Source organism: Pseudomonas sp. F007 (assembly GCF_057814275.1).
The window spans coordinates 338907-451562 of the sequence record NZ_JBVATA010000006.1; the positions used below are offsets into that span (position 1 = coordinate 338907).

General features: G+C 62.0%; 106 protein-coding genes and 3 pseudogenes (2 of these 109 running past the window's edge). 55 read left to right on the top strand and 54 right to left on the bottom strand.

The features are described 5' to 3' along the window. On the top strand, window positions 1-144 hold the 3' end of the coding sequence (locus tag ACZYR5_RS16970) for a DNA polymerase III subunit chi (RefSeq protein WP_489090247.1). Its footprint begins 285 nt before the window's first position; the window shows 144 of its 429 coding nt (coding positions 286-429); its start codon lies off the left edge, out of view; the stop codon is at window positions 142-144. Window positions 145-151: 7 nt separating this feature from the next. After that, window positions 152-580, top strand: a complete 429-nt coding sequence (locus ACZYR5_RS16975) for a DNA polymerase III subunit chi (RefSeq protein WP_489090248.1) — start codon at window positions 152-154, stop codon at window positions 578-580. A gap of 54 nt (window positions 581-634) precedes the next feature. Here ACZYR5_RS16975 and ACZYR5_RS16980 read toward each other — a convergent pair whose 3' ends face one another. Further along, a complete protein-coding gene (locus ACZYR5_RS16980; RefSeq protein WP_489090249.1) occupies window positions 635-1072 on the bottom strand; it encodes a DUF3757 domain-containing protein in 438 nt (145 codons plus the stop codon). Between the two features lie 366 nt (window positions 1073-1438). Here ACZYR5_RS16980 and ACZYR5_RS16985 point away from each other — a divergent pair, with 366 nt between their 5' ends. Together ACZYR5_RS16985 and rlmF are read left to right on the top strand one after the other, a co-directional pair. Then, the gene (locus ACZYR5_RS16985; protein WP_489090250.1) at window positions 1439-4285 is read left to right on the top strand and encodes a valine--tRNA ligase; all 2847 of its coding nucleotides are present in this window, start codon (window positions 1439-1441) and stop codon (window positions 4283-4285) included. A gap of 179 nt (window positions 4286-4464) precedes the next feature. Then, window positions 4465-5487, top strand: a complete 1023-nt coding sequence (gene rlmF, locus ACZYR5_RS16990) for a 23S rRNA (adenine(1618)-N(6))-methyltransferase RlmF (protein WP_489090251.1) — start codon at window positions 4465-4467, stop codon at window positions 5485-5487. Window positions 5488-5549: 62 nt separating this feature from the next. Here the strand turns inward: rlmF and ACZYR5_RS16995 are convergent, their stop codons facing one another. Beyond that, complete coding sequence (locus tag ACZYR5_RS16995) at window positions 5550-5831, bottom strand: HU family DNA-binding protein (RefSeq protein WP_007905514.1); 282 nt, start codon at window positions 5829-5831, stop codon at window positions 5550-5552. 396 nt (window positions 5832-6227) lie between these two features. On the opposite strand from ACZYR5_RS16995, the gene yejK reads away from it, so the two are divergent. Beyond that, complete coding sequence (gene yejK / locus ACZYR5_RS17000) at window positions 6228-7232, top strand: nucleoid-associated protein YejK (RefSeq protein ID WP_489090252.1); 1005 nt, start codon at window positions 6228-6230, stop codon at window positions 7230-7232. After that, window positions 7232-7579 (top strand): glutaredoxin family protein, encoded by a 348-nt coding sequence (locus ACZYR5_RS17005; protein WP_489090253.1) that lies wholly within the window; start codon window positions 7232-7234, stop codon window positions 7577-7579. The genes yejK and ACZYR5_RS17005 overlap by 1 nt, the downstream gene beginning before the upstream one ends. A gap of 157 nt (window positions 7580-7736) precedes the next feature. On the opposite strand, the gene ACZYR5_RS17010 is transcribed toward ACZYR5_RS17005, so the two are convergent. The 9 genes from ACZYR5_RS17010 to ACZYR5_RS17050 form a co-directional block, all read right to left on the bottom strand. Continuing rightward, window positions 7737-8669 carry a glutathione S-transferase family protein gene (locus tag ACZYR5_RS17010; RefSeq protein WP_489090254.1) on the bottom strand — a complete coding sequence of 311 codons (933 nt, stop codon included), beginning with the start codon at window positions 8667-8669 and terminating at the stop codon, window positions 7737-7739. Window positions 8670-8757: 88 nt separating this feature from the next. Next, window positions 8758-9069, bottom strand: a complete 312-nt coding sequence (locus ACZYR5_RS17015) for a GIY-YIG nuclease family protein (RefSeq protein ID WP_489090255.1) — start codon at window positions 9067-9069, stop codon at window positions 8758-8760. Between the two features lie 39 nt (window positions 9070-9108). Next, window positions 9109-9579, bottom strand: a complete 471-nt coding sequence (locus ACZYR5_RS17020) for a nuclear transport factor 2 family protein (RefSeq protein ID WP_489090256.1) — start codon at window positions 9577-9579, stop codon at window positions 9109-9111. 99 nt (window positions 9580-9678) lie between these two features. Further along, window positions 9679-10983 carry a CynX/NimT family MFS transporter gene (locus tag ACZYR5_RS17025; protein ID WP_489090257.1) on the bottom strand — a complete coding sequence of 435 codons (1305 nt, stop codon included), beginning with the start codon at window positions 10981-10983 and terminating at the stop codon, window positions 9679-9681. Then, window positions 10973-11632, bottom strand: a complete 660-nt coding sequence (locus ACZYR5_RS17030; RefSeq protein WP_489090258.1) for a FadR/GntR family transcriptional regulator — start codon at window positions 11630-11632, stop codon at window positions 10973-10975. Before ACZYR5_RS17030 ends, ACZYR5_RS17025 begins: the two co-directional genes overlap by 11 nt. A gap of 144 nt (window positions 11633-11776) precedes the next feature. Continuing rightward, window positions 11777-12541, bottom strand: coding sequence for an amino acid ABC transporter ATP-binding protein (locus ACZYR5_RS17035; RefSeq protein ID WP_489090259.1), 765 nt, complete (start codon window positions 12539-12541; stop codon window positions 11777-11779). A gap of 30 nt (window positions 12542-12571) precedes the next feature. After that, window positions 12572-13669, bottom strand: a complete 1098-nt coding sequence (locus ACZYR5_RS17040) for an amino acid ABC transporter permease (RefSeq protein ID WP_489090260.1) — start codon at window positions 13667-13669, stop codon at window positions 12572-12574. A gap of 10 nt (window positions 13670-13679) precedes the next feature. Then, a complete protein-coding gene (locus tag ACZYR5_RS17045) occupies window positions 13680-14861 on the bottom strand; it encodes an amino acid ABC transporter permease (protein WP_489090261.1) in 1182 nt (393 codons plus the stop codon). Window positions 14862-14926: 65 nt separating this feature from the next. Beyond that, a complete protein-coding gene (locus ACZYR5_RS17050; protein WP_027618635.1) occupies window positions 14927-15958 on the bottom strand; it encodes an amino acid ABC transporter substrate-binding protein in 1032 nt (343 codons plus the stop codon). A gap of 467 nt (window positions 15959-16425) precedes the next feature. On the opposite strand from ACZYR5_RS17050, the gene ACZYR5_RS17055 reads away from it, so the two are divergent. The 5 genes from ACZYR5_RS17055 to ACZYR5_RS17075 all read left to right on the top strand — a co-directional run bounded on the left by ACZYR5_RS17055 (window position 16426) and on the right by ACZYR5_RS17075 (window position 21577). Then, window positions 16426-17082: an alpha/beta hydrolase gene (locus tag ACZYR5_RS17055; protein WP_489090262.1), complete on the top strand. Its 657-nt coding sequence runs from the start codon at window positions 16426-16428 to the stop codon at window positions 17080-17082. Between the two features lie 97 nt (window positions 17083-17179). Next, window positions 17180-18649 carry an ATP-dependent RNA helicase RhlB gene (gene rhlB / locus ACZYR5_RS17060; protein WP_489090263.1) on the top strand — a complete coding sequence of 490 codons (1470 nt, stop codon included), beginning with the start codon at window positions 17180-17182 and terminating at the stop codon, window positions 18647-18649. Between the two features lie 129 nt (window positions 18650-18778). Continuing rightward, window positions 18779-19723, top strand: coding sequence for an ornithine cyclodeaminase family protein (locus ACZYR5_RS17065; protein ID WP_489090264.1), 945 nt, complete (start codon window positions 18779-18781; stop codon window positions 19721-19723). Between the two features lie 12 nt (window positions 19724-19735). Beyond that, complete coding sequence (locus ACZYR5_RS17070; protein ID WP_489090265.1) at window positions 19736-20863, top strand: NAD(P)/FAD-dependent oxidoreductase; 1128 nt, start codon at window positions 19736-19738, stop codon at window positions 20861-20863. 87 nt (window positions 20864-20950) lie between these two features. Then, entirely contained in the window at window positions 20951-21577 is a 627-nt protein-coding gene (locus ACZYR5_RS17075) for a helix-turn-helix transcriptional regulator (protein ID WP_489090266.1), read from the top strand. A 234-nt stretch (window positions 21578-21811) separates the two neighbouring features. Here the strand turns inward: ACZYR5_RS17075 and ACZYR5_RS17080 are convergent, their stop codons facing one another. The 6 genes from ACZYR5_RS17080 to ACZYR5_RS17105 form a co-directional block, all read right to left on the bottom strand. Beyond that, the gene (locus ACZYR5_RS17080) at window positions 21812-22588 is read right to left on the bottom strand and encodes an ABC transporter substrate-binding protein (protein ID WP_489090267.1); all 777 of its coding nucleotides are present in this window, start codon (window positions 22586-22588) and stop codon (window positions 21812-21814) included. A 316-nt stretch (window positions 22589-22904) separates the two neighbouring features. Next, complete coding sequence (moaE, locus tag ACZYR5_RS17085; protein ID WP_489090268.1) at window positions 22905-23357, bottom strand: molybdopterin synthase catalytic subunit MoaE; 453 nt, start codon at window positions 23355-23357, stop codon at window positions 22905-22907. Between the two features lie 3 nt (window positions 23358-23360). Beyond that, on the bottom strand, window positions 23361-23603 hold the full coding sequence (moaD, locus tag ACZYR5_RS17090; RefSeq protein WP_489090269.1) for a molybdopterin converting factor subunit 1: 243 nt from the start codon (window positions 23601-23603) through the stop codon (window positions 23361-23363). Then, on the bottom strand, window positions 23600-24073 hold the full coding sequence (gene moaC / locus ACZYR5_RS17095; protein WP_489090270.1) for a cyclic pyranopterin monophosphate synthase MoaC: 474 nt from the start codon (window positions 24071-24073) through the stop codon (window positions 23600-23602). Before moaC ends, moaD begins: the two co-directional genes overlap by 4 nt. A 129-nt stretch (window positions 24074-24202) precedes the next feature. Further along, entirely contained in the window at window positions 24203-25597 is a 1395-nt protein-coding gene (locus ACZYR5_RS17100; protein WP_489090271.1) for a PhoH family protein, read from the bottom strand. A 334-nt stretch (window positions 25598-25931) separates the two neighbouring features. Continuing rightward, window positions 25932-27056: a polysaccharide deacetylase family protein gene (locus ACZYR5_RS17105; RefSeq protein WP_489090272.1), complete on the bottom strand. Its 1125-nt coding sequence runs from the start codon at window positions 27054-27056 to the stop codon at window positions 25932-25934. A gap of 152 nt (window positions 27057-27208) precedes the next feature. Here ACZYR5_RS17105 and yaaA point away from each other — a divergent pair, with 152 nt between their 5' ends. From yaaA to ACZYR5_RS17170, 13 genes are all read left to right on the top strand, one after another. After that, window positions 27209-27988, top strand: a complete 780-nt coding sequence (gene yaaA, locus ACZYR5_RS17110; RefSeq protein ID WP_489090273.1) for a peroxide stress protein YaaA — start codon at window positions 27209-27211, stop codon at window positions 27986-27988. A gap of 755 nt (window positions 27989-28743) precedes the next feature. Next, window positions 28744-30060, top strand: a complete 1317-nt coding sequence (locus ACZYR5_RS17115; RefSeq protein WP_489090274.1) for a nucleotide sugar dehydrogenase — start codon at window positions 28744-28746, stop codon at window positions 30058-30060. Between the two features lie 174 nt (window positions 30061-30234). Further along, window positions 30235-31716, top strand: a complete 1482-nt coding sequence (gene alg8 / locus ACZYR5_RS17120; RefSeq protein ID WP_489090275.1) for a mannuronan synthase — start codon at window positions 30235-30237, stop codon at window positions 31714-31716. A 36-nt stretch (window positions 31717-31752) separates the two neighbouring features. Continuing rightward, complete coding sequence (locus ACZYR5_RS17125) at window positions 31753-32922, top strand: PilZ domain-containing protein (RefSeq protein WP_489090276.1); 1170 nt, start codon at window positions 31753-31755, stop codon at window positions 32920-32922. 9 nt (window positions 32923-32931) lie between these two features. Then, on the top strand, window positions 32932-34434 hold the full coding sequence (gene algK, locus ACZYR5_RS17130) for an alginate biosynthesis TPR repeat lipoprotein AlgK (RefSeq protein ID WP_489090277.1): 1503 nt from the start codon (window positions 32932-32934) through the stop codon (window positions 34432-34434). After that, window positions 34431-35918: an alginate export family protein gene (locus tag ACZYR5_RS17135; RefSeq protein WP_105755113.1), complete on the top strand. Its 1488-nt coding sequence runs from the start codon at window positions 34431-34433 to the stop codon at window positions 35916-35918. The genes algK and ACZYR5_RS17135 overlap by 4 nt, the downstream gene beginning before the upstream one ends. A 26-nt stretch (window positions 35919-35944) precedes the next feature. Beyond that, a complete protein-coding gene (gene algG, locus ACZYR5_RS17140) occupies window positions 35945-37507 on the top strand; it encodes a mannuronan 5-epimerase AlgG (RefSeq protein ID WP_489090278.1) in 1563 nt (520 codons plus the stop codon). Window positions 37508-37518: 11 nt separating this feature from the next. Further along, on the top strand, window positions 37519-38967 hold the full coding sequence (locus ACZYR5_RS17145) for an alginate O-acetyltransferase (RefSeq protein ID WP_489090279.1): 1449 nt from the start codon (window positions 37519-37521) through the stop codon (window positions 38965-38967). An 8-nt stretch (window positions 38968-38975) separates the two neighbouring features. Beyond that, a complete protein-coding gene (locus tag ACZYR5_RS17150; protein ID WP_489090280.1) occupies window positions 38976-40091 on the top strand; it encodes a mannuronate-specific alginate lyase in 1116 nt (371 codons plus the stop codon). Between the two features lie 187 nt (window positions 40092-40278). After that, a complete protein-coding gene (locus ACZYR5_RS17155) occupies window positions 40279-41757 on the top strand; it encodes an MBOAT family O-acyltransferase (RefSeq protein ID WP_489090281.1) in 1479 nt (492 codons plus the stop codon). Between the two features lie 11 nt (window positions 41758-41768). Continuing rightward, entirely contained in the window at window positions 41769-42947 is a 1179-nt protein-coding gene (locus ACZYR5_RS17160) for an alginate O-acetyltransferase (protein WP_489090282.1), read from the top strand. Between the two features lie 14 nt (window positions 42948-42961). Then, complete coding sequence (locus tag ACZYR5_RS17165; protein ID WP_489090283.1) at window positions 42962-43615, top strand: alginate O-acetyltransferase AlgF; 654 nt, start codon at window positions 42962-42964, stop codon at window positions 43613-43615. A 151-nt stretch (window positions 43616-43766) separates the two neighbouring features. Continuing rightward, window positions 43767-45218, top strand: coding sequence for a mannose-1-phosphate guanylyltransferase/mannose-6-phosphate isomerase (locus ACZYR5_RS17170; RefSeq protein ID WP_489090284.1), 1452 nt, complete (start codon window positions 43767-43769; stop codon window positions 45216-45218). 99 nt (window positions 45219-45317) lie between these two features. On the opposite strand, the gene ACZYR5_RS17175 is transcribed toward ACZYR5_RS17170, so the two are convergent. Beyond that, entirely contained in the window at window positions 45318-48101 is a 2784-nt protein-coding gene (locus ACZYR5_RS17175) for an RHS repeat domain-containing protein (RefSeq protein WP_489090285.1), read from the bottom strand. 184 nt (window positions 48102-48285) lie between these two features. On the opposite strand from ACZYR5_RS17175, the gene ACZYR5_RS17180 reads away from it, so the two are divergent. After that, the gene (locus tag ACZYR5_RS17180) at window positions 48286-48750 is read left to right on the top strand and encodes a multidrug transporter (protein ID WP_489090286.1); all 465 of its coding nucleotides are present in this window, start codon (window positions 48286-48288) and stop codon (window positions 48748-48750) included. 30 nt (window positions 48751-48780) lie between these two features. Further along, complete coding sequence (locus ACZYR5_RS17185) at window positions 48781-49605, top strand: SDR family oxidoreductase (protein WP_489090287.1); 825 nt, start codon at window positions 48781-48783, stop codon at window positions 49603-49605. Between the two features lie 3 nt (window positions 49606-49608). Here ACZYR5_RS17185 and ACZYR5_RS17190 read toward each other — a convergent pair whose 3' ends face one another. Further along, the gene (locus ACZYR5_RS17190) at window positions 49609-50490 is read right to left on the bottom strand and encodes a LysR family transcriptional regulator (RefSeq protein ID WP_489090288.1); all 882 of its coding nucleotides are present in this window, start codon (window positions 50488-50490) and stop codon (window positions 49609-49611) included. A 110-nt stretch (window positions 50491-50600) separates the two neighbouring features. Here ACZYR5_RS17190 and ACZYR5_RS17195 point away from each other — a divergent pair, with 110 nt between their 5' ends. After that, window positions 50601-51821, top strand: coding sequence for an MFS transporter (locus ACZYR5_RS17195; protein ID WP_489090289.1), 1221 nt, complete (start codon window positions 50601-50603; stop codon window positions 51819-51821). Further along, on the top strand, window positions 51814-52197 hold the full coding sequence (locus tag ACZYR5_RS17200) for a DUF4440 domain-containing protein (protein ID WP_489090290.1): 384 nt from the start codon (window positions 51814-51816) through the stop codon (window positions 52195-52197). The genes ACZYR5_RS17195 and ACZYR5_RS17200 overlap by 8 nt, the downstream gene beginning before the upstream one ends. A 112-nt stretch (window positions 52198-52309) precedes the next feature. Here ACZYR5_RS17200 and ACZYR5_RS17205 read toward each other — a convergent pair whose 3' ends face one another. Genes ACZYR5_RS17205 through ACZYR5_RS17220 form a run of 4 tightly spaced genes read right to left on the bottom strand, consistent with a single transcriptional unit; the run spans window position 52310 to window position 57070 of the window. Continuing rightward, window positions 52310-53161 (bottom strand): efflux RND transporter periplasmic adaptor subunit, encoded by an 852-nt coding sequence (locus tag ACZYR5_RS17205; RefSeq protein WP_489090291.1) that lies wholly within the window; start codon window positions 53159-53161, stop codon window positions 52310-52312. A 10-nt stretch (window positions 53162-53171) separates the two neighbouring features. After that, window positions 53172-53372 (bottom strand): DUF1656 domain-containing protein, encoded by a 201-nt coding sequence (locus ACZYR5_RS17210; protein WP_489090292.1) that lies wholly within the window; start codon window positions 53370-53372, stop codon window positions 53172-53174. Beyond that, the gene (locus ACZYR5_RS17215) at window positions 53362-55548 is read right to left on the bottom strand and encodes an FUSC family protein (protein WP_489090293.1); all 2187 of its coding nucleotides are present in this window, start codon (window positions 55546-55548) and stop codon (window positions 53362-53364) included. The genes ACZYR5_RS17210 and ACZYR5_RS17215 overlap by 11 nt, the downstream gene beginning before the upstream one ends. A 10-nt stretch (window positions 55549-55558) precedes the next feature. Beyond that, on the bottom strand, window positions 55559-57070 hold the full coding sequence (locus ACZYR5_RS17220; RefSeq protein ID WP_489090294.1) for an efflux transporter outer membrane subunit: 1512 nt from the start codon (window positions 57068-57070) through the stop codon (window positions 55559-55561). A gap of 176 nt (window positions 57071-57246) precedes the next feature. Here ACZYR5_RS17220 and ACZYR5_RS17225 point away from each other — a divergent pair, with 176 nt between their 5' ends. The 3 genes from ACZYR5_RS17225 (at window position 57247) to ACZYR5_RS17235 (ending at window position 59987) form a co-directional block, all read left to right on the top strand. Continuing rightward, complete coding sequence (locus ACZYR5_RS17225; RefSeq protein ID WP_489090295.1) at window positions 57247-58215, top strand: LysR family transcriptional regulator; 969 nt, start codon at window positions 57247-57249, stop codon at window positions 58213-58215. Window positions 58216-58311: 96 nt separating this feature from the next. Beyond that, window positions 58312-59286 carry a 2-hydroxyacid dehydrogenase gene (locus ACZYR5_RS17230; protein ID WP_489090296.1) on the top strand — a complete coding sequence of 325 codons (975 nt, stop codon included), beginning with the start codon at window positions 58312-58314 and terminating at the stop codon, window positions 59284-59286. 191 nt (window positions 59287-59477) lie between these two features. Further along, window positions 59478-59987, top strand: a complete 510-nt coding sequence (locus ACZYR5_RS17235) for a DUF2165 family protein (protein WP_489090297.1) — start codon at window positions 59478-59480, stop codon at window positions 59985-59987. Between the two features lie 6 nt (window positions 59988-59993). On the opposite strand, the gene ACZYR5_RS17240 is transcribed toward ACZYR5_RS17235, so the two are convergent. Next, window positions 59994-60896, bottom strand: a complete 903-nt coding sequence (locus tag ACZYR5_RS17240) for a DMT family transporter (protein ID WP_489090298.1) — start codon at window positions 60894-60896, stop codon at window positions 59994-59996. Between the two features lie 137 nt (window positions 60897-61033). Between ACZYR5_RS17240 and ACZYR5_RS17245 the strand changes: the two genes are divergently transcribed. Further along, on the top strand, window positions 61034-61909 hold the full coding sequence (locus tag ACZYR5_RS17245; RefSeq protein ID WP_489090299.1) for a helix-turn-helix domain-containing protein: 876 nt from the start codon (window positions 61034-61036) through the stop codon (window positions 61907-61909). A 7-nt stretch (window positions 61910-61916) separates the two neighbouring features. On the opposite strand, the gene ACZYR5_RS17250 is transcribed toward ACZYR5_RS17245, so the two are convergent. The 8 genes from ACZYR5_RS17250 to ACZYR5_RS17285 form a co-directional block, all read right to left on the bottom strand. Then, window positions 61917-64349 carry a TonB-dependent siderophore receptor gene (locus ACZYR5_RS17250; protein WP_489090300.1) on the bottom strand — a complete coding sequence of 811 codons (2433 nt, stop codon included), beginning with the start codon at window positions 64347-64349 and terminating at the stop codon, window positions 61917-61919. Window positions 64350-64678: 329 nt separating this feature from the next. Continuing rightward, window positions 64679-65665, bottom strand: coding sequence for a FecR family protein (locus ACZYR5_RS17255; RefSeq protein ID WP_489090301.1), 987 nt, complete (start codon window positions 65663-65665; stop codon window positions 64679-64681). Next, the gene (locus tag ACZYR5_RS17260) at window positions 65662-66234 is read right to left on the bottom strand and encodes an RNA polymerase sigma factor (protein ID WP_489090302.1); all 573 of its coding nucleotides are present in this window, start codon (window positions 66232-66234) and stop codon (window positions 65662-65664) included. Before ACZYR5_RS17260 ends, ACZYR5_RS17255 begins: the two co-directional genes overlap by 4 nt. Before the next feature lie 16 nt (window positions 66235-66250). Next, window positions 66251-66568: a DUF3325 domain-containing protein gene (locus ACZYR5_RS17265; RefSeq protein WP_489090303.1), complete on the bottom strand. Its 318-nt coding sequence runs from the start codon at window positions 66566-66568 to the stop codon at window positions 66251-66253. After that, complete coding sequence (locus ACZYR5_RS17270; protein WP_489090304.1) at window positions 66569-68149, bottom strand: PepSY-associated TM helix domain-containing protein; 1581 nt, start codon at window positions 68147-68149, stop codon at window positions 66569-66571. It lies immediately after the preceding gene. Next, window positions 68146-68439: a DUF3649 domain-containing protein gene (locus tag ACZYR5_RS17275; RefSeq protein ID WP_489090305.1), complete on the bottom strand. Its 294-nt coding sequence runs from the start codon at window positions 68437-68439 to the stop codon at window positions 68146-68148. Before ACZYR5_RS17275 ends, ACZYR5_RS17270 begins: the two co-directional genes overlap by 4 nt. Window positions 68440-68687: 248 nt before the next feature. After that, the gene (locus ACZYR5_RS17280; protein ID WP_489090306.1) at window positions 68688-69095 is read right to left on the bottom strand and encodes an HPF/RaiA family ribosome-associated protein; all 408 of its coding nucleotides are present in this window, start codon (window positions 69093-69095) and stop codon (window positions 68688-68690) included. 212 nt (window positions 69096-69307) lie between these two features. Continuing rightward, window positions 69308-70255 carry a LysR substrate-binding domain-containing protein gene (locus ACZYR5_RS17285; protein ID WP_489090307.1) on the bottom strand — a complete coding sequence of 316 codons (948 nt, stop codon included), beginning with the start codon at window positions 70253-70255 and terminating at the stop codon, window positions 69308-69310. 135 nt (window positions 70256-70390) lie between these two features. Between ACZYR5_RS17285 and ACZYR5_RS17290 the strand changes: the two genes are divergently transcribed. From ACZYR5_RS17290 to ACZYR5_RS17300, 3 genes are all read left to right on the top strand, one after another. Then, window positions 70391-71767: an L-serine ammonia-lyase gene (locus ACZYR5_RS17290; protein ID WP_489090308.1), complete on the top strand. Its 1377-nt coding sequence runs from the start codon at window positions 70391-70393 to the stop codon at window positions 71765-71767. Between the two features lie 239 nt (window positions 71768-72006). Beyond that, window positions 72007-73308 (top strand): serine/threonine transporter, encoded by a 1302-nt coding sequence (locus ACZYR5_RS17295; protein WP_489090309.1) that lies wholly within the window; start codon window positions 72007-72009, stop codon window positions 73306-73308. 183 nt (window positions 73309-73491) lie between these two features. Beyond that, complete coding sequence (locus tag ACZYR5_RS17300) at window positions 73492-73809, top strand: DUF3509 domain-containing protein (protein ID WP_489090310.1); 318 nt, start codon at window positions 73492-73494, stop codon at window positions 73807-73809. Here the strand turns inward: ACZYR5_RS17300 and ACZYR5_RS17305 are convergent. Further along, complete coding sequence (locus ACZYR5_RS17305; protein WP_489090311.1) at window positions 73806-74306, bottom strand: phosphate-starvation-inducible protein PsiE; 501 nt, start codon at window positions 74304-74306, stop codon at window positions 73806-73808. The genes ACZYR5_RS17300 and ACZYR5_RS17305 overlap by 4 nt on opposite strands. Before the next feature lie 269 nt (window positions 74307-74575). Between ACZYR5_RS17305 and ACZYR5_RS17310 the strand changes: the two are divergent. Continuing rightward, a pseudogene (locus ACZYR5_RS17310) lies at window positions 74576-74839 on the top strand (YebG family protein); the annotation flags it as partial. A gap of 158 nt (window positions 74840-74997) precedes the next feature. Here ACZYR5_RS17310 and ACZYR5_RS17315 read toward each other — a convergent pair. Next, the gene (locus ACZYR5_RS17315; RefSeq protein WP_489090312.1) at window positions 74998-76017 is read right to left on the bottom strand and encodes a Glu/Leu/Phe/Val dehydrogenase family protein; all 1020 of its coding nucleotides are present in this window, start codon (window positions 76015-76017) and stop codon (window positions 74998-75000) included. A 331-nt stretch (window positions 76018-76348) separates the two neighbouring features. Between ACZYR5_RS17315 and ACZYR5_RS17320 the strand changes: the two genes are divergently transcribed. Continuing rightward, window positions 76349-77152, top strand: coding sequence for a SirB1 family protein (locus ACZYR5_RS17320; RefSeq protein WP_489090313.1), 804 nt, complete (start codon window positions 76349-76351; stop codon window positions 77150-77152). Window positions 77153-77155: 3 nt separating this feature from the next. Here ACZYR5_RS17320 and maiA read toward each other — a convergent pair whose 3' ends face one another. The 3 genes from maiA to hmgA are packed head-to-tail and all read right to left on the bottom strand — an operon-like array spanning window position 77156 to window position 80416. Further along, complete coding sequence (gene maiA, locus ACZYR5_RS17325; protein ID WP_489090314.1) at window positions 77156-77791, bottom strand: maleylacetoacetate isomerase; 636 nt, start codon at window positions 77789-77791, stop codon at window positions 77156-77158. A 12-nt stretch (window positions 77792-77803) separates the two neighbouring features. Then, a complete protein-coding gene (gene fahA / locus ACZYR5_RS17330) occupies window positions 77804-79108 on the bottom strand; it encodes a fumarylacetoacetase (protein WP_489090315.1) in 1305 nt (434 codons plus the stop codon). Window positions 79109-79111: 3 nt separating this feature from the next. After that, window positions 79112-80416 carry a homogentisate 1,2-dioxygenase gene (gene hmgA / locus ACZYR5_RS17335; RefSeq protein ID WP_489090316.1) on the bottom strand — a complete coding sequence of 435 codons (1305 nt, stop codon included), beginning with the start codon at window positions 80414-80416 and terminating at the stop codon, window positions 79112-79114. A 165-nt stretch (window positions 80417-80581) separates the two neighbouring features. Between hmgA and ACZYR5_RS17340 the strand changes: the two genes are divergently transcribed. Then, window positions 80582-81388: an IclR family transcriptional regulator gene (locus ACZYR5_RS17340; protein WP_489090317.1), complete on the top strand. Its 807-nt coding sequence runs from the start codon at window positions 80582-80584 to the stop codon at window positions 81386-81388. 2 nt (window positions 81389-81390) lie between these two features. On the opposite strand, the gene ACZYR5_RS17345 is transcribed toward ACZYR5_RS17340, so the two are convergent. The 3 genes from ACZYR5_RS17345 to ACZYR5_RS17355 form a co-directional block, all read right to left on the bottom strand. Beyond that, window positions 81391-83928 carry a LuxR C-terminal-related transcriptional regulator gene (locus tag ACZYR5_RS17345; protein ID WP_489090318.1) on the bottom strand — a complete coding sequence of 846 codons (2538 nt, stop codon included), beginning with the start codon at window positions 83926-83928 and terminating at the stop codon, window positions 81391-81393. A gap of 320 nt (window positions 83929-84248) precedes the next feature. Beyond that, a complete protein-coding gene (locus tag ACZYR5_RS17350) occupies window positions 84249-85616 on the bottom strand; it encodes a DUF1329 domain-containing protein (RefSeq protein WP_489090319.1) in 1368 nt (455 codons plus the stop codon). Between the two features lie 22 nt (window positions 85617-85638). After that, window positions 85639-87432, bottom strand: a complete 1794-nt coding sequence (locus tag ACZYR5_RS17355) for a DUF1302 domain-containing protein (protein ID WP_489090320.1) — start codon at window positions 87430-87432, stop codon at window positions 85639-85641. A gap of 82 nt (window positions 87433-87514) precedes the next feature. Here ACZYR5_RS17355 and ACZYR5_RS17360 point away from each other — a divergent pair, with 82 nt between their 5' ends. Together ACZYR5_RS17360 and ACZYR5_RS17365 are read left to right on the top strand one after the other, a co-directional pair. Beyond that, window positions 87515-87733, top strand: coding sequence for a hypothetical protein (locus ACZYR5_RS17360; protein ID WP_489090321.1), 219 nt, complete (start codon window positions 87515-87517; stop codon window positions 87731-87733). A 249-nt stretch (window positions 87734-87982) separates the two neighbouring features. Then, window positions 87983-88766 (top strand): annotated as a pseudogene (locus ACZYR5_RS17365) (N-acetylmuramoyl-L-alanine amidase). Between the two features lie 96 nt (window positions 88767-88862). Here the strand turns inward: ACZYR5_RS17365 and ACZYR5_RS17370 are convergent. From ACZYR5_RS17370 to ACZYR5_RS17390, 5 genes are all read right to left on the bottom strand, one after another. Further along, window positions 88863-89774 carry an SDR family oxidoreductase gene (locus ACZYR5_RS17370; RefSeq protein WP_027618566.1) on the bottom strand — a complete coding sequence of 304 codons (912 nt, stop codon included), beginning with the start codon at window positions 89772-89774 and terminating at the stop codon, window positions 88863-88865. A 145-nt stretch (window positions 89775-89919) separates the two neighbouring features. Further along, the gene (locus ACZYR5_RS17375) at window positions 89920-90822 is read right to left on the bottom strand and encodes an alpha/beta fold hydrolase (RefSeq protein WP_489090322.1); all 903 of its coding nucleotides are present in this window, start codon (window positions 90820-90822) and stop codon (window positions 89920-89922) included. Then, the gene (locus ACZYR5_RS17380; protein WP_489090323.1) at window positions 90822-91595 is read right to left on the bottom strand and encodes a class II aldolase/adducin family protein; all 774 of its coding nucleotides are present in this window, start codon (window positions 91593-91595) and stop codon (window positions 90822-90824) included. Before ACZYR5_RS17380 ends, ACZYR5_RS17375 begins: the two co-directional genes overlap by 1 nt. A gap of 141 nt (window positions 91596-91736) precedes the next feature. Beyond that, window positions 91737-92423 carry an LrgB family protein gene (locus ACZYR5_RS17385; protein ID WP_489090324.1) on the bottom strand — a complete coding sequence of 229 codons (687 nt, stop codon included), beginning with the start codon at window positions 92421-92423 and terminating at the stop codon, window positions 91737-91739. After that, on the bottom strand, window positions 92413-92799 hold the full coding sequence (locus ACZYR5_RS17390) for a CidA/LrgA family protein (protein WP_489090325.1): 387 nt from the start codon (window positions 92797-92799) through the stop codon (window positions 92413-92415). The genes ACZYR5_RS17385 and ACZYR5_RS17390 overlap by 11 nt, the downstream gene beginning before the upstream one ends. A 96-nt stretch (window positions 92800-92895) precedes the next feature. On the opposite strand from ACZYR5_RS17390, the gene ACZYR5_RS17395 reads away from it, so the two are divergent. Continuing rightward, window positions 92896-93792 (top strand): LysR family transcriptional regulator, encoded by an 897-nt coding sequence (locus ACZYR5_RS17395; protein ID WP_489090326.1) that lies wholly within the window; start codon window positions 92896-92898, stop codon window positions 93790-93792. On the opposite strand, the gene ACZYR5_RS17400 is transcribed toward ACZYR5_RS17395, so the two are convergent. Further along, on the bottom strand, window positions 93773-94228 hold the full coding sequence (locus ACZYR5_RS17400) for a flavodoxin (RefSeq protein ID WP_489090327.1): 456 nt from the start codon (window positions 94226-94228) through the stop codon (window positions 93773-93775). The two genes, ACZYR5_RS17395 and ACZYR5_RS17400, sit on opposite strands and share 20 nt — an antisense overlap. Window positions 94229-94382: 154 nt before the next feature. Between ACZYR5_RS17400 and ACZYR5_RS17405 the strand changes: the two genes are divergently transcribed. Then, on the top strand, window positions 94383-94859 hold the full coding sequence (locus tag ACZYR5_RS17405) for a PAS domain-containing protein (protein WP_489090328.1): 477 nt from the start codon (window positions 94383-94385) through the stop codon (window positions 94857-94859). Window positions 94860-94913: 54 nt separating this feature from the next. After that, on the top strand, window positions 94914-95519 hold the full coding sequence (locus tag ACZYR5_RS17410) for a hypothetical protein (protein WP_489090329.1): 606 nt from the start codon (window positions 94914-94916) through the stop codon (window positions 95517-95519). Window positions 95520-95522: 3 nt separating this feature from the next. Here the strand turns inward: ACZYR5_RS17410 and ACZYR5_RS17415 are convergent, their stop codons facing one another. Beyond that, window positions 95523-96482 carry a MerR family transcriptional regulator gene (locus ACZYR5_RS17415; protein ID WP_489090330.1) on the bottom strand — a complete coding sequence of 320 codons (960 nt, stop codon included), beginning with the start codon at window positions 96480-96482 and terminating at the stop codon, window positions 95523-95525. Window positions 96483-96693: 211 nt separating this feature from the next. Between ACZYR5_RS17415 and ACZYR5_RS17420 the strand changes: the two genes are divergently transcribed. The 6 genes from ACZYR5_RS17420 (at window position 96694) to ACZYR5_RS17445 (ending at window position 99724) form a co-directional block, all read left to right on the top strand. Then, window positions 96694-97263 (top strand): antibiotic biosynthesis monooxygenase, encoded by a 570-nt coding sequence (locus ACZYR5_RS17420; RefSeq protein WP_489090331.1) that lies wholly within the window; start codon window positions 96694-96696, stop codon window positions 97261-97263. Between the two features lie 69 nt (window positions 97264-97332). After that, window positions 97333-98043 (top strand): dihydromonapterin reductase, encoded by a 711-nt coding sequence (gene folM / locus ACZYR5_RS17425; RefSeq protein ID WP_489090332.1) that lies wholly within the window; start codon window positions 97333-97335, stop codon window positions 98041-98043. Between the two features lie 22 nt (window positions 98044-98065). After that, complete coding sequence (folE, locus tag ACZYR5_RS17430; RefSeq protein ID WP_489090333.1) at window positions 98066-98626, top strand: GTP cyclohydrolase I FolE; 561 nt, start codon at window positions 98066-98068, stop codon at window positions 98624-98626. A gap of 2 nt (window positions 98627-98628) precedes the next feature. Next, a complete protein-coding gene (gene folX, locus ACZYR5_RS17435) occupies window positions 98629-99000 on the top strand; it encodes a dihydroneopterin triphosphate 2'-epimerase (protein ID WP_489090334.1) in 372 nt (123 codons plus the stop codon). 96 nt (window positions 99001-99096) lie between these two features. After that, window positions 99097-99393 carry a DUF1244 domain-containing protein gene (locus ACZYR5_RS17440; protein WP_027618554.1) on the top strand — a complete coding sequence of 99 codons (297 nt, stop codon included), beginning with the start codon at window positions 99097-99099 and terminating at the stop codon, window positions 99391-99393. After that, a complete protein-coding gene (locus tag ACZYR5_RS17445; RefSeq protein ID WP_489090335.1) occupies window positions 99386-99724 on the top strand; it encodes a HopJ type III effector protein in 339 nt (112 codons plus the stop codon). Before ACZYR5_RS17440 ends, ACZYR5_RS17445 begins: the two co-directional genes overlap by 8 nt. A 58-nt stretch (window positions 99725-99782) precedes the next feature. On the opposite strand, the gene trxB is transcribed toward ACZYR5_RS17445, so the two are convergent. Further along, window positions 99783-100739 carry a thioredoxin-disulfide reductase gene (trxB, locus tag ACZYR5_RS17450; protein WP_489090336.1) on the bottom strand — a complete coding sequence of 319 codons (957 nt, stop codon included), beginning with the start codon at window positions 100737-100739 and terminating at the stop codon, window positions 99783-99785. A 314-nt stretch (window positions 100740-101053) separates the two neighbouring features. Here trxB and cysZ point away from each other — a divergent pair, with 314 nt between their 5' ends. Together cysZ and ACZYR5_RS17460 are read left to right on the top strand one after the other, a co-directional pair. Beyond that, entirely contained in the window at window positions 101054-101809 is a 756-nt protein-coding gene (gene cysZ / locus ACZYR5_RS17455; protein ID WP_489090337.1) for a sulfate transporter CysZ, read from the top strand. Between the two features lie 40 nt (window positions 101810-101849). Further along, a complete protein-coding gene (locus ACZYR5_RS17460; RefSeq protein WP_489090338.1) occupies window positions 101850-103073 on the top strand; it encodes a glycosyltransferase family 4 protein in 1224 nt (407 codons plus the stop codon). On the opposite strand, the gene ACZYR5_RS17465 is transcribed toward ACZYR5_RS17460, so the two are convergent. The 3 genes from ACZYR5_RS17465 to ACZYR5_RS17475 all read right to left on the bottom strand — a co-directional run bounded on the left by ACZYR5_RS17465 (window position 103042) and on the right by ACZYR5_RS17475 (window position 105390). Continuing rightward, entirely contained in the window at window positions 103042-104145 is a 1104-nt protein-coding gene (locus tag ACZYR5_RS17465; protein WP_489090339.1) for an NADH:flavin oxidoreductase, read from the bottom strand. The two genes, ACZYR5_RS17460 and ACZYR5_RS17465, sit on opposite strands and share 32 nt — an antisense overlap. A 145-nt stretch (window positions 104146-104290) precedes the next feature. Then, on the bottom strand, window positions 104291-104773 hold the full coding sequence (locus ACZYR5_RS17470; protein ID WP_489090340.1) for a glutathione peroxidase: 483 nt from the start codon (window positions 104771-104773) through the stop codon (window positions 104291-104293). A 131-nt stretch (window positions 104774-104904) separates the two neighbouring features. Further along, a complete protein-coding gene (locus ACZYR5_RS17475) occupies window positions 104905-105390 on the bottom strand; it encodes an FKBP-type peptidyl-prolyl cis-trans isomerase (RefSeq protein WP_027618547.1) in 486 nt (161 codons plus the stop codon). On the opposite strand from ACZYR5_RS17475, the gene ACZYR5_RS17480 reads away from it, so the two are divergent. The 4 genes and pseudogenes from ACZYR5_RS17480 to ACZYR5_RS17495 form a co-directional block, all read left to right on the top strand. Then, window positions 105389-105697 (top strand): DUF3565 domain-containing protein, encoded by a 309-nt coding sequence (locus tag ACZYR5_RS17480; RefSeq protein WP_489090393.1) that lies wholly within the window; start codon window positions 105389-105391, stop codon window positions 105695-105697. The genes ACZYR5_RS17475 and ACZYR5_RS17480 overlap by 2 nt on opposite strands. Window positions 105698-105757: 60 nt before the next feature. Beyond that, window positions 105758-107857 (top strand): phosphate acetyltransferase, encoded by a 2100-nt coding sequence (gene pta / locus ACZYR5_RS17485; protein WP_489090341.1) that lies wholly within the window; start codon window positions 105758-105760, stop codon window positions 107855-107857. Continuing rightward, the gene (gene yihG, locus ACZYR5_RS17490) at window positions 107858-108760 is read left to right on the top strand and encodes a 1-acylglycerol-3-phosphate O-acyltransferase, YihG family (protein WP_489090342.1); all 903 of its coding nucleotides are present in this window, start codon (window positions 107858-107860) and stop codon (window positions 108758-108760) included. 119 nt (window positions 108761-108879) lie between these two features. Continuing rightward, window positions 108880-108996 (top strand): annotated as a pseudogene (locus tag ACZYR5_RS17495) (acyltransferase); the annotation flags it as partial. A 183-nt stretch (window positions 108997-109179) separates the two neighbouring features. On the opposite strand, the gene cysN reads toward ACZYR5_RS17495, so the two are convergent. The 3 genes from cysN to ACZYR5_RS17510 all read right to left on the bottom strand — a co-directional run. After that, entirely contained in the window at window positions 109180-111078 is a 1899-nt protein-coding gene (gene cysN / locus ACZYR5_RS17500) for a sulfate adenylyltransferase subunit CysN (protein ID WP_489090343.1), read from the bottom strand. Between the two features lie 9 nt (window positions 111079-111087). Next, window positions 111088-112005: a sulfate adenylyltransferase subunit CysD gene (gene cysD / locus ACZYR5_RS17505; protein WP_027618542.1), complete on the bottom strand. Its 918-nt coding sequence runs from the start codon at window positions 112003-112005 to the stop codon at window positions 111088-111090. Between the two features lie 147 nt (window positions 112006-112152). After that, a protein-coding gene (locus tag ACZYR5_RS17510) for a Nif3-like dinuclear metal center hexameric protein (protein WP_489090344.1) crosses the window boundary here: on the bottom strand, window positions 112153-112656 show its 3' portion. Its footprint extends 255 nt past the window's final position; only the last 504 of its 759 coding nucleotides appear in the window; its start codon lies beyond the right edge, outside the window; it ends in the stop codon at window positions 112153-112155.

Genomic DNA, 112656 nt, shown 5'->3' on the forward strand with positions numbered 1-112656 from the left:
GTCCCCGTCTTTGCCCAGCGCTTCGCCCGTGTGGCCGAAGTGGTGGTGGAAGATCCGGCAATTCGTCAGGCCGCGCGGGAGAGTTTCCGCTTCTACCGCGAACAGGGCTATCCTCTGCAAGATCACCGGCTACAGCGACTCTGAGTACCCAATGGACACGCCAAACCCGCTGAAAAACCCCGCGCACCTGCTGGACGATCTTGAGTCGATCCGCCAGCTGCTCGGCGATGACAACCTGCAACCGCCCCTGCTGACCGATACCGTCGAGAGCGTCAGCGAAGAAGGCCAGATTCCGATGCTGTTCGATCAGGTGGGCAGCCACGCGTCGGCGGCTGCTGCTGCTGTCGAAGAGCCCGCCCCCCTCGCGCCGGTGGTGCAAGCGCCTCCACCGCCGCCGGCGGCGCCGACCACTGCGCAGCAGGCCGCGGATGTGATGCTGCACCTGGACGGCGAACTGCGCGCCGCCGCGCAACTGATCATGCAAGACGTGATCGACGACTTCGCCCCGCACATAGAGACCGAAATCAAGCGTCGGCTGGATGCGCGGATGGAACGCTTGTTGAGTCAGTACGAGAATTGATTGCCAACACGAAAAGGAGCGAGATGACTCGCTCCTTGTTTGAATGTTACTGAGTCAGCCTTTAGTTGGACGCTTCAACTCTTTGAAGGCACAACCACCATCGGTTTTATCCTCACAGTAATATTGGCTGTACCACTGTTCCCAAGCGCCGTCAGACTTGATCTTGATAACAGTACCTTCTTGCTTGAAACGCATATCCAACTTGCCACCCTCGCGCAGGCTGTAGCCACAGTGCAGCAACTCGCCGACCACCTTACCGTTCGCTGGTTCACCATGAGCCTTGAAGATCGCCTCGTCAAAGCCGGCGACAGGTCCGCCCGCGCCCTGCGAAGTGCCGTGCCACTGGCCCTCGCCACTGACGGTTGGCGCCGTATAGCTGGCGGTGCCCACCTCTTTGATATCGGCGACTTTCGGGCAGTGTTCGATGACGCCCGCCCAGGCCGCGCTCGAGAACAGGAAAGGGATCAACAGCGCTAACTTTTTAATAGCCATAAACACTCCATGTAATACGTGTAATCCAATGTGTGATTTGCAGCTATCACGCGCAGATAACAATGGCGCTCCAGTGCCGGTCGAATATTACCCACACACTTAGCTTGCTCAAACCCGCAAACGTGTAGGGAAAGTCCTTACATATAAACGAAAAGTCATTTACCACTTGCCCCCCCATCTTCAGCGGTTGGCATCGGCGACTGACTTCGAGGCGCACCCTCCTTGCGAGCAGCACCCAGCGACGGTGACAGCAAAAAAACCGCGAGATTTCTCGCCCCTGCCATCAGCTCGGCCTACGCCCCGGGCGTCATCCCCGCTATACTTGCCGGCTTTTCCTGAATAAATGCCAATAGGGTCCCGCCGCGCATGGATAAGACCTACCAGCCGCACGCCATTGAAACTTCCTGGTACAACACCTGGGAGTCCGAGAACTACTTCGCCCCGCAAGGCGCGGGCGATTCCTACACCATCATGATTCCGCCGCCGAACGTCACCGGCAGCCTGCACATGGGTCATGGCTTCAACAACGCGATCATGGACGCCCTGATCCGTTTCCGCCGCATGCAGGGTCGCGACACCCTGTGGCAGCCGGGCACCGACCACGCCGGTATCGCCACGCAGATGCTGGTGGAGCGTCAGCTCGAAGCCAAGGGCCAGAATCGCCACGACCTGGGCCGGGAAAAATTCCTCGAAAAAGTCTGGGAATGGAAAGAAGAGTCCGGCGGCAACATCAGTCGGCAGATCCGTCGCCTCGGCTCGTCCGTGGACTGGAGCCGCGAGCGCTTCACCATGGACGACGGCCTCTCGGAAGCGGTCAAGGAAGCGTTCGTGCGCCTGCACGAAGACGGCCTGATCTACCGCGGCAAGCGCCTGGTCAACTGGGACACCAAGCTGCACACGGCGATTTCCGACCTTGAAGTGGAAAACCACGACGAGAAAGGTTTCCTGTGGAACCTGAAATACCCGCTGGCCGATGGCGCGAAAACCGCTGAAGGCAACGACTACCTGATCGTCGCGACCACCCGTCCGGAAACCATGCTCGGCGATTCCGCCGTCGCGGTTAACCCGAACGATGAGCGCTACCAGGCCCTGATCGGCAAGTTTGTCGAACTGCCGCTGGTTGGCCGCCGTATCCCGATCATCGCCGACGATTACTGCGACCCTGAATTCGGCACCGGCTGCGTGAAAATCACCCCGGCACACGATTTCAACGACTACGAAGTCGGCAAGCGTCACAACCTGCCGCTGCTGAACATCTTCGACAAGAACGCTGCAGTGCTTCCGGCCTGCCAGGTGTTCAACCTCGACGGCACGCTGAACGACAGTATCGACGGCAAGATCCCGGCCAAATACGTAGGCCTCGATCGTTTCGAAGCGCGCAAGCAGATCGTTGCCGACTTTGAAGCGGCCGGCCTGCTGGTCAGCGTCGACGACCACGGCCTGAAAGTACCGAAGGGCGATCGCTCCGGCACCATTATCGAGCCTTGGCTGACCGACCAGTGGTACGTCTCCACCAAGCCGCTGGCCGAGCCGGCGATTGCCGCCGTGGAAGACGGTCGCATCCAGTTCGTGCCGAAACAGTACGAAAACATGTACTTCTCGTGGATGCGCGACATCCAGGATTGGTGCATCAGCCGCCAGTTGTGGTGGGGCCACCGGATTCCGGCCTGGTACGACGAGTCGGGCAAGGTCTATGTCGGTCGCGACGAAGCCGAAGTGCGGGCCAAGAACAACCTCGGCGCCGACGTTGCCCTGCAGCAGGACAACGACGTACTCGACACCTGGTTCAGTTCGGGCCTGTGGACCTTCTCGACCCTCGGCTGGCCGCAGCAGACCGAATTCCTCAAGAAATTCCACTCCACCGATGTGCTGGTGACTGGCTTCGACATCATTTTCTTCTGGGTTGCCCGGATGATCATGCTCACCATGCACCTGGTGAAAAACGAGGACGGCACGCCGCAGGTACCGTTCAAGACCGTGTACGTGCACGGTCTGGTGCGTGATGGCCAGGGCCAGAAAATGTCCAAGTCCAAGGGCAACGTCCTGGACCCGCTGGACATCATCGACGGCATCGAGCTCGAAGCCCTGGTGCAGAAACGCACCTCCGGCCTGATGCAGCCGAAGCTGGCGAAGAAGATCGAGAAGCAGACCCGCGACGAGTTCGCCGACGGTATCGCCAGCTATGGCACCGACGCCCTGCGCTTCACCTTCTGCTCGCTGGCCTCCACCGGTCGTGACATCAAGTTCGACATGGGCCGCGTCGAAGGCTATCGCAACTTCTGCAACAAGATCTGGAACGCCGCGCGCTACGTGCTCGACAAGGGCGAAGACTGCGGCCAGAACGGCGAGGCCTACGAGTTGTCGCTGGCGGATCGCTGGATCATCTCGCAGCTGCAACGCACCGAAGCCGAGGTGACCCGTCAACTCGACCAGTTCCGTTTCGACCTGGCGGCGCAAGCCTTGTACGAGTTCATCTGGAACCAGTATTGCGACTGGTACCTGGAACTGTCCAAGCCCGTGCTGTGGGACGAAAACGCCCCGGTCGAACGTCAGCGCGGCACCCGCCGCACCCTGGTTCGTGTGCTCGAAGTCGCCCTGCGCCTGGCGCATCCGTTCATGCCGTTCATCACCGAAGAAATCTGGCAGCGCATCGCGCCGCTGGCCGGTGTCGAAGGCAAAACGATCATGCTGCAACCTTGGCCAGTGGCCAACGAAGCCCGCATCGACCAGGCCGCCGAAGACGATATCGAATGGCTCAAGGGCCTGATGCTCGGCACGCGTAACATCCGTGGCGAAATGAACATCGGCCCGGGCAAGCCGCTGCCGCTGTTCCTGAAGAACGTCAGCGCCGAAGACCAGCGTCGCCTCAGCGAAAACGAAGCGCTGCTGAAGAAGCTGGCCAAGCTCGAATCGATCACCGTCCTCGCCGCTGGCGAAGAAGCACCGCTGTCCGCCACCGCCCTGGTCGGCGAGATGGAAGTGCTGGTGCCGATGGCCGGACTGATCGACAAAGGTGCCGAGCTGGCGCGCCTGGACAAGGAAATCCAGCGCCTGCAAGGTGAAGTGCAACGGGTTGGCGGCAAGCTGTCCAACGCCGGTTTCGTCGACAAGGCGCCAGCCGAAGTCATCGAAAAAGAGCGCGCCAAACTGGCCGAGGCCGAACAGGCCCTGGGCAAGCTGGCCGAGCAACACGCGCGGATTGCCAGTCTGTAATCGGGACAGCGCAATGAAAAAGGGAGGCCAGTGATGGCCTCCCTTTTTTGTTCCCTAACCCACCTACACCACTGATCACTGTGGGAGCGGGCTCTGTGTCGATGTTGCAATTGGGTTCACACCCGCAGGATGTGGGACAATGCCCGCCACTTTCAGCCATACCCGAATCGATTCCAGCCATGAACGTCCCTCGCACCCCCAAACCTGCGCGTAAAAAGCCTGCCACCGCGACCCCGGCCAAAGCCGTGGCGCCCCGTGAAAAGGCCAGCCTGCACCCGCGCAATCGCCATCAGGGCCGTTACGACTTCCCGGCGCTGATCAAAAGCACCCCGGAACTGGCGAAGTTCGTGATCATCAATCCGTATGGCAAGGAAAGCATCGATTTCGCCAGCCCCGACGCGGTGCGGGTGTTCAATCGGGCGCTGCTCAAATCCTTCTATGGCATTGCCCATTGGGACATTCCGGCAGACTACCTGTGCCCACCGGTGCCGGGACGCGCCGACTATGTGCACTTCCTCGCCGACCTGCTGGCCAGCGGCAACGAAGGTGTCATTCCACGGGGCGCGGCGGTGCAGGTGCTGGATATCGGCATGGGCGCCAACTGCGTCTACCCGCTGATCGGTCACAGCGATTATCGCTGGCACTTCCTCGGCTCGGAGATCGACGCCACGGCCGTGGCCTCCGCCAAAGCCATCGTCCAGTCCAACGGGCTGAACAAGGCCATCCAGTTGCGCCAGCAGAGCAATCCCAAGCACATCCTGCTGGGCTTGCTCGAGCCTGGCGAACGTTTTGACCTGACCATGTGCAACCCGCCTTTCCACGCCTCTCTCGATGAGGCCACGCGCGGCAGTACCCGCAAATGGCGTGCGCTGGGCAAGGCCGATCCGAAACGCAAGCTGCCGGTATTGAACTTCGGCGGTCAGGCTGCGGAGTTGTGGTGCGAAGGGGGTGAGGTGCGCTTCGTGACGCAACTGATCGCTGAAAGCGCACATTTTGCACACAAGGTCCTGTGGTTCAGCACGCTGGTGTCGAAAGCATCGAACCTGCCTGCCATCGAAACTGCCCTGAAAAAAGCCGGAGCCCTGGAAAGCCGGGTAGTGGAAATGTCCCAGGGGCAGAAACAGAGCCGCTTCGTCGCCTGGACTTTCCAAACGCCGAACGAGCAAAAGATCTGGCGTCAGCGCTGGGTGCGCAAGGACTGAATCGCAGGCAACAAAAAAGCCGTGCCCGGATCGCTCCGGAGCACGGCTTTCTTTTATGCGTCTTACTTGTTAACAGCGTCGGTCAGGCCTTTGGCCACAACCAGCTTGATAACTTTCTTGGCAGCGATTTCGATGGCAGCGCCAGTCGAAGGGTTGCGGCCGGTACGGGCAGGACGCTCGGTCACTTTCAGCTTGCCGATACCTGGCAGGGTGATTTCACCGCCGTTTTCCAGTTGATCAGCAACGATTTGGCCCAGTTGGTCCAGAGCGTTACGCGCGGTGGTTTTTGGCGCGTCGATAGCTTCAGCGATATCGGCGATCAGTTGGTCTTTAGTAAGAGCCATGTGGTGTTCCTTCCCTATCAAATTCATATGGATTGCAGAGTGCAGTGTCAGCTATCGAGCCCGATCTTCTGGATCTGGCACCCTCGGCTACAACACCGACGCATCGGGGTTATAGATACCGAAATCAGGGTTTGGTTCGACCTGACAAATGCTGAATGCAGGCTTGCCGCGGTGACTTCGCGCAAGACCGGGCAAAACTAGCACAGAGACGGGGAAATATCCGCCTCTACCTACCCATTTGGTCAGCTTTATTGCTCTAAATCGGTAAAAAAACGCATAAGCCCGACGGGAGTCACACAGCGCCACCTTCAACCGCCGCCAAAACCAGCAGGTGCGGTACACTGGGCACTTTTTCGGGGGAGCCCGCCCTCCTCCATTCATCCAGCCGAGAAGCCCATGCCGATCCGTCATTGCATCGTCCACCTGATCGACAAAAAACCCGACGGCACGCCCGCAGTTCTTCACGCCCGTGACTCGGAGCTGAGCGAATCCGCCGCCATCGAGAACATGCTCGCCGACCTCAACGAGAGCTACAACGCCAAGCAAGGCAAGGCCTGGGGTTTGTTCCATGGCGAGTCCGGCGCACACCCTTTCAGCGGCTGGCTGAAGGAATACCTGGACGGTGGCAAGGACTTCACCGCCTTCAGCCGGGTTGCCGTCGAGCACCTGCAAAAGCTGATGGAAGAGTCCAACCTGTCGACCGGCGGCCACGTGCTGTTCGCCCATTATCAACAAGGCATGACCGACTACCTGGCGATCGCCCTGCTGCACCACAGCGAAGGCGTGGCGGTGACCGAACAGCTCGACGTGACCCCTTCCCGCCACCTGGACCTGGGTCAACTGCACCTGGCGGCGCGGATCAATATCTCCGAATGGCAGAACAACAAGCAGTCCAAGCAGTACATTTCGTTCATCAAGGGCAAGAACGGAAAAAAGGTTTCCGAGTATTTCCGCGACTTCATCGGTTGCCAGGAAGGGGTCGACGGCCCGGGCGAAACCCGCACCCTGCTCAAGGCCTTCAGTGACTTCGTCGAAAGCGAAGACCTGCCCGAAGACGATGCCCGCGAGAAAACCAAGACCCTGGTGGATTACGCCAGCAGCCAGGCCAAGCTCGGCGAACCCATGGGTCTGGAAGAGCTCTCCGAGCTGATCGACGAAGAACGGCCGAAAGCCTTCTACGACCATATCCGCAACAAGGACTACGGGCTGTCGCCGGAGATTCCAGCGGATAAGCGTACCCTCAACCAGTTCCGCCGCTTCACCGGGCGCGCCGAAGGTCTGTCCATCAGCTTTGAAGCACACCTGCTGGGTTCGAAGATCGAGTATGACGAGGACGCCGGCACCCTGATTATCAAGGGCCTGCCGACCTCGCTGACCGACCAGCTCAAACGTCGCAACTGATGCTCGCGCGCACCCTGAAGAAAGTCCTGCTGATCCTGCTGGTGGTGGTGATCTATCAGAACTGGGGCAAGATCGAGCGGCTGTTCAATCCTTCCCAGGCGGTCTCCGAGCAGGTCCGGGCCAACGCCCGGGTCGTGCTCTACTCCACCGACTGGTGCGGTTACTGCCAGGCGACCCGGCGCTTTCTCGATAGCAAGGGCATTCCTTTCAAGGAGTTCGATATCGACAAGGACGCCGAGGCGCGCAAGGCGTATGAAGCACTGGGCGGTCGCGGCATCCCGGTGCTGGACGTGAATGGCACGTTGATTCGCAACTTTGACCCGGATGCGATCATGGCGGCCTTGTAACGGCAATGGATACAGATCTTGCGAACGACGCAGAACCTGTGGCGGCGCTCACAAATCCCTGTAGGAGCCAGCCTGCTGGCGATGAGGCCTGCACATCCACCATCGCCGGTGACTGACCCGCCGCATTCGCGAGCAAGCTCGCTCCTACAACACCGCGTCAGCGGGCCTCGATACGGAATCCCAAACGCGGGAAGTGCACATGCACCACGCCGCCACGCTCGTCTTCGCGACGGACGATCAACTCCTCGCTGCCCGCGAACAACAACTCGCCCGCCACCGGATCAACGCCATAGTCGGTCGCAGCAATGACCACCTGCTGCCCGACAACAAAACCGTTCGGGTCGATGAACGCCTCATCCGGCAAGGCCGCAGGCGTCGCGTCTCGCGCCACTTGCAAGGCCTCCTCTGCGGTCATTGCGCTGGATGCGCCGTGACCAAATCCAAGCACCCGCGTCAGCCAGGCCAAAACCGTCGGATAGGCATCCACCAACGGCGCCATCACCGGCGTAGCCTTGAGGAACCACAGCGGATGGGCCATGGCCAGGTCGGCAATCGAAGGCTCGCCGAACAGGTAATCGCCATCGCGCTGCAGCTGCTGTTCCAGCCGTGCCATGAACGTCGGCCATTGATGCCGCGCCTGCTCCGCCGACAACCGGGTCGCGCTGCCACCGCTGAACAATCCGGCACGATCGGCGACGAAGGCTTTCACCGCTTCCGGTGGCAGCTTGGCAAAACGCACGGCGATCGACTCGGGCTGGAACACCAGGCTCACCGCGTGCTGGAACAGCACCGAATCGGCCCAGGCGGCGAAAGTCGCGCTGACCAATTCCTGGCCTTCCGGGAAGAACGCCGGCAGGGCCTTTTCCTGCTCCAGGCGCCGGGCAATCAGTGCGGTGTCGCAGTAGATATCGGCGCCGATCTGCAGCACCGGGGTCTTGCGGTAGCCACCGGTCAATGCGGTGAGATCGGGCTTGGGCATGACCGGCGAGATGTGCACCGAACGCCAGGACAGCCCCTTGAAGCCCAGCATCAGGCGGGTCTTTTCGGCGAATGGGGAAGCCGGGTAATGGTGAAGAATCAACTCTGACATGCTGGTCCCGCCGCTTGAGTGAGGAGCCCGCAGCTTAGCGCGCAATCGAGTGCTGGCCTACCCGTGCGCCCTGATGGGAACCGATCAGTCAGATTGATAGGGCTGTCGCCGCACTGGCCACCAGGCACTCCTTGGCGCTCTTCCTGAGCTTCTTGATCAACCGTTCCTGGCGCAGCGCATCGCTCTTGTCGCGACAACGTTCGGTGTAGACCAGCGCCACCGCCGGGCTGGAGAGAAAGAAGCGGGCGCCCTTGCCGCTCTGGTGCTTGGCGAAACGACGCTCGGGATCATCACTGATCCCGCAATAGAGCGAACCGTTGGCGGCGCGCACGAGGTAGACAAACCAGGATTTGCTCACCGAGGTGTCGATGTCGTCAGTGCTTTCGCTGAGGGTGGTCACGTAACGATTAGGACTTGTAGGAAACAGGCCGCAATCTTATCAGCGACCGGCCTGAAATGCCTTCAACCCCTTCAATGCCTGCCCGCGCACCGCGTTGCCCACCAGCGGTGTCCAACCCAGCAACAGTCCCTTGAAACCGAGCGCCTGACGCGACCAGCGCCACAGGCTGAAGGCGTCATGGTGCTCGCAGATCTTGCCGTCGCGAAACACGAATCGCGCCTGGATGTCGTTGACCACAGTGTTGCCGGTCTGGCTGAACAGGTAGGTGGCGACCCAATGCGCACTGCCGGTGCGCTCGTCGGCCTGGACGCTGTCGAAGGTCAGGGAGAAATCCTTGGCCCGGGTGGTGAGCATGCGCCACATGTCGCCGGCATCACGGCCACGCAGTTCGCCAAAGGCCGGGTCGCTGAACAGCACATCGTCGCTGTAGCAGGCGGCCATGGCCTCGGCATCCAGGCGCTGGAACGCCTGGTAGAACGTGGTGATCAACGCGCGGTTGGCTTCGCTCATGGGCAGACTCCGGACAATCGAAAGATCGCTGCACGATAGTCTGCGCCAGCGCGGAACACCACCGGCATTCGCCACACAAATACCGCGGGTGCGCTCGCCTCAGACCCGTTCACTCTCAACTTGCACGTAGCGCGCCCGTCCCGCTCCCAACCCGGCGATGATCGCCCCCAGGCCAATCACCGCGAAGATCCAGCCGACGGCGCCCCAACCACCGGTCCAGTCATGCACCAGGCCGACCGCGAACGGGCCCATCGACGCCAGGGTATAGCCGAAGCCCTGGGCCATGCTCGACAGGTTGGCCGCCACGTGGGAGTCGCGCGAACGCAGGACGATCAGGGTCAGGGCCAGCGCAAAAGTCGCGCCCTGCCCCAGGCCCAACAGGATTGCCCAGCCCCACAAGCCTTCGATTGGCGCGTACAGGCAACCGAACAGGCCGCCCAGGGTCATCAGCATCACCAGCACAATGGCCGGACGCTGGTCCTTGCCCCGCGTGGCCAGCCAGGGCGCCGCCAGGGAGCTGGCGAGTTGCACGATCACCGAACCGGACAACACCAGCCCGGCCTGGGTCGGCGTCAGGCCGCGACCGATCAGGATCGACGGCAACCAGCCGAACACGATATAGGCCAGGGAAGATTGCAGGCCCATGTACAAGGTTACCTGCCAGGCCAATGGATCGCGCAGCAAGCCGCGAACCCGGTACGCCACATTGTGCGCGCCGTGCTTCGGCCCGACTTGCGGTAACCAGAACACTGCCGCCAGCAGCGCTGGAATCATCCAGAAGCCCAGGCCCGCCGTCCATCCCTGGTCAAAATGCTCGCTCAACGGCACGCTGGCACCTGCCGCCATGGCCGCGCCCAGGCACAGGGCCATGGTGTAGACCCCGGTCATGGTCCCGGCGTGTTTGGCGAAGTCGCGCTTGACGATACCCGGCAGCAATACGCCGATCACGCCGATGCTGGCGCCGCCGAGGATGCTCCCGGCAAACAGCCCGACTTCACCGAACGAACTGCGCAGGATGATCCCGCCGGCCAACGTCAGCAGAATCCCCAGCACCACGCGCTCGGCGCCAAAACGCCGCGCAAGGACCGGCGCCAGCGGTGCAAACAGCCCCAGGCAGAGCACCGGCAAGGTGGTCAACAAGCCGGCTTTGGCGGCCGATAGGCCAAGTGCGTGGGACACTTCACTCAACAGCGGCGCCATGCTCGACAGCGCTGGACGCAGGTTCAGCGCCACCAGTACCAGGCCCAGCAACAGCAGCCACGGGCGCCGCACTGACGGGGGACTGGCCTGGACCTGCTCGTCGTCGGCTTCGGCATCGATCAGCAACTCTTCAAGCTCTGCCGAGCGCTTCGGTGCAAGGGTTTCAGGATGGTTGGGCATAAGGCTCTCGGTATCAGGGTTCATTGATCAGCTGCCGGGAAATGGCTTTCGCCCGCTCCGGATCGCGCTGCTCGACGGCATCGAGCAGGTCGATATGCAGATCGAACACTTCCTGACGCCTGGGGATAACGTTCAGTGTCTCGCGCAGCTGGGCCGCGACGACGCTGGAGAAATAGCGATACAACTCGCTGAGGGTGGGGTTGTGTGCGGCGTCCACCAGCAACCGGTGGAATGCCATGTCGCAGGCAATGTAACTGTCGAGGTCGCCGTGATAATGCCCGCCGCTGACTTCCAACGCCTGGCGCAGGGCCAGCAGGTCATCGTCGGTACGCCGCAGCGCCGCCAGGCCGATGGCTTCGACCTCGAGTATGTGGCGGGTTTCCCGGGCCTGCTCATGGGAACAACGGGACAAGGCCTTGAGGGTGTCCAGCGGATCGACCACCGCACGCACATAGCTGCCGTCGCCCTGGCGAATCTCGATCAAGCCGGAAAACGCCAGCACGCGCATGGCTTCACGGACCGTGTTGCGGCTGATGCCCAGTTCGGTGCACAACTCAGGCTCGGTCGGCAGGCGCTGGCCCACGACCCACTGGCCCTGGCTGATGCGCAGACGCAGTTGCTCCAGGGCCTGATCGACCAGGGAGCGTTTGATAAGTGGAGATATTTCAGACATGGAATTCGCCCTGTCATCCAATCATGGGATGAATTTCCTGACATGTTAGTCAGCTTGTCCCAGGAGAGCAACACAGCAGCATGGTTTCTGCCGGCATAAAAAAACCCGGCACTCAGTCCGGGTTTTCTTCTTTGCAAGCCTCGATCAATGCAGGATCTGGCTCAGGAACAGTTTGGTGCGGTCGTTCTGCGGGTTGTCGAAGAAGTCGTTCGGTGCCGCCTGTTCGACGATTTCACCCTTGTCCATGAAGATCACACGGTTGGCCACGGTGCGGGCGAAGCCCATTTCGTGAGTCACGCAGAGCATGGTCATGCCGTCTTCGGCGAGGCCGATCATGGTGTCCAGAACCTCTTTCACCATCTCTGGATCGAGCGCCGAAGTCGGTTCGTCGAACAGCATGATTTTCGGCTTCATGCACAACGCGCGGGCGATCGCCACGCGCTGCTGCTGGCCACCGGACAACTGCCCCGGGTATTTGTGCGCCTGCTCCGGAATGCGTACGCGCTCCAGGTAATGCATGGCGATTTCCTCGGCCTTGCGCTTGGGCATCTTGCGCACCCACATCGGCGCCAGCGTGCAGTTCTGCAGGATGGTCAGGTGCGGAAACAGGTTGAAGTGCTGGAACACCATGCCGACTTCGCGACGCACCGTTTCGATCTGCTTGAGGTCGTTGGTCAGCTCCACGCCATCGACCACGATGCGGCCCTGCTGGTGCTCTTCCAGGCGGTTTAGGCAGCGAATGGTGGTGGATTTGCCGGAACCCGACGGCCCACACAGGACGATACGCTCGCCCTGCCTGACGTTGAGGTTGATGTCTTTCAGCACGTGGAACTGGCCGTACCACTTGTTCACGCCCTGCATCTGGATGATGCCTTCAGGGCTGGACGGTTGCTTGATTGCTTCGCTCATAAGAGAACTTCCTAAATTAGGTACGGCGCTTCAGCGCTTGTGGCCAGTGTCGAGCTTGCGTTCCAAATGCATGGAATAGCGCGACATACCAAAACAGAAAATCCAGAACACCAGGGCCGCGAACACATAGCCTTCAGTGGCCATGCCCAGCCATTTCGGGTCGGCGGCGGCTTGCTTGACGCTGTTGAGCAGGTCGAACAGGCCGATGATGATCACAAGGCTGGTGTCCTTGAACAGTGCGATGAAGGTGTTGACGATGCCCGGGATCACCAGTTTCAGGGCTTGCGGCAGAATCACCAGGCCCATGCTGCGCCAGTAACCGAGGCCCATCGCCGCGGCCGCTTCGTATTGGCCCTTGGGAATCGCCTGCAGACCGCCACGCACCACTTCGGCGACGTAGGCCGACTGGAACAGGATCACCCCGATCAGGGCCCGCAGCAGCTTGTCGAAGTTCATGCCTTCGGGCAGGAACAGCGGCAGCATCACCGAAGACATGAACAGCACCGTGATCAACGGCACGCCGCGCCAGAATTCGATGAAGGTCACGCAGACCACGCGAATCGCCGGCATGTTCGAGCGCCGCCCCAACGCCAGGACGATCCCCAGCGGCAAGGCACCGGCAATCCCGACGGTGGCAATCACCAGGGTCAGCATCAGGCCGCCCCACTGGCTGGTCGCTACTTGCGCCAGGCCGAACACGCCGCCATGCAACAGGCACCAGGCAATGATTGGATACAGCACCAGGAAGCTCAGGCCGTAGATGGCTTTACGCGGGAAGCGCGAGATGAACAGCGGCGCCACGCCCAGCACCGCCAGCCACACCGTCAGGTCGACGCGCCAGCGCAGTTCCGGCGGGTAATAACCGTACATGAACTGGCCGAAGCGCTGCTGGATGAACACCCAGCAGGCGCCCTCCTTCGTGCAGTCGGCGCGAGTGGTGCCGACCCAGTTGGCGTCAAGGATCGCCCACTGCAGGATCGGCGGCACGACCAGGTAGATCAGGTAGAACGCGAACAAGGTCAGCAGGGTGTTGAGCCAACTGGAGAACATGTTCGCGCGCATCCACGCCACGATGCCGATGCTGCTGCTCGGCGGTGGCATGTCAGGTTTGAAAGTATGAGTGCTCATGCGCTTTTCCTTACCGCTCGATCAGCGCAATGCGCTTGTTGTACCAGTTCATCAGCAGGGAAATGCTGATACTGATCGCCAGGTACACGCTCATGGTGATGGCAATCACCTCGATCGCCTGCCCGGTCTGGTTCAGCACCGTGCCGGCAAACAACGAGACCATCTCCGGATAACCGATACCGGCTGCCAGCGAGGAGTTTTTCGCCAGGTTCAGGTATTGGCTGGTCAGCGGCGGAATGATCACGCGCAGGGCTTGCGGGATGATCACCTTGCGCAGGGTCGGACCGTTGCGCAGTCCCAACGAGTGAGCGGCCTCGGTCTGGCCGTGGCTCACCGACTTGATCCCGGAACGCACGATTTCGGCGATGAACGCCGCGGTGTACACGGTCAAGGCCAGGGTCAGGGCCAGCAGTTCCGGGATCAGTACCCAGCCACCGACGAAGTTGAAACCCTTGAGCTCCGGTTTTTCCCAGTGCACCGGCGCGCCGAACACCAGGGAGCACAACGCCGGAATCACCAGCATCAACGCCAGGCCGGTCCAGAACTTGTGGAAAGGCACACCGGTCGCTTCGAAGCGACGGTTAGCCCAGCGGCTCATCAGCACCACGGCGACGATCGCCACCAGGATGCTCACGGCGAACGGCCAGAATCCATCAGCGATCTTGGCCGCCGGCATGTTCAGGCCACGGGCGCTGACAAAGAAGGTGTCGCCGAAGTTGTGGCTGTTGCGCGGCCCCGGCATGGTCAGGAACACCGCGAAGTACCAGAACAGGATTTGCAGCAGCGGCGGAATATTGCGGAAGACTTCCACATAGACAGTCGCCAGCTTGGCGATGATCCAGTTCTTCGACAGGCGCGCGACGCCGACGATGAATCCGAGGATCGTTGCCAGGATCACGCCGATGAAAGTCACCAGCAGGGTATTGAGCAAGCCGATGACGAACACCCGGGCATAGCTGTCCGATTCGGTGTAGTCGATCAGGTGCTGGGCGATGCCGAAACCGGCACTGCGCTCGAGAAAGTCGAAGCCGGAGGTGATGCCCCGGTGCTGCAGGTTGGTCTGGGTGTTATCGAACAGATACCAGCCCATGGAGACCACCGCCACAATGGTGATGATCTGGAACAGCCACGCACGCACTTTTGGATCGCTGAGGCTGAACCTCTGCTTTGGTGCGCCGATAGAATTTTGCATGAAGTGCCCCGCAAAGAATGGAACAGAACATCACCCGGCGGTTGGCCCGCCGGGTGATAGAACCATTAGCGCACTGGTGGTGCGTACTGAATGCCGCCGTTGTTCCACAGCGCGTTCAGGCCGCGGTCGATTTCCAGTGGAGTGCTCTTGCCGAGGTTTTTCTCGAACACTTCACCGTAGTTGCCGACCTGCTTGACGATCTGCACGACCCAGTCTTTCTTCACTTTCAGGTCTTTGCCGTACTCGCCGTCGCTACCCAGCAAACGGGCGACGTCCGGGTTCTTGGTGCTCTTGGCTTCAGCCTCGACGTTTTTCGAAGTGATGCCTGCCTCTTCGGCGTTGAGCATGGCGTAGCCAACCCAGCGCACGATGGCCAGCCACTCGTCGTCGCCATTACGTACGACCGGGCCCAGTGGTTCCTTGGAAATGGTTTCCGGCAGGACCACGTAGTCTTTCGGCGCGGCCAGCTTGCTGCGCTGGGCGAACAGTTGCGACTTGTCGGAGGTCAACACGTCGCAACGACCGGATTCCAGCGACTTGGCGCTTTCATCGGAGGTATCGAAGGTGATCGGGGTGTACTTCAGGCCATTGCCGCGGAAGTAGTCGGAAACGTTCAGCTCGGTGGTGGTACCGGCCTGAATGCAGATGGTCGCGCCATCCAGTTCCTTGGCACTTTTCACGCCCAGCTTGTTGTTGACCAGGAAGCCGATGCCGTCGTAGTAGGTAATGAAGCCCGGGAATTTCAGGCCCATGCCCGCGTCACGGGAGCTGGTCATGGTGGTGTTGCGCGACAGCAGATCGATTTCGCCGGATTGCAGCGCGGTGAAACGCTCCTTGGCGTTCAACTGACTGAACTTGACCTTGGTCGCGTCGCCGAATACAGCCGCCGCTACCGCACGGCAGACGTCAGCATCGATACCGACAATCTTGCCGGTGGAGTCTGGAACCGAGAAGCCTGGCAAGCCATCGCTGACGCCGCACTGCACGAAACCTTTCTTCTGTACTGCATCCAGGGTTGCGCCCGCCTGGGCAAACCCGCTGACACCGAGTACTGCGGCCGCAGTCACGACTGCCAGGGTGGATTTCAACATCTTCATTCAAACCTCCAGTTTTGCTCTTGTTGTGTCGGAGCTTGAGTCCTGCCGCACCCTTATGAGGCGCTGTTGACCCGTGTTGGCTTGTTGTAGGGTCAAGCGGCGTCAGACTTTCGCTATGAGTCTAGTAGGAGAAAATCCACATAATGGAAAACTCACTTCTCACCAATCGGCCGAACGGGCTGTAGCCCTTTCTTGTCTGCCCAGTCCGTAGCGGCCTGTGGCGAACGTCCATCACCGGATTTTTGCATTCCCGTCGCCGACGTTAGCCTGATAGTGTTACCGCCAGGCGCAGGATTGATTGCACGGGATTCCCCATAGCAAGGCCCGTACCACACTGCTCGCTAAAGCGATTCAGCGTGAGGTCAAGAGCAAAACTTGCAACCGTGCGACATCTTCTTAACTGATCGACCGAACGTGCACCTCAGCCCCGCACCGAATGCGGGCGCACGCACAAGACTGGAGCAAACATGAGCGAGCCCTTGATTCTTCACCCAGCCAAGACCGAAGACGCCTGCGTCATCTGGCTGCATGGCCTGGGCGCCGACCGTTTCGACTTCCTGCCGGTGGCCGAAGCCCTGCAGGAAACCCTCACGACCACGCGCTTCGTCCTGCCCCAGGCGCCGACCCGGGCCGTGACCATCAATGGTGGCTACGAGATGCCAAGCTGGTACGACATCCTGGCCATGAGTCCGGCCCGGGCAATCGACCGCGAACAACTGGAAGCTTCCGCCGATCGCGTCATCGAACTGATCGAACAACAGCGCGCCAGCGGAATAGACGCTTCGCGGATTTTCCTCGCGGGCTTTTCCCAGGGCGGCGCGGTGGTCCTGCATACCGCGTTTGTGAAATGGCAAGGCGCACTCGGCGGTGTCCTGGCGCTCTCCACTTATGCCCCGACCTTCAGCGACACACTCGAACTGTCGGCCAGCCAGCAGCGGATTCCGGCGTTGTGCCTGCACGGCCAGTACGACGAGGTCGTACAGAACTCCATGGGCCGTAGCGCCTACGAGCACCTGAAGAACCGTGGTGTCACCGTGACATGGCAGGAATACCCAATGGGGCACGAAGTGTTACCCGAGGAAATTCGCGACATTGGCACCTGGCTCGCCGACCGTTTGCGCTGATACCGGCACATCTGTGTCGCCGTGTGACCAACGCACTACGCCGCGCCCGTTTCTTGCATTACACTGGCCGGCGTACATTCCTTAACCAATTGATGAGATGACCGTGCTCAGAGCACTCAAGAAAATGTTCGGTAAAAGCGAGGCTGAGCAGCTCGCGCCCAGCTCCAGCGCCCCCACTCCTGCTACCAGCCACCGCACCGACGGTCATCAGCCTGGTCGAACCGCAACGGGTAGCGCAGCGAAAAGCGAGCCGGTGACCCCACCTGCCATCGAAACGCCCAAGGCCCCAGCGCCACGCAGCGAGACGCCGAAACCGCGTCGCCCACGTGCGCCAAAACCACCGGCAGTGGCCTGGAAGCTCGAAGACTTCGTGGTTGAACCCCAGGAAGGCAAGACCCGCTTCCACGACTTCAAGCTCGCCCCTGAACTGATGCACGCCATCCAGGACCTCGGTTTCCCGTACTGCACGCCGATCCAGGCACAGGTCCTGGGCTACACCCTGGCCGGCAAGGACGCCATCGGTCGCGCTCAAACCGGTACCGGCAAAACCGCCGCGTTCCTGGTGTCGATCATCACCCAACTGCTGCAAACCCCGCCGCCGAAAGAACGCTACATGGGCGAGCCGCGGGCGCTGATCATTGCCCCGACCCGCGAGCTGGTGGTGCAGATCGCCAAGGACGCAGCCGACCTGACCAAGTACACCGGCCTCAACGTCATGACCTTCGTCGGCGGCATGGATTTCGACAAGCAGCTCAAGCACCTTGAAGCCCGTCATTGCGACATCCTCGTCGCCACGCCCGGCCGCCTGCTGGACTTCAACCAACGCGGCGACGTGCACCTGGACATGGTCGAAGTGATGGTGCTGGACGAAGCCGACCGGATGCTCGACATGGGTTTCATCCCACAAGTGCGTCAGATCATTCGCCAGACCCCGCCGAAAAGCGAACGCCAGACCTTGCTGTTCTCCGCCACCTTCACCGAAGACGTGATGAACCTGGCCAAGCAGTGGACCACCGATCCGGCTATCGTCGAGATCGAAGTCACCAACGTTGCCAACGAAAACGTCGAGCAGCACATCTACGCGGTGGCCGGCGCCGACAAATACAAACTGCTCTACAACCTGGTCAACGACAACGGTTGGGAGCGAGTCATCGTGTTCGCCAACCGCAAGGACGAAGTGCGGCGCATCGAAGAACGCCTGGTGCGCGACGGCATCAATGCGGCGCAGTTGTCTGGCGACGTGCCGCAGCACAAGCGCATCAAGACCCTCGAAGGCTTCCGCGAAGGCAAGATCCGCGTACTGGTGGCCACCGATGTGGCCGGCCGCGGCATCCACATCGACGGCATCAGCCACGTAATCAACTTCACCCTGCCGGAAGTGCCGGACGACTACGTACACCGCATCGGTCGTACCGGTCGCGCGGGCGCTGACGGCGTGTCCATCAGCTTTGCCGGTGAAGACGACTCGTACCAGCTACCGTCCATCGAAGAGCTGCTGGGGCGCAAGATCAGTTGCGAAACCCCGCCGACCCATCTGTTGCGGCCTGTAGAGCGCAAACGCCCGTAAGATAGGGTCACGATAAAAGAAGCGCAGCCGACCACGGACTGCGCTTTTTTTACGCCCGGATATTGCCAAACAGAACAATAAGTCCACAATGGACAAATTAGTTTAGTTGCGACTTCATGGAGTCCCTGCATGTCCAGCACCCCTTTAGTGATCGCCCAAGAACAGGCCCGCGAACTGCTCGCCCGGGTCGACGTGCCGCAGATCTTGCGCAAGCTGTTCCGCGATCTGGCGGCAGGCCAGGCCGTACAGCCGGCCCAGCAACTGGTGGAGTTCCCCCAGGGTGCTGGCGACTTCATCAACTACCTGGGAGTGCTGGCCGGGGACGGCGTGTACGGGATCAAGACCTCGCCCTACATCGTTCGCGAGCAGGGCCCGCTGGTCACCGCCTGGACCTTGCTGATGTCGATGCAGACCGGTCAGCCGCTGCTGCTGTGCGATGCCGGCGAACTGACCACCGCGCGCACGGCGGCGACGACGGCAGTAGCGGTCGATGCCCTGGCACCAGAGCAAGCGACGAAACTGGCGATCATTGGCAGCGGCAAGGTCGCCCAGGCGCACCTGCATTACGTCAAGGGTCTGCGCGACTGGCAGAGCATCAGCCTGTACTCGCCAAATCTGCTCGATGATGCTGAAACCATCGCCCTGCTCAAAGCCATCGAGCCACGCGTAAACATCGCCAGCAGCCGCGAGACTGCGGTCGCGGATGCCGACGTGATCATGCTCTGCACCTCCTCCGCCGGCCCGGTGATCGACCCCGCCAGCTTGAGCAAACCAGCACTGATCACCTCCATCAGCACCAATGCCCCGCGCGCTCACGAAGTGCCGCCGCACAGCCTCAAGGACATGCAGGTGTTCTGCGACTACCGTCTGACCACACCAGGCTCGGCCGGCGAAATGCTGATCGCCGGTGAGCAGCATGGCTGGAACCCGACGGCAATTCTCGGCGATTTGCCTGACCTGCTCAGCGGCAAGGTGCCGCGTCCGGACTACGCGCGTCATGTGTTCTTCCGCTCGATCGGTTTGGGCCTGGAAGACATTGCACTGGCCAATGCCATTTACCCGTTGGCGCACTGACAGGAGCCGCTCATGCCCCAGGCTGACTTCATCATCATCGGCGGCGGTATCGCCGGTGCCTCCACCGGTTTCTGGCTGTCCAAGCAGGGTCGGGTGATCGTGCTCGAGCGCGAGTCCCATCCCGGCTACCACTCGACCGGACGCTCGGCGGCCTTGTACACCGCCGCCTATGGCACGCCCCAGGTACGCGCGCTGACCCAGGCCAGCCGCGAATTCTTCGATGCGCCGCCGCCAGGTTTCTGCGAGCACCCGTTGCTGACCCCGCGCGGCGAGATGACTGTCGACTTCAGCAATGACCCGGCCGAGCTCAACAACCAATACCTCAGCGCCAAAGCCACCGTGCCGCAGATGCAACTGCTCAGTGCCGACGAGGCCTGCGTGCGCCTGCCGATCCTGCGTCGGGAAAAAGTCTTCGGCGCGCTTTATGATCCGACCGCGACCGACATCGACACTGACGCGCTGCACCAGGGTTACCTACGGGGTATCCGGCGCAACCAGGGCGAAGTGCATACCGACAGCGAAGTGCTCGGCCTGACACGCGATGCCGCCGGCCACTGGCAGGTGCAAACCGCCACGCAGACCTTCAGCGCGCCGATCATCATCAATGCCGCCGGCGCCTGGGCTGACAAGCTCGGAGAGCTGGCAGGCGCCCGTCCGCTGGGCCTGCAACCCAAGCGCCGCGCCGCATTTATTTTTGCCGGGCCAGAAGGCGTGGACATCCACAATTGGCCGATGCTGGTCAGCCTCGACGAGTCCTTCTACATGAAGCCCGACGCCGGCATGTTTCTAGGCTCGCCGGCCAACGCCGACCCGGTCGAACCCCATGATGTACAGCCCGAAGAGCTGGACATCGCCATGGGCATCTACCAGATCGAAGAAGCCACCACCCTGACCATTCGCCGCCCGACCCGCACCTGGGCCGGCCTGCGCAGTTTTGTCGCCGATGGCGATTTGATCAGTGGCTTCGACCCACAAGTGCCTGGGCTGTTCTGGGTTGCGGCGCAAGGCGGCTACGGCATCCAGACCTCGCCCGCCATGGGCCAGGCCAGCGCCGCGCTGGTTCGCGGTGAGGCCCTTCCTCAGCACCTGTGCGAATTCGGCCTCAGCGCTGAAATGCTCTCGCCTTCGCGCCTCGGCTGACTGTCGCTGGGGTGACGTCCGACCTCGATTACGGCAAACTTCCTGCGCCCCTCGCCCACGGGGCGCCGATTGCCTGGAGCACCACCCATGACCTCACCTCTACCCGATCCTGCACTGGATAACTTCCGGGCGATCGCCGACGCCATCGCCACGCTGTTTTTCCCCCATGCCGAGGTGGTGCTGCACGACCTGCGTACGCAGAAGATCGACTACATCGCCAACAACCTGTCCAAGCGCGAGATCGGCGACGACGCAGCGCTGGAGGACATGCTCAGCGGCGAGGTCAGCGAGCGCAATATTGGCCCGTACGAAAAGCTCAACTGGGATGGCCAGAAGATTCGCAGCCTCAGCAGCGTGCTGCGCGACAGCCAGGGCCACCCGCTGGCCGTGCTGTGCATCAACCTGAACATTTCCCTGTTCGAAAACGCCAAGGCCGCACTGGATCTGTTCCTCTCACCGAGCAAACTGATTCCGCAGCCCGATGCGCTGTTTCGCGATGACTGGCAGGAGCGCATCAACACCTTCCTGCACAACTGGCTGCGGGAACGGCAACTGGGATTGAACGTGCTGACCCGCGAACACAAGCGCGAGCTGGTGCTGGCCCTGCATGCCGAAGGCGCCTTCAAGGGTAAAAGCGCGTCCAACTATGTGGCCAATGTGCTGAACATGGGGCGGGCGACGGTGTACAAGCATTTGAAGGAGTTGAAGAGCTGAAGTTTTGCGGGGGCTGTTAAGGCCCCATCGCCAGCAGGCTGGCTCTGTAGGAGCTGGCTTGTGTAGGAGCTGGCTTGCCAGCGAAAGCCGCCTTATGCCGTGCATCGCCAGATCCGACGCCTTCGCCGGCAAGCCGGCTCCTACAGAATCATGGTTCGGTCACAATATTCGGGGTATCCACAAAAACTGTAGGAGCTGCCCGGGCGGCGCTCCGCTGCTCGCGATAGCGGATGATCAATCGCCGTAAATATCCGACTTGAAATACTTCTCGGAAATCTTCAGGTATTCGCCATCCGCGCGAATCGCATCGATGGCGCTGTTCAACTGGCTGACCAGTTCGGTATTGCCCTTGCGCACGGCTATCCCGGCGCCCTCGCCCACGTATTTAGGGTCCTTGAGCTCCGGTCCGACAAAGGCGTAGCCCTTGCCACGGGGCATCGACAGGAAGTCGTTGAGCGGGATGGTGTCGGCAAAAATCGCGTCGAGACGCCCGGCGGCCAGGTCCATGTAGATCTCTTCGTTGTTGCTGTAGCGCTTGACGTTGATGCCCTTGGGTTCGAACACCTCGGTGGCATAGCGGTCGGTGGTGGTGGCGCGCTGCACGCCGACGGTCTTGCCCTTGAGGCTGGCGTACTGATCATCCACCGTTGCGCCTTCCTTCATTACCAGACGCGATGAAGTGAAGTAGTACTTGTGGGTGAAATCCACCGACTTCTTGCGATCGTCGTTGATGGTCATGGACGACAGCGCCATGTCGATTTTCTTCACCTTGAGGGAAGGAATCAGACCGTCAAACTCGCCCTCGACCCACACACACTTGACCTTCATCTCGGCGCACAAGGCGTTGCCGATGTCGTAGTCGAAACCGACGATCTCGCCCTTGTCGGTTTTCGAGGCGAACGGTGGGTAGGCGGCTTCGATGCCGATACGCAGGGTCTTCTCGGCGGCGAACACTGAGCTGCACGCCAACAGGCTCAGGGCCAGACCGGTGATGAGGGGGAATTTCTTCATGTTGGTTTTCTCGCGAGTTGTTGTTGGTTTGGCAAGAGAGAAGAAAGCGTCAATCGGTGAAGCCTTTTTTTGTACTTATAATTCCATACTGGACTTTTATGTATTTGGCGTCAATCGGGCAAATGCGGGCCGGGCCAGCCGATGGTCGGGTGGCTGGAAATTGAGATTTTCAGGGAGGCAAATGCCGCCTTCGTCGGAACGCCGCCCGGAGCAAGCCCGCTCCTACATTGGGCGCGGATCAAACTGTAGGAGCGAGCCGGCTCCGGGCGGCGTTCCGACGATGGGGCCAGAACAGGCAATACAAAAACTAAAGGACTCAACGCTTCCAGCGATCCGCCGCCGCATGATCACTGTCACGCCCTTCCACCCAGCGCGGCCCCTCGCTGGTGGTTTCTTTCTTCCAGAACGGCGCGCGGGTCTTCAGGTAGTCCATGACAAAGGCGCAGGCGTCGAATGCCGCCTGGCGGTGGGCGCTGGTGGCGCCGACGAACACAATGGGTTCGCCCGGCTCCAGGGCGCCGATGCGGTGCAGCACTTCGAGCTTGAGCAGCGGCCAGCGCTGTTCGGCTTCAATGGCGATCTTGCCCAGGGCTTTTTCGGTCATGCCCGGATAATGTTCGAGGAACATCCCGGCGACATCGAGGCCATCGTTGAAGTCGCGCACATAGCCGACAAAACTCACCACCGCTCCGACGCCGACATTGGCGTCATGCAGTGCATTGACCTCAGCACCCGGATCGAACGCCGCCGATTGCACACGGATCGCCATGGCTCAGCCTCCGGTGACGGTCGGAAAGAACGCCACTTCGTCGCCATCGCTGAGCGGTTCGTCCAGCTGGCACAGGTCTTCATTGCGCGCGCACATCAGGTTCTGCTCGCTCAACACCTCGGCACCTTCACGCTGTGCCAACAGTGCGCGAACATCGTCGACCGTGGCGAATTCACCCTCGACCCGCTCCGAATCCATGCCCAGGGCTTCGCGGTATCGGGCAAAGTATTTGACTGTCACTTTCATTGGTCGTCCGCCTGATAGTGCCCGCTCTTGCCACCGAGTTTTTCCAGCAAACGCACGTTCTCGATGACCATGCCGCGGTCCACCGCCTTGCACATGTCATAGAGGGTCAGCGCTGCCACGCTGGCGGCGGTCAGGGCTTCCATTTCCACGCCGGTCTGCCCGGACAGCTTGCAGCGAGCGGTGATATGCACCGTATCGAGCCCTTCGGCGTTCAGCTCGACCTTGACCCCGGTCAGCAGCAACGGGTGGCACAGGGGGATCAGATCCGAGGTTTTCTTCGCCGCCTGAATGCCGGCAATGCGCGCCACGGCAAACACATCACCCTTGGGGTGGCCGCCGCTGACGATCATTTGCAGGGTTTCGGGGAGCATGCGCACACGCGCTTCGGCCGTGGCTTCACGGAACGTCACGGTTTTTTCAGTGACGTCGACCATATTGGCGCGACCTTGGGAATCGAGATGAGTCAGCACAGGGTTACTCCTGATCAGGAGCCCCGATTGTAAACCTGCCGGTCAGATTTAAGCACCCTTGTTTGTAGGGTTATCCGCCACGCAAAAAAAACCGGGCGGCTTTCAAGGCCGCCCGGTGTGTGTGAAAAGTTACAGATGAGACTCTGCGTATTCAGCCAGAATCGAACGAGGCACCCCTTGCAGGGTGATGTGCACACCGTTGGGGAAATCCTTGAAGCGTTCAGTCAGGTAGGTCAGCCCGGAGCTGGTCGCGGACAGGTAAGGGGTGTCGATCTGTGCCAAGTTGCCCAGGCACACCACTTTGGAACCGGCGCCGGCACGGGTGATGATGGTTTTCATCTGGTGCGGGGTGAGGTTCTGGCATTCGTCGATCAGGATCAGGCTTTGCTGGAAGCTGCGGCCGCGGATGTAGTTGAGGGATTTGAACTGCAAAGGCACTTTGCTGAGGATGTAATCGACACTGCCATGGGTGCTTTCGTCATCCATGTGCAAGGCTTCGAGGTTGTCGGTGATGGCGCCCAGCCAAGGCTCCATTTTTTCCGCTTCGGTGCCTGGCAGGAAGCCGATTTCCTGGTCCAGCCCCTGCACGCTGCGGGTCGCGATGATGCGCCGGTAACGCTTGCTGACCATGGTCTGCTCGATGGCGGCTGCCAGCGCGAGGATGGTTTTGCCGGAGCCGGCCGCGCCTGACAGGTTGACCAGGTGGATGTCCGGATCGAGCAACGCATACAGCGCCAGGCTCTGGTAGATGTCACGCGGTTTCAGGCCCCAGGCTTCCTGGTGCAACAGGGGTTCCTGATGCAGGTCGAGGATCAGCAGCTTGGCGTCTTCGATCTCTTTGATCCAGCCGACAAAGCCCTGTTCGTCGATGATGAATTCGTTGATGTGCACGGCCGGCAGGTTGTCGATCAGTTGCACTTGATGCCAGGTGCGACCGTGGTCCTGACGGGTCTCCACCTTGCTCACGCGATCCCAGAAGGAACCGCTCATGTTGTGATAGCCGTTAGGTAGCAGCGAGACGTCGTCGACCAATTGGTCGGTGCTGTAGTCCTCGGCCGCGATCCCGCAGGCGCGGGCCTTGAGACGCATGTTGATGTCTTTGGTGACCAGCACCACGGGCAGCTTGGGCTCGCGGGCGTGCAGGTCGATCAACTGGTTGATGATGATGTTGTCGTTCAGGTGCTCGGGCAGAATGATATTCGGCTCGGCGCGCTTGCTCATCAGAATTGACAGCAAGCCCTTGGGACCGCTTTTGCCACGCTGGATCGGCACACCCAGCTCGACGTCTTCCGGGGACGCCTCGCCCAGGGTCTTGTCGATCAGGCGAATGGCCTGACGGCACTCGGCCGCGACGCTGTGATGCCCACTCTTGAGCTTGTCCAGCTCCTCAAGCACGGTCATGGGGATGGCGACGTGGTGTTCTTCGAAGTTCAGAAGCGCGTTTGGATCGTGAATCAATACGTTGGTATCGAGTACATAAAGGATTGGCTGGTTGGAAGAAGGGCTACGTCCGTGATCATCCATACTCGGTCACCTTTGTGGGAGCCAGTCGACGCAATACCGTGACAGTGCTGCGCCTCGAAGTGGCCACCGAATTCCCCGGGGGGGCGTCCGGAGAATTGCACACAAGCGGGTCTTGGAAGACGCCACCTGTGCTGCAGGTTTCGGCGGTCTGTCTTCGTAATACTCCAAAACCCATGACAGGAAAAAGCACTTTGACACTTTTTTGATATTTATTTTTCACAGCGCTAAAAAGCGCTTGGCGGGTGACTCAGGCACCGTTAAAGTCGGAAGTCCGCCTGTAGCGAATTCTTCGCAAAAATCACCCCAAAGCCAATGTTTACGGGGTTTTGCCGTTTCAACGAAACGCGTCCTGACACTCTTCCCAACCGATCCCGCTTTGCGCCGTTTGCGCCATCAGCCAAGGCAATGCCGAGGTCACTGCATCTTGCCGGCTATTGAAGTTGATCACCCCGTGGCGCCACAACAACATCAGCGTCAGCACCCGCTGCCCACTGGCCTCTGCGCTCAACTGACGGTTGCTGTCCATGGGATCGATGTCCCACAGCGCCACCTGCAAGCCCTGAGCCTTGAAAAAGCCCGCCCCATCGGCCCGGCGCTGACCATTGGGTGGACGGAACAGCGGCACGAAGTTCTCCGGCAGTTTGTTCTTCACCAGGTCGACGCTGCGGGTGATCGAATACTGCCAGTCCTGCCAATGACTGTGGGCACGAAACTCCCAGCCCATGACACCGACGCACTGCCCCGAGTAAAGATTCTGCAACTGCGCCACCGAGCCCTGGGCCAGGCGAGCCTGGACCTCGCTGCCGAGCACGAAGAAGGTCGCCGTCAGTTTTGCCTCACGCAGGTACTCGGCCAGCCAGGCGCTGTGATCCGGTACCAGGTTGGCACCACTGTCAAAACTGAGGACAAACAGCCGGTCATTCAACTGCTCGCCATTGCGCTCGTGATCACCGAGCAATTCGACCTCGCTGCTGGTTTGCGGCAGCAGCGCGGCCTTGCGCAGTTGTTCGTCCAGATAGCGCTCATGGAACTGCCGGCTCGGCTCGGCCCAACGGGTGTAGTAGGAGTCTTCGCCGAGTTCGAACTTGCCCGCCTGCTCGCGCAGGGTGTCGCGGTCCTCCACCAGGAAGCAGAAGGAGGCATCCTGGTCGCAGCTTTGCTGGGCGAAGTTGTAGTTGGCCAGCAGGCGCACCCACATCCGCTCACGCAGGCGGTTGATCGCGTCGAGGTTGATCATCCGCAGCCCCAGGCGCTGCTTCAACGCAGCCTCATCCAGTGCCTCGCTGGCGAGCAGCGCGCGGGCGAAGGTCAGGATCTCGGCCCGCGAGGCGACATCGAACAGTGTCGGATTTGACAGCTGTTCCGGCCAGGTACTGCGGTCCAGTGTCGCCGGCCCGACAGGCGCGGCAGTGGCCGCAAGGCTGAACAGACAGGCCGCAAACAGTAAAGCGCTACGCACAGGGTGACTCCTCCGAAAACCCGCGCGGCACTATAGCCGATTCGCCGCCCGCCTCCGCCATTGCGCGCACCGCCGATCAGCTATGACCCCGATAGCTGGAGTCCTGCCGCCCAACCCCCTAGAATCGCCGCACGTTCAAAGGAGACGACTGCATGCTGATGGTGATTTCCCCCGCCAAGACCCTCGATTACGAAACGCCTCCGGCCACCCAGCGCTTCACCCAGCCGCAGTACCTGGACCATTCCCAGGAACTGATCGAGCAACTGCGCGAGCTGACGCCGGCGCAGATCAGCGAACTGATGCACGTTTCCGACAAGATCGGTGGCCTCAACGCCGCGCGCTTCGGCAGCTGGACCCCGGCCTTCACCCAGGACAACGCCAAACAGGCGCTGCTGGCGTTCAAGGGTGACGTCTACACCGGGATGAATGCCCAGACCTTCAGCGAAGCCGACTTCGACTACGCGCAACAACACCTGCGCATCCTCTCCGGCCTCTACGGCCTGCTGCGCCCGCTGGACCTGATGCAACCCTACCGCCTGGAAATGGGCACCAAGCTGGCCAACGCCCGGGGCAAGGACCTATACGCCTTTTGGGGCACGCAGATCAGCGAATGGCTGAATGAAGCCCTGGCCGAGCAAGGCGACGACGTGTTGCTCAACCTGGCCTCCAACGAGTACTTCTCGGCGGTCAAGCGCAGCGCCCTGAACGCGCGGATCATCAACACCGAGTTCAAGGACCTGAAGAACGGTCAGTACAAGATCATCAGCTTCTACGCGAAAAAAGCCCGGGGCCTGATGAGCCGGTTCGTCATTCAGGAACGCATCAACGACCCCGCAGCCCTCACCGGCTTTGACCTGCAGGGCTATCGCTACAGCGCCGAACAGTCGAAACCGGACAACCTGGTATTCCTGCGCGATCACGCACCGGAATAAGGCAAAGATGGCGCGCGACAGCCTCGGCTGTCGACGTGCCAAATCCTCCCTGGACTCCCGCCAAATTCGTCATTTTTGTGACGCCAAAAATCCACCACAGCCCTGCGCTAACTTTAATTTCACTCGACAGGGGTGATTTTTTTCACTAGTGGCACCGTTTTTTTTGTTCGGTAGTGGCATAAAACTATCCCCGCTAATTATCTCCCCATATATAAAGGGCCAAACGGCAAGTGCTATCAATTTGAAAGCAGTGCCATCTTTGGCAATATTTCAAGAGATTTCAAAAATCAGGATGAGCGGCCATGAACTATCTGAAAATGCACCGCTCATACCACCGGTAACGATTCTTCACGAACACGTAGGAGATGACTTACGCAAAGCACGAAGCCAATAACCAAGTTGCCACATTGAACTTGATGCCTGGCGGTCGTGCTTCGGGAATAACAGTGAATGACCGGAGAACCTCTCAACTCACTATCCCCAAAAGGCCAGCGCCTCGCCCCTGAAGGGTACTGATATCAGTACCAGGCGCCTGCACCAGAGCCTCCTCAGCGGGGGCCTGGCTGCTTATCAGGGCGAGCCGACACAAGCGGCCAAAGTTACGCACAACTTGAGTGCACTTATTTAGCCACTCGCAATTGAACATGCCACTACGGGTAGTTTTGCGCCTGCGGGAAAGTTGCGAGTGCACTTCGACCACAGAACATCATTAACTTCGGCCATTTAATGGCGTGATAAACACAGAGGTAATTACGATGCGCATCAGCATATTTGGTTTGGGTTATGTCGGCGCGGTCTGTGCCGGTTGCCTGTCGGCCCGCGGCCATGACGTCGTGGGTGTCGATGTGGCCAAGGACAAGATCGACATGATCAACGCCGGGCGTTCACCCATCGTCGAGCCGGGCCTTGGCGAATTGCTCGCCCAGGGCATCGAGACCGGTCGTCTGCGCGGTACCACCAACTTCGCCGAAGCGATCCGCGATACCGACCTGTCGATGATCTGCGTCGGCACGCCGAGCAAGAAAAACGGCGACCTGGAACTCAACTACATCGAAGCGGTGTGCCGCGAGATCGGCTTTGTCCTGCGCGACAAGAGCACCCGCCACACCATCGTCGTACGCAGCACCGTACTGCCGGGCACCGTGGCCAACGTAGTCATCCCGATTCTCGAAGATTGCTCGGGCAAGAAAGCCGGCGTCGACTTCGGCGTGGCGGTGAACCCGGAGTTCCTGCGTGAAAGCACCGCCATCGCCGACTACGACCAGCCACCGATGACCGTCATCGGCGAGTTCGACAAGGCCTCGGGCGACGTCCTGCAATCGCTGTACGAGGAACTCGACGCGCCGATCATCCGCAAGGACATCGCCGTCGCCGAAATGATCAAGTACACCTGCAACGTCTGGCACGCCACCAAAGTGACCTTCGCCAACGAGATCGGCAACATCGCCAAGGCCGTCGGTGTCGATGGCCGTGAAGTGATGGACGTGGTCTGCCAGGACAAGACCCTCAACCTGTCCCAGTACTACATGCGCCCCGGCTTCGCCTTCGGCGGTTCCTGCCTGCCGAAAGACGTACGTGCCCTGACCTACCGCGCGGGCTCCCTGGACGTCGAGGCACCGCTGCTCAACTCGCTGATGCGCAGCAACGAGTCCCAGGTGCAGAACGCTTTCGACATCGTCTCCAGCCACGACAAGCGCAAGGTCGCCCTGCTCGGCCTGAGCTTCAAGGCCGGCACCGACGACCTGCGCGAAAGCCCGCTGGTGGACCTCGCGGAAATGCTCATTGGTAAAGGTTTCGACCTGAGCATCTACGACAGCAACGTCGAGTACGCCCGGGTGCATGGCGCCAACAAGGACTACATCGAATCGAAGATCCCTCACGTTTCGTCCTTGCTCAACTCGGACTTCGACGAGGTGATCAACAACTCGGACGTGATCATCCTCGGCAACCGCGACGAGAAATTCCGCAGCCTCGCGCACACCGTCCCCCACGGCAAACAGGTGATCGACCTGGTCGGCTTCATGGCCAAGGCCACCAACCCGACGGCGCGCACGGAAGGGATTTGCTGGTAAGGCGGCTGATCCGGGAAACACCGCAACCGCTTCGCGGTTGATCGCGAGCAGGCTCGCTCCCACAGGGTCCTGCTTGCTCGCGATGGCGGCGCACGCCACATCGGCGTCGTTCGCCAGCCTTAACCCCATCGGGCCGCCCCGCCGGCGCGCCCGAGATCGAGATGGATGCAGATTATGCACAGGCTAAAGCACGGCCTACTCCAGGCCGCCGGTTGGCTGCTGTTTTCATGTTTACTGATGGGCCTCGCCCTGGCGTTGCCCGCGTCCACTTTCGACTCCGAGTCGAAGGACTTCATTTTCCTGATTGGCGCCGTGGGCATCTGGCGCTACTCGATGGGTGCCACGCATTTCCTGCGCGGCATGCTGTTTCTCTACGTGGTCTACCCGCACCTGCGGCGCAAAGTGCGCAAGCTGGGCAAGGCGGCGGACCCGTCCCATGTCTTCCTGATGGTCACCAGCTTTCGCATCGACGCGCTGACGACCGCCCAGGTCTATTGCTCGGTGATCCGCGAGGCCATCGAATGCGGCTTCCCGACCACCGTGGTGTGCTCGATCGTGGAAATGTCCGATGAGCTGCTGGTGAAAAGCCTGTGGGCAAAAATGAACCCGCCGAGCCACGTCAAACTGGATTTCGTGCGCATCCCCGGCACCGGCAAGCGTGACGGCCTGGCCTTCGGTTTCCGTGCGATCTCCCGCCACCTGCCGGACGACCGCGCGGTGGTAGCGGTGATCGATGGCGACACCGTGCTCGCCGAAGGCGTAGTGCGCAAGACCGTGCCCTGGTTCCAGCTGTTCGACAACGTCGGCGGCCTGACCACCAACGAATTCTGCGAAGTGCGCGGCGGCTACATCATGAGCGAATGGCACAAGCTGCGCTTCGCCCAGCGCCACATCAACATGTGCTCGATGGCCCTGTCCAAGCGCGTGCTGACCATGACCGGACGCATGTCGGTGTTCCGCGCCAGCGTGGTGACCAACCCGGAGTTCATTGCCGACGTCGAAAGCGACTCGCTGCAGCACTGGCGCCTGGGCCGCTTCAAGTTCCTCACCGGCGACGACAAGTCCAGCTGGTTCAGCCTGATGCGCCTGGGCTACGACACCTTCTACGTGCCGGACGCGGCGATCAACACGGTGGAGCACCCGCCGGAGAAAAGCTTCATCAAGGCCAGTCGCAAATTGATGTTCCGCTGGTACGGCAACAACCTGCGGCAGAACTCCCGCGCCCTCGGCCTGGGGATCAAGCGCCTGGGCCTGTTCACCTCAGTGGTGCTGTTCGACCAGCGCGTATCGATGTGGACCTCGCTGCTGGGCCTGACCGTGGCGATCATCGCCAGCTTCAAATACGGCACCGCGTTCATCCTCGTGTACCTGCTGTGGATCGGCATCACGCGGCTGATCCTGACCCTGCTGCTCTCGTGCTCAGGCCACCGGATCGGCCCGGCGTACCCGGCGATCCTCTATTACAACCAGATCGTTGGCGCGCTGGTGAAGATCTACGTGTTCTTCCGCCTCGACCAACAGTCCTGGACGCGCCAACCCACTGCTCTGTCCCGTGATCTCGCCAGCTTTCAACGTTGGTTCAACACCTGGTCGTCTCGGACCATGACCTTCTCCGCCGGCAGCATTTTCGTCGCCGTGCTGCTGCTGATGGTCTGACCCACCTTGCCTGAATTAACTAGGAAATCGCCCCCTATGAATACCGCCGTGAATGTCAACGTAGTGCATGAATCCGAAGCCCAACGCCAACACGCCCGGGTCAAGATCCCGGCCAAGCTGCGCTTCTTCGGACCGGACCGCACGCCTGTCGAGGCGCGCCTGATCGACCTGTCGGCGGGTGGCCTGAGCTTCAATGGCGGGCAGATTCCGTTCAAGGTCGGCGAGGTGAAGAAGGGCCGCCTGCAGTTCCTGATCGACAACCTCGGCCTGGCCATGGACGTCGAGTTGATGGTGCGTTCCTGGGACCAGCAGACCGGCCGGGTCGGCTGCCAATTCCAGAACCTCGAACCGCAGGACATCTCCACCCTGCGCCACCTGATCACCTCGCACCTGTCCGGCGACATCGTGACCATGGGCGACGTGCTGGCGACCCTGCAACGGGACAACTTCACCAAGGCGCGCAAGAACAAGGACGGCGGCAGCGGCATGACTGCCTTCGGCCGTCTGCGTGCGGTGACCTTCAGCGCCGGCATTTTCATCGTCGGCCTGGCTGCGTTCGGCTTCATCCTCAAATCGGTGTACGGCATGTACTTCGTCAGCCACGCCCAGGCCGGGCTGGTCAGCGTGCCGGGGATGAACGTCACCATGCCCCGCGACGGCACCGTGCAAAGCCTGATCCAGACCGACGGCGTGGCCGCCAAGGGCGCGCCGCTGGCGACCTTCAGCACCAGCATGCTCGACGTGCTCAAGGGCCATCTGGATGAAGACCAGTTGCAGCCAGCCAAGGTCGAAGAACTGTTCGGCAAGCAGATGACCGGCACCCTGACTTCACCCTGCGACTGCATCGTCGCGCAGCAGATGGTCGCCGACGGTCAGTACGCCAGCAAGGGCGACGTGATCTTCCAACTGGTGCCGCGCAACAGCCAGGCCAACGTCGAGGCGCGCTTCTCCTATCGCCAGTTCGCCGACGTGCGCCCCGGCACCGCCGTGAGCTTCCAAGTGGCCGGTGAAGACAACGTGCGCAGCGGCAAGATCGTCAGCAGCACCAGCCTCAACAGCGCCGACCTGTCCTCCGACATTCGCGTGCAGATCAAACCGGACGAAGCGCTGGACAGTGCTTTGGCCGGGCGCCCGGTGGAAGTGAATAGCGATCGTGGCCCGAACCTGAGCTGGCTGATCGACAAAGCCATGGCCAATGGTCTTTAAGTCGAGGACATGCCTGTGACTCTTGCACCCCTCTTGAAAACACCTCGGTCACTGTGGGAGCTGGCCTGCCAGCGATCGCCGCACCGCGGTGTGTCTGATGTACCGCTTCGCGAGCAGGCTCGCTCCTACAAGGGATCGGTGGTGTGTGTGCTGGCGTTGGCGGTGAGCCTGGCTGGTTGCGCCGGCCTGCCCGATCAGCGCCTGGCCAACGAAGCCTTGAAGCGTGGCGATACCACGACTGCCGCAGCGAACTATCAGCAACTGGCGGACCTCGGTTACAGCGAAGCCCAGGTCGGTCTGGCGGATATCCAGGTCGACAGCCGCGACCCGGCGCAGATGCAAAAGGCCGAAGCGACTTACCGCGCCGCCGCCAGCGTTTCGCCGCGTGCCCAGGCTCGACTCGGACGCCTGCTGGTGGCCAAGCCAGGCTCCAGTGAAGCCGAGCGTCATGAAGCCGAAGCGCTGCTGAAAAAAGCTTCGGCCAGTGGTGAAGGCAACACCCTGATCCCGCTGGCGATGCTTTACCTGCAATACCCGCAGAGTTTCCCCAACATCAACGCCCAGCAGCAGATCAGCCAATGGCGCAGCGCCGGTTATCCGCAGGCCGGGCTGGCCCAGGTGCTGCTGTATCGCACCCAGGGCACTTACGACCAGCACCTGGACGACGTCGAGAAGATCTGCAAGGCCGCACTGAACAGCACCGACATCTGCTACGTCGAGTTGGCCACGGTCTATCAGAAACGTGCCCAACCCGAACAACAGGCCGAACTGCTCAAGCAGTTGCAGGCCAGCTTCAGTCGCGGTGCCGTCTCGGCCCAACGCGTCGACAGCGTGGCGCGGGTGCTCGGCGATGCCAGTCTCGGTCAGCCAGACGAAAAAACCGCCCAGGCCATGCTCGAGAAAATTGCTCCCGGCTACCCGGCGTCCTGGGTCAGCCTCGCGCAGTTGCTCTACGACTTCCCCGAACTGGGCGACGTCGACACGATGATGAAGTACCTGGAAAACGGTAGCGCCGCCGATCAGCCACGGGCCGAGCTGCTGCTGGGCAAGCTGTACTACGAAGGCAAATGGGTGCCGGCCGACGCCAAGGTCGCCGAGGCGCATCTGCAAAAAGCCGTGGGCAAGGAAGTTGCCGCCGACTACTACCTGGGGCAGATCTATCGCCGTGGCTACCTCGGCCAGGTCTACTCGCAAAAGGCCGTCGACCACCTGCTGACCGCTGCGCGCAACGGCCAGAACAGTGCCGACTTCGCCCTCGCCCAGCTGTTCTCCCAAGGCAAGGGCACCAAGCCCAACCCGCTTAACGCCTATGTCTTCAGCCAACTGGCGAAGGCCCAGGACACCCCGCAGGCCAATGAACTGGCGCAAACGATCGAAGCCCAACTGCCGCCAGCCCAACTGGCCGAAGCGCAACGCCTGCTGCAACAGGAACAGGCGATGCGTGGCGCCGTGAGCCAGAACCCGATCAGTGCCCAGGCCCTGCAAGAACAAGATGGTGAGGAATCCCTATGAAGTTGAATCCCTTTGTGAAGGCCGGCATTGGCCTGAGCTTCGCCCTGTTGTGGTCGTGCCCGACGTTGGCGGCGATGACCGAGACCAAGAATTTCGGCCTCGACGTGAAGATCACCGGCCAATCGGAAGACGACCGCGACCTCGGCACCGCCAGCGGTGGCGACGTCAACGGCGTCGGCCTCGACCTGCGTCCGTGGGTGTACGGCGAGAGCGGCAACTGGAGCGCCTACGCCATGGGCCAGGCCGTGACCTCCACCGACATCATCGAAACCGACACCCTGCAGCAGTCCGACACCGAAGGCAGCCAGAGCAGCAACGATGACGGGCGCAAGAGCAAGAAGAACTACCTGGCCATGCGCGAGTTCTGGGTCGGCTACAGCGGCCTGACGCCCTACCCCGGCGAGATCCTCAAGCTCGGTCGCCAGCGCCTGCGCAACGACGACGGGCAATGGCGCGACACCAATATCGAAGCCCTTAACTGGACCTTCGACACCACGCTGCTGAAAGCCAATGTCGGGGTCGCCGAGCGCTTCAGCGAATACCGCACCGACCTCACCGAACTGTCGCCGCAAGACAAGGACCGCCTGCACATCTTTGGCGATATCGCTACCCAGTGGACGCCGGGGCAATGGGTCGGCCTGCGCGCCCACCACACCCACGACAACGGCAAGCTCGACTACCCGACGCCCGGCGAAGCGCCCGAGGCCACCGACAAGAAACAGAATGGCGACCTCAGTTGGGTTGGCCTGGAAGCCAACAGCGACGCGTACAACTGGCGCAACACCAACACCGTCAACTACTGGGCCAGCCTCACCGGCATGAGCGGCGACCGTGACACCGTCAACCCGCTGAACGCCGACGGTAGCCAACCGGCGCAAGCCAAGCGCAGTGGCGATGTCGACGGCTGGGCCACCGACCTCGGCGTGCGTCTGCGCCTCGATCCGAAATGGCAGGTCGGCGCCGCCTACGCCCGCGCCAGTGCCGACTACGAGCAGAACGGCCTGCAGAGCAACCGCTCGAACTACACCGGCACCCGCGCCAGGGTCCATCGTTTCGGCGAGGCGTTCCGTGGCGAAATGAACAACATGCAGAGCGCCACCCTGTTCGGTTCCTGGATGATCCAGGACGACTACGACGCCAGCCTGGTCTACCACAAATTCTGGCGCGTCGACGGTAACAAGCCGGTCGGCAGCAACGGCATCAACGCCGTCGACAACAACTACGACGACGTCACCGGCGCCCTGCTCTCCAGCACCTCGCTGCCACTGGAAGACGGCAACAAGGACCTCGGCCAGGAAGTCGATCTGGTGGTCACCAAGTACTTCAAGCAAGGCCTGCTGCCGGCCAGCCTGAGCAAGTCGATCGACGAACCGGCAGCGCTGGTGCGCTTTCGTGGCGGCGTGTTCAAGCCGGGTGATGCCTATGGCAACCAGGTCGACTCGTACATGCACCGCGCATTCGTCGACGTGATCTGGCGCTTCTGATGCGAGCCGCCAAGGGAGTGCCCCGGATGAACAACCCCGCGATCAGTCTGCTGGCCGCCGCCCTGTTGCTGGCCGCCAATGCCGCCTGCGCCAGCGTCGAACCGAGCAAACCGGTGACCGTGGCCAAGGAGTTGCAGCAGGCCAAGACCTACACCGTCAGCAGCGCGCCGACCGGGCCGCTGGAACTGGCCGCACCGAAACTGCCCGACCTGTCCGGCTACACCGCCGAAGCGGCCGAAGCGAAGATCGTGCGCAGCAAGGCCGGCAAGGTCAGCGTGCGGCGGATGATGCAGGAGGACGCGCTGAAGGACTTTATCGGTGGTGACAACAAGATGGCCGAATGGGTGGTCCGTCAGCACGGCATTCCCCAGGCAATCTTCATCGATGACGGCTACCTGAACCTCAAGGACCTGAGCAAGAAGCTGCCCAAGCAGTACTTCAGCGAGACGTCGCCGGGGGTGTTCCTCGCGCGCCTGCCGATCGTGGTCGGGGCCAAGGGCATTCTCGAGATCGACAAACAGACCCAGGAACTGCGCCTGTCCGAGGAGGCCGGCTCGTTCCTGGTCAACGACGGCCAACTGTTCGTGCGGGACAGCAAGATCACCGGCTGGCGCGAGAAGGACAACGGCCCGGCAACCTTCCGTTCGCCCAAGGATTTTCGCCCGTTCCTGCTGGCCTGGGGCGGCACGCAGACCTACATCGTCAACAGCAAGATGGCCAGTTTCGGCTACGCCAACAGTAAGTCCTACGGGGTGAGTATTTCCCAATACACGCCGAACATGGCCAAGGTCCTCAAGCGCCCGGAACCGACCGGCTGGATCATCGGTTCGGAGTTCTCCGACATGTGGTACGGCTTCTACTGCTATGAAACCAGCGACTTCGTGGTCAAGGGCAACACCTACAAAGACAACATCGTCTACGGCATCGACCCCCACGACCGCTCCCATCGCCTGATCATTGCCGACAACACCGTCTACGGCACGAAGAAGAAGCACGGCATCATCATTTCCCGTGAGGTCAACGACAGCTTCATCTTCAACAACCGCAGCTACGACAACAAACTCTCGGGGCTGGTGATCGACCGTAACAGCGTCAACAACCTGGTCGCCTACAACGAGATCTACCGCAACCACACCGACGGCATCACCCTCTACGAGAGTGCCGACAACCTGCTGTGGGGCAACAAGGTGATCAGCAACCGACGCCACGGCATTCGTATTCGTAACAGCGTGAACATTCGCCTGTACGAAAACATCGCCATGGCCAACGGCCTGACCGGCCTCTACGGCCACATCAAGGACCTGTCCGACACCGACCGCGACATCAAGCTCGACCCGTTCGATGCCCAGGTCTCGCTGATCGTGGTCGGCGGTGAACTGGCGGCCAACGGCAGCGGCCCGATGTCCATCGACTCGCCGTTGAGTATCGAACTGTACCGGGTCTCGATGCTCGCCCCGACCAAATCCAGTGGCATCAGCTTCTCGGGGATCCTCGGCGAACGCCAGGACGAAATCCTCGACCTGCTGGTGCGCCAGCAAAAAGCCGTGCTGATCGACCCCGTCGAACGCCAGACCGAAATGCGCGACTGAGGATGACATTGATGAAGCCCCACCTGATCAAACTGCTCGGCCTGACCGGCATTGCCGCCGCCCTGCTGACCGTCAGTGACGCGGCCAGCGCCGCCAATGCCACGGCACCGACCTTCAGCGCCGAGCCGTGCTGCAACCTGTGCCCCGAAGCCCATGACGCGAAGAACTACACCACGCGTTACCAGCAGAACTTCACCACCCTGGTGCAAGCCCAGGGCGACTGGCTGTTCCGTACCCAGGAAGACCTGCGCACCGAATTCAACACCACGCCCGCCGGCTACCGCCGCCTCAAGCAACTGCACGAAGCGTTCAAGAGCAAGGGCGTGGAACTGGTGGTGGTCTATCAGCCAACCCGTGGCCTGGTGAACCGCAACAAGCTCAACCCCCAGGAAAAAGCCGCGTTCGACTACGACAAGGCGCTGAAGAATTACCAGGGCATGCTCGGGCGTTTCGCCGAGATGGGCTACGTGGTGCCGGACCTCTCGCCGCTGACCAACGAGTCGCTGCCCGAGACCCTGCCCGCCCACGATTTCTACTTCCGTGGCGACCAACACTGGACCCCGTACGGCGCCCAGCGCACGGCGAAAATCGTCGCCGAGAAAGTCCGTCAGTTGCCGCAATTCGCCGACATTCCCAAGCGTGAATTCGAGACCAAAAAGTCCGGGCGCATGGGCAAGACCGGCACCCTGCACAACATGGCCGGGCAACTCTGCGGCACCAGCTACGCGATCCAGTACATGGACCAGTTCACCACCGAACCCAAGGGCGAAGCCGCCGATGGCGACCTGTTCGGCGATTCCGGCAACCCGCAGATCACCCTGGTCGGCACCAGCCACAGCGGCAAGAACTACAACTTCGCCGGTTTCCTCGAAGAGGCGATTGGCGCAGACATTCTCAACGTCGCCTTCCCCGGCGGTGGCTTCGAAGGTTCGATGCTGCAGTACCTGGGCAGCGAAGATTTCCAGAAGAGCCCGCCGAAAATCCTCATCTGGGAATTCTCGCCGCTGTACCGCCTCGACCAGGAAACCATCTACCGGCAGATGATGGCGTTGCTCGACAACGGCTGCGAAGGCAAGGACGCGCTGATGAGCAGCAGCTCGACCCTCAAGCCGGGCAAGAACGAGCTGATGGTCAACAGCCGCAACATGGATTTGCGCAACAGCAGTCATCAGATCGACATCCGTTTCGCCGACCCGTCGGTGAAAACCCTGCAGGCCACCCTCTGGTACATGAACGGGCGCCACGAGGACATCAAGATCGACAAACCGGAAACCTCCGACACCGACGGTCGTTTCGCCTTTGAGTTGCGCACCGACGAAGACTGGGCCTCGCAGAACCTGCTGGCGGTCGAGGTCCAGGGCCCCGAAGCCGGCGCCGCGCCACAGAAAGTCGAAGCGAAAATCTGCAAACGCAACGTATTCCCCGGCGCGGGTCAACGTACCGCCCAGCTCGGGCAATGAGGTCTGCCATGCACACTGCACAACGCAAAAAGCTCTGGGTACCGGCCCTGCTCAGCCTGGCGATGTTCGCCGGCGCCACCCAGGCCGCCGCGCCATTGCGTCCGCCCCAGGGTTACTTTGCCCCGGTGGAAAAATTCAAGACTGGCGACAGCAGTGAAGGCTGTGACGCCGTACCGACGCCGTACACCGGTGCCCTGCAGTTTCGCAGCAAGTACGAAGGCTCCGACAAGGCCCGTTCGACCCTGAATGTGCAATCGGAAAAAGCCTTCCGCGAGACCACCGCCGACATTACCAAAATCGAGCGCGGCACCAGCAAACGGGTCATGCAGTTCATGCGCGACGGTCGCCCGCAGCAACTGGAGTGCACGCTGAACTGGCTGACCGCCTGGGCCCAGGCCGACGCGCTGATGTCCAGGGACTTCAACCACACCGGCAAGTCGATGCGCAAATGGGCGCTGGGCAGCATGGCCTCGGCCTACATTCGCCTGAAGTTCTCCGACTCCCATCCGCTGGCCAACCACCCGCAGCAAGCGCAACAAATCGAAGCCTGGTTCAGCAAGATGGCCGACCAGGTGGTCAGCGACTGGAACGACCTGCCGCTGGAGAAAACCAACAACCACTCGTACTGGGCCGCCTGGTCGGTGATGGCCACCTCGGTCGCCACCAACCGCCGCGACCTGTTCGACTGGGCCGTGAAAGAGTTCAAGGTTGGCGCCCACCAGGTCGACGCCCAGGGCTACCTGCCCAACGAACTCAAGCGCGAGCAACGGGCGCTGGCTTACCACAACTACGCGCTGCCACCGCTGGCGATGATCGCCAGCTTTGCCCAGGTCAACGGCGTCGACCTGCGCCAGGAAAACAACAGCGCACTCAAGCGCCTGGGTGAACGGGTGCTGGCCGGGGTCAAGGACCCGGACGAGTTCGAGGAGAAAAACGGCAAGGAACAGGACATGACCGACCTCAAGGTCGACTCCAAGTTTGCCTGGCTTGAACCCTACTGCTCGCTCTACAGCTGCTCGGCGGATGTGCTGGAGAAAAAGCACGGCATGCAGCCGTTCAAGAGTTTCCGCCTGGGCGGCGACCTGACCAAGGTCTATGACCCGGCCAATGAAAAAGGCTCCTGAAACCACCACGCCCCCTGCAGGGGCTGGCTTGCCAGCGAAGACGCCAGCACATCCGAAAAGGATGTCGAATGACACACCGCTTCGCTGGCAAGCCAGCTCCTACAAATGAATGGAACAACGCGGTGTACCTGTCACACCGCTTTCGCTGGCAAGCCAGCTCCTACATATCAAACAAGGAGAAACCGGGATGGTGTTTTCATCCAACGTGTTCCTGTTTTTGTTCTTGCCGATCTTTCTCGGCCTGTACTACCTGAGCGGGCAACGCTATCGCAACTTGCTGCTGTTGATTGCCAGCTACGTGTTCTATGCCTGGTGGCGCGTGGACTTTCTCGCGCTGTTCGCCGCCGTGACGTTGTGGAACTACTGGATCGGCCTCAAGGTCGGCGCTGCCGGCGTGCGCACCAAACCGGCGCAGCGCTGGCTGCTGCTCGGCGTCGCCGTCGACCTGTGCATCCTCGGCTATTTCAAGTACGCCAACTTCGGCGTCGACAGCATCAACGCGATGATGACCTCGGTGGGCCTGGAGCCTTTCATCCTGACCCACGTGCTGCTGCCGATCGGGATCTCGTTCTACATCTTCGAGTCCATCAGCTACATCATCGACGTCTACCGTGGCGACACCCCGGCCACCCGCAACCTGATCGACTTCGCCGCGTTCGTCGCGATCTTCCCGCACCTGATCGCCGGCCCGGTCCTGCGCTTTCGTGACCTGGCCGACCAGTTCAACCACCGCACCCACACCCTCGACAAATTCTCCGAGGGCTGCACGCGGTTCATGCAGGGCTTCATCAAGAAGGTGTTCATCGCCGACACCCTGGCGGTGGTCGCCGACCATTGCTTCGCCCTGCAGAACCCGACCACCGGCGACGCCTGGCTCGGCGCCCTGGCCTACACCGCGCAGCTGTATTTCGACTTTTCCGGCTACAGCGACATGGCCATCGGCCTGGGCCTGATGATGGGTTTCCGCTTCATGGAAAACTTCAAGCAACCCTACATCAGCCAGTCGATCACCGAGTTCTGGCGGCGCTGGCACATCAGCCTGTCGACCTGGTTGCGCGACTACCTGTACATCACCCTCGGCGGTAACCGCAAAGGCACCCTGACCACCTACCGCAACCTGTTCCTGACCATGCTCCTCGGTGGCCTGTGGCACGGCGCCAACATCACCTACATCGTCTGGGGTGCCTGGCACGGCATGTGGCTGGCGATTGAAAAAGCCATCGGCCTCAACACCTCGCCGCGCAGCTTCAACCCGATCCGCTGGGCCCTGACCTTCCTGCTGGTGGTGATGGGCTGGGTGATCTTCCGCGCGGAAAACCTGCACGTCGCCGCCCGCATGTACGGCGCCATGTTCAGCTTCAGCGACTGGTCGCTCTCGGAGCTCAACCGCGCCAGCCTCACCGGCCTGCAAGTGGCAACCCTGGTGGTGGCCTACGCGACCCTGGCGTTCTTCGGCCTGCGGGATTTCTACCGCAACCGGCCGCCGGCCAAGGACAGCGTTGCGCCAAGCCAGCCCGTCGACGGCGGAGCTCTGAGCCTGGCCGGTGGCGCCGTGGTGGATTGGCCGCGCTACGCCATGCGCGCGCTGGTGCTGCTGCTGTTCATCGCTTCGATCCTGAAACTCTCGGCGCAAAGCTTCTCGCCGTTCCTTTACTTCCAGTTCTGAGGGATCTGACCATGACCCGCTCATTACGCGTGTTCTACATCGCCCTGTTCCTGGTGACCCTGCTGGTCCTGGGCCTGTGGTCGGTACGCAGCTTCTTTGGCTTCAGCACCAACAACGAGGCCACCGTGCTCAACGGTCGCTGGACCAAGGCCGTGGAAACCCACTACGACGATGAATTCCCGATCAAGCGCCTGGGCACCAACCTGTGGGCGGCGCTGGATTTCAAGCTGTTCAACGAAGGTCGTCCGGGCGTGGTGCTCGGTCGCGATCAATGGCTGTACAGCGATGAAGAGTTCAACCCGGTTGTCAACGAAGAGCTCAACCTGCAAGGCAATTACGCGCTGGTCGAAGGCGTGCGCCAGACCCTCAAGGCCCGTGGCGTCGAACTGGTGATGGCGATCGTCCCGGCCAAGGTGCGCCTGTATCCGGAGCATCTGGCCGAGGTCAAGCCGGCGAGCATCCATGCCGACCTGTACCGCGATTTCCACCAGCGCGTGGCCGCCGAGCGAATCCCCGCCCCTGACCTGCTGGGCCCGCTGCAAAAGGCCAAGGATGCCGGGCAGCAGGTGTTCCTGCGCACCGATACCCACTGGACCCCAGAGGGCGCACAGATCGCCGCCGAGCAACTGGCGCGGACCATTGCCGAGAAAACCCCGCTGAGCGGCCAGCCGCAGCAATTCGTCACCCAGGCCAGCGAGAAGGTCAGTCACAAGGGCGACCTGCGCCTGTTCCTGCCGCTGGATCCGCTGTTCGAAAACCTGATGCCGGCCACCGAGCCGCTGCAGAAACGCACCACCGTTGCCGCCGAACAACCCGCTGAAGGTGAGGACGCACTGTTCGCCAACAGTGAGGTGCCCGTCGCCCTGGTCGGCACCAGCTACAGCGCCAACCCCAACTGGAATTTCGTCGGCGCACTCAAGCAGGCGCTGCACAGCGATGTGCTCAGTTATGCCGAGGACGGCCACGGGCCGATCCTGCCGATGCTCAGCTACCTGAAAAGCGCTGACTTCAAGAACAGCCCGCCGCAGGTGCTGATCTGGGAGTTCCCCGAACGTTATCTGCCCGTCAACAACGAAATCGGCGACGCCGACCCGCAATGGGTCGCCGAACTCAAGCAAGCCGGTGCGCGCCAACAGAACGTTGCACTCAACACCCCTAAATCCGAGATGCCCGACCGGGCGCAAAACTGAAAGAGGTAACTCCCATGACTTGCACTTCCAATACTCGTCGTCTCGCCAAGACCTTCGCCCTCGTCGCCGGTCTCAGCGCCCTGTCGCTGCAGGCCTTCGCCGGTGACGCCGCGCTCTACGGCCCGACCGCGCCGAAAGGCTCGAGCTTCGTGCGGATCTACAACGCCAGCAACGCCGAAGTCAGCGCCACCGTCGGCAGCACCGCGCTCAACGACGTCGCGCCACTGGCCAGCAGCGACTTCAGCTTCATGCCCGGCGGCGACTACAGCGCCAAGGTCGGCAGCCAGAGCCTGCCGGTGAAACTTGCCGCCGATCACTATTACACCCTGGTCAACAACGCCAGCGGCCAGCCGCAATTGATCGAAGAGCCGCCGTTCAAGAACAAACAGAAATCCCTGGTACGGGTGCAGAACCTGAGCGACAAGGCGCTGACATTGAAGACCGCCGACGGCAAGACCGAAGTGGTCAAGACCGTCGCCGCCAAAGGCCGCGGCGAGCGCGAGATCAACCCGGTGAAAGTCAGCCTGGCGCTGTACGACGGCGCCACCAAGGTCGGCGACCTCAAGCCGGTCGCGCTGGAACGCGGCGAGGCGGCGGTGCTGTACGTCACAGGTTCCGGCAGCAGCCTGTCGCCGGTGTGGGTGAAACGCCCGGTTTCGACGCGCTGATCCATTTTCCGAATTGATGCAGTTCCCTGTAGGAGCCGGCTTGCTGGAGATTGCGGTGTGTCATTGGGCATTGATGTGTCTGATCCACCGCATCGCTGGCAAGCCAGCTCCTACAAGGGCCCCGAACAAACAAATTTGAAGGAGCTACACCATGATCCCAGTCATCCTCTCCGGCGGTAGCGGTTCACGTCTCTGGCCACTGTCGCGCAAACAGTTCCCCAAACAGTTCCTGGCCCTGACCGGTGAGCACACGCTGTTCCAGCAAACCCTCGAGCGCCTGGTGTTCGACGGCATGGACACGCCGATCGTGGTCTGCAACCAGGACCACCGCTTCATCGTCAATGAGCAGTTGAGCAACCGCAAACTGGAAGTGCAGCGCATCCTGATGGAACCGTTCGGGCGCAACACTGCGCCGGCCGTGGCCCTGACCGCGATGATGCTGGTCAATGAAGGGCGTGACGAGTTGATGCTGGTGCTCCCGGCCGACCACGTACTGGAAGACCAGAAAGCCCTGCAGCGCGCACTGGCCCTGGCCACCGTGGCCGCCGAACGCGGTGAGATGGTGTTGTTCGGGGTGCCGGCGACCAAACCGGAAACAGGCTACGGCTACATCAAGTCGGGCAACGATGCGCTGCTGCCGGAAGGTGTCAGCCGGGTTGCGCAGTTCGTCGAAAAACCCGACGTCAAGCGCGCCACCGAGTTCGTCCACGCGGGCGGCTATTTCTGGAACAGCGGCATGTTCCTGTTCCGCGCCAGCCGCTTCCTCGAAGAGCTGAAAAAACACGATCCGGACATCTACGACACCTGCCTGCTGACCCTTGAACGCAGCGCCCAGGACGCCGATACCATCACCTTCGATGAAGCCACCTTCGCCTGCTGCCCGGACAACTCCATCGACTACGCGGTAATGGAAAAAACCCAGCGCGCCTGCGTAGTGCCGCTGACCGCCGGCTGGAGCGATGTCGGCTGCTGGTCGTCGCTGTGGGACGTGCACGAAAAAGACGCCAACGGCAACGTCAGCAAAGGCGACGTGGTGATCCAGGACAGCCGCAACTGCATGATCCACGGCAACGGCAAGCTGGTGTCGGTGATTGGCCTGGAGAACATCGTGGTCGTCGAGACCAAGGACGCGATGATGATTGCCCACAAGGACAAGGTCCAGGGCGTCAAGCAGATGGTCAACACCCTCAACGAACAGGGCCGCAGCGAAACCCAGAACCACTGCGAAGTGTTCCGTCCGTGGGGCTCCTACGATTCGGTGGACATGGGCGGACGCTTCCAGGTCAAGCACATCTCGGTCAAGCCGGGGGCCTGCCTGTCGCTGCAGATGCACCACCACCGCGCCGAGCACTGGATCGTGGTCAGCGGCACGGCGGAGGTGACGTGCGACGAGAACGTGTTCCTGCTTACCGAGAACCAGTCGACCTACATCCCGATTGCCTCGCTGCACCGCCTGCGCAATCCGGGGAAGATTCCACTGGAGATCATTGAGGTGCAGTCGGGCAGTTACCTGGGCGAGGACGACATCGAACGCTTCGAAGATATCTACGGGCGCTCGACGCCGCTGGAACGCGGGGTGTCGGTGAAAACCATCGCGCAGTAACTTCAGGGCAAGAACAAGCCCCCGTCCAACCCACTGCGTCCCCTATCCGCAGTGGGTTGAACGGGGGCTTTTTAATGCCTCAATCCTGCTTGCGCTTGATTACTTGTGGCCAAACATTCGACCGAGAAACGACGGTCCAGCCATCGGAGTTGGCGCAGGATTCATCGCCGCCCTTTCAAAAGTGAGTTCGTAGCGGCCCTTGACCGTTTCATCGGCCAACACGTCGTGGCCCAAGCGCCCATCGATTGCGCCAATCCTCGTTTCAGTGACGGCATGCAAACGTATCCCAGGAACTGTTTGATTCGAATCCGAATCCGAATCCGCATCCCTGACGCCGTAGCTTGTACTCGAAATGACGGTGACGCTTTGATCTTCATTTAAATGAATATCGAAGCGCGCCCTGGAGCTGTCCGAAAAAAAATACCGCTCCATCTCGTTATGTTTGTGGAGCTCCTGAAACGTCGGAACCAGACTGACTTGAAAGGCCACCTCGGAAATACGCGCACGGTTATCCGGATCCGGGACTTTATCGGCAAAGAAGCTCAGTTGTTCCGCAAGGGTGGGCAACATAGTCAATGACGCGGAAAAACCATCTGAGCCTGCGCTGGGGTCACCTCGGTGCAAGAAATAATCCGACCGGTGCAAATCCTTGATAAAGCCCGCCGAATAGACCCCTGACACACCTTCTTCCGTGATCTCGGTAGCCACTTCGGAAGCGGGCGTATAGTGCTCCGAATCTTCCTGCCAACTCAGGCTAATCAGATCCTTGTCGCTACTTTTGCGCAACGACTCGGAGTACTGGGTGCCCTCTACAAGCCTGACGTAATGATCAAGCTCTTCGGCCATCGCGAACGGTGCCGGATCGAATTCGGCAAAGGGTTCGAAATAGTCCGCCACCTTGATCAAACCCAACCGATCGCGATACGTGACTGGATTGTTGGCGACCATGGCATAACCATTGAGCCCATCGACCACACCCGCCGGATCCGGATTCAACCAACGCTGCCACCCCGCCAGGTAATACCTGAACCCATAGTAATAAAGCCCCGTCGCATCCCGCTCCTTGCCCGAATACCTCAGGGTCTTATAGCTCGCCTCGACCTCGCCCCTGCCGGCAAACCACGCCGTGCTGCCGAACGGGTGATAACGCTCCTGGCTGATCACCCCGCCCACCCCATCCAGTTCCAACGCGCAGGAGCCCAGGTGATCGTTCAGGCTGTAACGGTATTGATCGTTGCCGATGTCCTTGGGCGGCGTGGATTCCCAGTGCAACACCCGCACGCTGCTGCGCCCGGCCGGCACGCTGATCACCTGCAGCCTCTCGCCGCTGCCGCTGTGGGTGCGCAGTTCGAGGTTGGGCAAATAACGCACTTCAGCGGCCAAGGTGCGGGTGCCGGTTTGCGTTTCGCGGACCTTGCGCACGCGCATGCCGTCGGCGCCGTAGACGTAGCGTTCGTGGTCATCCGCACCTGAATCGCGCAACACCGGGCGAACCTCGCTCAGTTGATTGCGCAGGTCCCAGGCCAACGCCTGTCCCGGTTGCAATTGGAGCAGGTTGCCGTTGCCATCGAAGCGGCGCAGGAAGTCACCGTCGCCCGGTTCGGCCCCTGCGCGCGTGGGCAGACAACGGTTGCTGTGCGGCGCTGCCCGCAGTCGATGCCCATGGCTTTGCGCGCCCTGGTGCTTGAGTTCCAGCAGATTGCCGCCGGCATCGTAGTGGTAGGTCTGGCGGTAATTGACGCAGGGCGCTGGATCATCGAGGTGGGCCGATGCCGGCCCCTGGCTGGCGGCGCCTGCTTCCCAGCCGCTGGCTTCGATCAGTTGCGACAGGCTGTCGTAGCGGTAGCGATTGACCGGCTCGACGCGCTGGTTGGCAAAGTAGCGGATCGGCAGTGCGGCATCCTCGATGCCCAGTACATTGCCCACTGGATCGTAGGCGTAGCGCAGGTCTTGCAGGGTCGTGCTGTCGCGCCGTGACGCGAGGCGAGCCAGGCGACCGTCCTCGGCGTCGTACTGCAGCGTGGTCACCACACCATTGCCGGCGACTTCCCGCTCGGTCTGTCCGAAGGCGTTGTAGGCGATGTCGCTGAGCAGCAGTGTGGGCACCGAAGTGCCCTTGAGTTGCAGGCGAACCTCGCACAACTGGCCGTCCAGCGTCTGGCGGTAAAACTGCCGATGACCCTTGGCGTCGATGTGCTCCAGCACGTCGCCCGCCCCATTGAAAAGTGAACGGCTGCTGGCGCCCGCGCCCGGTTCCAGCAGCCCCTCACGATCGGCTATCGACTGCGGCCAATCGGGTGGCGCCAGCGTCTTGAGAAAATGCCGGGTCTGCTCCAGCGTCGCACCGTTCACGCCAAACTCGGCAAACAACTGAGTGCCCGCCGGGTCGTCATGCCGGATCAACTGCCCGCATTGATTGTGATAGGCGAACGAAGCATCGCTGGCGCCGTAGGCAAAACGCTCGGTACAGCGGGAGGGTTCGCCCTGGCCTTGCTCCCAGATCGCCAACGGCCGCAACTGATCGTCAAAGCAATGGGTGCGCTGGCTGCCCCGGGCATCCCAGCCTTGCAACGCCTGCGCCGCTTCGCCCAACAGACTGACACGCCAACCCGCATCCACGCTGTCGGTGCCCAGCACATGGGCGCCGAGGGAATGGATCGAAGTCAGGTTGGCGGGCGCCGAGGCATCGCGGAACAGGCGTGGGTCCCATTGCGCGATGAGCCGACCTTGCGCGTCGGACGCGCTGCGCTCGATCCGCGCCTCGGGCACGTCTTCGAGTCGCTCACGCCAGTAGGTCACCGCGCGCACGCCCAGACCACGGGCATCCGTCACGGTCAGTGTCGGGGTGAAAGCATGAATTGTTGCGGGTGTTCGTAGCTGCATGGCACAAATCCTTTTGATATTTCCCCCAGTTCATGCGCAAAAGCTGCGCCCGACTACTCTCAGAAATCACAGTTGCGAAAAACCCTGCATTGCCCATAGGGCGGCGTGGCGCCTGCGCTGAAACGTGGTCAATCCACCCCACGCTTGGTTAGGATGGTGTTCTTTAATCCCGAGGTAGCGAGTCATGTTCATCGGCGTTCTGCTGATCATCACTTGGCTGGTGCTGTTGCTGCGTTATCCGGCCAAGGCCCTGCCGGTTTCCCTCGCCGCGGCGCTGGGGCTGGGCCTGGTGGCGGCCTGGGTGGTGTGGCTGGACAACCGCGAGCTCAAGCAACTGGCGCGCCTTGAGTTGCGCATCAGTTATGCCCCCGAGCAGTGCCCGGCTGACCGGCCGCTGTTGCTGAAGATGAACAACGGCAACGATGTGCCGCTGACCGAGCTGCGTTGGCGCATCGCCGCCTATGCCCCGGGTGACACGGTCAACCTCGCCGATAATCAATACGCCGCGCCACGCTACCGCGGCCCCGGCGAACTGCAGGCCGGCGCCAACTGGCAGGATTGCCTGCCCATGCCGCCCCTGCGCCCTGGCTACCGCCCACAAACCCTGGAGTTTCGCGCCGAGCGATTGCAAGGTAGTTTCTCCGACTGACTTCTCACTTCTCTGCACAAGGAATGCGCCATGCCCGTTGCGTTGATCACCGGTTGTTCCAGCGGCATTGGCCGCGCCCTGGCCGATGCTTTCACACAGGCGGGGTACGAGGTCTGGGCCACGGCGCGCAAGGCTGAAGACGTGGCGCTCCTCGCCGCTGCCGGCTTCACCGCCGTGCAACTGGACGTCAACGACGGCGCCGCCCTCGAACAACTGGGTGCCCGGCTCAACCAGCAACACGGCGGCCTCGATCTGTTAATCAACAATGCCGGCTACGGCGCCATGGGGCCGCTGCTCGATGGCGGCGTGAATGCCATGCAGCGTCAATTCGAAACCAACGTGTTTTCCATCGTTGGCGTGACCCGCGCACTGTTCCCGGTGTTGCGTCGCAGCAAGGGCCTGGTGGTGAATATAGGCAGCGTTTCCGGGGTGCTGGTCACGCCGTTTGCCGGCGCCTACTGCGCTTCGAAGGCGGCAGTCCACGCATTGAGCGATGCGCTGCGCATGGAGCTGGCACCGTTCGGCATCCGCGTCATGGAAGTGCAGCCTGGGGCGATTGCCTCAAGCTTTGCGAAAAATGCCGGCGCCGAGGCCGAACAACTGATCAGCGAACAATCGCCGTGGTGGCCGCTGCGCGACGGCATTCGCGCGCGGGCCAAGGCCTCCCAGGACAAGCCGACGCCGGCCAGCGAATTGGCTGCCGACCTGCTCAAGGCCGCACAGCAAGACCCACCGCCACGCTTGCTGCGCCTGGGTAACGGCAGTCGGGCCTTGCCGTTGCTCGCCGCGCTGTTGCCCAAGGGATTGCTGGAAAAAGTGCTGATGAAACGCTTCGGCCTGCGTGGTTCGCTCTGAAGTTCAGCGCCACGCCTTCATGAAATCAATAAACGCCCGCACCTTCAGCGGCAAGTGCCGGGTATCCGGGTACAGCGCGTAGACCCCTTGCCGGGCAAAGCGGTGATCGGGCAGCAGGCGTTGCAATGTGCCGCTTTTCAGGTCATCGGCCACCAGCCACTCCGGCAGGATCGCCACGCCCTGGCCGGACAACGCGAAGGCCCGCAGCGTGGCCGAGTTGTCGGCGACGATTGCGGTCTTGCCGGGTTGTGGCTGGTAGACATGCTCCTTGCCTTCGGCGTCCTCCACGGTCAGCTCCGGCACCCGCCCGTGACCCAGGGTCGGCAGCGCCTGCAACTGCGCCAGCGTACTCACCGGCAGGTGTTGCGCCAGCAGCGCCGGTGCCGCGACCGCATGAATGTCGAAGGTCGACAACTGCACGGCGCGCAGGTTGGAGTCGTGCATGCGCCCCAGTCGCAGCGCGACGTCGAAGCGTTCGGAAATCAGATCGGCATGGGTCGATGAGGTCGACAGGTGAATGTTCAGCTGCGGGTGTTGCTCGCGGAACACCTGCAGCGCCGCCACCACCTGGGCCAGTGCAAACTCCAGGGTGGTGGTGATACGCAAGGTGCCCTTGAGCTGGCTGTGCTCCGAACGCGCATCCTCGATGGCCAGGCGTGCCTCGTCGAGGGTGCGCAGGCAGCGCTGGTAGAAACGCTCGCCGGCGTCGGTCAGGGCCAATTGCCGGGTGCTGCGGGTCAACAGGGTGACGCCCAGCTCGGCCTCCAGGCGCTTGAGGTTGAAGCTGACCACGGCCCGGGTTTGTCCCAGCAGGTCGGCCGCTGCAGTCAGCGAGCCGGCCTCGACCACGGCCTTGAAGGTGTCGAATCGGTCCAGGCTGACCATCGTGACGGCACTCCTTGTCAAAATAATTTTGACAAACTAGCAGCCATTTCAAGGTTTTTCCAAACCTACCGGCGCTCTACCCTGCACCGCTCATTGCCCGGAAAGTGCTCATGGCCTATCGCTGGAAAGTTGCGCTGGTGTACCTGCTGGGGTTCGCCCTTGATCTGCTGAACATGTTTGTCGCGAACATTGCCTACCCCGACATCGCCCGTCAGCTTCAGGCCTCGGTGAGCCAGTTGGCATGGATCGGCAACGCCTACATGCTCGGCCTGACCCTGGTGATTCCCTTGAGTGTCTGGTTGGCGACTCGCCTCGGCGAGCGCCGTCTGATCCTCGTCTCGTTGCTGTCGTTTGGCTGCGCTTCGCTGCTGGTCGCGCAAGCGGGCTCGATCGAAGCCCTGATCGGCTGGCGGCTGTTGCAGGGGCTCAGCGGCGGGCTGTTGATCCCCATCGGCCAGGCCCTGGCGTTTCGCGAGTTCCCGGCGCAGCAACGGGCACAACTGACCACCTGGGTGATGTCCGTTGCGCTGTTGGTCCCGGCGCTGTCGCCGGCACTGGGCGGGCTGATCGTGCAAGCGCTGTCGTGGCGTTGGGTGTTTTACCTCAACCTGCCCGTTGTCCTGCTGGCGTTGCTGCTGGCAGCGCTCTGGCTGAAGACCGATAACACGGACGTCGAGTGTACGACGCGCCCCTTGCTCGACCTGCAACTGCTGCGCAATCCGGCACTGCGCCTGGCCATGTGGATCTATTTGCTGATTCCCGGGGTGTTCATCGGCACCAGCCTGATCGCCGTGCTGTACCTCAACCAGCGCGGTTGGGGCAGCCCGCAGATCGGTGCCTTGATGCTGCCATGGGCCATGGGTTCGGCGCTGGCGATCATCGCCGGTAAACGCGCCTTCCAGTATTGCGGTCCCAAGCCGGTGCTGATACTCGGCGCGCTGCTGCAAAGCCTCGGCATTGCCTTGCTGATTTTGATCGACCAGCCACAGGGTGCTTTGCCGATCCTCGTCTATGGCTTGATGGGCATGGGCGGCAGCCTGTGCAGCAGTTGCGCGCAAACCCTGGCGTTTCTCGACATGCCTGCCGCACGCATGAACCACGCCAGCGCGCTGTGGAACATCAACCGCCAACTGAGCTTCGGCCTTGGCGCTGCAGTCCTCAGTGCACTGCTTGATGCCCTCGGCCCGCAATCGCCGCACGCCTTCGAGCGCATTTTCCAGATCGCCGCGCTGTTGACCCTGATTCCGCTCCTCGCCGTCTGGCGCTTCGACGACAGGGCGGTGAAAGCCCTCGCCACTCCCCCACCCACGCTGGAAAACACCCATGAATGATTATTTCGCTGAAGTCACCCACACCCTCGCCGACATCGAACAATGGTTCGCCGGTACCGATGACCAAGCCGTGCTGACGCGCCTGCTCACCCGCTTCTCGCCAGCGTTCTCGATGATCGCGCCCAATGGCGATTCGCTTGATTTTTCTGGCCTGCAGGCACTGTTCGAAAAACTCGGCGGTGCCCGTCCGGGGCTGCGCATCGCGTTGAGCGAGATGCACAGCATTGTGCAACACGCCGATGGCGCCAGCGTCAGTTACCGCGAACTGCAGTCGGATGCCAGTGGGGTACTCAATGACCGGCGCGCCACCGCGGTGTTCGAACGCCAGGCGTCGGGCGCGCTGCTCTGGCGGCATCTGCATGAGACATTTTGCTGAATGACACCACCCTACCCTGTAGGAGCGAGCTTGCTCGCGATGGACGTCAACGATAACGCGCCCTTTCTGAATGTCCGCGGTGCCTGTTATTCCATCGCGAGCAAGCTCGCTCCTACCGATTAACCACCACCGTGCAAGTAATCCCCGCCGCCAGCAGTACCCCTTCCGGCACTTCGTCGATATGGATGCGCACCGGCACCCGCTGGGCCAGGCGTACCCAGTTGAAGGTCGGGTTGACGTCGGCAATCAGCTCGCGGCTCTCGGGGTTGTCGCGGTCGTAGATGCCGCGGGAGATGCTTTCGACGTGGCCCTTGAGCACCTCGCCGCTCATCAACTGCATGTCAGCCTGGTCCCCGACCCGCACGTGGGGCAGCTTGGTTTCTTCGAAGAAGCCGTAGACCCAGAACGAGTTCATATCGACCACCGCCATCTTCGGCTCGCCGATGCGCGCGTAGTCGCCGCGATGCACGTTGAGGTTGGTGACATAACCGTCCACTGCCGCCAGCACTTTAGTGCGCTTGAGGTTCAACTGCGCGGCTTCGAGCTGCGCCTGGGCGTGTTGATAGTCGGCCAGGGCCGAGTCGGCGATGTTGCTGGCGTCGTCGCGGTTCTCGCGGGAGATCACCAGGTTATCCAGGTCGGCGCGCCGGTGGGCGTTGACCTTGCGCATTTCCCAGGTGGCCTTGCGCGAGGCCACCAGCGCCTGCGCCTGCTTGACCGCGAGCAGGTAATGCTCGGGATCGATCTGCATCAGCAAGTCGCCCTTTTTCACCAACTGGTTGTCGCGCACCGGCACGTCGACCACCTCCCCCGTGACGTCGGCGGCGACGTTGATGATGTCGGCCCGCACACGGCCGTCGCGGGTCCAGGGGGTGTTCATGTAGTGCACCCACAGCGAGCGGCCGATCCACAGCGCAAGGGCCAGCACCAGCAAGGTAGCAAGCAGACTGAAAAGCTTTTTCATCGAAGCGGACTCACTGGTAAATCGTCAGCGCCAGGGCGCCGAACAGGCAGATGAACAGGCTCAGGCGCAGCAACGCCGGATGCCAGAAAAAACGGTACAGGTCGAACCCGGAGAGAAAGCGATCCAGCGCCCAGGCCAGGGCTGCGGCGATGAAAAACATCAGGGTCATGGTCGGCATGTACACGCCGTGGAAGGCGATTTCACGAGGCATGGTCAGGTCCTTGCGGGGCGGCCAGCGCCGCCAGCGGCGATTGCGGGTCGAGCAGCGAAGTGCGGATGAAGTGCAGGTAACTTTTCACCCGGCGCAGGGCCGAGGTGTCGAAGTGCGGGGCGAAGGGTTCGTCGGTGGCCTGGACGCGGCTGATCGCATGGTCGACGGCAATCAGCGCACGTTCCAGATTGCTCTGCCCCGGCTGCAGGAACAGGCGCACCAGCGAACGGCCCATGACCCGGATCGCCTGGCGCCACGGCTGCGACTCGGCGTAGGCCGGGTGCACCGGCAGGATCGCCTGTTCCTTGCGCAACTCGATGATCGCGTGGCCGACCTGCAGCACCACGAACATCCAGCGCAGCAGATTGCGTTGCACCTGCGGCTGCCCCACCGCCAGGCCATAGGCCTGGTGCAACAGGTCGCGGGTGCCGCTTTCGAAACTCGTCGCCAGGCCCTTGAGCTTGCCGCTGATGGCAACCACCACCTGGCCGCGCAGGTCCTGCTCGAGACGACGCCACAGCCAACGGCTGTTGGGCGGCAGAATGATCGCCCCGGCGGCCGCACAGACCAGCATGCCGATGACCATGGCGATGTAGTCGTTGATGAAGGTGTACGGGTTGTAGATCGTCAGGTTGTCCGGCACCGAGCCGGTGCTGAAGAAAATCAGCAGGCCCAGGCCAACGCCGACGTATTGCGGGCGCGAGGTGAGGAAGGCACCGAGCACGATCACCGGCGCCAGCATCACGCACAGCAGCGGGAAACCGTCGATCCACGGGAAGATGAAAAACATCTCGACGAAGCCGATCAGTGCACCGAGGAACGTGCCGCAGGCCATCTGGAACGCCATGCGTTTCGGATTGGGCGTGGCCGCCGACAGGCCGACGGTGGCCGCCGCGATCAAGGTCATGGTGGCGCCGCTCGGCCATGCGGTCGCGACCCAGTAGCTGCCCAGCACCAGCAGAATGAATGAGGCACGAATGCCCGACGCTGCCGCGGCCAGCCAGTTGGTCTTCGGTGTGAACGGCTCGTCCCACTGCTCCCGTTCGTGGCGGTGGTCGGCCAGCGAGGCGTGGGTCTGGGCATAACTGTGCAGTTCATCGACGAAGCGATAAAGCAACTCGTAGGCGGTGTGGAAATCCAGTTGATCGGCGTCGCTCGGCGCGCTGTGTTCGAAAGCCGCGCGCAGGCTGCGCACCCGTGCCGGCAAGCCGTCCTTGTAGGCCGCCAGTTGACTGGCCAGGCGCGCCGCGTCGGCATGGGTCAGGGCCCGTCCGGAAAAGCCGTCGAGCAATTCCGCCAGATCCTGCAGCCCCGGCTTGATCGCTGCCAGCACCTGTTCGGCGGCGGTGTCACGCAAGCGCTCGAGCAACTGATGCAGGGCGTTGAAGCGCGTGGTGATGCCCATGAACTCGCTGTTCAGCCGACTGAGCCGGCCGTTGCGCCGACGCATGTGCGGGTCTTCGAACACGGTCACGCTGCGCAACCCTTCCAGGCCCACGGCTTCGGCAATGAAGCCGACGTTGCGGCTTTCAAAGCTGTCACGCTGGCTGCGACCGCGCAGGCCATCGGTGACGAACAGGGCGAACACGCCGAAGCGTTGATAGAGGGCGTTGCGCATCGCGGCACTGGCGGTTTGCGGCAGGATCGCGGCGCTGACCAAGGTCGAGCAGAGAATCCCCAGGGAGATTTCCAGCACCCGCCAGACCGCCGCCATGAACGCCCCTTCCGGGTGCGCCAGGGCCGGCAGGCCGACCATCGCCGCCGTGTAGCCGGCGAGTACAAAACCGTAAGCGCGGAAGTTGCGATAGCGCGCGGCACCGGCCGAGCAGATACCGACCCAGATCGCCAGCGCGCCGAGAAACAGTTCGGTGTTCTGCGCAAACAGGGCAATCAGCGCGACCATCACCGCCGAACCGGTGAGGGTGCCGAGGAAGCGATAGAAGCTCTTGGCGAACACCTGGCCGCTTTGCGGTTGCATGACGATGAACACGGTGATCATCGCCGTGCGCGGTTGCGGCAATTCCAGGCGCATGGCCAGCCAGAGGGTCAGGAACGCGGCGATCAACACCTTGAAGATGTAGACCCAGGTCACGCCATCACTGCGTGCCCAGTCGAAAAATCCACGGCGCCACTCAAGGCTATACAGCCAGCGCAGCGGTGCAGGCAAGGGAGTCATGGTGTCCTGCTCAATGATCGAGGGCGGAGAGAATGGCCGGGGTTTTCGGTGCCTGGACTTTGCTGTCGGCCGGCACGTCGTCGCCCGCACCGAGACCGCCGCCGAGGGCCGTGACCAGTTCGGCGTGGGCACTCAGGCGCGCTGCCTGGACCTGCTGTTGCACCTGCTGCTGTTTGAACAGCAGGGTTTGCGCGTTCAGCACATTGAGGTAATCGGTGAGGCCACGCTGGTAGGCGATCATCGCGATGTCATAGGTTTTCTGCGCCGCGGCCACCGACTCGGCGGCGAAGTCCTGCTGCTTGTCCATCGACTCGCGGCGGATCAACTGATCGGAAATGCCCTTGAGCGCGTTGACCAGGGTCTGGTTGTATTTGGCGACGGCCAAATCATAGCCGGCCGAGGCCGCCCCCAGTTCCGAGCGCAGGCGGCCGCCGTCGAAGATCGGCAGGGAGATCGCCGGGCCGACGCTGTAATTGAGTTTTTTCCCGGTGAGGAACTCCAGCGCACCGCCGCCGGTGGCCATGTATCCCAGGCTGCCAACCAGATCGACATTGGGGTAGAAACCGGCATGGGCGACGTCGATGCCGCGCGCCTCGGCAGCCACCTGCCAGCGACTGGCGACCACGTCCGGACGCTGCCCGAGCAATTGCGCCGGCAGGCTCGAGGGCAGCTTCAGCGCGGCGCCCAAGGCCAGGGTCGGGCGCTGCAGCCGTGCGCCTTCACCCGGACCTTTGCCAGCCAGGGCCGCGAGCTGATTGCGGCTGAGGGCGATTTCCTCGTCCAGTGCGTCCAGTTGGCGATGGGTTTCGGGCAACGGCGTCTGCGCCTGGCTGACCTCGAAATGGGTGCCGATGCCACCGTCCAGGCGTTTCTGCGCGAGGTCGAGAATCTGTTGTTGCTGGGCCAGGGTCGCGGCGACGATATCCCGTTGGGCGTAATGCAGCGAGAGCTGGATGTAAGTCCGCACCACGTTGTTCTGCAATTCCAACTGGGCCATGCGCGCCTCGGCGGCACTCATGTGCGCCAGGTCGACGGCGCGCTCGCTGGCATTGCTTTCGCGGCCCCAGAGGTCGAGGGCGTAGCTGAAGCCCAGCGCCGCGTTGTTGTCCCAGGTGGTGGAGTTGGCCAGGTCACCAGGGCCGTAGAACTGATCGGTGGGCCAGTTGTGGCGCTTGAGGGTGGTGTCGGCATTGACCTGCAACGATTCCGCCGACTCGACCACGCCGGCCATAGCCTTGGCCTGGCGCACCCGCGCCGCCGCCATGGCCAGGCTTGGGCTACCCTGTACGGCGAGTTCGACCCAGGCGTCCAGTTGGCGATCGCCATAGGCGCGCCACCACTGTGCGACGGGCCAATGCGCGTCCTGTGCGGCGCTCTGGATGGCTTCGTCCGTGGCCAATGTATTGGCATCGAGTGCCTTGCCCTGTGGGGCAATACCTCCGGTTCCGATGCAGCCGCTGATTGCCAGGGATAAAGCCAAAATACTGAGAGCCTTGAGCTCTCTGTCGATGCGACGCGGCACTGCTGCAAATTCCTGAGGGGGCGGTGTTTGATCGCGATAATTCTAGGGCTGGGCCCCTGCGGCGATAAGCTGGGATTCCTGTGAATCTTTGTTACCGTTAACGAGATAATCCCTTGGTTGAATGCTTTGCCCCGTAACTTCATGTCACAATTTGCCATCTCCCTTGAGAGCACCCCATGGACACCCTGCAAAACATGCGCGCCTTCAGCTGTGTCGCCGAGGCTGGCAGTTTCACCGCCGCCGCCGTGCAGCTCGACACCACCACAGCCAACGTCTCGCGCGCGGTCTCCAATCTGGAAGCCCACCTGCAAACCCGTCTGCTCAACCGCACCACTCGCCGCATCGCCCTGACCGAGGCCGGCAAGCGCTACCTGCTGCGCTGCGAACAGATTCTCGCGTATGTAGAAGAAGCCGAAGCCGAGGCCAGCGACGCCCACGCGCGCCCCGCCGGGCAATTGAAAGTGCACACCATGACCGGCATCGGCCAGCACTTCGTGATCGATGCCATCGCCCGTTATCGCAAGACCCATCCGGATGTGACCTTCGATCTGACCCTGGCCAACCGCGTCCCGGATCTGCTCGACGAGGGCTACGACGTGTCCATCGTGCTGGCCAGCGAACTGCCGGACTCCGGTTTCGTTTCCCAGCGCCTGGGCATCACCTACAGCATTGCCTGTGCCTCGCCGGCCTACGTCAAGGCGCACGGCTGCCCGAACAAGCCCAGCGACCTGCTGAACCACGCGTGCCTGCGCCTGGTCAGCCCGGTGATTCCGCTGGAGAAGTGGCTGTTCGACGGCCCCGAAGGCCAGGAAATGGTCACCATCAACGGCTCACCGTTCCTGGTGAACTCGGCCGATGCGATGAAAACCGCGATCACCAGCGGCATGGGCGTCGGCGTGCTGCCGCTGTATGCAGCCATCGACGGCTTGCGCAATGGCAGTCTGGTGCGGGTGATGCCCAACTACCGTTCGCAGGAGCTGAACCTGTACGCGATCTATCCTTCGCGGCAGTACCTGGACGCCAAGATCAAGACCTGGGTCGAGTACCTGCGCGGCTCACTGCCGGAAATTCTCTCGGCGCACCAGGCCGAACTGGCAGCCTATGAGCTGAGTGGCACCCTGGGCGGCGCGCGACTGGCCAATTGAAGCGAATGCGCGGTTGTTGCCCACGGGACTCGCGCTGACCTTGCCAAGAATGATAGCTTGCTTGGCATTGTCCTCCGCCCGATGAGCTTTTCCGCGATGAAAAAGACTGTACTTGCTTTCAGCCGTGTCTCGCCTGCCATGGTCGAGTACCTGCAACAGGATTTCGAGGTGATCGTGCCCAATCCCAAGCAGGGCGACATCAATGCACAGTTCAATGAAGCCCTGCCCCACGCCCATGGCTTGATCGGCGTCGGGCGCAAGCTGGGCCGGGCGCAACTGGAAAACGCCAGCCGCCTGGAAGTGGTGTCCAGCGTCTCGGTGGGTTACGACAACTATGACCTGGCCTACTTCAACGAACGCGGGATCATGCTCACCAACACCCCGGATGTGCTGACTGAAAGCACCGCCGACCTGGCCTTCGCGCTGTTGATGAGCAGCGCCCGCCGCGTCGCCGAACTGGACGCCTGGACCAAGGCCGGTCAGTGGCAAGCCAGCGTCGGTGCGCCGTTGTTCGGCTGCGACGTGCACGGCAAGACCCTGGGCATCGTTGGCATGGGCAACATCGGCGCGGCCATCGCCCGGCGCGGCCGCCTGGGTTTCAACATGCCGATCCTGTACAGCGGCAACAGCCGCAAGACTGCCGTCGAGCAAGAACTGGGCGCGCAGATGCGCACCCTCGACCAATTGCTGGCCGAAGCCGACTTCGTCTGCCTGGTAGTACCGCTGAGCGAAAAAACCCGGCACCTGATCAGCCACCGCGAACTGGCGCTGATGAAGCCCGAGGCGATCCTGGTGAACATCTCCCGTGGTCCGGTGGTGGATGAGCCGGCATTGATCGAGGCCCTGCAGAACAACCGCATTCGCGGCGCCGGGCTGGATGTCTACGAGAAGGAGCCGCTGGCCGAGTCGCCGCTGTTCCAACTGAAGAACGCGGTGACCTTGCCGCACATCGGCTCCGCCACCCACGAAACCCGCGACGCCATGGCCAACCGCGCCCTGGCCAACCTGCGCAGCGCTCTGCTGGGCGAGCGACCACAAGACCTGGTCAACCCGCAGGTGTGGAAAGGCTGATTCGCAGGCGGCACGTCCCGTGGGGCGTGCCGCTGGCGGTTCAACACTTACGGTCAACTTACTGCCGATTGTTTAATATCAAGCGACAAAACTTGCACAACCACTCTCGACCTACTTGCAGCCACCCGCTATAGACTCCGACAACGCCCTGTACAACTTCAAATACAGGTTATATCCGGAGCATAGCGCGCATGATAAAACTTACGACCACTTGCGCCGTCAGGCGCAGCAAAATATTGATTGTCATGATGGCGGCCACCTTTGGTTGTGTCACCCTGGTCAACAACTTCACGGACTACACCGCCTATTATGAATACATAGGCGAGATCCTCAGCATGACCACCACCGAAGGCAATGAATCAAGGCGCTACCGCGCCGTAACCTCAAGCCTTTTCCACCACCGTTTCTACTGGGCGATCATTACTTTCGAGACCATCTTCACCCTATGTTGCCTGGTCGGAACTTATCAGCTCTACCGAACTATCGAGGCTCCCCGCAAGGAGTTCCAGAGTGCCAAGAGGTTCGCCATTATCGGCCTGACAACGGCGATCTTTGTGTACTACATCCTCTATGTAGTCATCATCAACGAATGGTTTGATGTTGAGTATTCGACCAAACGCAACGCCTTTGACTGGGCACGCAGTAATCTTGAATACATGTTTCCCGCGCTGATCTATGTATCGTTGGAAAACGAACACTGATCACCCTCATGCCAGGTCAGCCTTCAGCGCTTTGCTCCGTGCCGAGGGCTTGCGAAACACCAGCACGTTACCCAGCATCACCAGCACCAACCCGGCCAACGCCGGTGCGGTCCACTGATAGCCCTCGACCAGGGCCGAAACGTTCAGCGCCACCACCGGGAACAACACTGTGCAATAGGCTGCACGCTCGGGTCCCATGCGCCCGACCAGGGTCAGGTACGCGGTGAAACCGATCACTGAACCGGGAATCACCAGGTACAGCAGCGAACCGACGTACCGGGCATTCCATTCCATATCGAAGGGGATGCCCTTGACCACGCAGTACATCGACAGCATCGCCGCCCCATAGGCCATGCCCCAGGCATTGGTGGTCAGCGGCCTCAGCCCGGCTTTCTGCTGCAGGCTCGAGAGCAGGTTGCCTGCCGAGAAACACAGCGTGCCCAACAACGCCAGACCCAGGCCCAGCAAGGTTTGCGGGCTGGCGCTGTGACTGACCAGCTCGGGCCAGAACAACAGGCCCAGTCCCGCCAGACCCAGCCCGCCGCCCAGTAGCACATTGCGGGCGATTTTCTGGCGGAAAAACACCCGGGCGTTCAGGGCGTTCCACAAGGTGGCCGTGGAAAACACCACCGCCACCAGGCCGCTGGGGATCCACTGGCTGGCGCTGAGAAAGCACATGAAGTTGATACAAAACAGGCACAAACCCTGGGCCAGGCAGATCAGGTGGCCACGCCGACTCATCGCCTGCAGCTTGCGGCTGAGCAGCAGCATCACGAACAGCACCAGCGCCGCCAGGCCAAAGCGATAGACGATCGATACCGCAATGGCGACCACCCCCAGCTGCAGTTTCAGGGCAATCCAGGTGGTGCCCCAGATCAGCACGGTCAGCACATACAACGAAAGGTTCATCACGCTTACTCCTGAAGATGGCCTTCAGTCTGTGGCGTGGTGAGCGAGCGCGCTTGCATAAACTTGCGCTTTTCTCGGCTGCCGGGCTGGCACGACCATGGCGAGGGAGTAGGATGCAAGGCGTTGGAGAAACGATCATGCCCGCACTCGAAACCCTGCAAGTCTTTCAAGCCCTCAACCGCTCGCCCCATGCTCGCCTTGAGCACAGCGCCGAGCTCGGTGACGGCATGGCTGCAGCCCTGTGGAGCAATCATCACGACTCCCAGGACTATGAAGCACCCGGGCATCACACCCTGTCCTGCTACCTCGCCGGTGGCACCGGGACCTTTCGCCGCGAACAGCCAGGCACCACCGGGGGGCCGAACAAGCTCTGTATCCTCCCCGCCGAACACCAGTCCGCCTGGGTGATCAATGGCGAAATCCGCCTCGCCCACCTGTACTTCAGCCCCGAGCAATTCGCCCTCGGCTGCATTACCCTGCTCGACCGCGAACCCCGCGCCGTGCAGTTGCAAGAGAGCACCTTTCTCGACGACCCGCTGCAGGCCCGACGCTTTCGTCAGTTGACCGAACTGAACTGGAACGAGCCCGGCGAACGCCTGCTGACCAGCAGCCTGGCCCACGAAATGCTCAGCCACACCCTGCTCAACCAGGTCGGCCTGCGCCAGGGCTTGCGCCTCAAAGGTGGCCTGGCCGCCCACCAGCGCCGGCAACTGGTGGAGTACATCGAGCAGCATCTGGAGCAGCCCATCAGCCTCGGGCAACTGGCAGCCCTGTGCGCACTGTCGGAGTACCACTTCGCCCGAATGTTTCGCCAGAGCTTCGGCCTGCCGCCCCACCAGTACCTGCTGGCGCGGCGCCTGGCCCATGCCCGGCACCTGCTGCGCCACACCGCCCTGCCCCTGGGCGAAGTGGCCCTGGCGTGCGGGTTTGCCAGCGCCAGCCATTTCACCAATCGTTTTCGGCAAACCCTGCACGCCACGCCCGGCGAATTCCGCCAGGCGTTCGGCAACTGAGCAGCGGTCAGAATTCCAGGGTGCTGGACAACGACACCTGCCGCGCATCGCCCATCGACACGAAGAACCGGCTCGCCGCCGAGGTGTAGTAGGTCTGGTCGAACAGGTTCTTGATGTTGAGCTGGAACTTGACCTTTTGCCCGTCCAGACGAGTGTCGTAGGTGGCAAAGGCATCGGCCACGGTGTAGGCCGGCAAGTCAAAGTCGTTCACCGCGTTACCGGCCCGTTCGCCGACATAACGCGCCCCTGCGCCAACCCGTAACTGGTCGCCGCCGATCAGGCTGCCAAAGTCATAGACCGCCGACAGCGAGCTGCTGTTGCGCGCCACGTTCTGCAGTTTCTTGCCTTGGTAGGTAGGGTCCTCGGTGACCTCGGCATCGGTATAGGCGTAACTGCCGATCAGGTTCCAGCGCTCGCTCAACTGACCGCTGAGGTCGACTTCCAAACCGCGTGAGCGCACCTCACCCGCCGCGCTGTAAATCGTCACCGGGCCTTCGGAGTTGGCCACCAATACGTTGCGCTTCTTGATGTCGAACAGGGCAATGTTGCCGGTGATCCGTCCCGGCATGTCCAGCTTGGCCCCCAATTCCCACGACTTGGCTTCTTCCGGTGCGACGCTGCCGTCGAGCACCGTGCTGCTGCCGCTCAGCGGGGCGATGGTCGAGTTGGGTTTGAACGATTCGGTGTAGCTGCCGTAGAACGACAGCTCATCGGTGTAGCGATACACCAGGCCGGCGCGGGGCACCCATTTCTGGCCGTTGCTGTCGGTATTGGCCTTGAATGGCCGGCCCTTGCCGGCGTACTGGTCGTACTCCTGGAAACGCGCGCCGGCCACCAGGATCCACTGCTCGGTGAGGTGAATCGAATCCTGGAGGAACACCGAGTCGCTGCGCAGCAGGTCGGTTTGCTCGCTGTCCGGCGCGCTGACTGTGGTGCCGGCCACTTCACGGCCGTACACCGGATCGAGGTAGCTGAAGCTCGGTGACAGGCTCTTCTGGCGGATCAGGTCGGCGCGGTAGATCTTGCGGTATTCGTCGTCGACGCCCATCACCAGATCATGCTGCATACCCGCCAGCTCAACCTTGCCTTCGAGGCTGAGGGTGGTGAAGCGATCGGTGGTCAGCGCGCCCTGGGTGCCGTCCATGTTGCGGGTCAGCGTGCCCTTCACCGGATCGATGGCGGTGATGCGCACCTGGCTGGCGTCGTAGGTTTCGCGGTTCCAGCTGTAGCCGAAGTGGGCGTTCCAGTTGTCGTCGAGCTGATGGTCGGCCTCGAAGTGGTACAGGTCCGAGCGCCCTTCCATGTTGTTGAACGGCTCGTCGAGGCGCCGCGAGGCCGGAATATCCAGCGGGTGATTGGTCTGTGGATTGATCGCCGTGCCGCGGTCAAAGGGCGAGAGGAATTCGCGGTGCTCGTAGGCGAACAACAGCGAGGTGCTGTCGCCGTACCAGGCCAGCGACGGCGCGATCAAGGTTTCGCGGTGGGTGCCGAAATTGCGCCAGTAGTCTTCGTCTTCGTGGTCCAGCACCAGCCGGTAAGCCAGGCCGGACTCACCCAGGGCACCGGTGCTGTCCAGGCTGCCACCGCTGCCGTTCTTGCCGTCACCGTAGGTCGAGCCGCGCGCGGTCAGGGCGTTGTAGCTCTGCAGTTGGGGCTTCTTGCTGACCATGTTGACCACCCCGCCCGGGTCCTGGATGCCGTACAGCAGCGACGCCGGGCCCTTGAGCACTTCCACCCGCTCCACCGAGGCGTTCAGGCCCCGGCCCTGCACGATCGGCATGCCGTCGCGCATGATCGAGCCGTTGCGGTTGTCACCGAAGCCCCGGGTCATCACCGAGTCCTGGGTACCGCCCAGGGTATTGCCCTGGGTGATGCCGCTTACATTCGCCAGTGCATCGTCCAGATTGCGCGGCGCCTGATCGCGCAGGACCTGGGCCGCGACCACGTTGATGGTCTGGGGAATTTCCTGCAGCGAGGCCGAGGACCGGGCAATCGAAGTGGTGGACGGCGGCTGGTAGCTGGTCGACTGATCGAAGTCCGAGGTGATGGTGGTCGCGCCGAGGTTCAAGGCGCCGGTGGTCGGCAGCGGTTCAAGGGCCAGTGTTTGCGCATCGGTCTGGCGGAAGGTCAGGCCCGACTGGCTCAACAGTCGCTGCATGGCTTGCTCGGCGCTCATCTGGCCGTTGATCGCCGGCGCGGTCAGGCCGTAAGGCGCCTCGTCGGTGTAGACCACGCTGATGCCGGTCACCCGGCTGAAATCGCTGAGGGCCTGGGGCAAGGGCTTGGCGGCGATGTTGAAACTGAATTGTGTGCTGTGCTGCTCGCCGACCTGAGCGGCATGGGCCACCTGTTGCGGCAACAGTGCCAACGCCGACACGGCCAACACTGAAACACCGAACCACTGCTGCTTGGACACTACCGAACCTGACCTGGACTTCATTGCTTGGACCCGTGTGAAGTAACGCACCGATGCGAATCAATCGCACTTTCATCCACTACACGGATGGGGATCGGGTTTACCTCATGGGGTTTTGCAAAATATTTTCGAGGGGGGATTTTTTTGATTGTGGGTAGTCCGGGAATCTGCGGTGCTCGCGCTATGTGCGGCCTGCCACAAACCTTGTAGGAGCCGGCTTGCCGGCGAAGGCGGCGTGCCTGACACACCTTGTAGGAGCCGGCTTGCCGGCGAAGGCGGCGTTCCTGACACACCGAGGAGCCTGGTTCGCTGGCAAGCCAGCTCCTACAGAGATCTGTGGCTTGTCGGCACATTCAGCGCACGATGATCAAACCACCCAACTCATTCAACTCAAACCCCAACACCCCCTGCAGCGAAACCAACACCGCACGCGGATCCTTGCTGGGAAAGCTGCCGCTGATCCGTCGGGCGGCCAGTTCATCGTTGAGCAGGATGATCCGCCCGGGGTAATAGCGCTGCAGGTCGCCGATCACCTCGGCCATGGGCGCCTTGTAGTAATTGAGCCAACCCTGGCGCCAGGCCAGTTGCGCCTCGCTGTCGACGGCGTGCAGCGGCTCGGCGCGACCGGCGTGATACGCCACTTGCTGGCCCGCGCCCAGCACCTGCTGTTCAGCACCCGCCTGCGCGGTCACTCCGACTCGCCCGGACAGCACCGTAACCTGCGCGCCCTGAGCTTGCCGACGCACCTCGAACTGCGTCCCCAGCACCCGCGCCTGACCCTGTTCTGCCTCGACCACAAACGGCTCGCCCGTGTGAGTCACGCGGAAAAACGCCGCGCCACGGCGCACTTCGACGTGGCGCTCGCCGCCGCTGAAATTCACCGCAATCGCACTGTCGGCGTCCAGGGTCACCTGCGACTGGTCGGCCAGGGTCACGCTGCGCAGTTGACCGGGCGCCGAAACATAATCGGCGCCCAGATCGTCGAACCAGCGTGCCGGCTGCCAGCCCGCGCCCATCGACAGCATCAGCAGCAGACACGCCGCCATCGCCAGACCAGCCGACCATCGCCCCACGCGTGAGTGCCGCGAGCGGTCCATGGCATCCAGATAACCTTGCAAGGCCTGCGCGTCTTCGGCGGCGAGGACTCGCGCTGGCCCTTCGCTCAATTCCCAGAGCACCTGGGCCTGGGCATAGGCTTCGGCATGGGCCGGGTCAGCCAGCAACCACTGGCTGAAAGTCGCCTGGTCGCCGCTGCTGGGCTGGTCGTGCAACAGGCTCAGCCAGGCCAACGCGGCCTGTTCCTGGTCGGGCGTCGGGCTGATGGGAGTGATGGGGTTCACGGGGCTTTCCCTGGCGTGCGCGGTTGAGGTTCCCGCAGGCTGGCCTTGCAGGCTTCGAGTGCGCGCATCATATGTTTTTCCACGGCACTCTGGGAAAGCCCCATGGCCTTGGCGATCTCGGCATAGGTGCGGCCATGGATGCGATTGAGCAGGAAAATCTGCCGGCTGCGCTCGGGCAGGCTGCGCAGGGCCTCTTCGACATGGCGCAGGTCATTGCCGGCTTCCAGCGCCGCTTGCGGCTCCACGCCGAACTGATTCTGTTGCTCCGGCAGCCATGCCTCGCTGAGTCGCCCGCGCGCGCCTTCGCTGCGCAAATGATCGATGGCGATGTTGCCGGCGCAGCGCAGCAGGTAGGTGCTGAGTTCTTCGACCTGCACCAGCGGCCGGCGCCAGAAGCGCACAAACAGGTCCTGCACCAGATCGGCCGCCGTCGCCCGACAGCCCACTCGGCGATTGACCAGCGCCTCCATCTGCGAACGCTGGGACAAAAACACCCGCAGGAAATGCGCCCGGCCACCGGGGTTGTCCGGGGCGTCGGGGATCTGCGATTCGGGGGGCGTGAGGTTCATTGCCGATTCGCCTCGACTACCACAGCGCCAGCGGGCTGCAGAGTAACCCGGCGACCGCCAGCGACAGTGCCAGGCGCGGCCGATAGGGCAGCAACCAGACCAGCAGCATCGCGCTGGCCATCAGCGCCGCACACCAGTCCACCAGCCCCAGGCTCCAGCCAGCCGCCGCCACCGCTGGCCATACCGACAGCGCCAGCAAGCCCCAGCCCAGGGTTTTCAGCAACTGACGCTGGCGGGTGGTTGGCGTGCGTCCCAACAGGTCGCGGTGGTGCCGATCCATCGACACGCACAAGGCGCTGAATCCGCCGTAGCACAGCAACAGGGCGAGCAACATTCAACTCACCTTCTGCGCAAGGGGGACTTTTCGCGCACGCTCCGCGCCTTCTGGCGCAAGCGCCGTGGCGCGCTGCATTTTCCACGCCGCCCAGGCCAGGAACAGACCACCGCCCAGGCACGTCAGGTCAAAACCGAGCATGGCCCCGTCGCCCCGGATCAACGACCTGAGCAGGCCACTGGACGTGGTCAAGGCATTGAGCAACGGCACACTCGCGAACAACAGCGCCGCCAATGTCAATTGCTCGACCCAGGCCTTGCGCCCCGGACGCAGCGCCGCATGCACCAGGCTCAGGCCCCAGGTGATGAAAAAGCTGTTCACTTCCCACTCGGCGCGCTCGGCAAAACTCACCGGCAACAGGCGATTGGCCCAGAAATAGGCAGCCACGGCGATCACCAGGCCCGACATGCTGGCGATGTTCGCCACTTCCACCAGGCGCAGTTCGAACGGCATCGCCGCATTTTTCGCATGTTTGAGCTGGCGCTTGCCGAGCCAGATCACCAGTCCGGTACCGATCATTGCGGTGCCGGCCAGGCCGCAGATGAAGTACAGCCAGCGCAGGGCTGTCCCGGCAAAGTTCCCCAGGTGCAGGCCGTAAAAAGTCCCGGCCAGCACCATCGGCGCCGCACGCTGTGGATCGGCGCCGAGGAACTGGCCGTTGACCCCATCGAACGACACCGCGCTGCCAAACGCGTAGGCCACCCGGTCGGCACCGCTGCGCATGATATTCACCGTGGCCTTGAGGTCGCCCGGATGGCTCACCGTCACCAGGTTGACCCGCCCACCGCCCCAGTGCGCCTGGGCCTTTTCGATGAACGGCGCCAGCGCCAGCAATTGCCCGGGCTGCCCCGCCGCCGGTGGCGCATCGGTGGACGCCGGAAACAGTTCGCTGAAAAAGCTGTCGGTGTCGCCCTTGTAGGCCACCAGAATGCTCGCCGGCATCACCATGTACATGAAGATCACCAGGCTGCTGTAGGTGATCATCAAGTGGAACGGCAATACCAGCACCCCCACCGCGTTGTGCCCGTCGAGCCATGAGCGCTGGCCCTTGCGCGGACGGAAGGTGAAGAAGTCCTTGAAGATCTTCTTGTGGGTAATGATCCCGGTGATCAGCGCCACCAGCATCAGCATCGCGGCACTTGTGGTTAACCAGCGCCCCCACGGATGCGGCATCTGCAACTGGTAGTGGAAGCGAAAGAAGAAGTCGCCGGCACGGCTGTCGCGGACCTGAATCTCTTCACCGCTCAGCGGGTCGAGTTGGCGGTTCTCCCGCGGGCCACGCCGGCCCTCGTTGCCGGGCATCTGCCAGGACACCGACAGCCCCGGATCGCGCGCGCTCGGCAGGCTGATCACCCAACGCCCGGCATCGGCGGCATGTTGCTGCAGATAGTGCTGGGCGAGGGTCAGGCTGGCCTCGCTGCTGACCGAGCGCAGCGGCACTTCCGGCTGCATCCAGTGACTGATCTCGTCCTTGAAGTACGACAGGGTACCGGTGAGGAAAATCGCGAACAGGACCCAGCCGAAAATCAAACCGGTCCAGGTGTGCAACCAGGCCATCGCCTGACGAAAGCCCTCTTTCATGCTTGCCCCAGCCAGTAGCCCAGGCCGCCGAACGCCGCCAGCACCAGGCCTGGCACCAACAACCCCAGCCAGGCCTGCCAGGCACTGCGACTGGCGAAGCACCAGAGCACCGCGACCAGGTACACCAGGAACGAGGTCATCATGCCGCTGACCACCGCTTCGGCACGGGGCATCGGCAGCCACAGGCTCAAGCAGATGCTGGCCAGTGCCGCGAGCAGGTAGCCACCAAACAAGGCGGCCAGCACCCGTGAAGTGACAGCCAGACGATAGGAAACGGGGAGGCTTTTCATGTTTCGACCTTGAAACGGAAGGGAATCTGCGCGCGGTCCGTGCCAGCACAGGATCAACAGATGGCGATAATAATGATAAATATTCTCACATGCAAAATACTCCGATGAAAGCCTTGGCCTCGCCCTTCACAAGTGGCTCATCGGATGGTTGCGGCGCACGCCTGGCTGTCCCCACAACGTTCGCGCCCGCAAAACAAAACGGGCCTGCATCTGCAGGCCCGTTTTCATTGGGGTGGAAGTGTCAGGCGTCAGCTATTGAGCGCGGCCTGTTCATTCTCCAGAAACTCTTCTTCCAACAGCGCATCGGCATGGGCGCCCGATTGGATCGGGGTCACGGTGGCGCGTTTACCGCGCAGTTTGCCGAACAGATGTTCCAGCGCATGTTCCAGCTTGGTGGCGGCCCCTTCGATGGCCTGTTCCAGGGTGTCTGCCTTGTGCGTCACGGATACCGGTTGATGGCCTTTTGGCCGCGCTTCAAGTTGGCAGCGCATATCGTGTGGACCGGGTTTATCGCCGTTCTCATCGCGTAGATGGACTTCGACGCGGGTCAGGTCTTCCTCATAACGTTCGAGCGTGCTCTCAATGGTAGTACGTACCCACTCCTCCAGTCGGATGCTGCTTTGAATATGGTTATCGCTGTTGACTTGGATTTGCATAGTTCATCCCTTATTTCAGCTAGCTCGCGAGAGGTCCGGGGCGGTCTCGAAAAACCCGGTTACCGTGACCTCTTGATTACAGAGTTGGGCAGATCCGGAAACATTTCAACCCCTAAAAAAAGATAAATTTTAGACGGCGAAAAAGCCGGACAAAGGGCAAATGCGCTGGTAAGGTCGGGAGTTGGGTCGGCTTGCAATGCTGCAACAATTGCTCACAACTGCCCGTCACCCAAGGGGTGCAAACTGCGAAAGATTTCCGCCTCTTCCACCAGCCAGTCATGCACCGCACGCACGCCCGGATGGCTCAGCGCACCGGGAGCGTAGAGCAGTACATAGCGCTTGTGATTGGGCACCGCGACCCCGAACGGCACGATCAAGGTGCCACGTTCGAGTTCATCGTTGAGCAGGGTACGCCGGGCAATTGCCACGCCCATGCCAGCAATCGCCGCCTCGATGGTCAGATGGTTGCGATTGAAGGTGTGTCCGCGCCGTACATCGGCACCGTCGAAGCCGATGGCATTCAGATAGAACTCCCACTCCGCGTATTCATAGCTGCCACGCCAGGCGGTGATGTCGTGCAACAACGCAAAGTGCCCGAGGTCGGCCGGGCCATGGAGCGGCGGTCGCCCGCGCAGCAAGCTCGGCGCGCACACCGGAAAGATCTGTTCGTCGAGCAAGGCTGTGGATAACAGCCCGGGGTAGCTGCCGTCGTTGAGGTCGATGGCCAGGTCGAAGTCGCCTTCGTGCAGGGCCACGCTGCTGTCTTCGGCCACCAGGCGCAATTGGATATCCGGGTAACGCTGCTGCAGGCGCGGCAGGCGCGGGGTCAGCCATTTGCCGAGAAATGAAGGAATCGAGCGCAGCCGCAAAATGCCACTGATCATCCCGGCGTCCAACCGGCGCAATTCAGCGTCGATGCTGCCGTAGGCTTCACTGACGGTGAGTGCCAGGCGCTGGCCTTCAGCGCTCAACTCAACTCCCCGCGCGCGACGATGGAACAGGCGAAAACCCAGGCGCTCCTCCAGCTGGCGAATCTGCTGGCTCACCGCGCCCGGGGTGATGTGCAGCTCTTCGGCGCAGCGGGTAAACGACAGGTGCCGCGCGGCACAGGAAAACACATGCAGCCAGACGTAAGTCTGGGCGTGAAATTGATGGCGCATCATTTAGTCCTGCTAAAGCCTTGAGTAGAAAGTTTCGTTGGTCACCTGGGACCGAGCGGCGCAGTATCGCCGACATTGCGCTTGGCCTACAAAAAATGGCAGCGATTCCTACTCCATTGCTTGTAAGGCTTTAGCATGGCTATCAGTGTTTTCGATCTTTTCAAAGTCGGCATCGGTCCGTCCAGTTCTCACACCGTCGGCCCGATGCGCGCCGCCGCGACCTTCGTCCAGGCCCTGTTCGATCAGGATTTGGCGGGCCAGGTAACGCGTGTCGAAGTGCGCCTGTACGGCTCGCTGTCTGCCACCGGCGTCGGCCACGCCACCGACCGCGCCAGTGTCATGGGTCTGATGGGTGAATGGCCGGACAGCATCGACCCCACCAGCATCAATCCACGTATCCAGCAGTTGCGCGACAGTGGCGAGTTGTTGCTCGGTGGCCGCCTGAACATTGCCTTCGACTGGCAACGGGACATGCGCCTGCTCGACGAGAGCCTGCCCTACCACCCCAACGCCATGGCGTTGAGCGCCTACGCCGAAGACGGACTGCTGTTCGAGCAAACCTACTACTCGGTGGGCGGCGGATTCATCGTCGAGGCTGCCGAAGTCGAAGCAGGCGCGCCGGCTGCGACCGAGGTACAACTGCCGTACGATTTTTCCAGCGCCGCCGAACTGCTATCGCTGTGCAAACAGCACGGTCTGCGGGTCGGCGAGCTGATGATGGCCAATGAGCGCGCCTGGCGCAGCGACGCCGAGATCCGCCAGGGCCTGCTGCATATCTGGTCGGTGATGCGCGAGTGTGTAGAGCAGGGCCTGCGCCACGAAGGCATCTTGCCCGGTGGCCTGGATGTGCCGCGCCGCGCGGCGAAACTGCACCGCAGCCTGCTGGAAATCGGCAAGCCGAATGTCATCAGCTCGACCCTGTCGGCGATGGAGTGGGTCAACCTGTACGCCCTCGCGGTGAACGAAGAAAACGCCGCCGGCGGGCGCATGGTGACCGCGCCGACCAACGGAGCCGCCGGGATCATTCCCGCTGTGCTGCATTACTACATGAAGTTCAACCCCGAGGCGTCGGACGACGACGTCGTGGCGTTTTTCCTCGGCGCTGCGGCCGTGGGCATCCTGTGCAAAAAGAACGCGTCGATCTCCGGCGCCGAAGTCGGCTGTCAGGGCGAGGTCGGTTCCGCTTGCGCGATGGCCGCTGCTGGCTTGGCCGAGGTGCTGGGGGCTACCCCCGAACAGCTGGAAAACGCCGCTGAAATCGGCCTGGAACACAACCTCGGCCTGACCTGCGATCCGGTCGGCGGGCTGGTCCAGGTGCCATGCATCGAGCGCAACGCGATTGCCGCGGTAAAGGCGATCAACGCCACCCAGATGGCCCTGCGCGGCGACGGCAAGCACTTCATTTCCCTCGACCGGGTGATCCGCACCATGCGCGATACCGGCGCCGACATGCACGACAAATACAAAGAAACTTCACGGGGCGGCCTGGCGGTGAGCTGGGTGGAGTGCTGAGGAGCACTGCCTGATTGTCCCTGGCAGGTTGCTGCGGTTGGTTTGTCTTTTTGTAGGAGCGAGCGCCCGCTTGCCGGCTTGCTCGCGAAGAACCTGAGGGCGCCGCGCACTTTCAGGATGCGCGCGTCATCGTTGACGTTTTTCGCGAGCAAGCTCGCTCCTACAAACATCCGGCCTGAGCCAGCCCAACCAACCCGCCCCACGTGAGCCCGAGCAACAATAATAACGAGGCCTTTACGATGACCGATGTACGTACACCTGCTGCCGAAAACCCTGCTGTAGACCTATCCCGCACCACCGACACCAGCCACAAGGGCTGGAGCAAGCACGACACCACCTGGATGCTCGGCCTGTATGGCACAGCGATCGGTGCCGGCACCCTGTTCCTGCCGATCAACGCCGGCGTCGGCGGCTTCTGGCCGTTGCTGATCCTGGCGCTGCTGGCCTTCCCGATGACCTTCTTCGCCCACCGCGGCCTGACCCGCTTCGTGCTGTCCGGCCGTTCCGGCGACATCACCGAAGTGGTGGAAGAACACTTTGGCGTCGGAGCCGGCAAACTGATCACCCTGCTGTACTTCTTCGCGATCTTCCCGATCCTGCTGGTCTACAGCGTGGCGCTGACCAACACCCTCGGCAACTTCATGGAGCACCAGTTGCACATCACCCCGCCGCCGCGCGCGGTACTGTCGCTGGCGCTGATCCTCGGGCTGATGGCCATCGTGCGTTGCGGCCAGGGCGTGATCGTCAAGGCCATGAGCGTGCTGGTCTACCCCTTCGTCGCGGCCTTGCTGCTGCTGGCGCTGAGCCTGATCCCCAACTGGAACGGCGCCTTCTTCGCCTCCGCCAGTGAGGGCATGGCCATGCCGGTGTTCCTCAAGACCCTGTGGCTGGCGATCCCGGTGATGGTCTTCTCGTTCAACCACTCGCCGATCATCTCGGCCTTTGCGGTCGATCAGAAACAACGCTACGGCGCCCAGGCCGAGGCGAAGAGCAGCGGCATCCTCGCGGTCGCGCACGGCATGATGGTCGTGACGGTGATGTTCTTCTGCTTCAGTTGCGTGCTGGCACTGTCGCCTGCTGACCTGGCAGCCGCCAAGGCGCAGAACATCTCGATCCTGTCGTACCTGGCCAACCACTTCCAGACCCCGGTCATTGCCTACGCCGCGCCGCTGATTGCGCTGGTGGCGATCACCAAGTCGTTCCTGGGCCACTACATCGGCGCCAGCGAAGGCTTCCAGGGCCTGATCGTGAAAAGCCTGCGCGGCCGTGGCCGGGTGGTGTCCAATCGCTGGCTGAACCGGGCCACGGCGCTGTTCATGATTCTCAGCTGCTGGGCCGTGGCGACGTTCAACCCGAGCATCCTGGGGATGATCGAAACCCTCGGTGGGCCGGTCATCGCGTGCCTGTTGTTCCTGATGCCGATGTACGCCATTCGACGCGTGCCCTCTCTGCGCCAGTACTCGGGCCAGGCGTCCAACGTCTTTGTCGTGTTGGTCGGGCTGATCGCACTGTCTGCGATCATCTATTCGGTGATGCCCTGAAATAGCCCAGTAAAGCACCCGCCGCAGGCGCATCCACGCCTGCGCCTGCGGTAGGTGCCTGGCCGGCATGCCCTTTGCTTTGTCCTACAGGCAGCCCACCAGCCGCCGACGGTCTGGAAAAGCGAACCAATCCCGGCCACGGCCGGTCAATGCATGCACGAGCCAATCAAGCGGTGACGCATCATGGACAATCCTTTCCAACTGATTACCGACGCCTTCGCCGAGGACTATCAGATCAACCTGAGCATCCAGGGCCTCGATGGCGGCATCATGCTGACCCTGTCCAACGCCGGCCGGGTGGTTGCCAAGCGCATGATCAGCGCCCAGCAACGCAATGATCCGCAGCGCCTCAAGCGCCTGGTACAGAGCATTCAATTCGGCATTGCCATCGAACAGGGCCACAGCGCGGTGGCCATTCTCGAAGCCATGACCGACAGCGCCAGGCACGCGTTGCCGCCGCCCGCCCGCAAGCGTCCGGCGGCTCTTTCGGCGCGGCATTAAAGCTCGCCTTTCTCGACTTCCGGATGCTCCGCCGAGCCCGCGCCAACCTTGCGCTGCGGGTTTTCGATCTTCACTGAAGGGAACTGCGACGAGGCATAACGCACCACCAGGATCGCGAATGCCAGCAACAGGATCCCGCCGCACAGGTAGATGATCCCCAGGTCCGGCGGATTGTGGTGCGACACGTTGGAAATCAGCAGGCGCGTCAGCGCGGTGATCGCCACGTAGATCAGGAAGCGCACCGGCATGTGGTTGGTCTTGAAGTAAATCCCGACCATCGCCCCCAGTTCCAGATAGATGAACAACAGCAGGATGTCGTCGATCTTGATGTGGCCCTTCTCGAGCATGCCGAGAAACTCCATCACCGCCGCCCAGGCAGTGACGGCGCCGATGGCGAACAGGGCCAGGTAGTGGAAGGATTCGACGAACAGGTTGCCCAGGGACTCGGCCAACTCATGCACGTTCTGGCGAAGACGCTCTGCCCAATGGATTTTCACGGTGATTCTTCCTTAGGTCGCTTCGACCGAATAATGCGGGTTGGACGTGACGGTTGATCTGCATGCAGAAAAAAGGCCAGCGATCATCGATTGAGATGATGGCCGGCGTCGATGAGGCACGTTGCCACTGCCGGACAGCTGACAAACCCCGAAACCGGTCTAGATTAAAAAGCGACTACCCAAAGCGACGAGATTCGCTTATCCTTTTTGCTGTATATAAATACAGTGGTCGCAAAAGACAACTATTGTGAAGGCATATGAGGTGGTAAATGGCCGTCGAAGTGGTATACCGCAGCAGCCGAGATCTGGAGCGCTTGTTCATGGATAAAGCCGAAGCTGACCGTCATGACAAGATGCTCGAACTGGCCGAGTTGCTGGCCGAAGTGCTGCAAAAAGCGGTGCCGTCGCTGACCGAGCAGCAAGTGGAAGAAGCCGGGATCTACATGGCGAAGAATCGCGATGTGTTCGCCAAGGCCTTCAAGAGCCAGCCGGACGCCCTGTCCGAACTGCTCACTGCACCGGCGCCGGTGGAACCCGCGGTCGAAGTGGCGGAACCGGCAACTGAAGACGAGCCTGCCGAACCGGTCAAGGCCAGCAAGCCGACCAAGACGGTCAAGGCTGCGAAGTAGACGACAGCTGAATTGAAAAGGCCCTGGCTCACCGAATCAGGGCCTTTTTCATGATGCGGTGCTCAGCGGTACAGCAAGCGCTCCGCCAGCTCATCGGCCACCCGCGCCGGGGAGCGTTTTTCCGCCTGGGCGTGGGCGAAGACCTCGGTCAGGCGCGAGCCGATCTTCGACAGGTGCCCGGTGATGGTCGACAACGCCTCGCCACGATGCTTGAGCACCACGTAGATCAGGCCACCGGAATTGATCACGTAATCGGGGGCATAAAGGATCCCGCGCCCTTCCAATTGGTCAGCCACGCCGAGGCTGGTCAGTTGGTTGTTGGCCGAACCGGCCACCGCCGCACAGCGCAATTGCGCCACGCTGTGGCTGTTGAGCACGCCGCCCAGGCCGCAGGGCGCGAGGATGTCGCAGGGCGTACTGAGCAGGGCTTCGTTGGCAATCGGGTGCGCACCCAACTGCTCCATCGCCAGTTGCACCTTGCCCGGATCGATATCACTGACCAACAGTTCCGCACCCGCCGCGTGCAGCTGCTCGGCCAGGGCAAAGCCGACGTTGCCCAAGCCCTGGATCGCCACCCGCAAGCCTTCGAGATTGTCGCTGCCCAGCCGCGCCATCGCCGTGGCGCGGATGCCGGTGAACACGCCCATGGCCGAATGCGGCGAGGGATCGCCCGAAGCAGTGGTGCTGGTGACGTGCTGGGTGTGCTGGGCGATGCAGTCCATGTCGGCCACCGAAGTGCCGCTGTCGATCGCCGTGATGTAGCGACCGTCGAGTTGCTCGACACAACGGCCGAAGGCTTCGAACAATGCACTGCGACTTTCGACATGGGCCGGGCGCACGATCACCGCCACCCCGCCGCCCTGGGGCAAGCCGGCCAAGGCCGCCTTGTAGCTCATGCCTTGCGCCAGGCGCACGGCATCGGTCACGGCGCTTTCATCGTCGGGATAGGCAAGGTAACGACAACCGCCAAGAGCAGGTCCCAGGCGGCTGCAATGAATGGCAATCACAGCCTTCAACCCGGTGGCCGGGTCGACGCTCAAGTGCAGCGATTCAAGGCGAGTGCTTTGCATGAGAGCGAACATCGTAAGGCTCCCGAATCACTTCCAGTAGTCGCCAGTATAGGCGTGCGGCCAGAAATTGCTGGAGCGCACCGGAATAAGCAAAGGCCGGCGCCGAGGCTTTGCGACATATCTTCAACGGTGCCGCGTGCGGCACTGGACGAACGTGCGCGGCGGGGCTAAAACGAGGCATTCACCTGTAGGAGCGAGCTTGGTCCGGGCGGCGATCCGACGAGAAACGTTAACGATAACGCTGACATTCTGAATGAACGCGGTGTCCTGAAGTTTTTCGCGAGCAGGCTCGCTCCTACAAAAGCGCTCGCTGGACAACATTGGGCATTCACCGGAGATTTCGATGAAACCGCGCCAAGCCTTTTTCGCCTGCCTGCAACGCTCGCCACCGGCACTCTTCGAAGCCGCGCTGTGGATTGGGGCCGAGCACGATGCCGAGGTCAAGCCAGAGGTACTGCTGGCGCAATTCAAGGAGGTCGAGCAGCGGGTCAGCAGCGGCCTGCCGATGTTGCCGGTCAGCGAATTGGGCCAGCCGTTGCTGCGCCGCCTCAACGACCTGGGTTATCAACAGGACGATGCGTCGCCGCTGCGGCCCCAGGCGGCGCTGCTGAACAAGGTACTGGAGCGCCGACGCGGGCAGCCGCTGACCTTGGGCCTGATTGCCCTGGAGCTGGCTCGGCGGCTGGAGATTCCCATGCTCGGGGTGAATTTCCCCGGGCACTTCCTGCTGCGCGTGCCGGGCGCCGACCACCTGCTCGATCCCTGCGGCGGTCGACGACTGTATCCCGGTGATTGCCGTGAGTTGCTGCATCGCCAATATGGCGCGCAGATGCAGCTCAGTGCCGAGCACCTGTCAAGCAGCGAGCCCGTGCAGATACTCCAGCGCCTGTCACGCAACCTGCGCCAGTTGCACCTGGCCAACGACGACTGCATGGGCGCCCTGATCGATGCTGAACGGGTCCTCGAACTGGGCAATGCCAGCGCCAGCGATTATCTCGCCCGCGCCAGCCTTTATCAGCGGCTGGAGTGCCCCAATGCCGAACGCTTCGACCTGGAGCATGCCCTGCTGCTCAGCGACGACCCGATCCAGCGCATTCGCCTGACCGAACGCCTGGGCCATCTGCCGCCCAACTCGATCGTCCACTGAGGTTTACGGCGTGTCCGGCTGATTGCCCGGATGCGCCTTGACGAACGCCGGATGCGTCGCCGCCAACGCCGCCACCCGACGAATCCGCGGATAAGCCTGCAGGTAGATGTTGAACCGCTCGGCCGCATACAGCTGCGGGATCAGGTACACGTCCGCCAGCCCGGGCGCGCTGCCGAAGCAGTAGCCCTGCTCGCCAATCAACTGCTCGACCGCCGCCAGCCCCTGGCTGATCCAGTGCCCGATCCACTGCACCACCTGGACTTCGTCATGACCCAGCTGGCGCAATTGGTTGAGCACGCTGACGTTGTGCAGCGGATGAATGTCGCAGCCGATCAACGCCGCCACGGCCCGTTCATGGGCACGCTGGGCGAGGTCCTCGGCGAGCAGCGGCACCTGTGGATAACGTTCTTCCAGGTACTCGATGATCGCCGGCGACTGAATCAGCAACTCGCCGTCGTCGGTGCGCAGGGCCGGCACCCGGCCTTGTGGATTGATCTGCAGGTACGCCGGCTGACGGTGTTCGCCGCCGGCCGGAGCAATCAGATTGACTGGCAGTGCCTGGTACTCCAGGCCCTTGAGTGCCAGGGCAATCCGCACCCGAAACGACGAGGTCGAGCGGTAGTAGGTAAAGAGTTCCATGCCCCTGCCCCCTTAGCGTGCCGGCAGGATCTTGCCACGGCATTCGCCGAAGCCGATGGAGGCGAACCCCTCGCGGCTGCAACGGGCGCGCAGGATGATTTCATCGCCATCTTCAAGGAACTTGCGCACTTCACCGGACGCCAGTTCGATCGGCTTTTTCCCGCCTTCGGTGATTTCCAGCAGGCTGCCGAACTGACCGCTCTCTGGGCCGGACAAGGTGCCCGAACCGAACAGGTCGCCGGCCTGCAACTGGCAGCCGTTGACGCTGTGGTGCGCGACCATCTGCGCCACGGTCCAGTACATGTGTTGGGTGTTGCTCAGAGTCAGGCGGTGGGCCGGCAGGTTCTGCTCGCGCATGGTTTCGGTGAGCAGCAGCACTTCCAGCTCGATGTCGAAGGCGCCGGCGGCCTGGTCACGCGTGTCCAGCAGGTACGGCAGTGGCTGCGGATCACCTTCTGGACGCGGCGGTTGGGCACGGCGGAACGGCTCCAGGGCTTCGGCGGTAACGACCCAGGGCGAAATGCTGGTGATGAAGCTTTTCGACAGGAACGGCCCCAGCGGCTGGTATTCCCAGGCCTGAATGTCACGCGCCGACCAGTCGTTGAGCAGGCAATAGCCGGCAATGTGCTCGGCCGCGTCGCCGATGGCGATCGAATCGCCCATGGCATTGCCCTGGCCGATCCAGATGCCCAGTTCCAGTTCGTAGTCCAGGCGTGCGCAGGGGCCGAAGCTTGGCTCGGTCTGGCCGGCCGGCAGGGTCTGGCCTTTCGGGCGACGCACGTCGGTGCCCGACGGGCGAATGGTCGAGGCGCGGCCGTGGTAGCCGATCGGTACATATTTGTAGTTCGGCAACAGCGGGTTGTCCGGACGGAACAGTTTGCCGACGTTCTGCGCGTGCTCGATGCCGACGTAGAAGTCGGTGTAGTCGTTGATGCGGGCCGGCAGGTGCATCTGGCAATCGGCAGCCAGCGGCAGCAGTTTCGCGCCCAGGGCTTCGAGCTTGCCGTGCAGGCTGCTGCCTTCGGCCAACAGTTCCAGCAGGCGCTCGCGCAGGGCCACGCGGGCACCGCGGCCGAGTTCGAAGAAGGCATTCAGCTGGCCGCCACGGGTGGCTTCCACCGCAGTGCGTGCCGCGCCTTCAAACAGGCCGGCCGCCAGCGCCGCCTCGAGATCAAAGATGTGCTCGCCAATCGCCACGCCGCTGCGCGGCGCCGAACCCTGGGTGCTGAACACGCCCAGCGGCAGGTTCTGCAGAGGGAAATCGGCGTGGCCGTTGGCGGAGGCAACCCAGCTACGAGTGGGGGTGATCTGGGTCATGGGTTATCTCCGATTCGGGTTGAAAGTGGCGGGCAGCGATGCCCAGCAAGCGTCATAGGTTTTTTGCAACTGAGGGCAGTCCAGGGCGAACCGCGTCGGGCGCAACACCTGGCTGGTCTCGAACATGAAGGCCATGGTGTTATCGATCTTGTGCGGCGCCAGCTCGGCATTGATCGCCTTGGTGCAGGTCTCGCCATCCGGGCCATGGGCGCTCATGCAACTGTGCAGCGAGGCGCCGCCGGGCAGGAAGCCTTCGGCCTTGGCGTCGTATTCGCCACGGATCAGGCCCATGAATTCATTCATCAGGTTGCGGTGGAACCACGGTGGACGGAAGGTGTTCTCGGCCACCATCCAGCGCGGTGGGAAGATCACGAAGTCGAGGTTGGCCAGGCCATGTACGCTGGTCGGCGAGGTCAGCACGGTGAAGATCGATGGATCCGGGTGATCGAAGCTGACGGTGCCGATGGTGTTGAAGCGGCGCAGGTCATATTTGTACGGCACGTTGTTGCCGTGCCAGGCGACCACGTTCAGCGGCGAATGGTCCAGCTCGCAGGCCCACAACTCACCGAGGAACTTCTGTACCAGGGTGGTCGGTTGCTGCAGGTTTTCGTAGTGCGCGACTGGCGTCAGGAAGTCCCGTGGATTGGCCAGGCCGTTGCTGCCAATCGGTCCCAGGTCCGGCAGGCGCAGGGGCGCGCCGTGGTTTTCCGCAAGGTAGCCACGGGCCTGCGGGTCGAGCAGTTCGATGCGGAATTTCAAGCCTCGGGGCAGCACGGCGATTTCCAGCGGCTCCAGCTCCAGCACCCCCAGTTCAGTGGCGATCCGCAGGCGCCCCAGTTGCGGCACCAGCAGCCACTCGCCATCGGCGTTGAAGAACACCCGCTCCATGGAGCGGTTGGCGGCGTAGTGATAAATGCTGATCCCGGACGGTTTCTCCGAACCCGAATTGGCCGCCATGCTCACCAGGCCATCGATGAAATCGGTCGGCTCGGCAGGGATATCCAACGGGTTCCAGCGCAGGCGATTGGGCGTGACTTCGCCCAGCGGACCACCGGCCAACTGCCGCTCAAGCTTGACGAACGCCGGGTGATTGGCCGACGGCTGGATGCGGTACATCCAGGTGCGCCGCGCTTCGCTGCGGACCATGGTAAAGGCGGTGCCGGAGAACAGCTCGGTGTACAGGCCGTACGGGGCTTTCTGCGGCGAGTTCTGGCCGACCGGCAGTGCACCGGGCAAGGCCTCGCTGCTGAATTCATTGCCGAAGCCTGACTGATAGGCCAGCGCTGGCGTCGTTGAATCGGGGTTCATGGAGCCTCCTGAACAGGGAGAGGGCCGTGGCCTTCGCGCCCATTGATCAGGGTTTCGGCACGTCCCGGTTATTTTTGTCGTAATTCAATTACGCATAACGTAATTTGATTGGTATTGACCGTCAAGCTATAAAGACGCCCATTCATCTGCAGACATGACCGAACCATGGAAAAGCCGCGCCCTACCGCCGACAGCACCGGCAAACAGAAAGTCCGCTCGGCCGAGGTCGGCACCGACATCCTCAAGGCGCTGGCCGAACTGTCGCCCTCGACCTCGCTGTCGCGCCTGGCCGAGCATGTGCAGATGCCCGCGAGCAAGGTCCACCGCTACCTGCAGGCGCTGATTGCCAGCGGCTTTGCCGAACAGAACGCGGCGACCAACCACTATGGCCTCGGTCGCGAGGCGCTGCGCGTGGGCCTGGCGGCGCTGAACAGTATGGACGTGCTGAAAGTCGCCACCCTGCCCCTCTCGGAGTTGCGCGACGAACTGAATGAAACCTGCTTCCTTGCGGTCTGGGGCAACCAGGGCGCTACCGTGGTGCACATCGAACCGGCGGTGCGCGCCGTGACGGTGGTCACTCAGTTGGGCTCGGTGCTGCCGCTGCTCAGCTCATCCACCGGGCTGGTGTTCGGCGCCTACTTGCCGCACCGCGAAACCGACGAACTGCGGGAACAGGAAGTCGCGGCTTCAGCGCCCCATCCCCTGGCCAGTGAATCGGCCTACGCGAGCCTGTGCGAACAGATCCGCGAGCGCGGCCTGCATCATGTGCACGGCCTGCTGATGCCCGGTGTGGATGCACTCTCGGCGCCAGTGTTCAACGCCGTCGGCCAGATCGCCGCGGTGCTGACCATCGTCGGCCCGGCCTCGCTGTTTCACGCCGACGAAAATGGCCCGGCAGCCCGGCGCCTGCTGGCGGCGGCCCGGGCAGTAAGCTGGCGCATGGGCCACGACGGCATCGCCAGCCAGGGCTGATCTCAGGCAAAGAACCCCAGCGCCTTGGCCTTGGCCACGGCCTGGGTCCTGCGCTCGACCGCCAACTTGCCGTTGATGCGCCGGGCGTGGGTCTTGACCGTATGCAGGGAAATGAACAGGCGCTCGGCGATCTGCAGGTTGGAGTTGCCCTGGGCGATCAGTTGCAGCACCGCCATCTCGCGCTGGCTCAGGGGGTTGTCTCCGCGACCTGGCGCTGGCGCCTGCTCCACCACCGCAAACAACGTCGGCAATTGCCGCTGCAAGGCGATCAGCGGTTGCTGCAGATGACAGCGTTCGGCCAGTTGCCGGGCCTCCTGCAACGCTTGCCGTGCCTCAAGTGGACGTTCCAGGCGCCATGTCACCTGCGCGATGATGAGCAGCAACTCCACCTCCAGCCCGAGCATTGCCGATTGCCGCGCTTCGTGCAGCTGCGCCTGAAGCTGGGCCAGGGGCTGCGTCGCCTGCTTGAGCTGAACCTCGGCCAGCACCAGCAGGTAGCGCAGACGCGGGATCAGTTCGAGGGTCGCCGGCGGCGCCTGTCGAGCCTGTGGCCCATGGAAATGCCGCAGCACGCGGGTCAGCGCCTCGTGGGCCAACTCCGCTCGCCCTTGCCGCAGCCAGAAGTCGCTGCTGACTTGTAGCAGGACCCCACGGTACACCGTGTCGGGAATCTGCCGGCGCTGCATCATGCGCTCGGCGTCACGCAGGTAGACAAAGGCCTGGGCGAAATCGTCGCGGTTGGCCGCGATCTGCGCCAGCCCCAGGTAACCGTACAGCACGCGCTTGTCATGACTGCGCAGACACGCCTGCAGCCCGGTCTCGAAGAACTCGCTGGCTTCCTCGTCCCGGCCCAGAGTCAAGGCCAGTCGACCGCGGCGCAGGGCGATCCGCCCCAGCAAAGGTGTGGCTGAACGGGCCTGTTGGGACAGCAACTGCTGGATTCCCTCCAGCAGATTTTGCGCCCGATGAGGCGCGCCACGCTGCTCGAGAATTTGCGCGTGATCGAGCTCCAGCAGGCCTTCGAACAACAACGCCCCCTGGGCCCGCGCGAGGCACAACGCGTCGCGGTTCAAGCCCTGGGCTACGTCGAGCTCGCCGCGCAGCAGGGCTTGTTGGGTCAGCCCCGACAGGCACAGCAAGCGGGCGGCCCAGGCCTGGACTGGCAACGCTTGCAGCGCCTCGACGAAGTGCTCGCGCGCCGGCGCCATCCGCCCTTGCAGGTGCAGCAGCCAGCCCTGTTGCGCCTGCCAGCGGGCGACCAGTTCGCGCTGGCTATCCGCCGTGGGTTGCGGGGCAAACCGGGCCATGTGCTCGATGCACGTTGCCGCCTCTTCAAAGCGTCCGGCGAACAACAAGGCGGCGGTGACCAGGCCGATCAGGTGGGCGCTGCACAGCAACAGGTCAGCACCCTGCTGCTCATACAAACGCAACAGCAGGACGGCGTTGCGCTGCTGGAACAACTGCTCGAAACCGAAATGCTGCAGCAGACTGATCGCCATCTCGAACGCTTCGGCCTGCAATGCCTGGTCGAACGCGGCCTGCCAATCCTGCTGCGCGACGAACCACTGGCAGGCCTGCCGATGCCAGGAACGACCAGCGTCCCAGCCATCGTCGCGAACCAGTTGCGCCACGGGCGGGAACACTTGCAGCCAGTCATCGGAGCTGCCCCAGGGTTCGATGAAACACCCCTGCTCCTGCAGGGCGCGCAACCATTGCCCGCCCTCGCCCGCGCCGAACAGATGCTCGCACAGGCCCAGGTTGAAGCGAGGCAAGTGCGCCAGAACACGCCAGGCCTGTGCCAGTTCCGGCGACAGGCCGCTGAACAGTTCGTGATGCAGGTAGTCGAGCAGGATCGCCGAGCGACCACTCTTCAGTTCGTCGCAGCTGCGCCCATTGCTGTCCTGCACGGCCACCCTGACGCACGCGCACCAACCTGCGCTGCGCTGATAAATCCGCTCGCAGGCGTTGGCACACAGTTGATGGGGCAGTTGCGCGATCAACTGCTGGATCTCGCCCCGGTTGAAGGCCAGTTCGCTCGTCACCGCTTCGTGCAGATCGTCGTCGAGCAACAGGCGTGGCCAATTGCAGTGCGGTCGCCGCCGGCCGGACAGCCACCAGGTCAGCGCCGGGCTGCTGGCGTTCAACAGGCGATCGAGCAAGGCATCCAGCTCGGGCGCAGGAGCACGGCAATAATCGTCGATAAACAGCCAGGCCGGGGTCGCCAACTGCGCCAGGCCGGCCAGCAGCTGCGACTCGTCCTGCGCCTCCAGCCCCAGCGTCCGGGCCAGGGCATGACACAGTTGAGCCGGGCTTTGCGCCACCCCATGCAGCGCCAGCCAATGCACCGTGCAGCCTGCCGGCGCTTGCGCCAGGCATTCGGCGAACAGCGCGCTTTTGCCGCTGCCCGCCGGCGCACAGAGCAATTTCACCCGCGCCGGCGAGCTCAGCAACGGCTGCGCCAGGCGCGCGCGATTGACATGCAGGGCCGACAAACGCGGCACCGCTCCCGGGCGATCCAGACACAGCGTCATGGCAGTCATTGCAACGGGCCTTTTTATAATTGTGCAGCCACCCTAGTCCTCTGCCGTGGCCTTGTTGAGAAAGATTCAGCAGGCTGATCGAGTGCCATAAAAAATGGCGACCGCTGGGTCGCCATTTGTCCTGACTGCCTTGTGGGAACTGGGCCATACAAAAAACTATGAAGCTGACGCGCTCAACGAACTGTAGGAGCTAGCCTGCTAGCGATGGCGGCGGCCCATTTAATATCTTCTTTGAATCGGCAGGCCAATCGCTAGCAGGCTAGCTCCCACAGTTCAGCAGTTCACATCTCCTGCATGATCATCTGCGCCTGGAGTTGGGTTCAGCGAACCCCCTCCGCCCGCAGCGCTGCCGGAGTGTAGTCCGCAGCCCTGGCCTCGAAACCAAAGATGAAGCTGTGCTTCTCTTCGTTTTTCATCCCCAGGGCGATGTAGCGGCCGGCGATGATGTCGTACAGCGCTTCGAGGGTGTAGGCCTGGGTCTGGTGGTCGTAGTAGTACTGCGAGTGCCCTTCGGCGACGCGCCACAGTTGCCCGCGCCCGTCGTAGTGATCGGCCAGCGCCACTTGCCAGCTGTCTTCATCGATGTACATGTGGCGCTTGGCGTAGATGTGCCGTTCGCTCGGCTTGACCGTTCCCACCACTTCCCAGACCCGGTGCAGCTCATAGCGGGTCAGGTCCTGGTTGATGTGCCCGGCCTTGACCACATCGTCGTACTTCAGGCTCGGCGAATCGAGCTTGTAGCTGTTGTACGGGATGTACATTTCCTTCTTGCCGATCAGCTTCCAGTCATAGCGATCCGGTGCACCGGAAAACATGTCGAAGTTGTCCGAGGTACGCAGGCCGTCGGCCGCGGTACCCGGCCCGTCGTAGGCCACTTGCGGCGCACGGCGCACCCGGCGCTGGCCGGCGTTGTAGATCCAGGCCAGGCGCGGTTCCTTGACCTGGTCGAGGGTTTCATGGACCAGCAGCACGTTACCGGCCAGCCGAGCCGGAGCGGTCACCGACTGCTTGAAGAAGGTCAGCACGTTGGCGGCTTTGTCCGGATCCAGGTCCTTGATCAACTGCGGTACGGCGATTTCTTCTTCGAAGCGGATCGGCGTGTAGGCGCCGTTGGTCTGCGGGGTCACCTGGGTGATGATGCGCTTGAGGTTGCCACCGTGATAACGGGTGATGTGGTTCCACAACACCTCGACGCCGTTCTTCGGAATCGGGAAGGCGTAGTAGCGATTGCCGGTGAAGTTGGCCAGGCCGTTACCGTCGTTGATGCTGGTCACGTTCAGCGCGCTGCGCTTGGCCGACTCGTAGATTTCCGGCGGCACGGCGACGCTGCGGTGGGTGGGATAGACCGGGATTTTGTAGGTCTCGGGGTAGCGCTTGAACATTGCCACCTGGCCTTCGGAGAGCTTGTCCTTGTATTGGCTGACGTTGGCCGCGGTGATGGTGAACAGCGGCTTCTCGCTGGCGAACGGATCGGCGAGGAAGCCCTTGCTGTCCACCGCACCGGCATTTTTCGGCAGGCCACCGGTCCAGGCCGGAATCGAGCCATCGGCGTTGCCGGCCTTTTCCGCACCCAGCGGGGTCAGGCTGGTGCCGAGCTTGTTGGCTTCTTCCGGCGACACTGCCGCCATCACGTTGGCCGCCAGCAGGGTCAAGGCCAGGGCACCGCATTGCAGAATCATCTTGCGCATAAGGTCATCCTTTTCAGCCAGATCAGAAGTTCACGCCGAAGCTCAGGGCCAGGAAATCGCGGTCTTCAAGGGTGTTGTAGTCGCCACCGAAAAAGTCGGTGTAGCTGAGGCTCGCGGTGTAGGTGTTGCGGTAGTCGGCATCGACACCGACGCTGACCGCCTTGGCGCCTTCGTTGAACAAACCGTTGGGGCCGTAACCAGCGACGTCGTGGGACCAGGACAGGTTGGGCTTGAGATTGATCCCGCCAATCACGTTGGCGTAATCGAGGATCGCCCGCGCGCGGTAGCCCCAGGAGGTGGAGGTGACGAAGCCGCCGGTATCGCCGGCAAAACCGTACTGGCCGTAGACCGAGTCACGCCCATAACGCAGTTTGCTGCGCGACTCCAGGCCGCCGACCCGCACCACCCCCGCCTCGCCCACCAGGGTCAGGCGCTGGGCACCCATGACCTGGTCGAAAAAGTGCGTCAGGGTGCTCTGCACCTGGGTCACTTCCTTGCGCCGATAACCCTTGTTGTCCGCGCCCGGCGTGGTGCTGATCGGCGACAAGGCGCCGCCGGCGATCGGGTTGAGCAGGGCCAGGGTCAGGTCATTGGTGCTGACTTGCACCGGAGCGTTGGGCCGGTAGCTGATCTCGCCAGTCCAGGCGGTGCCGGTGGGCAAGGTGGTGGAGAAGCTGGCGCCGTACAGGCGAATGTCTTCCGGGTAATCGAGGTAGTACTGGCCGCGACCGAGCATCACGCTCTGGGCCAGGGCCGAGCCGGTGCCCGGTGCGATTGCGTTGGCCGTGCCGACGATGCCAGGCAACGCCGAGAGCGTCGACAGCCCGGCGGTGACCGTGCCTACCGTGGGCGTGCGGCTGTGATAATTCATGAAATACAGGCCGTACTCGGTGTCATCGCCGAGCCAGCGCAGGGCTGTGCCCCACTGCCCGGAATCCCGCGCATCGCGATCGCCACCACGGGGCACTACCACACCTTCGGAGGTCACTTCGAAGCCCTGGCCAAAGGCTGCGGCAATCGGCTGCAGTGGCCGGATCGCCGGGCTGGCCACCGTGTAGTTGTTGACGCAGCCGTCGGCGACCACGTCGTTGCCGAAGAAAGTCCCGCAGTTATCCACAACCGTCTGGTCCCACTCCAGTTGATAGAAGCCCTCGACGGTCAGGCGGTCGGTCAGGCTCTGGGTGGCGAACAGCATGTTGACCGGAATCAGGCCTTCCTTGATTTCGGCACCTGGACGGCGAAACGCGGAGACGTCGATCGGGTTGATGCTGTTGATCGAGTTGCCGATGAAGGTACTTTCGCCCCAGCTGACCACTTGCTTGCCGGCGCGTACGGTGCCTGGCAGGTCGGCAATGGAGTAGTTGTGATAGACGAAGGCGTCGAGGATCTGTCCACCGGAAGATTTCGCACCTTCCTTGCGGTTGTGGTCGCTGATGTCCTTGAACGGCCGGCTCTCGTCCTTGAGTTCGAAGTCGTACCAGTATTTACCGCGGACAAACACACCGCTGTCGCCGTACTTCAGTTGCAGGTCATGAATGCCCTTGAAGATCTTCGAGAAGGTTTCGCCCTTGCTGAAGTTCAGCCGGCCATCGTCACCGGTCGACGACTGCCCGGAACCGCCATTGACCGTGCCCACCAGTGCATCGTCGGCATCGCGCATGCCCCAGCTCGCGCCGATCGACAGCGAGGAATCGAACGTGCCCTCGATTTCCCCCAGATTGAAATCGACCGCCTGCGCCTGGGCACAGCAGCCCAAGGCCACCGCCGCGGCGAGCGCGTGCGGCGTGAAGATGGCGCGCATTGTTGTTTTTGTCATGCGTCTTCCCCGGTGAGTGACTGAAGGCCCCACCCTACTGCCGCCCATCAGGGTCGATAAGCGCACCAAGGAGGTATTCGCGGTGTCGCTCCAAAGAGTGAATGGCCGCAGCTGGCGGGGCTTTGCGCCGGGCATGGATGGGCTGGATGAAGGGGCATCAATCAAAGCGATGATCCGCCCGACTGTTGCCGATGACGTAACAGTGCATGTCGCGAATCGCTATTTTTCCTTTGGCAAGAAGGACTTATTCTCTGTTCGTGGTCGCGGCAAGTTGCCTCGCCAGCCGATTTCGATGGGTTGAACGCCGATTGTTCAACTCGTCTCCCGCTGTTCACTGACGTTGATTTGTAGCTCCTTGATCCAACGTCTTACTTTGGCCGCTGCCTGTGCAGCGGCCTTTTTTATGGGAAAAAATGTATGGCGCAGCGCACTGGCGCTGTCCTACAAAACATCAAGAAAGCCACCACTCATCACGCGTATCGACACTGCTACCTTGCCGTTAGTTGGTGATTCAGCACCAACTCCCGACTAACGAAGAGGCATGCACATCATGTTTGCTATCAACCGAAATTATCGCGCCCAGGCGTTCAACAACCGCGACCGTTGTTTGATCATTCATTACACCGCGGGCAACTTTTCCAGTTCGCTCAGCGCCCTGACGGGCCCCAATGTCAGTGCGCATTATCTGATCCCCGATATCAGCGACAGCACTTACCTCAAAGCCGGTTACTCCGATCAGCAGATTTTCTGCCTGCTCGAAGAACACCAGCGCGCCTGGCATGCCGGCGTCAGCCACTGGGCAGGCCGGCGTCAGCCACTGGGCAGGCCGCAGCAACCTCAACGACACGGCCATCGGTATCGAGGTGGTCAATCAGGCAAGCGACAACCAGGGCCTGTTCCAATTCCCGCCCTATCACCCGCAACAAATCGCCGCCATCGAGCAACTGGCAACCGACATCCTCCAGCGCTACCCGGACATCGGTCCATGCAATGTGCTTGGGCATTCGGACATTTCCATCGGCCGCAAAAGCGACCCGGGCGCCGCCTTCCCCTGGCACGCGCTGTACCTCAAGGGCATCGGCGCCTGGTTCGACGATGATTGCCGTGACAGCTGCCTGGCTCAATACCAGCAAGTCGGCCTGCCGGATCGTGCAACCCTGCTCAAGCAGTTCAAGGAATATGGCTACGACACGTCCGGGGCGACGTCCGAGGCGGGCTATCGGCAACTGGTGCGAGCCTTCCAACTGCACTTTCGCCCGGAGCACTATGATGGGGTAATGGATGCGCAGACCGCGGCGCGGTTACAGGCGCTGGTGAGCAAGTACGTGGGTTGACTTTCAGTATTCGCGAAGACCGCTTGAGCGCCGAATGAACGACTCCAGACAACATCGAGCGCAAGCCCCTCCCTTGCGCTCGATCCAGTTTCCCAGCTACAACGCATACTTCTGCAAATTACCCATCATCTCTTTCAACGCTTCGATGTTGTCCTTCGGATGCGCCGCGCCTTCGAAGTCGCAGATCTGTTGCCAGTGGGCGGCGACGTCTTCCGGGGAGAAGCCTTCGCGCGGATCGAAGCCGGCGCCGAGGCTTCGCTCCCAGCGCACTTTGCCCATCCAGCCGCCGCCGACTTCGAACAGGCCCGAGGTTTCCTGGCAGTTTTCGCTGGCCAGGTACACCACCAGCGGGCTGACCAGTTCCGGTTTCAGTTGCTCGAAGACTTGTGGCGGGATCAGGCCTTCGGTCATGCGCGTGCCGCCGGTGGGGGCGATGGCGTTGACCAGGATGTTGTTCTTGCGGCCTTCGAGGGCCAGGGTGCGGGTCAGGCCGTACAGACCGAGTTTGGCCATGCCGTAGTTGGACTGGCCGAAGTTGCCGTAGATGCCCGAAGTGGATGCGGTGAAGATCACTCGCCCGTAGTTCTGCTCGCGCATGTGCGGCCAGGCGGCGCGGGTGACTTTGTAGGCACCTTCGACATGGACCCGGTAAACCAGGTCCCAGTCGCTGTCGTCCATTTTGTGGAAGGTCTTGTCCCGCAGGATCCCGGCGTTGTTGACCACCACGTCGATACGGCCAAAGGCGTCGAGGGCGTGCTGGACGATTTTCTCGCCGTCGGTCACCGAGTCATGGTTGGCCACCGCAGTGCCGCCTGCTTCACGGATCTCGGCCACGACGCGATCAGCCGCCGAGGCATTGGCGCCTTCGCCCTGGGTCGAACCGCCGAGGTCGTTGACCAGCACCTTGGCGCCCTGTTTGGCGAACAACAAGGCATGGGCCCGTCCCAGACCACCGCCGGCACCGGTAACGATCACGACTTTATCTTCGAAGCGCACAGACTCATTCATTACCCAACTCCAGCAGGCCAAGGACAGTGGCTTCAGTGTCGGGCAGCGGACCGGGGCCGACAATCAACTGGGCGGCGGCTGAATGGTGGGCAATAAGGTAGGGGGATGATTGCCGGACGCGACAACGCCGGCACAGGAGATCAGCTCAGGAACAGGCGATTTTCAACGACGGTGAGTCCAGTTGCTCGCGAAACGCCAGGTAATGCCGGAGTACCTGCGCCGGTGCTTCGATTTGCGGGTAGTGGCCAATGCCGGGCAGCAGCACGCTGTCGGGCTTGGTAATCAGCTGCCGGTAACGCTCGACCATGTGGCTGCCGGAAACCGGGTCGGCTTCGCCGTCGATCACGCGCATGGGCACGCTGGACGATTGCATGGCGCTGAGCCAGCGCTCACGCTGGGCGCGGCGTTGCGGCACGTAATTGATCAACTTGTGCAGCACCCGCGTCCCGCGGTTGCTGTCGATCAGGCTCCAGAAATCATCCAGCTCACTTTCGCTGGGACGAGTCTGCGGACCGAAGATCTGCCGGAAACTCTTGACCAGCGCATCACGGGTGAACGCACGGCCGATCATCCAGCCGATGGGGCTGAGCAGCAGCTTTTGCATCAACACCGGCCGATGGGTTTCGGGAAACAGGCCGCCGTTGAGGAATACGCAACTGGCAATCTCGGCGCGCGCTTCGACGTGCCGGGCCAGCAACTCTTGCGCGACGCTGTCTCCATAGTCGTGGGCCAGCAGGTGCACGCCCTGATCCACACCCAGGTGCGCGAGCAAGGCCTGTTGCAAGTCGGCCTGTTCCAGCAGGCAGTAATCATGGTCCTGGGGTTTGGCCGAATCGCCAAAGCCGAGCATGTCGCAGGCAATCACCCGATAGCGCTGGGTCAGGGGCTGCCACAGGTAGTGCCAATCCCAACTGGCTGTGGGAAAACCATGGATCAGCAGCAAGGGTTCGCCCTGCCCGGCCACCCAATAGCGAATGGTCTGACCACGGAAGACCAGGCTCTGGCTACGCTTGCGCCAGACACGCAGCGGTATCTCGGTGAGATCCATTAGAGTCTGTACCCCGGGTCTTGTTTATCCAGCTTGCGTAGCAACGCCGGCCAGGCCAGCGCGCCTCCCATGCCTTGCGAACTGCGGGTCACCCCGGCCAGCATGGCCTTGGCGCCAGCGAGAATCTGCGGCTCGATGGCAATCAGTTCGGCCCCGCCATTCTGTGCCAGGACCTGGATGTCGCAGGCACGCTGGAAGGTGAACATCATCAGAAAGGTGTCGGCGATGCTGGCGCCGCAGGTCAACAGGCCATGGTTGTGCAGCATGAGGAAATTGCGGTCACCGAGGTCGGCCTGCAGCCGGACCTTTTCCTCGTGGTTCAGCGCCACCCCCTCGTAGGCGTGGTAGGCCAGGCTGGACAGGACAAACAGCGCCTGCTGACTGATGGGAAGCACGCCCTGCTTCTGCGCGGACACCGCCACGCCGGCGGCCGTGTGGGTATGCAGCACACAGACCACGTCATGCCGCACTTCGTGCACCGCGCTGTGGATGGTGTAGCCGGCCGGGTTGATCTCGTAGGGACTGTCCATCAGTTTGTTGCCGGCCTGATCGACCTTGACCAGGCTCGAGGCGGTGATTTCGTGAAACATCATGCCGTAGGGATTGATCAGGAAATCTTCGGTGCCCGGCACCTTGGCCGAGATGTGGGTGAAGATCAGATCGTCCCAGCCATGGGCGGCGACCAGTCGGTAACAGGCGGCCAGGTCAACACGGGCTTGCCATTCGGCAGCGCTGACCTGATCTTTCACGCTCTGGACGGGGGCTACGCTCACGGCAAGGACCTCGGGTTCTTATTATTTTCTGGCAGTGAACGCAGTCTAGTCAGGAGTCTTGATTAGGGTAGTTGCATTGGCAGCCAGCTTACTGACCCATCGAGTCAGTTAGCTGACAACTGCCATATGACGTGAAGTGGGTCACAACCAATGGGTCAGAAGAGGCGCCGCGAACAGGTTGAGCAAGCCGGTCAGGACCATCACCAGGCCCGCCACCGAGCCTTCTTCGCCGCCCACTTCGTGGGCGCGACTGACACCGGCACCGTGGGCCCCGACGCCGAACAACGCGCCGCGCGCCAAGGCACTGCGCAGTGGCAACCACTTGAGCAGGATGCCGCCGAGCATGGCGCCGAACACCCCGGTAAACATCACGAATACCGCCGTCAGCTCCGGCACGCCACCGAGGTCGTGGGCCAGGGGCATGGCGAAGGGCGTGGTGATCGAGCGTGGCAGCAGCGACATCGTCACCGAGCTGTCCAGCGCCAACGCCCGCGCCAGGGCAAACGAGCTGCCCATCGACGCGGCGCTGCCCGCCAGCATCCCCAACAGCAACGCCGGCCAGTGACGGATCAGCATCTGCCGCTGTTGCCAGATCGGCACTGCGAAGGCCACGGTGACCGGGCCCAGCACCGCCATCAGCCAATGGGTATTTTTCGCGTATTCGCTGTAGGTCGCGTGCAGTGGTATGGCCGTGAGCAGCAGGATGGCGGGGACCAGGATCAACGGCGACAGCAGGTAGCGTCCGCTGCGTTTATACAGCCAGCGACTGAACACGTAGGCTGCCAGGGTAAACAGCAGCCAGAACAGCGACATCCACTCAAGTTTCATGACGCAGGCTCCAGCGACACACCAGCTCCACGGTAAAGGCCGTGACCAGCATCACCACCAGGGTGCTGACCCCGATCACCAGCAGGATCCGCCAGCCTTCGTCACGCAGCAGGCCGCCGTAGTCGAGCAGGCTCATCAGCGCCGGGATAAAGAACAACAGCATCTCGGCCAGCAGGAAGCCGGCGCCCATGTTCAGCGTGGCCGGTTTGACCCAACCCAGGGCGAAGGCCAGCAGCAACACGGCCAGACCCATCACCCCACCGGGAATCGGCCAGTCCAGCCAGCTCGCCAACTGACAGCCGAGCAGATAGATCGCCAGCAACACCGCCAGCTCTGCCAGCAGCCGAATAAATTTTTTCACAGTATCAGGGTTCATTTTTGCGCTCCTCACAGGTGGCCATTTTAAAGAGCCAGCTGTCATCGCCGAAGCGAATTGTTAGACTCAAACCCATTCCAAACTGGAATTACACCCATGGAATTCAAACAGCTGCGCAGCTTCGTCGAGGTGATTCACCAAGGTGGGTTCACCCAAGCCGCCAAGACCCTGCACATCAGCCAATCGGCCGTCAGCAAGCAGGTGGCCCAACTGGAACACAGCCTGGGCACGCCACTGTTGCAGCGTCAGGGTTCGCACGTTCAACTGACTGCCGCCGGCAGCGTCGTCCTGCAACGCGCCGAAGACATGCTGCGCCTGCGCAATGAATTGCTCAGCGAGCTGGATGACTTGAGTGAGCTCAAACGCGGTGAACTGCGCCTCGGGCTGCCGCTATTGGGCAGTGATGCGCTATTTGCCGGACTGTTCGCCGAGTACCGCCGGCGCTACCCGAACATCAGCGTGCAGTTGCTTGAGGGTGGCAGCCTGAATATCGAGCAGGCGGTGCTCAGTGGTGAGCTGGAACTGGGCGGTGGCCTGCAGCCCAAGGACCCGCAATTCGCCTGGCAGCCCTTCTGCGATGAACCGCTGGATGCATTGCTGGCCACCGACCATCCCTTGGCCGGCAACAGCAGCGTGCGCCTGGAAGAGTTGGCCGAGACGCCCTTCCTGCTCTATCAGCGCAGCTTCGTCCTCAACGAACGCCTGCTCCAGGCTTGCCAGCAGGTCGGCTTTACGCCCAGGGAGGGCGGGCGCAGCGGCCAGGCGGACTTTCTTGTGGCGCTGGTGGCGGCCGGGCAAGGCGTGGTGCTGTTGCCCAGGGTGGTTGCGCGCGGGTTGGTGCGGCCGGGCGTGGTGCGCCTGGCCTTGCACGCTCCCGAGTATCTGCGTTGGGACATTGCCTTTATCTGGCGCCAGGGCGCCTATCTGTCGAAAGCCGCCCAGGCCTGGCTGGCACTGCTGCGCGAGCAGCCGGTCAGCCGCGCAATGCCGTGATCAGCTCGTTGAGCCACGGCTCGGCATCGCTTTCGGGGGTCACGCTTTCGCTGGCATCCAGGCGCAACATCGGCAGCACTTCGCGCACGCCCAATTCGCCGAACAGTTCACGCATCTGTTCGCCGCCGCCGCAGAAGGTGTCGCCGTAGCTGGCATCGCCCAGGCCGATCACAGCGCCAGGCAAGCCGCGCAATGCGCCCGGCAGTTGGTCATGCAGTGTCGAATACAGAGGCTGCAGGTTGTCCGGCAATTCGCCCATGCCCGTGGTCGAGGTCACGGCAAGCAATGCCTCGGGAGCGAACTCGAGCACTTCGGCGAGAGTCGCCCGCGGGTGGTGCCAGGCATTGAAACCTGCCGCATTGAGTAACGTGCGCGCGTGACGGGCGACTTCTTCTGCCGTGCCGTACACCGAGCCGGAAAGGATGGCGACTTTCATCAATCTGATCCTGAAGCTGAGTCAAAGACCGGCGATCTTACCAGTTGGCGAGAAAAAACTGCGATTGAGTCTCAATTGGCCCTGATGGCAAGTGGACAGCCGCCAACCATGCCTTAAAATCAAGCGCACTTCTCAACGTTGAATGGATGCTCCGATGATCAATGCGCAATTGATGCAAATGGTGATCAACGCTTCGAATGACGGGATTGTGATTGCTGAAAGGGAGGGGAAAGAAGACGCCATCCTGATCTACGTCAACCCGGCTTTCGAGAAGCTCACGGGTTACAGCTCGGAAGAGATTCTTTATCAGGACTGTCGTTTCCTGCAGTCAGGAGACCGCGACCAGGCGGCACTTGAATCCGTTCGAGAAACCCTGAGGAGCAATGGCTCGTGCCGTGAGATCCTGCGCAACTACCGCAAGGACGGCACCCCGTTCTGGAATGAGCTGTCGCTTTCCACGGTAATAAACGAGAACGACGGTCAGACTTACTTTGTCGGCGTCCAGAAAGATGTGACGGTGCAGGTCAAAGCCCAGCAGCGAGTCGCCCAATTGGAAGCACAATTGGCCGAGGTTCAGGCCGAGCTGGCGGCACTGAAAGCGACCAGCGGTCAGAACCAGTTAGCGAATTAATGGTCACTCACTACAATCACCAATAACTTTGTAACTATATCCTTCGAGCTAGCCATGCAGCGCGACGCCCTCCTGACCCAGGATGAGCTGGATTTCATCCGGACCATGCAACACAACCCGCAGCTCAACGTGCGTGATGCCACGTCGAGCCTGCTGGTCAATGGTGGTTCGCAAATCCGCGACCTGCTCACGCGTCTCGCAGCCAATGAGCAGGTGACGATCCAGGCGCAGTTCGAAAACCAGCAGATCACCTTCCCCCTGCACCTGGAGGAAGACGAATTTCATGCGCTGCATTTGCGCCTGGGTGTGCCCAGCATCTACGAAGGTGGGCCGATGGTCCGCCCCTGGCGCCTGGCGCTTGAGGAGCCGGTCGCGTTGGAAAATGCCAAAGGCCAGCCGGGAGCACTGTGGGTCCACGAGATTTCGTTCAAGGGGGTTTTGTTGGAGGTGCGCAATCGCACCAAGCCACCGAAAGGTTTCTCGCTGTGGTTCAGCCCATCGGGGTATGAGCGCATTGCCCTGCGCGGGACTTTCGAGCGGCAGAACGAGCAGGGCTTTTATGCCTATCGGCTGAATCAGGGCAACAGCGGCGAAACCGAACGGTTACGCCAGTACATTCTCCAGCAGCACCGCCTGAGCCACCCCGCCCTGCACCTTTGAGTCTCAGGTATCCAGCGTTCCGCCGAGAAACTGCTGCAGACGCTGCCGCATTTCCAGGCCGTCATTGCCCAGGCAACCGATCGAGGAGCCGGCCAGGCTGTCCCGCGCCAGATCCGATGCAGTCCCCGCCAACAACAGGCGGCAATCCACGCTCATCGCCAGACGGTTCAGGCGACGCGTGAAGTCGCTCGCCGGCGCACGGTTGGAAACCAGTACCAATGCCTGCGGGCGGATTTTTTCACAAATCAGCGTCAGCTCTTCGAATGGTTTGCCCAGGGCCAGGACCCTGGTACCGGTATCTGCTCCGCTCAGGAACAACCCGGCCAGCAGCAGCTCCAGCTCATGACAATGCCCGTCGATCGCGACCACTGCCACCTGTGCCGGCTGCGATCCCCGCGCCATCATCAAACGCTGCGTGACCCGGGTCCGCAGGAACGCGTCGAGCATCACCCACTCGCTGGTCCGACCAAATAGCTCTTTTTGCTGCAGTGCCAGCGTCCATACCGGCATGAAAATGTCCTGGAACACCACCGGCACTGAATAAGTGGAGAACACCTGGCCGTAGATCCGCGCCAGCTCCAGGTCATCATAATTGACCAGCGCGGCGCGAATCTGCCCCTGCCACTGGGCGTAATCCGCCCGGACCAATTCGTCGGGAATGATATTCGACAAGGCCTGGGTGACCTTGGACCGCGCGAGGATCTTGCCGACCTTGCTGACCGGCACGCCGCGGCCGATCCAGCCGAGGATGCTGCGAATTGCCTCGATATCGCTCACAGAATAGAGCCGATGCCCACTTTCGGTGCGCGTCGGCTGGATCAAGCCGTAGCGCCGTTCCCAGGCACGCAGGGTCACCGGGTTCACGCCCGTGAGCCGCGCGACCTCTCGAATCGGGAACATCTGTTCCGCGCTGTTGGACGTGTTCGTCTGCAAAGAATGAGAAAGGTCAGAAGTGACGACCATTGCTGCGGGACCATCCGTGTCAGTTCAATCGTACTCTATACTCCCAACCCCACTGTCTATACAAGTAGAGCAGTGCTGGACCAATAGATCTGTCGAACTCTACACGATCGGGTCCGACCCTTGCTTGTTTGCAACACAAGCCCACTACCCCGGCGCTGTGTTGTGTACGCCTCCTACCCGGAGCTGCGTACGAGTCCTACGGAGATACATAATGTCTACCTCACCTGTCACCCTGATGGTGGCCCGCCGCGTTGCCAGCGGTCGCTATCAAGACCTGATCGCCTGGCTGCGCGAAGGCGAACAATTGGCCACTGACTTTCCCGGTTATCTGGGCTCCGGCGTGCTCGCGCCGCCGCCCGGCGATGACGAATTCCAGATCATCTTCCGCTTTGCCGACGAACAGACCCTGCACGCCTGGGAGCACTCCGCTTCGCGCACGGCCTGGCTGGGGCGCGGCAGCGACTTGTTCGCCCATCCCTCGGAACATCGGGTCAGTGGCATCGACGGTTGGTTCGGCGCGGCCGGTCAACGCCCGCCGCGCTGGAAGCAAGCGGTGGCGATCTGGCTGGCGTTCTTTCCGGTGTCGCTGCTGTTCAACTTTGTCCTGGGCCCGCTGCTCGGTGAACTGGACATGCTGGCGCGAGTGTTTATCAGCACCCTGGCCCTGACGCCCTTGATGGTTTATTTGTTCATCCCGCTGTCGACCCACCTGCTGGCCGGCTGGCTGAACAGTACGCCGGCGCGCGCGTTGCCCGCCGAGGCTTCGCCGCAGAACAACTGACCCGACCCGTTGAGGTATCCGGCTCGCGGCGCTGGTATAGTTTTGCCATACCCGCGAAACGAGCCGTCCATGCCCTCCTCCCCAGCCCCGATCCTGATCACCGGTGCCAGCCAGCGCGTCGGCCTGCATTGCGCGCAGCGCCTGCTGGAGGATGGTTATCCGGTGATCATCAGCTATCGTAGCGAGCGCCCGGGCGTGCAGGTCTTGCGCGAACAGGGTGCCACCGCGCTGTATGCGGACTTTTCCAGCGAAGCCGGGATTCTCGCCTTCATCGATCAGCTCAAGCGCCACACCCCATGCCTGCGGGCCATTGTGCATAATGCTTCGGCGTGGATTGCGGAAACGCCCGACAACGAGATGGCCGCCTTCGCACAGATGGTCAACGTGCACATGCTCGCGCCCTACTTGATCAACCTGCATTGCGCCGCACTGCTGGAACGCTCGAGCCCCGCCGATATCGTGCACATCAGCGATGACGTCACCCGCAAGGGCAGCAGCAAGCACATTGCCTATTGCGCGAGCAAAGCCGGACTGGACAGCCTGACCCTGTCGTTCGCCGCCCGCTACGCGCCGACCATCAAGGTCAACGGCATCGCCCCGGCCCTGCTACTGTTCAATGCTGACGACGACGCGGCCTATCGCACCAAGGCCCTGGCCAAGTCGGCGCTGGGCTTCGAGCCCGGCAGCGAAGTCGTCTATCAGAGCCTGCGCTATCTGCTGGACAACCCCTACGTCACAGGCACCACCCTGACCGTCAACGGCGGACGGCACGTCAAGTAAGCCGTCCCCGCGAGGAAACATCATGAGCTTGAGCCTGCCCCAGCAATACCGCGAGATTCTCGTCGGCCTCGGTGAAGATCCCGAGCGCGAGGGCCTGCTCGATACCCCGGTGCGCGCGGCCAAGGCCATGCAGTACCTGTGTCACGGTTATGGGCAAAGCGTCGAGGAGATCGTCAACGGGGCGTTGTTCGCGTCTGACAACGATGAGATGGTGATCGTCGACAACATCGAGCTCTACTCACTCTGCGAACATCACCTGCTGCCCTTCATCGGCAAGGCCCATGTGGCTTATATTCCTACTGGCAAGGTACTGGGCCTGTCGAAGATCGCCAGGATCGTCGACATGTTCGCCCGACGGCTGCAGATCCAGGAAAACCTCACCCGGCAGATCGCCGATGCCGTGCAAGGTGTGACCGACGCCGCCGGTGTGGCCGTGGTGATCGAGGCCCGGCACATGTGCATGATGATGCGCGGCGTCGAGAAACAGAATTCGACCATGAACACCTCGGTGATGCTCGGCGCCTTTCGCGACTCGAGCAACACCCGCCAGGAGTTCCTGCAATTGATTGGACGGAGCAAGTAGCAATGCCACAACTTCAACCGGGAATGGCCCGGATCCGGGTCAAGGACCTGAGCCTGCGGACCTTCATTGGCATCAATGAGGATGAAATCCTCAACAAGCAGGATGTGCTGATCAACCTGACCATCCTCTACTCCGCCCAGGAAGCGGTGCGTGACAACGATATCGACCACGCGCTGAACTATCGCACCATCACCAAGGCAATCATCGCCTACGTGGAGGGCAATCGCTTCGCCCTGCTCGAGCGCATGACCCAGGAACTGCTGGACCTGGTGATGGCCAACCAGAGCGTGCTGTACGCCGAGGTCGAAGTCGACAAACCTCACGCCCTGCGCTTTGCCGAGTCGGTATCGATTACGCTGGCGGCGAGCCGCTAGGCTTGGAGCCACAAGTTGCAAGCTTTAAGCTAGAAGCCACCGCACTCCAACTTGCAGCTTCAACCTTGAAGCTTGCCGCTGTCTCAGAGAGACCTCATGACCCCGCAAGAACAACTGGAACTCGAAGCCGCCGCCTTTCGCCGGCTGGTCGCCCACCTGGACAGCCGCAAGGATGTACAGAACATCGACCTGATGAACCTCTCCGGCTTCTGCCGCAACTGCCTGTCCAAGTGGTACAAGGCCGCGGCAGACGAGCGCCAGATCGAGGTCAGCCTCGATGACGCCCGCGAAGTCGTCTACGGCATGCCGTACGCCGAGTGGAAAGCCCAATACCAGCAAGAAGCCAGCGCCGAACAACAGGCGGCGTTCGCCAAAGGAAAAACCCATGACTGACCTGAACACCCTGCGCACCAGCCTCAAGAGCGGCGAACATCTATTTGCCGACACCCTGGCGTTTATCGCGGCGGGCTATGACTACCAGCCACAAGCCTTCAACAATGGCGGTGTGGAAAACGCCGCCGGCCAGAACGAAGGTTCGTGCAAGACCCTGGGCCTGGCCCTGCTCGAAGGCTTGAGCGATGAAGAAGCGCTGCTGGCGTTCGGCGAGCACTACCGCTCGGTACTGGCCACGCCAGAAGGCACCGACCACGGCAACATCCGCGCGCTGATCACCCACGGCCTGGCCGGGGTGAAGTTCGCCACCCAGCCGCTGACTCGCCGCTGAGCCCTGAATCGCGGGCAAGAAAAAACCGGCCTTGGCCGGTTTTTTCATTCCCTCAGAATCAAGCGTTCTTCAGGTTGTCCAGGTAACGCTCGGCATCCAGTGCCGCCATGCAGCCAGCGCCGGCCGAGGTGATGGCCTGACGGTAGACGTGGTCAGCCACGTCACCGGCAGCAAAGATACCTTCGATGCTGGTGGCAGTAGCGTTGCCATCACGGCCGCCCTGCACAACCAGGTAGCCGTCCTTCAGGGTCAGCTGGCCTTCGAACAGCGAAGTGTTCGGGGTGTGGCCGATGGCGATGAACACGCCGTCGACTTTCAGCTCGTCGAAGCTGCCATCGTTGTTCTTCAGGCGCGCACCGGTCACCCCCATGTTGTCGCCCAGCACTTCGTCCAGATTGGCGTTGAGCTTGAGGATGATCTTGCCTTCAGCCACACGAGCGTTGAGCTTGTCGATCAGGATCTTCTCGGCGCGGAAGGTTTCGCGGCGGTGAACCAGGGTCACGGTGCTGGCGATGTTGGCCAGGTAGAGCGCCTCTTCCACGGCGGTGTTGCCACCACCGACCACGGCCACTGGCTTGTTGCGATAGAAGAAACCATCGCAGGTAGCGCAGGCGGAAACGCCCTTGCCCATGAAGGTCTCTTCCGACGGCAGGCCCAGGTAACGCGCGCTGGCGCCGGTGGCGATGATCAGTGCGTCGCAGGTGTAGGTGCCGCTGTCGCCAGTCAGGGTGTACGGCTTGGCCGCGAAGTCGACGGCGTTGATGTGGTCGAAGACGATTTCAGTCTCGAAGCGCTCGGCGTGCTCTTTCATCCGCTCCATCAGCGCCGGACCGGTCAGGCCATGAACGTCACCCGGCCAGTTGTCGACTTCGGTGGTGGTCGTCAGTTGACCGCCAGCCTGCATGCCGGTGATCAGCAGCGGCTTGAGGTTGGCGCGGGCGGCATAGACCGCAGCGCTGTAACCGGCAGGGCCGGAACCGAGAATAATCACACGCGAATGACGTACATCAGACATGACTCACTCCTATCGACCGGCCGCTGTTCGCTGGCGCGGAATGCCGGATTGCCGGCTGGAATAAAAAAGGACCGTGCCAGCACTTGGGGAAGCGCTGTAGTGGGACAGCCCTGAAAAATAATGGGTGCAGCGTATCGAGGAGGCGAAGATTAAGGAAATACGGTTTAACAATCCAGCTCATAGGCGGTCTCTATGCGCGAGAGGCCGAATTATCGGCGCCTTTGTTACAGTTAATGTCGATCCCGCTGCCGTGCTTTCGCCTGTTGGGCAAAGCCGGTAAGGTCGGCGCGTTTTCCCATTGCTCGGAGCACCTTATGCCCGCCCCTGTTCTGTCCGGCCCGCAATACCTGCGCGAAGGCCTGAAGCTGGTCCTGAGTCCCGGCCTGCGTTTGTTCGTGCTATTGCCGCTGGCCATCAACCTGTTGCTGTTCGTCGGATTGATCTACCTGGCCGGCCATCAGTTCAGCCTGTGGGTCGATACGCTGATGCCGTCCCTGCCCGACTGGCTGAGCTTCCTCAGCTATGTGCTGTGGCCACTGTTCGTGGTGCTGGTGCTGCTGATGGTGTTCTTCACCTTCACCATGCTCGCCAACATCATCGCCGCACCCTTCAACGGCTTCCTCGCGGAAAAGGTCGAAGTGGTGGTGCGTGGCACCGACGACTTCCCGGCCTTCAGCTGGGGCGAGCTGGTGGCCATGGTTCCGCGCACCCTGGCGCGCGAGATGCGCAAACTGGGGTACTTCCTGCCCCGGGCGCTGGCGCTGTTCATCCTCTCGTTCATTCCGGTGGTCAACCTGATCGCGGCGCCGTTGTGGCTGATCTTCGGCGTGTGGATGATGGCGATCCAGTACATCGACTACCCGGCGGACAACCACAAACTGGGCTGGAACGAGATGCTCGCCTGGCTGCGCGAGAAGCGCTGGCAGAGCATGAGCTTCGGCGGCAGCGTGTACCTGGTGCTGCTGATTCCGTTGGTGAACATCCTGATGATGCCGGCCGCAGTCGCCGGGGCGACGCTGTTCTGGGTCCGTGAGCGTGGGGCGGAGAATCTGGTCGCGAACCCGCGCTAAGCCTGTCATATATTCGTCATCACACTGCCACATTGACGACATGGCCCCAGCCGACACTGAGGTCATGACGACAGCCCTGCACATCACCCTCATCACCGAGACCTTTCCACCGGAAATCAACGGCGTGGCCAACACGTTGGGCCGCCTGTGTGATGGCCTGCGCGCGCGAGGGCATCAGGTGGAACTGGTGCGTCCGCGCCAGGCTTGCGACCAGCAGGCGACCAGCGACGATGCCGTGTTGCTGTGCCGAGGTTGGCCACTGCCCGGCTACCCCGGGTTGCAATGGGGCCAGGCGTCGATGCACAAGCTGCTGCGGCGCTGGAAACGTCATCGCCCGGATGTGCTGTATATCGCCACCGAAGGGCCATTGGGCCTGTCCGCGTTGCGCGCCGCACGACGTCTGGGAATAGCCGTGGTCAGCGGCTTTCACACCAACTTCCAGCAGTACTCCAGCCAGTATGGTCTGGGCCTGCTGACCCGCCTGCTGACCCACTACTTGCGCTGGTTCCACAATCGCTCGGCCGTGACACTGGTGCCCAGCGCGAGCCAGCAACTGGAGTTGGAGCGGCGGCATTTCGAGCGCCTGGCGCTGCTGTCCCGAGGCGTCGACAGTCAGTTGTTCCATCCGGCGAAACGGCTGGCGTCGCTGCGGGACAGCTGGGGCCTGGGCCCTGACGATATCGCGGTGATCCACGTCGGCAGGCTGGCACCGGAGAAGAACCTGGCGTTGCTCAAACGCTGTTACGAGTACCTGCGCGCGAGTCATCCACAGCGGCAGATGAAGTTGATCGTGGTCGGTGATGGTCCGCAACGCGCGGCGCTGGAGAAGGAGCTGCCGGAGGCGATTTTCTGCGGATCGCAGCGTGGCGAAGCGCTGGCTTGCCACTATGCCTCGGGGGACGTGTTCGTGTTCCCGAGCCTGACCGAGACCTTTGGCAATGTGGTGCTTGAGGCGCTGGCCTCGGGCCTGGGCGTGGTGGCCTACGATCAGGCCGCCGCCGCGCAGCACATCCGCCATGGCTACAACGGGGTGCTGGCCATGCCGGGGGATGAAGAAGCTTTTTGCGACGCCGCCAGTTGGATGCTGGAGCAAGCGGAAACCCTGCGCTGCATCCGCCTCAATGCCCGCCAGCACGCCAGTCGCCAGGGCTGGGCGGCGATCATCGAGCAGTTTGAGGGGCAGTTGCGCGGAGTCTGTCAGGGCCCCGCGCCAGCGGTCATTGAAGCGCCGCTTACACCAGCGTCATCAACGCTTCGCGACTGAACGGCAGGATCTCGCCTTCGCGTCCGTCACGGACTTTCTGCGCCCAGTCCGGGTCGACCAGCAGCGCACGCCCGACCGCCACCAGATCGAACTCGTCCTTGTTCAGGCGCTCCAGCAGATTTTCCAGGCTGGCCGGTTGCGCAACTTTGTCGGTATTGACCATGAACTGCAGGAACTCGCCGTCCAGACCGACGCTGCCCACAGTGATGGTCGGTTTGCCGGTCAGTACGCGAGTCCAGCCAGCGAGGTTGAGGTCGGAACCTTCGAATTCCGGCTCCCAGAAACGCCGTGTCGAGCAGTGGAAAATGTCCACGCCGGCGTCGGATAGCGGCTTGAGGAATTCACCCAGTGCCTCGGACGTCTGCACCAGGCGCGCGCTGTAGTCCTGCTGTTTCCATTGCGAGAAACGGAAAATGATCGGGAAACCTTCGCCCACCGCCGCTCGCACCGCCTGGATCAGCTCGATGGCAAAGCGCGAGCGGTTGGCCAGGCTGCCGCCGTACTCGTCAGTGCGCTGGTTGCTGTGGTCCCAGAAAAACTGGTCGATCAGGTAACCATGGGCACCGTGGATTTCCACGCCGTCCATGCCGATGCTCTGCGCGTCTTTGGCGGCCTGGGCGAACGCCGCGATGACGTCCTGGATGTCCTGGTGGGTCATGCCGTGGACCACGACCTGGCCGTCCTTGAGCTTTTCCGATGGGCCATAGCCCGGAACGCTGGCATCCGGCTCGGTGCCGGTGCGCCGCACACTGCCGACGTGCCAGAGTTGCGGAACGATCTTGCCGCCTTCGGCATGCACCGCGTCCACTACCTTCTTCCAGCCAGCCAGGGCCGCATCGCCGTAGAACTGCGGTACGTTCGGGTAACCATTGGCCGCCTTGTGACCCACCGTGGTGCCTTCGGTAATGATCAAACCTACGCCGGCGGCAGCACGACGACGGTAATACTCGATCACTTTCGAATTCGGCACACCACCGGGGGAAAAGGAACGGGTCATCGGCGCCATGACCACACGGGTTGGCAGCTCGAGGTTGGCGAGGTGGAAAGGTTTGAACAAGGCTTGAACAGGCATGCGGCACTCCACAGGGACGCGAGGTTTATGACGAGCATAATATGGAGCAAGGAATGCTTTGGGTAGCACTATTGATTTGAATGATTAAGGTTTAAAACGAAGGGAGAACATGCTGGGCCGGGATCCCGGCTCCAGCAAAGGCCGATCAGCTAAGCGCCTTCTCGATAGCCTGCACCACCGCCGGATCGTCCGGTGGAGTGCGCGGTGAAAAGCGAGCCAGCACGCGACCGTCCTTGCCCAGCAGGAATTTTTCGAAGTTCCAGGTGATGTCACCCGGAAACTCCGCGCCTTCACCAGCCAACAAACGGTACAACTGATGACGATCGTGACCGTTGACTTCCAGCTTGCTGGACAACGGGAAGCTCACGCCGTAGTTGAGGCTGCAGAAACTCTGGATCTCGCTCTCGGTACCCGGTTCCTGCCCGGCAAACTGGTTGCACGGCAAACCGAGGACACTGAAGCCTTGCCCCTTGTATTGCTGATAGAGGTTTTCCAGGGCGGCGTACTGTGGGGTCAGACCACACTTGGAGGCCACGTTGACCACTAGTACGACGTGGCCTTTGAAAGGCGCCAGCGGCAATGCCGCACCGTCCAGGGTTTTCAATGTAAGGTCGTGAAAAGCACTCATGGCAAACTCCAGATATCCCGTGTTTTTCTCGAAAAGCCCTTGGCGTACCCGCTTTCGGCGTCCGCTGAACGTCGCCGACTAAAAAGGCGCCACTCGGGCGCCTCTCCAGATATCTGAGCTTAGCGCAGAAATCAGTGGTGGTGACCACCTTCGCCATGGACGTGACCATGAGCGACTTCTTCCTGACTGGCATCACGGATAGCCACGATCTTGACTTCGAAAGTCAGGCGCTGGCCAGCCAGTGGGTGGTTGCCGTCAACGGTGACGTCGTCGCCGTCCAGGTCACGGATGGTGACGATTTGCATCTGGCCGTCCGGCGCGGAAGCGTGGAACTGCATGCCCACTTCCAGTTCGTCGACGCCTTCGAACATGCTGCGGCTCAGGGTGCTGACCAGTTCGGCAGCGTACTCGCCGTAAGCGTCTTCAGGCTCAACGGAGACTTTCAGCTCGTCGCCGACAGCTTTGCCTTCCAGGGCTTTTTCCAGGCCTGGAATGATGTTGCCTGCGCCTTGCAGGTAGACCAGCGGTGCGCCGCCGGCGGAGCTGTCGATGACCTCACCAGCGTCGTTGGTCAGGGTATAGTCGATAGAGACAGCCTTATTGGCGGCGATCAGCATGGGGCGAGACCTTTTGCAAAAGAATGAAGAATGGGCAAGTTTAGCGAAGCAATCGCCCGAAAGCGAACGGAACCCGGACCAACGGCCCGCGTCGACCCTATCGACGATCACCGGTTTCCATCAGGACGAGGAAGGCCACTGGGTGGCCGAGCTGTCCTGCGGCCATACCCAACACCTGCGCCACCAGCCGCCCTGGCAATCCCGGGCCTGGGTCGAAGACCCACTGCAACGCCAGGAAAAAATTGGCCAGTCCTTCGCGTGCGGTTGGTGCGCTCAAGGCTCGGTTAGCGCTAACCTTGGCGTCTGAAATTGCGGTCGTCGGCCAGGCTTGGGCCGAGACCTTGCCATGCACCCCCAGAGAATTCGCATGCAAACTTTTTTTATTGCACCCACCGACTTTGGCGTGGGCCTGACCTCCATCAGCCTCGGACTGGTGCGCACCCTCGAACGAGCCGGCCTCAAGGTCGGCTTCTTCAAACCGATTGCCCAGCCGCACCCCGGCGACACCGGCCCGGAACGCTCCACTGAACTGGTGGCCCGCACCCACGGCCTGAAGCCGCCGCAACCCCTGGGCCTGGCGCACGTCGAGCGGATGCTCGGCGACGGCCAACTCGATGAGCTACTGGAAGAAATCGTCACCCTGTACCAGCAAGCCGCGATCGGCAAGGACGTGCTGATCGTCGAAGGCATGGTGCCGACCCGCAGCGCCAGCTACGCCGCACGAGTCAACCTGCACCTGGCAAAAAGCCTGGATGCCGAGGTGATCCTGGTCTCGGCGCCGGAAAACGAAGTGCTCACCGAGTTGTCTGGCCGGGTCGAGTTGCAGGCGCAACTGTTCGGCGGGCCGAAAGACCCGAAAGTCCTCGGCGTGATCCTCAACAAGGTGAAGACCGATGAAAGCATGGAGGCCTTCGCCGCACGCCTGAAAGAACACTCGCCCCTGTTGCGCAGTGGGGATTTCCGCCTGCTCGGCTGCATCCCGTTCCAGCCCGAACTGAATGCCCCGCGCACCCGCGACGTAGCCGATCTGATGGGCGCCCAGGTGCTCAACGCCGGCGACTTCGAAACCCGGCGCATGACCAAGATCATCATTTGCGCACGCACCATGCGCAACACCGTGGAGCTGCTCAAGCCCGGCGTGCTGGTGGTGACCCCGGGCGATCGCGACGACATCATCCTCGCTGTCAGCCTCGCTGCACTCAATGGCGTGCCACTGGCCGGCCTGTTGCTGACCAGCGACACCCTGCCCGACCCACGCATCATGGAGCTGTGCCGCGGCGCCCTGCAGGCCGGTTTGCCGGTGTTGTCGGTGAGCACGGGTTCCTACGACACCGCCAACCAGTTGAACGGCCTGAACAAGGAAATCCCGATCGACGACCGAGAACGGGCGGAAATCATCACCGATTTCGTCGCCAGTCACCTCGACGCCAACTGGCTGCACCAGCGCTGTGGCACGCCGCGGGAGATGCGCCTGTCGCCAGCGGTGTTCCGTTATCAATTGATCCAGCGCGCCCAGGCGGCGAACAAGCGCATCGTCCTGCCCGAAGGCAGCGAACCGCTGACCGTGCAAGCGGCGGCGATCTGCCAGGCCCGTGGCATTGCCCGCTGCGTGTTGCTGGCCAAGCCGGCCGACGTCGAGGCGGTGGCGCGCGCCCAAGGCATCGAGCTGCCACCGGGACTGGAAATTCTTGACCCGGACCTGATCCGCGAACGCTATGTCGAGCCGATGGTGGCCCTGCGCAAAACCAAGAGCCTCAACGCCCCGATGGCCGAACAGCAGCTTGAAGATCCGGTGGTGATCGGCACCATGATGCTGGCGCTGGATGAGGTCGACGGCCTGGTCTCGGGGGTCATCCACTCCACCGCCAATACCATTCGCCCGGCGCTGCAACTGATCAAGACTGCACCCGGCTGCACCCTGGTGTCGTCGGTGTTCTTCATGCTGTTTCCGGAAGAAGTACTGGTCTACGGCGACTGCATCATGAACCCGCACCCGAGCGCCAGCGAACTGGCGGAGATTGCCCTGCAAAGCGCCGACTCCGCCGCCGCGTTCGGCATCAGCCCGCGGGTGGCGATGCTCAGCTATTCCAGCGGTGATTCCGCCAGTGGCGAGGAAGTCGAGAAGGTCCGCGAAGCGACGCTGCTGGCCCATGAGGCGCAACGCACCCTGCTGATCGACGGCCCGTTGCAGTACGACGCCGCCGCCAATGCCGACGTGGCCCGGCAACTGGCGCCCAACAGTCAGGTGGCCGGACGTGCCACGGTATTCATCTTCCCCGACCTGAACACCGGCAACACCACTCACAAGGCCGTGCAGCGCAGCGCCGACTGCGTCAGCCTCGGCCCGATGCTGCAAGGCCTGCGCAAACCGGTGAATGACTTGCCGCGCGGCGCCCAGGTCGACGATATCGTCTACACCATCGCCCTGACCGCGATTCAAGCCGCCAACCGACCTATGGATGTGTAAATGCTGGATTTTCTCCCTGCTCCTGTCCGCGGCGTGATTGCAGCACTGTTGCTGGCACTCAACACCCTCCTGCTGTGCTCGTTCCTGTTCTGCGTGGCGCTGGTCAAGGCCTTGCCGTTCGCGTTCACCCAGCGCATTGCCGGCTGGCTGATGAGTCACACCCACGAAGCCTGGATCAGCCTCAACAAGGGCTGGATGAACCTGGTGCGCCGCACCCGCTGGCACGTCAGCGGCCTGCAAGGGCTGGACTACCAGCACTCGTACCTGATCACCAGTAACCATCAAAGCTGGGTCGACATCCTGGTGCTGCAATACGTGCTCAACCGACGGATCCAGCCGCTGAAGTTCTTCCTCAAGCAGGAACTGATCTGGGTCCCCGTGATCGGCCTGGCCTGGTGGGCCCTGGGCTTTCCGTTCATGAAGCGCTATTCCAAGGCTTATCTGGAAAAGCACCCGGAAAAGAAAGGCAAGGATCTGGAAACCACCCGCAAGACCTGTGCGAAGTTTCGCAACAACCCGGTGGGCATTTTCAATTTCGTCGAAGGCACACGCTTCACCGAGGGCAAGCACAAACAGCAGCAATCGCCGTTCAAGTACTTGCTCAAACCCAAGGCCGGCGGCATCGCCTTTGTCCTCGATGCCATGGGCGAGCAACTGGAGTCCATCGTCAACGTGACCATCCACTACCCCGCCGGCCGCCCCGGCTTCTGGGACCTGCTGTGCGGCAATGTTGAGGACGTGGTGGTGCACCTCGAAGAACTGAAGATCCCACCGCAGTTCATCGGCAAGAACTACGACCAGGACGGCGAGTATCGCCTGCAGTTCCAGGGCTGGATCAACCAGCTGTGGCAGGACAAGGATGCGTTGCTGGCGCAGATGCATCGGGAGTATCCAGCAAAATAGTGCGCTGAATATCCCGCCCTCTTCGCTGGCAAGCCAGCTCCTACGGGGATCGCGTCGTTCACAAAATCTGTAATCACCTTCAAGACTGTAGGAGCTGGCTTGCCGGCGAAGTCGGTTTCAAGAACTACGACCAGGACGGCGAGTACCGCCTGCAGTTCCAGGGTTGGATCAATTAGCTGTGGCAGGACAAGGATGCGTTGCTGGAGCAGATGCATCGGGAGTATCCGACAAAGTAATCGGGTGCCTGTCCTGGCCTCATCGCGAGCAGGCTCGCTCCCACAGGTTTCGCGTACACCACATAGCTTGTGGGAGCGGGCCCGCGATGGGGTCCGACCAGACACAAAAAAGCCCGCCACCGATCACTCGGTAGCGGGCTTTTTCTTGCAGCTTGCAGCTAAACGCCTGCCGCTGCTCTTGCCTTAGATCGCCCCACGCTGGCGCAGCAGTTCCAGCACTTGCTTGACGCCCTCTTCCAGCGACACGGACTGGGTGTCGATCACCAGATCGGCATCCAGCGGCACGTCGTACGGGAAGGATTCGCCCGGGATGTTATCCCCAGCCGCCGCGTACAGGCCTTGTGGGTCACGCTGGGCGCAGACCGCTGGCGAAGCCTGGACGTAGACGGTCAGCAGCCGCTCCTTGCCGATCAGGTCCCGCGCTTGCTCGCGACCTTCTGCGCTCGGCGCAACGAACGCGGCGAGGGTCAGCAGGCCAGCTTCGTTGAACTGACGCGCGACGTGAGCAGCACGACGCCAGTTCTCGGTACGTCCGGCACGATCCTGTGGCAGACCTTTATTGAGGTCGTGACGCAGGTTCTGGCCATCCAGTACAAACACCGCACGACCGAGGTCGAACAGCTTGCGCTCGACCGCATAGGCCAGGGTGCTTTTGCCCGCGCCGGACAAGCCGCTGAACAGCACGGTGGCCGGTTGCTGGCCGAAGCGCTGGGCACGTTCTTCGGTGGCCACGTGGGCCAACTTGCCGTGGTGCGTCGCGTTGCCGTGGGCCAGTGGCTGGGCGACGATCATGCCGGCGCCAACGGTGCCATTGGTCAGGCGATCAATGATGATGAACGCGCCGGTGGTGCGGTTGCTGTCGTAACCGTCGAGGGCAATCGGCGCATCGAGCGCGATCTTGACCTTGCCGATTTCGTTCAACTGCAAGGCACTGGCCGGGCCTTCTTCCAGAGTATTCACATCGACCTTGTTGACGATGCTGGCAATCGAGCCCGGCACGTAGCTGGTGGCGCGCTTGATGTCGTATTTCTTGCCCGGCAGCATCGGCTCTTCAGCCATCCATACCAGCATGGCTTCGAAACTGTCGGTCACCGGCGGCACGTTGTCGGCATGGACCAACAGGTCGCCACGGGAGATGTCGATCTCGTCTTCCATGGTCAGGGTCACCGCCTGGCCAGGACCGGCATGCTCCAGTTCACCCTCGAAGGTGACGATGGATTTCACGCGGCTGCTCTTGCCCGATGGCAGAACCACGACTTCGTCGCCTTTCTTGACGATACCGCTGGCCAGGGTGCCAGCGAAGCCACGGAAGTTCAGGTTCGGACGGTTGACGTACTGCACCGGGAAACGCAGGTCGGTGAAGTTGCGATCGCCCGCCACTTCCACGGTCTCGAGAATTTCCATCAGCGACTGACCGGTGTACCACGGCGAGCGCTCGGACTTGTTCACCACGTTGTCGCCCTTGAGGGCAGACATCGGCACGAAGTGCATGCTGGTCGGCTGCGACTTCAGGCCTTCGGCGAACTGCAGGTAGTCGGCCTTGATCGACTCGAACACGCCCTGGTCGAAACCCTTGAGGTCCATCTTGTTGATGGCGACAACGATGTGCTTGATGCCCAGCAACGAGGCGATGAAGCTGTGGCGACGGGTCTGGGTCTGCACGCCGTAACGGGCGTCGACCAGGATGATCGCCAGGTCACAGGTGGACGCACCGGTGGCCATGTTTCGGGTGTACTGCTCATGGCCAGGGGTGTCGGCGATGATGAATTTGCGTTTGGCGGTGGAGAAATAGCGGTACGCGACATCAATGGTGATGCCCTGCTCACGCTCGGCCTGCAGGCCGTCGACCAGCAGCGCCAGGTCGATATCGTCGCCGGTGGTGCCGACTTTTTTCGAGTCGCGGGTAATGGCTTCAAGGTGATCTTCGTAGATCATCTTCGAGTCGTGCAGCAGGCGCCCGATCAGGGTGCTCTTGCCGTCATCGACGTTACCGCAGGTCAGAAAGCGCAGCAGCTCTTTACGTTCGTGCTGGCCCAGGTAGGCGAGGATGTCCTCGCTGATCAAATCAGATGCGTGCGACATGACAACCCCTTAGAAATAACCCTGACGTTTTTTGTCTTCCATCGAGCCGGCACCATCGTGGTCGATGACACGGCCCTGGCGCTCGGAAGTTCGCGTCAGGAGCATTTCCTGAATGATGTCCGTCAGGCTTTCGGCCTCGGACTCCACCGCGCCCGTCAACGGGTAGCAACCAAGGGTACGGAAACGCACTTTCTTTTTGACGATGCGGGCTTTGTCTTCATCACTCAGGTGTTCGAGGATGCGCTCGTCGTCGATCATGATCAGGGTGCCGTTCTTCTCGATGACTTCACGCTCGGCGGCGAAGTACAGCGGGACGATCGGGATGCCTTCGAGATAGATGTACTGCCAGATGTCCAACTCGGTCCAGTTCGACAGCGGGAACACGCGGATCGACTCGCCCTTGTTGACCTTGCCGTTGTAGACGTTCCACAGCTCCGGACGCTGATTCTTCGGATCCCAGCGGTGCTTGCTGTCGCGGAACGAGTACACGCGCTCTTTGGCGCGGGATTTTTCTTCATCGCGACGGGCACCGCCGAAGGCTGCGTCGAAACCATGCTTGTCCAGCGCCTGCTTGAGGCCCTCGGTCTTCATGATGTCGGTGTGCTTGGCACTGCCGTGGGTGAAGGGGTTGATGCCCTGCGCCACGCCGTCCGGGTTGACGTGGGTGATCAGGTCCAGGCCCAGTTCTTCGACCATTTTGTCGCGGAAGCGATACATCTCCTGGAACTTCCACTGGGTGTCGACGTGCATCACCGGAAACGGCAGCTTGCCCGGGAAAAATGCCTTGCGCGCGAGATGCAGCATCACGGCGGAGTCTTTACCGATGGAGTACAGCATCACCGGGTTGTCGAACTCGGCGGCCACCTCACGGATGATGTGGATGCTTTCCGCCTCCAGCTGTTTCAGATGCGTCAGTTTGTCGACCATGGCTACTCACGAAAACTTTCTTATGAACGGCCAGCGGGCCGTGTTCGAGCGGGAAATCCTAGCACAGCGCCCTCTTCTAATCAGGACGCCAACTAGATCGAAAGGGTATATGAATATGCCCGCCCGTTTGGGCACCCGGGACCTGCTTTAAATCGGGTTCGGACAATCGATGAAGATGTGCTCCAGGGCAAACCGACGCGCCAGATATTCACCCAGGGCCTGCACGCCATAACGCTCGGTGGCGTGATGGCCGGCAGCGATGAAGCTGATGCCGTTTTCCTGGGCGCTGTGGAACGTCTGCTCGGAAGCCTCGCCGCTCAGGTACAGATCGACACCCGCCTGGACGGCCTGATCGATGTAGCCCTGGCCACCACCGGTGCACCAGCCGACCCGGCGAATCATCGCCTCGCCTTCGATCAGCAGGGGCTCGCGGCCCATCACTTCCTGCACGTGGCGAGCGAAATCGCGCGCGGTCATGGGCTCGGCCAGCGATCCCACCAGGCCCACGACCTTGAGGTTATCCGGATCCAACGGGCCTTCGACGGTAATGTCCAGTTGCCGGGCCAGTTGCACGTTATTGCCGACGTCCGCATGCAGATCCAGCGGCAGGTGATAGGCCAGCAGGCTGATGTCGTGCTTGAGCAAGGTCTT

Excerpts from the sequence above, each read along its gene's own strand:
- ACZYR5_RS16985 (WP_489090250.1), top strand. The coding sequence starts at position 1,439 with ATGGATAAGACCTACCAGCCGCACGCCATTGAAACTTCCTGGTACAAC.
- ACZYR5_RS17100 (WP_489090271.1), bottom strand. The coding sequence starts at position 25,597 with ATGGATGATCACGGACGTAGCCCTTCTTCCAACCAGCCAATCCTTTAT.
- ACZYR5_RS17250 (WP_489090300.1), bottom strand. The coding sequence starts at position 64,349 with ATGAAGTCCAGGTCAGGTTCGGTAGTGTCCAAGCAGCAGTGGTTCGGT.
- ACZYR5_RS17040 (WP_489090260.1), bottom strand. The coding sequence starts at position 13,669 with ATGAGCACTCATACTTTCAAACCTGACATGCCACCGCCGAGCAGCAGC.
- ACZYR5_RS17400 (WP_489090327.1), bottom strand. The coding sequence starts at position 94,228 with ATGAAAGTCGCCATCCTTTCCGGCTCGGTGTACGGCACGGCAGAAGAA.
- ACZYR5_RS17065 (WP_489090264.1), top strand. The coding sequence starts at position 18,779 with ATGTCCAGCACCCCTTTAGTGATCGCCCAAGAACAGGCCCGCGAACTG.
- ACZYR5_RS17470 (WP_489090340.1), bottom strand. The coding sequence starts at position 104,773 with ATGAGTGCTTTTCACGACCTTACATTGAAAACCCTGGACGGTGCGGCA.
- ACZYR5_RS17160 (WP_489090282.1), top strand. The coding sequence starts at position 41,769 with ATGACCCGCTCATTACGCGTGTTCTACATCGCCCTGTTCCTGGTGACC.
- ACZYR5_RS17260 (WP_489090302.1), bottom strand. The coding sequence starts at position 66,234 with ATGAACCTCACGCCCCCCGAATCGCAGATCCCCGACGCCCCGGACAAC.
- ACZYR5_RS17030 (WP_489090258.1), bottom strand. The coding sequence starts at position 11,632 with ATGTCTGAAATATCTCCACTTATCAAACGCTCCCTGGTCGATCAGGCC.
- ACZYR5_RS17175 (WP_489090285.1), bottom strand. The coding sequence starts at position 48,101 with ATGCAGCTACGAACACCCGCAACAATTCATGCTTTCACCCCGACACTG.
- ACZYR5_RS17045 (WP_489090261.1), bottom strand. The coding sequence starts at position 14,861 with ATGCAAAATTCTATCGGCGCACCAAAGCAGAGGTTCAGCCTCAGCGAT.
- ACZYR5_RS17415 (WP_489090330.1), bottom strand. The coding sequence starts at position 96,482 with ATGGTCGTCACTTCTGACCTTTCTCATTCTTTGCAGACGAACACGTCC.
- ACZYR5_RS17405 (WP_489090328.1), top strand. The coding sequence starts at position 94,383 with ATGATCAATGCGCAATTGATGCAAATGGTGATCAACGCTTCGAATGAC.
- algG (WP_489090278.1), top strand. The coding sequence starts at position 35,945 with ATGAACAACCCCGCGATCAGTCTGCTGGCCGCCGCCCTGTTGCTGGCC.
- folM (WP_489090332.1), top strand. The coding sequence starts at position 97,333 with ATGCCCTCCTCCCCAGCCCCGATCCTGATCACCGGTGCCAGCCAGCGC.
- rhlB (WP_489090263.1), top strand. The coding sequence starts at position 17,180 with ATGACCGTGCTCAGAGCACTCAAGAAAATGTTCGGTAAAAGCGAGGCT.
- ACZYR5_RS17185 (WP_489090287.1), top strand. The coding sequence starts at position 48,781 with ATGCCCGTTGCGTTGATCACCGGTTGTTCCAGCGGCATTGGCCGCGCC.
- ACZYR5_RS17460 (WP_489090338.1), top strand. The coding sequence starts at position 101,850 with ATGGCCCCAGCCGACACTGAGGTCATGACGACAGCCCTGCACATCACC.
- ACZYR5_RS17035 (WP_489090259.1), bottom strand. The coding sequence starts at position 12,541 with ATGAGCGAAGCAATCAAGCAACCGTCCAGCCCTGAAGGCATCATCCAG.
- cysZ (WP_489090337.1), top strand. The coding sequence starts at position 101,054 with ATGCCCGCCCCTGTTCTGTCCGGCCCGCAATACCTGCGCGAAGGCCTG.
- fahA (WP_489090315.1), bottom strand. The coding sequence starts at position 79,108 with ATGACCCAGATCACCCCCACTCGTAGCTGGGTTGCCTCCGCCAACGGC.
- ACZYR5_RS16975 (WP_489090248.1), top strand. The coding sequence starts at position 152 with ATGGACACGCCAAACCCGCTGAAAAACCCCGCGCACCTGCTGGACGAT.
- ACZYR5_RS17070 (WP_489090265.1), top strand. The coding sequence starts at position 19,736 with ATGCCCCAGGCTGACTTCATCATCATCGGCGGCGGTATCGCCGGTGCC.
- ACZYR5_RS17295 (WP_489090309.1), top strand. The coding sequence starts at position 72,007 with ATGACCGATGTACGTACACCTGCTGCCGAAAACCCTGCTGTAGACCTA.
- ACZYR5_RS17050 (WP_027618635.1), bottom strand. The coding sequence starts at position 15,958 with ATGAAGATGTTGAAATCCACCCTGGCAGTCGTGACTGCGGCCGCAGTA.
- ACZYR5_RS17150 (WP_489090280.1), top strand. The coding sequence starts at position 38,976 with ATGCACACTGCACAACGCAAAAAGCTCTGGGTACCGGCCCTGCTCAGC.
- ACZYR5_RS17080 (WP_489090267.1), bottom strand. The coding sequence starts at position 22,588 with ATGAAGAAATTCCCCCTCATCACCGGTCTGGCCCTGAGCCTGTTGGCG.
- ACZYR5_RS17420 (WP_489090331.1), top strand. The coding sequence starts at position 96,694 with ATGTCTACCTCACCTGTCACCCTGATGGTGGCCCGCCGCGTTGCCAGC.
- ACZYR5_RS17245 (WP_489090299.1), top strand. The coding sequence starts at position 61,034 with ATGCCCGCACTCGAAACCCTGCAAGTCTTTCAAGCCCTCAACCGCTCG.
- rlmF (WP_489090251.1), top strand. The coding sequence starts at position 4,465 with ATGAACGTCCCTCGCACCCCCAAACCTGCGCGTAAAAAGCCTGCCACC.
- ACZYR5_RS17285 (WP_489090307.1), bottom strand. The coding sequence starts at position 70,255 with ATGCGCCATCAATTTCACGCCCAGACTTACGTCTGGCTGCATGTGTTT.
- ACZYR5_RS17290 (WP_489090308.1), top strand. The coding sequence starts at position 70,391 with ATGGCTATCAGTGTTTTCGATCTTTTCAAAGTCGGCATCGGTCCGTCC.
- pta (WP_489090341.1), top strand. The coding sequence starts at position 105,758 with ATGCAAACTTTTTTTATTGCACCCACCGACTTTGGCGTGGGCCTGACC.
- ACZYR5_RS17475 (WP_027618547.1), bottom strand. The coding sequence starts at position 105,390 with ATGCTGATCGCCGCCAATAAGGCTGTCTCTATCGACTATACCCTGACC.
- ACZYR5_RS17170 (WP_489090284.1), top strand. The coding sequence starts at position 43,767 with ATGATCCCAGTCATCCTCTCCGGCGGTAGCGGTTCACGTCTCTGGCCA.
- ACZYR5_RS17480 (WP_489090393.1), top strand. The coding sequence starts at position 105,389 with ATGGGGCGAGACCTTTTGCAAAAGAATGAAGAATGGGCAAGTTTAGCG.
- ACZYR5_RS17270 (WP_489090304.1), bottom strand. The coding sequence starts at position 68,149 with ATGAAAGAGGGCTTTCGTCAGGCGATGGCCTGGTTGCACACCTGGACC.
- yaaA (WP_489090273.1), top strand. The coding sequence starts at position 27,209 with ATGCTGATGGTGATTTCCCCCGCCAAGACCCTCGATTACGAAACGCCT.
- ACZYR5_RS17230 (WP_489090296.1), top strand. The coding sequence starts at position 58,312 with ATGAAAAAGACTGTACTTGCTTTCAGCCGTGTCTCGCCTGCCATGGTC.
- ACZYR5_RS17395 (WP_489090326.1), top strand. The coding sequence starts at position 92,896 with ATGGAATTCAAACAGCTGCGCAGCTTCGTCGAGGTGATTCACCAAGGT.
- ACZYR5_RS17180 (WP_489090286.1), top strand. The coding sequence starts at position 48,286 with ATGTTCATCGGCGTTCTGCTGATCATCACTTGGCTGGTGCTGTTGCTG.
- ACZYR5_RS17210 (WP_489090292.1), bottom strand. The coding sequence starts at position 53,372 with ATGCCTCGTGAAATCGCCTTCCACGGCGTGTACATGCCGACCATGACC.
- trxB (WP_489090336.1), bottom strand. The coding sequence starts at position 100,739 with ATGTCTGATGTACGTCATTCGCGTGTGATTATTCTCGGTTCCGGCCCT.
- ACZYR5_RS17265 (WP_489090303.1), bottom strand. The coding sequence starts at position 66,568 with ATGTTGCTCGCCCTGTTGCTGTGCTACGGCGGATTCAGCGCCTTGTGC.
- ACZYR5_RS17145 (WP_489090279.1), top strand. The coding sequence starts at position 37,519 with ATGAAGCCCCACCTGATCAAACTGCTCGGCCTGACCGGCATTGCCGCC.
- ACZYR5_RS17315 (WP_489090312.1), bottom strand. The coding sequence starts at position 76,017 with ATGTTCGCTCTCATGCAAAGCACTCGCCTTGAATCGCTGCACTTGAGC.
- cysD (WP_027618542.1), bottom strand. The coding sequence starts at position 112,005 with ATGGTCGACAAACTGACGCATCTGAAACAGCTGGAGGCGGAAAGCATC.
- alg8 (WP_489090275.1), top strand. The coding sequence starts at position 30,235 with ATGCACAGGCTAAAGCACGGCCTACTCCAGGCCGCCGGTTGGCTGCTG.
- ACZYR5_RS17115 (WP_489090274.1), top strand. The coding sequence starts at position 28,744 with ATGCGCATCAGCATATTTGGTTTGGGTTATGTCGGCGCGGTCTGTGCC.
- yihG (WP_489090342.1), top strand. The coding sequence starts at position 107,858 with ATGCTGGATTTTCTCCCTGCTCCTGTCCGCGGCGTGATTGCAGCACTG.
- ACZYR5_RS17320 (WP_489090313.1), top strand. The coding sequence starts at position 76,349 with ATGAAACCGCGCCAAGCCTTTTTCGCCTGCCTGCAACGCTCGCCACCG.
- ACZYR5_RS17370 (WP_027618566.1), bottom strand. The coding sequence starts at position 89,774 with ATGAATGAGTCTGTGCGCTTCGAAGATAAAGTCGTGATCGTTACCGGT.
- ACZYR5_RS17125 (WP_489090276.1), top strand. The coding sequence starts at position 31,753 with ATGAATACCGCCGTGAATGTCAACGTAGTGCATGAATCCGAAGCCCAA.
- ACZYR5_RS17350 (WP_489090319.1), bottom strand. The coding sequence starts at position 85,616 with ATGCGCAAGATGATTCTGCAATGCGGTGCCCTGGCCTTGACCCTGCTG.
- hmgA (WP_489090316.1), bottom strand. The coding sequence starts at position 80,416 with ATGAACCCCGATTCAACGACGCCAGCGCTGGCCTATCAGTCAGGCTTC.
- ACZYR5_RS17440 (WP_027618554.1), top strand. The coding sequence starts at position 99,097 with ATGACCCCGCAAGAACAACTGGAACTCGAAGCCGCCGCCTTTCGCCGG.
- ACZYR5_RS17235 (WP_489090297.1), top strand. The coding sequence starts at position 59,478 with ATGATAAAACTTACGACCACTTGCGCCGTCAGGCGCAGCAAAATATTG.
- ACZYR5_RS17055 (WP_489090262.1), top strand. The coding sequence starts at position 16,426 with ATGAGCGAGCCCTTGATTCTTCACCCAGCCAAGACCGAAGACGCCTGC.
- ACZYR5_RS17385 (WP_489090324.1), bottom strand. The coding sequence starts at position 92,423 with ATGAAACTTGAGTGGATGTCGCTGTTCTGGCTGCTGTTTACCCTGGCA.
- folX (WP_489090334.1), top strand. The coding sequence starts at position 98,629 with ATGCCACAACTTCAACCGGGAATGGCCCGGATCCGGGTCAAGGACCTG.
- ACZYR5_RS17215 (WP_489090293.1), bottom strand. The coding sequence starts at position 55,548 with ATGACTCCCTTGCCTGCACCGCTGCGCTGGCTGTATAGCCTTGAGTGG.
- ACZYR5_RS17195 (WP_489090289.1), top strand. The coding sequence starts at position 50,601 with ATGGCCTATCGCTGGAAAGTTGCGCTGGTGTACCTGCTGGGGTTCGCC.
- ACZYR5_RS17355 (WP_489090320.1), bottom strand. The coding sequence starts at position 87,432 with ATGACAAAAACAACAATGCGCGCCATCTTCACGCCGCACGCGCTCGCC.
- ACZYR5_RS16980 (WP_489090249.1), bottom strand. The coding sequence starts at position 1,072 with ATGGCTATTAAAAAGTTAGCGCTGTTGATCCCTTTCCTGTTCTCGAGC.
- ACZYR5_RS17465 (WP_489090339.1), bottom strand. The coding sequence starts at position 104,145 with ATGCCTGTTCAAGCCTTGTTCAAACCTTTCCACCTCGCCAACCTCGAG.
- ACZYR5_RS17240 (WP_489090298.1), bottom strand. The coding sequence starts at position 60,896 with ATGAACCTTTCGTTGTATGTGCTGACCGTGCTGATCTGGGGCACCACC.
- ACZYR5_RS17445 (WP_489090335.1), top strand. The coding sequence starts at position 99,386 with ATGACTGACCTGAACACCCTGCGCACCAGCCTCAAGAGCGGCGAACAT.
- algK (WP_489090277.1), top strand. The coding sequence starts at position 32,932 with ATGCCTGTGACTCTTGCACCCCTCTTGAAAACACCTCGGTCACTGTGG.
- cysN (WP_489090343.1), bottom strand. The coding sequence starts at position 111,078 with ATGTCGCACGCATCTGATTTGATCAGCGAGGACATCCTCGCCTACCTG.
- ACZYR5_RS17190 (WP_489090288.1), bottom strand. The coding sequence starts at position 50,490 with ATGGTCAGCCTGGACCGATTCGACACCTTCAAGGCCGTGGTCGAGGCC.
- ACZYR5_RS17165 (WP_489090283.1), top strand. The coding sequence starts at position 42,962 with ATGACTTGCACTTCCAATACTCGTCGTCTCGCCAAGACCTTCGCCCTC.
- ACZYR5_RS17010 (WP_489090254.1), bottom strand. The coding sequence starts at position 8,669 with ATGTCAGAGTTGATTCTTCACCATTACCCGGCTTCCCCATTCGCCGAA.
- ACZYR5_RS17200 (WP_489090290.1), top strand. The coding sequence starts at position 51,814 with ATGAATGATTATTTCGCTGAAGTCACCCACACCCTCGCCGACATCGAA.
- moaE (WP_489090268.1), bottom strand. The coding sequence starts at position 23,357 with ATGGCGATCCGTGTGCAATCGGCGGCGTTCGATCCGGGTGCTGAGGTC.
- ACZYR5_RS17340 (WP_489090317.1), top strand. The coding sequence starts at position 80,582 with ATGGAAAAGCCGCGCCCTACCGCCGACAGCACCGGCAAACAGAAAGTC.
- folE (WP_489090333.1), top strand. The coding sequence starts at position 98,066 with ATGAGCTTGAGCCTGCCCCAGCAATACCGCGAGATTCTCGTCGGCCTC.
- ACZYR5_RS17280 (WP_489090306.1), bottom strand. The coding sequence starts at position 69,095 with ATGCAAATCCAAGTCAACAGCGATAACCATATTCAAAGCAGCATCCGA.
- ACZYR5_RS17410 (WP_489090329.1), top strand. The coding sequence starts at position 94,914 with ATGCAGCGCGACGCCCTCCTGACCCAGGATGAGCTGGATTTCATCCGG.
- ACZYR5_RS16995 (WP_007905514.1), bottom strand. The coding sequence starts at position 5,831 with ATGGCTCTTACTAAAGACCAACTGATCGCCGATATCGCTGAAGCTATC.
- ACZYR5_RS17075 (WP_489090266.1), top strand. The coding sequence starts at position 20,951 with ATGACCTCACCTCTACCCGATCCTGCACTGGATAACTTCCGGGCGATC.
- ACZYR5_RS17275 (WP_489090305.1), bottom strand. The coding sequence starts at position 68,439 with ATGAAAAGCCTCCCCGTTTCCTATCGTCTGGCTGTCACTTCACGGGTG.
- ACZYR5_RS17025 (WP_489090257.1), bottom strand. The coding sequence starts at position 10,983 with ATGAACCCTGATACCGAGAGCCTTATGCCCAACCATCCTGAAACCCTT.
- maiA (WP_489090314.1), bottom strand. The coding sequence starts at position 77,791 with ATGGAACTCTTTACCTACTACCGCTCGACCTCGTCGTTTCGGGTGCGG.
- yejK (WP_489090252.1), top strand. The coding sequence starts at position 6,228 with ATGCCGATCCGTCATTGCATCGTCCACCTGATCGACAAAAAACCCGAC.
- moaD (WP_489090269.1), bottom strand. The coding sequence starts at position 23,603 with ATGAAAGTGACAGTCAAATACTTTGCCCGATACCGCGAAGCCCTGGGC.
- ACZYR5_RS17300 (WP_489090310.1), top strand. The coding sequence starts at position 73,492 with ATGGACAATCCTTTCCAACTGATTACCGACGCCTTCGCCGAGGACTAT.
- ACZYR5_RS17135 (WP_105755113.1), top strand. The coding sequence starts at position 34,431 with ATGAAGTTGAATCCCTTTGTGAAGGCCGGCATTGGCCTGAGCTTCGCC.
- ACZYR5_RS17345 (WP_489090318.1), bottom strand. The coding sequence starts at position 83,928 with ATGACTGCCATGACGCTGTGTCTGGATCGCCCGGGAGCGGTGCCGCGT.
- ACZYR5_RS17005 (WP_489090253.1), top strand. The coding sequence starts at position 7,232 with ATGCTCGCGCGCACCCTGAAGAAAGTCCTGCTGATCCTGCTGGTGGTG.
- ACZYR5_RS17375 (WP_489090322.1), bottom strand. The coding sequence starts at position 90,822 with ATGGATCTCACCGAGATACCGCTGCGTGTCTGGCGCAAGCGTAGCCAG.
- ACZYR5_RS17020 (WP_489090256.1), bottom strand. The coding sequence starts at position 9,579 with ATGAGCGAAGCCAACCGCGCGTTGATCACCACGTTCTACCAGGCGTTC.
- ACZYR5_RS17225 (WP_489090295.1), top strand. The coding sequence starts at position 57,247 with ATGGACACCCTGCAAAACATGCGCGCCTTCAGCTGTGTCGCCGAGGCT.
- ACZYR5_RS17390 (WP_489090325.1), bottom strand. The coding sequence starts at position 92,799 with ATGAACCCTGATACTGTGAAAAAATTTATTCGGCTGCTGGCAGAGCTG.
- ACZYR5_RS17155 (WP_489090281.1), top strand. The coding sequence starts at position 40,279 with ATGGTGTTTTCATCCAACGTGTTCCTGTTTTTGTTCTTGCCGATCTTT.
- ACZYR5_RS17205 (WP_489090291.1), bottom strand. The coding sequence starts at position 53,161 with ATGAAAAAGCTTTTCAGTCTGCTTGCTACCTTGCTGGTGCTGGCCCTT.